The organism is Microbulbifer magnicolonia, from assembly GCF_035117725.1.
GTDB classification, from domain to species: domain Bacteria; phylum Pseudomonadota; class Gammaproteobacteria; order Pseudomonadales; family Cellvibrionaceae; genus Microbulbifer; species Microbulbifer magnicolonia.
In genome coordinates this window covers 2,013,377-2,128,719 of the sequence record NZ_JAYEFD010000001.1, presented here as the reverse complement: position 1 = coordinate 2,128,719, position 115,343 = coordinate 2,013,377, and the positions used below count along the sequence as shown (strand labels likewise).

At 62.9% G+C, this 115,343-nt stretch carries 95 protein-coding genes and 1 riboswitch (1 of these 96 cut by a window edge); of the genes, 55 read left to right on the top strand and 40 right to left on the bottom strand.

Annotation, left to right across the window (positions count from 1 at the left end; genetic code table 11):
• Nucleotides 1-842 carry the 3' portion of an SDR family oxidoreductase gene (locus RRF64_RS09255; RefSeq protein ID WP_323845554.1) on the top strand. The gene continues 88 nt to the left of window position 1, outside the view, so only the last 842 of its 930 coding nucleotides appear in the window; its start codon lies off the left edge, out of view; it ends in the stop codon at nucleotides 840-842.
• 150 nt (nucleotides 843-992) lie between these two features.
• On the opposite strand, the gene mnmH is transcribed toward RRF64_RS09255, so the two are convergent.
• Complete coding sequence (gene mnmH, locus RRF64_RS09250) at nucleotides 993-2,081, bottom strand: tRNA 2-selenouridine(34) synthase MnmH (protein ID WP_323845553.1); 1,089 nt, start codon at nucleotides 2,079-2,081, stop codon at nucleotides 993-995.
• A gap of 265 nt (nucleotides 2,082-2,346) precedes the next feature.
• Between mnmH and RRF64_RS09245 the strand changes: the two genes are divergently transcribed.
• The gene (locus tag RRF64_RS09245) at nucleotides 2,347-4,215 is read left to right on the top strand and encodes an SLC13 family permease (protein ID WP_323845552.1); all 1,869 of its coding nucleotides are present in this window, start codon (nucleotides 2,347-2,349) and stop codon (nucleotides 4,213-4,215) included.
• A 43-nt stretch (nucleotides 4,216-4,258) separates the two neighbouring features.
• On the opposite strand, the gene RRF64_RS09240 is transcribed toward RRF64_RS09245, so the two are convergent.
• A complete protein-coding gene (locus tag RRF64_RS09240; protein ID WP_323845551.1) occupies nucleotides 4,259-4,705 on the bottom strand; it encodes a CBS domain-containing protein in 447 nt (148 codons plus the stop codon).
• Between the two features lie 440 nt (nucleotides 4,706-5,145).
• Here RRF64_RS09240 and RRF64_RS09235 point away from each other — a divergent pair, with 440 nt between their 5' ends.
• Nucleotides 5,146-5,619, top strand: coding sequence for a hypothetical protein (locus tag RRF64_RS09235; RefSeq protein WP_323845550.1), 474 nt, complete (start codon nucleotides 5,146-5,148; stop codon nucleotides 5,617-5,619).
• A 188-nt stretch (nucleotides 5,620-5,807) separates the two neighbouring features.
• A complete protein-coding gene (locus RRF64_RS09230) occupies nucleotides 5,808-6,362 on the top strand; it encodes a SixA phosphatase family protein (RefSeq protein ID WP_323845549.1) in 555 nt (184 codons plus the stop codon).
• Between the two features lie 6 nt (nucleotides 6,363-6,368).
• Here the strand turns inward: RRF64_RS09230 and cobB are convergent, their stop codons facing one another.
• The 3 genes from cobB to selD form a co-directional block, all read right to left on the bottom strand.
• Nucleotides 6,369-7,082: a Sir2 family NAD+-dependent deacetylase gene (cobB, locus tag RRF64_RS09225; RefSeq protein ID WP_323845548.1), complete on the bottom strand. Its 714-nt coding sequence runs from the start codon at nucleotides 7,080-7,082 to the stop codon at nucleotides 6,369-6,371.
• An 81-nt stretch (nucleotides 7,083-7,163) separates the two neighbouring features.
• On the bottom strand, nucleotides 7,164-8,471 hold the full coding sequence (locus RRF64_RS09220; RefSeq protein ID WP_323845547.1) for an NAD(P)/FAD-dependent oxidoreductase: 1,308 nt from the start codon (nucleotides 8,469-8,471) through the stop codon (nucleotides 7,164-7,166).
• 135 nt (nucleotides 8,472-8,606) lie between these two features.
• Nucleotides 8,607-10,889: a selenide, water dikinase SelD gene (gene selD / locus RRF64_RS09215; RefSeq protein ID WP_323845546.1), complete on the bottom strand. Its 2,283-nt coding sequence runs from the start codon at nucleotides 10,887-10,889 to the stop codon at nucleotides 8,607-8,609.
• 280 nt (nucleotides 10,890-11,169) lie between these two features.
• On the opposite strand from selD, the gene RRF64_RS09210 reads away from it, so the two are divergent.
• From RRF64_RS09210 to RRF64_RS09190, 5 genes are all read left to right on the top strand, one after another.
• Entirely contained in the window at nucleotides 11,170-16,413 is a 5,244-nt protein-coding gene (locus RRF64_RS09210; RefSeq protein WP_323845545.1) for a DUF748 domain-containing protein, read from the top strand.
• Between the two features lie 12 nt (nucleotides 16,414-16,425).
• Nucleotides 16,426-18,372, top strand: a complete 1,947-nt coding sequence (locus RRF64_RS09205; protein ID WP_323845544.1) for an aconitate hydratase — start codon at nucleotides 16,426-16,428, stop codon at nucleotides 18,370-18,372.
• Nucleotides 18,373-18,456: 84 nt separating this feature from the next.
• Entirely contained in the window at nucleotides 18,457-18,642 is a 186-nt protein-coding gene (locus RRF64_RS09200; protein ID WP_323845543.1) for a hypothetical protein, read from the top strand.
• Nucleotides 18,643-18,711: 69 nt separating this feature from the next.
• Nucleotides 18,712-19,044, top strand: a complete 333-nt coding sequence (locus tag RRF64_RS09195) for a hypothetical protein (RefSeq protein ID WP_323845542.1) — start codon at nucleotides 18,712-18,714, stop codon at nucleotides 19,042-19,044.
• A gap of 92 nt (nucleotides 19,045-19,136) precedes the next feature.
• Nucleotides 19,137-19,688 carry a YdeI/OmpD-associated family protein gene (locus tag RRF64_RS09190; protein WP_323845541.1) on the top strand — a complete coding sequence of 184 codons (552 nt, stop codon included), beginning with the start codon at nucleotides 19,137-19,139 and terminating at the stop codon, nucleotides 19,686-19,688.
• A 131-nt stretch (nucleotides 19,689-19,819) separates the two neighbouring features.
• Here the strand turns inward: RRF64_RS09190 and RRF64_RS09185 are convergent, their stop codons facing one another.
• Nucleotides 19,820-20,626, bottom strand: coding sequence for an ABC transporter permease (locus tag RRF64_RS09185; RefSeq protein WP_323845540.1), 807 nt, complete (start codon nucleotides 20,624-20,626; stop codon nucleotides 19,820-19,822).
• Nucleotides 20,623-21,228, bottom strand: coding sequence for an ABC transporter ATP-binding protein (locus RRF64_RS09180; protein WP_323845539.1), 606 nt, complete (start codon nucleotides 21,226-21,228; stop codon nucleotides 20,623-20,625). Before RRF64_RS09180 ends, RRF64_RS09185 begins: the two co-directional genes overlap by 4 nt.
• A gap of 76 nt (nucleotides 21,229-21,304) precedes the next feature.
• On the opposite strand from RRF64_RS09180, the gene RRF64_RS09175 reads away from it, so the two are divergent.
• The 6 genes from RRF64_RS09175 to RRF64_RS09150 all read left to right on the top strand — a co-directional run bounded on the left by RRF64_RS09175 (nucleotide 21,305) and on the right by RRF64_RS09150 (nucleotide 27,654).
• Entirely contained in the window at nucleotides 21,305-21,562 is a 258-nt protein-coding gene (locus RRF64_RS09175; protein WP_323845538.1) for a type II toxin-antitoxin system Phd/YefM family antitoxin, read from the top strand.
• Nucleotides 21,550-21,849, top strand: coding sequence for a type II toxin-antitoxin system RelE/ParE family toxin (locus RRF64_RS09170; RefSeq protein ID WP_323845537.1), 300 nt, complete (start codon nucleotides 21,550-21,552; stop codon nucleotides 21,847-21,849). The genes RRF64_RS09175 and RRF64_RS09170 overlap by 13 nt, the downstream gene beginning before the upstream one ends.
• 91 nt (nucleotides 21,850-21,940) lie before the next feature.
• A complete protein-coding gene (parC, locus tag RRF64_RS09165) occupies nucleotides 21,941-24,184 on the top strand; it encodes a DNA topoisomerase IV subunit A (protein WP_323845536.1) in 2,244 nt (747 codons plus the stop codon).
• A gap of 399 nt (nucleotides 24,185-24,583) precedes the next feature.
• A complete protein-coding gene (locus RRF64_RS09160) occupies nucleotides 24,584-25,039 on the top strand; it encodes a MarR family winged helix-turn-helix transcriptional regulator (protein ID WP_323845535.1) in 456 nt (151 codons plus the stop codon).
• Between the two features lies 1 nt (nucleotide 25,040).
• The gene (locus RRF64_RS09155) at nucleotides 25,041-26,141 is read left to right on the top strand and encodes an HlyD family secretion protein (RefSeq protein WP_323845534.1); all 1,101 of its coding nucleotides are present in this window, start codon (nucleotides 25,041-25,043) and stop codon (nucleotides 26,139-26,141) included.
• A 10-nt stretch (nucleotides 26,142-26,151) separates the two neighbouring features.
• The gene (locus tag RRF64_RS09150; RefSeq protein ID WP_323845533.1) at nucleotides 26,152-27,654 is read left to right on the top strand and encodes a DHA2 family efflux MFS transporter permease subunit; all 1,503 of its coding nucleotides are present in this window, start codon (nucleotides 26,152-26,154) and stop codon (nucleotides 27,652-27,654) included.
• A gap of 59 nt (nucleotides 27,655-27,713) precedes the next feature.
• Here RRF64_RS09150 and RRF64_RS09145 read toward each other — a convergent pair whose 3' ends face one another.
• From RRF64_RS09145 to RRF64_RS09135, 3 genes are all read right to left on the bottom strand, one after another.
• Entirely contained in the window at nucleotides 27,714-28,130 is a 417-nt protein-coding gene (locus tag RRF64_RS09145) for a DUF2147 domain-containing protein (RefSeq protein ID WP_323845532.1), read from the bottom strand.
• Nucleotides 28,131-28,244: 114 nt separating this feature from the next.
• Nucleotides 28,245-29,711: a protein adenylyltransferase SelO gene (locus tag RRF64_RS09140; RefSeq protein WP_323845531.1), complete on the bottom strand. Its 1,467-nt coding sequence runs from the start codon at nucleotides 29,709-29,711 to the stop codon at nucleotides 28,245-28,247.
• Nucleotides 29,712-29,772: 61 nt separating this feature from the next.
• Nucleotides 29,773-31,239 carry a Ppx/GppA phosphatase family protein gene (locus tag RRF64_RS09135; protein ID WP_323845530.1) on the bottom strand — a complete coding sequence of 489 codons (1,467 nt, stop codon included), beginning with the start codon at nucleotides 31,237-31,239 and terminating at the stop codon, nucleotides 29,773-29,775.
• 121 nt (nucleotides 31,240-31,360) lie between these two features.
• Between RRF64_RS09135 and ppk1 the strand changes: the two genes are divergently transcribed.
• On the top strand, nucleotides 31,361-33,403 hold the full coding sequence (gene ppk1 / locus RRF64_RS09130; protein ID WP_323845529.1) for a polyphosphate kinase 1: 2,043 nt from the start codon (nucleotides 31,361-31,363) through the stop codon (nucleotides 33,401-33,403).
• A gap of 74 nt (nucleotides 33,404-33,477) precedes the next feature.
• Here the strand turns inward: ppk1 and RRF64_RS09125 are convergent, their stop codons facing one another.
• Both RRF64_RS09125 and aceK read right to left on the bottom strand, forming a co-directional pair.
• On the bottom strand, nucleotides 33,478-33,975 hold the full coding sequence (locus RRF64_RS09125) for a hypothetical protein (RefSeq protein WP_323845528.1): 498 nt from the start codon (nucleotides 33,973-33,975) through the stop codon (nucleotides 33,478-33,480).
• Between the two features lie 126 nt (nucleotides 33,976-34,101).
• Nucleotides 34,102-35,853 carry a bifunctional isocitrate dehydrogenase kinase/phosphatase gene (aceK, locus tag RRF64_RS09120; RefSeq protein WP_323845527.1) on the bottom strand — a complete coding sequence of 584 codons (1,752 nt, stop codon included), beginning with the start codon at nucleotides 35,851-35,853 and terminating at the stop codon, nucleotides 34,102-34,104.
• 158 nt (nucleotides 35,854-36,011) lie between these two features.
• On the opposite strand from aceK, the gene RRF64_RS09115 reads away from it, so the two are divergent.
• The 3 genes from RRF64_RS09115 to RRF64_RS09105 all read left to right on the top strand — a co-directional run bounded on the left by RRF64_RS09115 (nucleotide 36,012) and on the right by RRF64_RS09105 (nucleotide 40,184).
• A complete protein-coding gene (locus tag RRF64_RS09115; protein WP_323845526.1) occupies nucleotides 36,012-36,620 on the top strand; it encodes a MarC family protein in 609 nt (202 codons plus the stop codon).
• A 128-nt stretch (nucleotides 36,621-36,748) separates the two neighbouring features.
• The gene (locus RRF64_RS09110) at nucleotides 36,749-38,461 is read left to right on the top strand and encodes a cation:proton antiporter domain-containing protein (protein ID WP_323845525.1); all 1,713 of its coding nucleotides are present in this window, start codon (nucleotides 36,749-36,751) and stop codon (nucleotides 38,459-38,461) included.
• Nucleotides 38,462-38,588: 127 nt separating this feature from the next.
• The gene (locus tag RRF64_RS09105; RefSeq protein ID WP_323845524.1) at nucleotides 38,589-40,184 is read left to right on the top strand and encodes an MFS transporter; all 1,596 of its coding nucleotides are present in this window, start codon (nucleotides 38,589-38,591) and stop codon (nucleotides 40,182-40,184) included.
• Between the two features lie 220 nt (nucleotides 40,185-40,404).
• Here RRF64_RS09105 and RRF64_RS09100 read toward each other — a convergent pair whose 3' ends face one another.
• The 3 genes from RRF64_RS09100 to RRF64_RS09090 are packed head-to-tail and all read right to left on the bottom strand — an operon-like array spanning nucleotide 40,405 to nucleotide 44,635.
• Nucleotides 40,405-41,670, bottom strand: coding sequence for a catalase family protein (locus RRF64_RS09100; RefSeq protein WP_323845523.1), 1,266 nt, complete (start codon nucleotides 41,668-41,670; stop codon nucleotides 40,405-40,407).
• On the bottom strand, nucleotides 41,667-43,805 hold the full coding sequence (locus tag RRF64_RS09095) for a di-heme-cytochrome C peroxidase (RefSeq protein ID WP_323845522.1): 2,139 nt from the start codon (nucleotides 43,803-43,805) through the stop codon (nucleotides 41,667-41,669). The genes RRF64_RS09100 and RRF64_RS09095 overlap by 4 nt, the downstream gene beginning before the upstream one ends.
• Before the next feature lie 23 nt (nucleotides 43,806-43,828).
• Nucleotides 43,829-44,635, bottom strand: coding sequence for a lipase family protein (locus RRF64_RS09090; RefSeq protein WP_323845521.1), 807 nt, complete (start codon nucleotides 44,633-44,635; stop codon nucleotides 43,829-43,831).
• 275 nt (nucleotides 44,636-44,910) lie between these two features.
• Here RRF64_RS09090 and RRF64_RS09085 point away from each other — a divergent pair, with 275 nt between their 5' ends.
• Entirely contained in the window at nucleotides 44,911-46,701 is a 1,791-nt protein-coding gene (locus RRF64_RS09085; protein WP_323845520.1) for a diguanylate cyclase, read from the top strand.
• Here the strand turns inward: RRF64_RS09085 and pstS are convergent.
• A complete protein-coding gene (pstS, locus tag RRF64_RS09080; RefSeq protein WP_323845519.1) occupies nucleotides 46,691-47,764 on the bottom strand; it encodes a phosphate ABC transporter substrate-binding protein PstS in 1,074 nt (357 codons plus the stop codon). The two genes, RRF64_RS09085 and pstS, sit on opposite strands and share 11 nt — an antisense overlap.
• A 134-nt stretch (nucleotides 47,765-47,898) precedes the next feature.
• The gene (locus tag RRF64_RS09075) at nucleotides 47,899-49,827 is read right to left on the bottom strand and encodes a PhoX family protein (RefSeq protein ID WP_323845518.1); all 1,929 of its coding nucleotides are present in this window, start codon (nucleotides 49,825-49,827) and stop codon (nucleotides 47,899-47,901) included.
• A 155-nt stretch (nucleotides 49,828-49,982) separates the two neighbouring features.
• Here RRF64_RS09075 and RRF64_RS09070 point away from each other — a divergent pair, with 155 nt between their 5' ends.
• The gene (locus RRF64_RS09070; RefSeq protein ID WP_323845517.1) at nucleotides 49,983-52,157 is read left to right on the top strand and encodes a TonB-dependent receptor plug domain-containing protein; all 2,175 of its coding nucleotides are present in this window, start codon (nucleotides 49,983-49,985) and stop codon (nucleotides 52,155-52,157) included.
• A 171-nt stretch (nucleotides 52,158-52,328) separates the two neighbouring features.
• Nucleotides 52,329-54,278 carry a phytase gene (locus tag RRF64_RS09065; RefSeq protein WP_323845516.1) on the top strand — a complete coding sequence of 650 codons (1,950 nt, stop codon included), beginning with the start codon at nucleotides 52,329-52,331 and terminating at the stop codon, nucleotides 54,276-54,278.
• An 89-nt stretch (nucleotides 54,279-54,367) separates the two neighbouring features.
• Here the strand turns inward: RRF64_RS09065 and RRF64_RS09060 are convergent, their stop codons facing one another.
• The 5 genes from RRF64_RS09060 to RRF64_RS09040 form a co-directional block, all read right to left on the bottom strand.
• Nucleotides 54,368-54,862 (bottom strand): REP-associated tyrosine transposase, encoded by a 495-nt coding sequence (locus tag RRF64_RS09060; protein WP_323845515.1) that lies wholly within the window; start codon nucleotides 54,860-54,862, stop codon nucleotides 54,368-54,370.
• Nucleotides 54,863-54,928: 66 nt separating this feature from the next.
• A complete protein-coding gene (locus tag RRF64_RS09055; RefSeq protein WP_323845514.1) occupies nucleotides 54,929-55,639 on the bottom strand; it encodes an outer membrane beta-barrel protein in 711 nt (236 codons plus the stop codon).
• A 155-nt stretch (nucleotides 55,640-55,794) separates the two neighbouring features.
• Nucleotides 55,795-56,472, bottom strand: a complete 678-nt coding sequence (locus RRF64_RS09050; protein ID WP_323845513.1) for a replication protein P — start codon at nucleotides 56,470-56,472, stop codon at nucleotides 55,795-55,797.
• Nucleotides 56,372-57,691: a DnaT-like ssDNA-binding domain-containing protein gene (locus tag RRF64_RS09045; protein ID WP_323845512.1), complete on the bottom strand. Its 1,320-nt coding sequence runs from the start codon at nucleotides 57,689-57,691 to the stop codon at nucleotides 56,372-56,374. Before RRF64_RS09045 ends, RRF64_RS09050 begins: the two co-directional genes overlap by 101 nt.
• Nucleotides 57,692-57,870: 179 nt before the next feature.
• Nucleotides 57,871-58,479, bottom strand: coding sequence for a hypothetical protein (locus RRF64_RS09040; protein ID WP_323845511.1), 609 nt, complete (start codon nucleotides 58,477-58,479; stop codon nucleotides 57,871-57,873).
• A 205-nt stretch (nucleotides 58,480-58,684) separates the two neighbouring features.
• On the opposite strand from RRF64_RS09040, the gene RRF64_RS09035 reads away from it, so the two are divergent.
• Both RRF64_RS09035 and RRF64_RS09030 read left to right on the top strand, forming a co-directional pair.
• Complete coding sequence (locus RRF64_RS09035) at nucleotides 58,685-60,922, top strand: heavy metal translocating P-type ATPase (RefSeq protein WP_323845510.1); 2,238 nt, start codon at nucleotides 58,685-58,687, stop codon at nucleotides 60,920-60,922.
• Complete coding sequence (locus RRF64_RS09030; RefSeq protein WP_323845509.1) at nucleotides 60,922-61,290, top strand: cupredoxin domain-containing protein; 369 nt, start codon at nucleotides 60,922-60,924, stop codon at nucleotides 61,288-61,290. The genes RRF64_RS09035 and RRF64_RS09030 overlap by 1 nt, the downstream gene beginning before the upstream one ends.
• A gap of 8 nt (nucleotides 61,291-61,298) precedes the next feature.
• Here RRF64_RS09030 and RRF64_RS09025 read toward each other — a convergent pair whose 3' ends face one another.
• The 9 genes from RRF64_RS09025 to RRF64_RS08985 form a co-directional block, all read right to left on the bottom strand.
• Nucleotides 61,299-61,742, bottom strand: a complete 444-nt coding sequence (locus tag RRF64_RS09025; protein ID WP_323845508.1) for an SRPBCC family protein — start codon at nucleotides 61,740-61,742, stop codon at nucleotides 61,299-61,301.
• A 178-nt stretch (nucleotides 61,743-61,920) separates the two neighbouring features.
• Nucleotides 61,921-62,766, bottom strand: coding sequence for a copper resistance protein B (locus RRF64_RS09020; RefSeq protein ID WP_323845507.1), 846 nt, complete (start codon nucleotides 62,764-62,766; stop codon nucleotides 61,921-61,923).
• Nucleotides 62,767-62,923: 157 nt separating this feature from the next.
• Nucleotides 62,924-64,948, bottom strand: a complete 2,025-nt coding sequence (locus RRF64_RS09015) for a copper resistance system multicopper oxidase (RefSeq protein WP_323845506.1) — start codon at nucleotides 64,946-64,948, stop codon at nucleotides 62,924-62,926.
• Between the two features lie 7 nt (nucleotides 64,949-64,955).
• On the bottom strand, nucleotides 64,956-65,480 hold the full coding sequence (locus RRF64_RS09010; RefSeq protein WP_323845505.1) for a DUF411 domain-containing protein: 525 nt from the start codon (nucleotides 65,478-65,480) through the stop codon (nucleotides 64,956-64,958).
• 161 nt (nucleotides 65,481-65,641) lie between these two features.
• On the bottom strand, nucleotides 65,642-66,040 hold the full coding sequence (locus tag RRF64_RS09005) for a hypothetical protein (protein ID WP_323845504.1): 399 nt from the start codon (nucleotides 66,038-66,040) through the stop codon (nucleotides 65,642-65,644).
• Nucleotides 66,041-66,141: 101 nt separating this feature from the next.
• Complete coding sequence (nqrF, locus tag RRF64_RS09000) at nucleotides 66,142-68,070, bottom strand: NADH:ubiquinone reductase (Na(+)-transporting) subunit F (RefSeq protein ID WP_323845502.1); 1,929 nt, start codon at nucleotides 68,068-68,070, stop codon at nucleotides 66,142-66,144.
• A complete protein-coding gene (locus RRF64_RS08995) occupies nucleotides 68,067-68,807 on the bottom strand; it encodes a PepSY domain-containing protein (RefSeq protein ID WP_323845501.1) in 741 nt (246 codons plus the stop codon). The genes nqrF and RRF64_RS08995 overlap by 4 nt, the downstream gene beginning before the upstream one ends.
• Nucleotides 68,808-68,893: 86 nt before the next feature.
• Nucleotides 68,894-71,617 carry a TonB-dependent receptor domain-containing protein gene (locus RRF64_RS08990; protein WP_323845500.1) on the bottom strand — a complete coding sequence of 908 codons (2,724 nt, stop codon included), beginning with the start codon at nucleotides 71,615-71,617 and terminating at the stop codon, nucleotides 68,894-68,896.
• Nucleotides 71,618-71,823: 206 nt separating this feature from the next.
• Nucleotides 71,824-72,192, bottom strand: coding sequence for a hypothetical protein (locus RRF64_RS08985; RefSeq protein WP_323845499.1), 369 nt, complete (start codon nucleotides 72,190-72,192; stop codon nucleotides 71,824-71,826).
• Nucleotides 72,193-72,530: 338 nt separating this feature from the next.
• Here RRF64_RS08985 and ppk2 point away from each other — a divergent pair, with 338 nt between their 5' ends.
• The 9 genes from ppk2 (at nucleotide 72,531) to cobO (ending at nucleotide 81,821) form a co-directional block, all read left to right on the top strand.
• Nucleotides 72,531-73,292, top strand: a complete 762-nt coding sequence (gene ppk2 / locus RRF64_RS08980; protein ID WP_323845498.1) for a polyphosphate kinase 2 — start codon at nucleotides 72,531-72,533, stop codon at nucleotides 73,290-73,292.
• 62 nt (nucleotides 73,293-73,354) lie between these two features.
• Nucleotides 73,355-73,918 (top strand): L,D-transpeptidase, encoded by a 564-nt coding sequence (locus tag RRF64_RS08975; protein ID WP_323845497.1) that lies wholly within the window; start codon nucleotides 73,355-73,357, stop codon nucleotides 73,916-73,918.
• A gap of 90 nt (nucleotides 73,919-74,008) precedes the next feature.
• Complete coding sequence (radA, locus tag RRF64_RS08970) at nucleotides 74,009-75,409, top strand: DNA repair protein RadA (protein ID WP_323845496.1); 1,401 nt, start codon at nucleotides 74,009-74,011, stop codon at nucleotides 75,407-75,409.
• Nucleotides 75,410-75,496: 87 nt separating this feature from the next.
• Nucleotides 75,497-76,168: an REP-associated tyrosine transposase gene (locus tag RRF64_RS08965; RefSeq protein WP_323845495.1), complete on the top strand. Its 672-nt coding sequence runs from the start codon at nucleotides 75,497-75,499 to the stop codon at nucleotides 76,166-76,168.
• The gene (locus RRF64_RS08960; protein WP_323845494.1) at nucleotides 76,165-76,974 is read left to right on the top strand and encodes an ABC transporter substrate-binding protein; all 810 of its coding nucleotides are present in this window, start codon (nucleotides 76,165-76,167) and stop codon (nucleotides 76,972-76,974) included. The genes RRF64_RS08965 and RRF64_RS08960 overlap by 4 nt, the downstream gene beginning before the upstream one ends.
• Nucleotides 76,961-77,977, top strand: a complete 1,017-nt coding sequence (locus RRF64_RS08955) for a FecCD family ABC transporter permease (protein ID WP_323845493.1) — start codon at nucleotides 76,961-76,963, stop codon at nucleotides 77,975-77,977. Before RRF64_RS08960 ends, RRF64_RS08955 begins: the two co-directional genes overlap by 14 nt.
• Nucleotides 77,974-78,747 (top strand): ABC transporter ATP-binding protein, encoded by a 774-nt coding sequence (locus RRF64_RS08950; protein WP_323845492.1) that lies wholly within the window; start codon nucleotides 77,974-77,976, stop codon nucleotides 78,745-78,747. Before RRF64_RS08955 ends, RRF64_RS08950 begins: the two co-directional genes overlap by 4 nt.
• A gap of 79 nt (nucleotides 78,748-78,826) precedes the next feature.
• Nucleotides 78,827-79,000, top strand: a riboswitch (cobalamin riboswitch).
• 105 nt (nucleotides 79,001-79,105) lie between these two features.
• The gene (locus RRF64_RS08945) at nucleotides 79,106-81,031 is read left to right on the top strand and encodes a TonB-dependent receptor plug domain-containing protein (protein ID WP_323845491.1); all 1,926 of its coding nucleotides are present in this window, start codon (nucleotides 79,106-79,108) and stop codon (nucleotides 81,029-81,031) included.
• A gap of 169 nt (nucleotides 81,032-81,200) precedes the next feature.
• Nucleotides 81,201-81,821 carry a cob(I)yrinic acid a,c-diamide adenosyltransferase gene (gene cobO / locus RRF64_RS08940; protein WP_323845490.1) on the top strand — a complete coding sequence of 207 codons (621 nt, stop codon included), beginning with the start codon at nucleotides 81,201-81,203 and terminating at the stop codon, nucleotides 81,819-81,821.
• A 36-nt stretch (nucleotides 81,822-81,857) separates the two neighbouring features.
• Here the strand turns inward: cobO and RRF64_RS08935 are convergent, their stop codons facing one another.
• Both RRF64_RS08935 and RRF64_RS08930 read right to left on the bottom strand, forming a co-directional pair.
• The gene (locus RRF64_RS08935) at nucleotides 81,858-82,919 is read right to left on the bottom strand and encodes an AraC family transcriptional regulator (RefSeq protein WP_323845489.1); all 1,062 of its coding nucleotides are present in this window, start codon (nucleotides 82,917-82,919) and stop codon (nucleotides 81,858-81,860) included.
• Between the two features lie 562 nt (nucleotides 82,920-83,481).
• Nucleotides 83,482-84,216 (bottom strand): OmpW/AlkL family protein, encoded by a 735-nt coding sequence (locus tag RRF64_RS08930; RefSeq protein WP_323845488.1) that lies wholly within the window; start codon nucleotides 84,214-84,216, stop codon nucleotides 83,482-83,484.
• 191 nt (nucleotides 84,217-84,407) lie between these two features.
• On the opposite strand from RRF64_RS08930, the gene RRF64_RS08925 reads away from it, so the two are divergent.
• Nucleotides 84,408-85,109: a glutamine amidotransferase-related protein gene (locus RRF64_RS08925; RefSeq protein WP_323845487.1), complete on the top strand. Its 702-nt coding sequence runs from the start codon at nucleotides 84,408-84,410 to the stop codon at nucleotides 85,107-85,109.
• 57 nt (nucleotides 85,110-85,166) lie between these two features.
• Here RRF64_RS08925 and RRF64_RS08920 read toward each other — a convergent pair whose 3' ends face one another.
• Nucleotides 85,167-85,715, bottom strand: a complete 549-nt coding sequence (locus RRF64_RS08920; protein WP_323845486.1) for a thioredoxin family protein — start codon at nucleotides 85,713-85,715, stop codon at nucleotides 85,167-85,169.
• Nucleotides 85,716-86,031: 316 nt separating this feature from the next.
• On the opposite strand from RRF64_RS08920, the gene RRF64_RS08915 reads away from it, so the two are divergent.
• Both RRF64_RS08915 and RRF64_RS08910 read left to right on the top strand, forming a co-directional pair.
• On the top strand, nucleotides 86,032-88,881 hold the full coding sequence (locus RRF64_RS08915) for a TonB-dependent receptor plug domain-containing protein (RefSeq protein WP_323845485.1): 2,850 nt from the start codon (nucleotides 86,032-86,034) through the stop codon (nucleotides 88,879-88,881).
• A 179-nt stretch (nucleotides 88,882-89,060) separates the two neighbouring features.
• A complete protein-coding gene (locus RRF64_RS08910; protein ID WP_323845484.1) occupies nucleotides 89,061-90,530 on the top strand; it encodes a tetratricopeptide repeat-containing sulfotransferase family protein in 1,470 nt (489 codons plus the stop codon).
• Nucleotides 90,531-90,572: 42 nt separating this feature from the next.
• Here the strand turns inward: RRF64_RS08910 and RRF64_RS08905 are convergent, their stop codons facing one another.
• Nucleotides 90,573-91,565, bottom strand: coding sequence for a questin oxidase family protein (locus tag RRF64_RS08905; protein WP_323845483.1), 993 nt, complete (start codon nucleotides 91,563-91,565; stop codon nucleotides 90,573-90,575).
• 118 nt (nucleotides 91,566-91,683) lie between these two features.
• On the opposite strand from RRF64_RS08905, the gene RRF64_RS08900 reads away from it, so the two are divergent.
• Nucleotides 91,684-92,898, top strand: a complete 1,215-nt coding sequence (locus RRF64_RS08900; RefSeq protein WP_323845482.1) for a methyltransferase — start codon at nucleotides 91,684-91,686, stop codon at nucleotides 92,896-92,898.
• Between the two features lie 101 nt (nucleotides 92,899-92,999).
• On the opposite strand, the gene RRF64_RS08895 is transcribed toward RRF64_RS08900, so the two are convergent.
• Together RRF64_RS08895 and ettA are read right to left on the bottom strand one after the other, a co-directional pair.
• On the bottom strand, nucleotides 93,000-93,806 hold the full coding sequence (locus tag RRF64_RS08895) for an MOSC domain-containing protein (protein ID WP_323845481.1): 807 nt from the start codon (nucleotides 93,804-93,806) through the stop codon (nucleotides 93,000-93,002).
• A 175-nt stretch (nucleotides 93,807-93,981) separates the two neighbouring features.
• Nucleotides 93,982-95,646, bottom strand: a complete 1,665-nt coding sequence (gene ettA / locus RRF64_RS08890; RefSeq protein ID WP_323845480.1) for an energy-dependent translational throttle protein EttA — start codon at nucleotides 95,644-95,646, stop codon at nucleotides 93,982-93,984.
• A 291-nt stretch (nucleotides 95,647-95,937) separates the two neighbouring features.
• On the opposite strand from ettA, the gene RRF64_RS08885 reads away from it, so the two are divergent.
• Complete coding sequence (locus RRF64_RS08885; RefSeq protein ID WP_323845479.1) at nucleotides 95,938-97,074, top strand: enoyl-CoA hydratase/isomerase family protein; 1,137 nt, start codon at nucleotides 95,938-95,940, stop codon at nucleotides 97,072-97,074.
• A gap of 146 nt (nucleotides 97,075-97,220) precedes the next feature.
• Entirely contained in the window at nucleotides 97,221-98,120 is a 900-nt protein-coding gene (gene mmsB, locus RRF64_RS08880; RefSeq protein WP_323845478.1) for a 3-hydroxyisobutyrate dehydrogenase, read from the top strand.
• Between the two features lie 20 nt (nucleotides 98,121-98,140).
• Here mmsB and RRF64_RS08875 read toward each other — a convergent pair whose 3' ends face one another.
• Entirely contained in the window at nucleotides 98,141-98,359 is a 219-nt protein-coding gene (locus RRF64_RS08875) for a hypothetical protein (protein WP_323845477.1), read from the bottom strand.
• A 122-nt stretch (nucleotides 98,360-98,481) separates the two neighbouring features.
• On the opposite strand from RRF64_RS08875, the gene hemN reads away from it, so the two are divergent.
• Nucleotides 98,482-99,858, top strand: coding sequence for an oxygen-independent coproporphyrinogen III oxidase (gene hemN, locus RRF64_RS08870; protein WP_323845476.1), 1,377 nt, complete (start codon nucleotides 98,482-98,484; stop codon nucleotides 99,856-99,858).
• 62 nt (nucleotides 99,859-99,920) lie between these two features.
• Nucleotides 99,921-100,652 carry a fumarate/nitrate reduction transcriptional regulator Fnr gene (gene fnr, locus RRF64_RS08865; protein WP_323845475.1) on the top strand — a complete coding sequence of 244 codons (732 nt, stop codon included), beginning with the start codon at nucleotides 99,921-99,923 and terminating at the stop codon, nucleotides 100,650-100,652.
• 75 nt (nucleotides 100,653-100,727) lie between these two features.
• On the opposite strand, the gene RRF64_RS08860 is transcribed toward fnr, so the two are convergent.
• The gene (locus RRF64_RS08860) at nucleotides 100,728-101,180 is read right to left on the bottom strand and encodes a SpoIIAA family protein (RefSeq protein ID WP_323845474.1); all 453 of its coding nucleotides are present in this window, start codon (nucleotides 101,178-101,180) and stop codon (nucleotides 100,728-100,730) included.
• A 45-nt stretch (nucleotides 101,181-101,225) separates the two neighbouring features.
• Nucleotides 101,226-101,798, bottom strand: coding sequence for a hemerythrin domain-containing protein (locus RRF64_RS08855; RefSeq protein ID WP_323845473.1), 573 nt, complete (start codon nucleotides 101,796-101,798; stop codon nucleotides 101,226-101,228).
• A gap of 364 nt (nucleotides 101,799-102,162) precedes the next feature.
• Between RRF64_RS08855 and RRF64_RS08850 the strand changes: the two genes are divergently transcribed.
• The 14 genes from RRF64_RS08850 to ribA all read left to right on the top strand — a co-directional run bounded on the left by RRF64_RS08850 (nucleotide 102,163) and on the right by ribA (nucleotide 114,903).
• Complete coding sequence (locus tag RRF64_RS08850; protein WP_323845472.1) at nucleotides 102,163-102,651, top strand: outer membrane beta-barrel protein; 489 nt, start codon at nucleotides 102,163-102,165, stop codon at nucleotides 102,649-102,651.
• A 157-nt stretch (nucleotides 102,652-102,808) separates the two neighbouring features.
• Nucleotides 102,809-104,074 carry a serine hydroxymethyltransferase gene (glyA, locus tag RRF64_RS08845; protein ID WP_323845471.1) on the top strand — a complete coding sequence of 422 codons (1,266 nt, stop codon included), beginning with the start codon at nucleotides 102,809-102,811 and terminating at the stop codon, nucleotides 104,072-104,074.
• A 442-nt stretch (nucleotides 104,075-104,516) separates the two neighbouring features.
• Nucleotides 104,517-106,121, top strand: a complete 1,605-nt coding sequence (locus tag RRF64_RS08840) for a flavin monoamine oxidase family protein (protein ID WP_323845470.1) — start codon at nucleotides 104,517-104,519, stop codon at nucleotides 106,119-106,121.
• A gap of 58 nt (nucleotides 106,122-106,179) precedes the next feature.
• On the top strand, nucleotides 106,180-107,274 hold the full coding sequence (locus RRF64_RS08835) for an extracellular solute-binding protein (RefSeq protein WP_323845469.1): 1,095 nt from the start codon (nucleotides 106,180-106,182) through the stop codon (nucleotides 107,272-107,274).
• Between the two features lie 93 nt (nucleotides 107,275-107,367).
• A complete protein-coding gene (gene nrdR / locus RRF64_RS08830) occupies nucleotides 107,368-107,835 on the top strand; it encodes a transcriptional regulator NrdR (protein ID WP_323845468.1) in 468 nt (155 codons plus the stop codon).
• On the top strand, nucleotides 107,832-108,995 hold the full coding sequence (gene ribD, locus RRF64_RS08825) for a bifunctional diaminohydroxyphosphoribosylaminopyrimidine deaminase/5-amino-6-(5-phosphoribosylamino)uracil reductase RibD (protein ID WP_323845467.1): 1,164 nt from the start codon (nucleotides 107,832-107,834) through the stop codon (nucleotides 108,993-108,995). The genes nrdR and ribD overlap by 4 nt, the downstream gene beginning before the upstream one ends.
• A gap of 15 nt (nucleotides 108,996-109,010) precedes the next feature.
• The gene (locus RRF64_RS08820) at nucleotides 109,011-109,673 is read left to right on the top strand and encodes a riboflavin synthase (RefSeq protein ID WP_323845466.1); all 663 of its coding nucleotides are present in this window, start codon (nucleotides 109,011-109,013) and stop codon (nucleotides 109,671-109,673) included.
• A gap of 177 nt (nucleotides 109,674-109,850) precedes the next feature.
• Nucleotides 109,851-110,966: a bifunctional 3,4-dihydroxy-2-butanone-4-phosphate synthase/GTP cyclohydrolase II gene (gene ribBA, locus RRF64_RS08815; protein WP_323845465.1), complete on the top strand. Its 1,116-nt coding sequence runs from the start codon at nucleotides 109,851-109,853 to the stop codon at nucleotides 110,964-110,966.
• A 14-nt stretch (nucleotides 110,967-110,980) separates the two neighbouring features.
• The gene (gene ribH / locus RRF64_RS08810; protein ID WP_323845464.1) at nucleotides 110,981-111,451 is read left to right on the top strand and encodes a 6,7-dimethyl-8-ribityllumazine synthase; all 471 of its coding nucleotides are present in this window, start codon (nucleotides 110,981-110,983) and stop codon (nucleotides 111,449-111,451) included.
• Between the two features lie 166 nt (nucleotides 111,452-111,617).
• Nucleotides 111,618-112,061 carry a transcription antitermination factor NusB gene (gene nusB, locus RRF64_RS08805; RefSeq protein ID WP_323845463.1) on the top strand — a complete coding sequence of 148 codons (444 nt, stop codon included), beginning with the start codon at nucleotides 111,618-111,620 and terminating at the stop codon, nucleotides 112,059-112,061.
• A gap of 21 nt (nucleotides 112,062-112,082) precedes the next feature.
• Nucleotides 112,083-113,030: a thiamine-phosphate kinase gene (gene thiL, locus RRF64_RS08800; protein ID WP_323845462.1), complete on the top strand. Its 948-nt coding sequence runs from the start codon at nucleotides 112,083-112,085 to the stop codon at nucleotides 113,028-113,030.
• Between the two features lie 123 nt (nucleotides 113,031-113,153).
• Nucleotides 113,154-113,633 (top strand): phosphatidylglycerophosphatase A family protein, encoded by a 480-nt coding sequence (locus tag RRF64_RS08795; protein ID WP_323845461.1) that lies wholly within the window; start codon nucleotides 113,154-113,156, stop codon nucleotides 113,631-113,633.
• A 9-nt stretch (nucleotides 113,634-113,642) separates the two neighbouring features.
• Nucleotides 113,643-114,278, top strand: a complete 636-nt coding sequence (locus RRF64_RS08790) for a retropepsin-like aspartic protease family protein (protein WP_323845460.1) — start codon at nucleotides 113,643-113,645, stop codon at nucleotides 114,276-114,278.
• A gap of 16 nt (nucleotides 114,279-114,294) precedes the next feature.
• Complete coding sequence (gene ribA / locus RRF64_RS08785; RefSeq protein ID WP_323845459.1) at nucleotides 114,295-114,903, top strand: GTP cyclohydrolase II; 609 nt, start codon at nucleotides 114,295-114,297, stop codon at nucleotides 114,901-114,903.
• The last annotated feature ends 440 nt before the right edge of the window (nucleotides 114,904-115,343 follow it).

Here is a 115,343-nt window from a genome sequence, read left to right as displayed (position 1 = left end):
TGCCGGACCGGGTGGCGCTGATCACCGGCTGCTCCAGCGGCATCGGTCGCGAGCTGGCACTGGCCCTGCACCGCCGCGGCACCATCGTGATCGCCACGGCGCGGCGCCCGGAAAGCCTGCAGGAGCTGGCCGACCTGGGCATCGCGACCGAGGCGCTGGACGTCAATTCCCAGGCGGATATCAACCGCGTGGTGCACGCGCTGAAGGCCGCCTACGGCCGCCTGGATATCCTGGTCAACAACGCCGGCTACGGCCAGATGGGCCCGCTGCTGGAAGTCGATACCAGGGCGCTGGAGAACCAGTTCCGCACCAATGTCTTTGCGCCCATGGCGCTGATCCGCGCCTGTGTGCCGCTGATGCGCTCCGAGCGCCGCGGCCTGGTGTGCAATATCGGTTCGGTGTCCGGGGTTATGCCGACGCCTTTCTCCGGCGCCTACTGCGCGTCCAAGGCGGCCCTGCACACCCTGTCCGAGGTGCTGCGCCTGGAACTGAAACCCTTCGGTATCCGCGTGATGACGGTGCAGCCCGGCGCCATCGCCTCCGAGTTCGGCCGCCATGCGGAGGTCTCCCTGCGCGGCCTGCTGGCGCCGGACTCCTGGTACAAGCGCCAGGAGGAAGCGGTGCGCGCGCGCGCGCAGGAGTCGCAGCAGAATGCGACCCTGGCCAGTACCATGGCGAAAAGGCTGGTAAAGGAAATGCTGCGCAAACGGCCGCCGGCGACGGTACGGATCGGCAACAAGAGCCGCCTGCTGCCGTGGATGGCGCGCTGGCTGCCGCGGCGGCTGCGGGACTGGATTATTGCGCGACGTTTTCAGTTGCGGCGGGTTTCGCTCAATACCTGAAGGGCTCCTTTCCCATTTGCGGGCGCGTGCTCGAATCTGGCGCTACCTGGCCCCCTTGTAGGAGCGGCCCATGGCCGCGATAGATCTCCCGGCTGGCAACTTGTCGGCCACTCCTATCGCGGCCACCGGCGGACGGCCGCCCCGCCGCCCCTACAGGGAGTAGTCACGTACCAGCCACTCCTCGACCTCTGAATAGCTGCCGCGAAACAGCACCTCCCCCTCGCGCTGCTCCATCAGGTATTCGTAGGTGCCGTCGTAGTATTCTGTCAGCAGGCTCATCACCAGCGGAATATAGGCGTCGGCACTGCCGCTCGCGGCCAGCTCGCGGTTTGCGGCCTGCAGTTGCTCGTCCAGCTGCCTGTAGCGCAGTCCGCCCAGGCGCTTCTGGATCCGGCCCAGGTTGTTGCGCAGCTCCTCTCCCAGCGCTGCCGCCGGGCCCTGTTCCGAGCCGGCGAAGCGCGGCAGCGCCTCATTCACATAGTCGCGTACGATACGCCGCGCCCGCGCCTCCACCGGCTCCTCCACCAGCACCCGCGGTGCGCCTTTCATTGCCGTCTGCAGCACCGGCGGCAGGGCGCAGCGGCCGATCAGGCGGCTCTCATCCTCGATAAACACCGGCCCGGGCCGCTGCGCCAGCTTGAGCAGATCGATGCTGACGCGGTTTTCGAAATCGATCTGCGCCGGCTGCGCGCGCCCGGTGCGGCCGAAGCTGGAGCCGCGGTGGCGGGCGATCGCCTCCAGGTCCAGGGCGCGTGCGGCGCGCTGGATCAGCTCGGTCTTGCCGCAGCCGGTATGGCCGGCGATGACGATCAGCGGCAGCTGCGCGCACTGATAGTCCAGCTGATCCAGTAAAAAGTTGCGCATCGCCTTGTAGCCGCCCTCGACCAGCGGATAGTCGATATCCGCGGCGCGCAGCAGCTGCTGGGTCGTGCGCGAGCGCAGGCCGCCGCGGAAACAGTAGAGATAGCCTTCCGGGTGGCGGCGCACGAAGTCGCTCCAGGCCGCGAGCCGCTCGGCGCGCACCTCGGCGGTGGCGAGGCGCCAGCCCAGATCTATGGCGGCCTGCTGACCGGCGCGCTTGTATTCGGTGCCCACCAGCTCGCGCTGGCGGTCATCCAGCAGCGGCAGATTCTCCGACTGCGGGAAGGCGCCGCGGGCGAACTCCACCGGCGCGCGCGCGTCCAGCAGCGGCACGTCGTGCAGAAAGAGGTATTTGTAGTCCGCGGTGTTCTGGCGCAAATCCTGTCTCCCGAAATTTTGCGCAGTGTAACCTGAATATTCAGGCGGCCGATGTTTTGGCCGGGTTAACGAGCGGCACCGGGATGTGCCGCCGCTGGCTGCAGGCCAGCGCGAGACCGCGAAATACCAGCAGATTCGCGTATCTGCGCCAGTATTTTGCGGGCGACCATCAAATGGTTCAGGAGGAACCATTGATGGGTGATCAGTTTTACAGCTGGCAGTGGATTGTTCCGTTGCGCCGCCACTCGCCGGGAAGCCTCTCTCTATGACTGTCGATCAGCTGACGATTCTCATCATTCTCGCGGTTACCGTGGTGCTGTTTATCTGGGGGCCATGGCGGCACGACATGGTGGCGCTGGCGTCGCTGCTGGCCTGTGTCTTCGCCGGGCTGATCGAACCGGAAGATGCGTTCGCGGGCTTCGGCCACCCGGCGGTGGTCACCGTGGCCTGCGTGCTGATCCTCAGTCGCGGCCTGCAGAATACCGGTGCCATGGATGCGCTGGCGCAGCGGGTGGTGCCCAAGTCCGGCAATATCGGCCTGGCCATCTTCGCGCTGACCGGCCTGGGGGCGCTGATGTCCGGGTTCATGAACAACGTCGGCGCCCTGGCACTGCTGATGCCGGTGGCCGCGGACGTGGCGGAAAAGCACGAGCTGCCGCCGGGCAAGGTACTGATGCCGCTGTCTTTCGGCACCATCCTCGGCGGCATGACGACGCTGATCGGTACGCCCCCGAACCTGATCGTGTCCGGCTTTCGCGCCAGCGCCGGTGCCGGCAGTTACGGCATGTTCGATTTCACGCCCGTGGGGCTGGTGGTGGCGCTGGTGGGGGTGCTGTTCGTGACGCTGGTCGGCTGGCGCCTGGTGCCGGCGCGCCCCCAGGCGGGCGCGGCGACTTTCGATACCGGCACCTACCTGACCGAGGCGCTGGTCGGCGAGAAGAGCGCCGCCGCCGGCAAGAGCCTGCGCGAGATAGCGCAGATGCTGGAGAGCGAGGATGCGCAGGTGGTCGGCGTGGTGCACAACGATGCCCGCGTCTCCCCGGCCACCCCCTGGCACCGGGTGTACAGCGGCGACATCCTGGTGATCGAGGCCGAGCCGGAAGCCCTGTCTTCCGCCATTTCCAGCCTGGGCCTGAAGCTCGCCGGAGAGCCGGCCAAGGAGGAGGAAGAGGGCAAGGGCAAAAGTGAGGAGAAGGCCGAGGAGCAGCGGGCAAAGAAAAGCCGGGAAAACCGCGAGTCGAAGGACAAGGAAAAGGAAAGATCCGGCGGTGATCGCGCCGACATACAGCTGCGCGAACTGGTAGTGATGCCGGACTCAGCCCTGGTCGGGCGCACCGCGCAGTTCCTGCGCCTGCCGGCGCGCTACCAGATCAACCTGCTGGCACTGTCGCGGCAGGGGCGCCGCTCGGTGCGCAGGCTGCGCTCCACGCCACTGCTGGCCGGCGATGCGCTGCTGATGATGGGCACCGATGACAACCTCAGCACCTTCGCCTACGAACAGGGCTGCGTGCCCCTGGCCCAGCGCGCCATCAGTATTCCCAACAAGGAAAAGGCCGTGGTGGCGCTGGTGGCCATGGCCATCGCCGTGAGTGGCGCGGCCTTCGGCCTGCTGCCCGCGGCCATCTCCTTCTCCGCCTGCGCGCTGGCGTTTATGGCGCTGAAGGTGGTGCCGCTGCGGGGTATGTACGAGGCCATCGACGGCTCGGTGATCGTGCTGCTGGGCGCGCTGATTCCGGTGGCGGGGGTGATGGAGACCACCGGTGCGGCGGACCTGGTCGCGCAGGGGTTGCTGAAAAACCTGGCGCAGGGGAGCGCGGTGGTCGCCCTGGCGCTGATCCTGATCATCACCATGACCCTGTCGGACTTTATGAACAACGCCGCTACCGCCGCGGTCATGTGTTCCATCGCGCTGAGTACCGCTGGCCAGCTGGACGTTAATCCAGACAGCTTCCTGATGGCGGTGGCCATCGGTGCCTCCTGCGCCTTCCTGACGCCGGTCGGTCACCAGAACAACACCCTGATCCTCGGCCCCGGCGGCTTCGAATTCCGCGACTACTGGCGCATGGGATTGCCGCTGGAAATACTGGTGGTGCTGGTCGGTATTCCCACGCTGCTGTGGGTGTGGCCGCTCTGACTCGCGGGCAGTGTTGTGCAGGCGCGAGCCCGCGAGTGCCGAATCAGGCCACGGAGTCGTCGACCTTCTGCGCCAGTTCGGCCAGCAGTTTGCCGCAGAAGCGCAAGGCATCGGTGACGGTCACTATGCCCGCCAGCTCCCCCTCCCGCATCACCAGCACGGAGCCGATACCGGTATCCGCCATCGCCAGCAGTATCCTGTCCAGCGGATCGTGAATATCGGCGATATAGGGGCGGCGGGCGCAGAGATCGTGCACATAGAGCTGCTGCTCCTCCAGCCGGTGCCCCGGCGCGCTGGCCCTTTCGATATCGCCGCGGGAGATCACGGTTTCCAGATCGCCGTCGCGGGTCACGGGTAAATGGTGCACCCTGTGCTCCTCCATCAGTGCCAGCGCCTGCTCCACGGTGGCATCGATATCGATATGGTAGGGGAAGGGGGTCATCAGCGCCGCCAGCGTCGGCATATGGTGAAAGTCGCGGGATTTGCTCATGGAACTAAAGCCGGGTTTAAAGGGTCACAGGAAAGTCACTCGGCGCCCCTATTAACCGTCAGTTATTCGGCCGGCGGTGGGCCCCGCTACAATATAGTCAATAAACGGTTGATATTTGGCGGCGAAAGCTTATTATTCGCCGCCGCAGTCGAGAGATATATGCGGCGCCCGTAATTCGCCGGCGGCCCGCCTTTCTCGACTAATCTTAATTCCAGTAATTGCCGTTATATCCTGCGCGCATTTCCGCGCTATACGGCTATCTGCGTAGATATATCGGCTGTCTCGCCAGTATGTCGAATACACCACCGTTTGATGCCAATCAGCTGGTTGTTGGTGTTATTTAAGATTTAGACATTCCGATATCCGGAACCTAATTCTGTGTCGTTTATCGCCACAGGCAAATCTCTGTGTTTCTCATATTCGCCGTTGAGGTTTATTCAATGTTTCAGGATTACGATCAGATTGAACAACAGATCGCCGAGCACCAGGCCAAGATCGAAGAGCTGCAGGAGCAGATGGCCCGCGCCGAGCGCAAGAAAGATGGCGTAATTGCCTTCGACAAGGCGCTGGTCAACCTGGCAGCCGAGTATCAGATGGACGAGGAAGAGCTGTTCGTCGCCCGCGGTCCGCAGATCGTCGACTGGCTGGTGGGCCAGCTGAACGACGAAAATGCGCCCGACTTTGTCCAGACCCTGAAGGCCCGCGTTGCGCGCGCGCTGAAGAAAGAGGGCGAAGCACCGCGCCGCGCCCGCCGCGCGCAGTCCGCCAAAGTCAGCGAGCCGAAGCTGGAAACCGGTCACTACCGCAATCCATACACCGGCGCTACTGTGGAAAAGAAGAAGCGCAACCCGAAGCCGCTGAGCCAGTGGATCGAAGAGCACGGCCTGGAAAAAGTGAAGGAGTGGAAGATCTGATCCGGATCTGACAATACCGCTTGCCCGGCACCGCACTCCATGGTGCCGGGAACACTTTCTTAAATCCCCCCCCAATTTTTCTGTTCTCTCTCGTCAGGCGTGATGTCGTATCGGCATCGGGCGGACTGATTTGTCCGCACAGGTACTGCTAAAATCAACGGCCCAATAACGATAGGGAGAAACCATCAGTGATACCGCGCTTTGTCAGTATTATTTTCCTCTGCCTGGCCGGCTCCGTGTGGGCCGGGGCACAGGACAGTGAACAATTGCCGCAACAGCAGGTGATCTATCTGGTGCGTCACGCGGAAAAGGTCGTTGACCCGGGTGCCCACGATGCTGATCCGGCGCTCAATGAAGCGGGTCTGGCGCGCGCACAGCAGCTGGCACATGTGCTGGGTGAGGTCGGCATTGACAGAATTTTCTCCACGGACACTGTGCGCACGCGCAACACGGTAGCACCTCTGGCGAAGAAACTGGGCTTGCGAGTGCAGTCCTACGATCCGCGTGCACTGCCGGAATTTGCCCGGCAGTTGCAACAAAGTGGCGAACGCATCCTGGTGGTTGGCCACAGCAATACCACGCCACAGTTGGTCGAGCTGCTCGGCGCCGATGGCGGGGCGCCGATCGTCGAGGCGACGGAATACGACCGGCTGTATATCGTGATCAGGGATCGGGGCAGGGTGACCACGCTGTTGCAGCGATACGGCGCCGGCGCACAAGCCGAGCTGTCAGCGCAGGATTAGTCCCCGCTATTTCGGGCCCGCTAATAGTCTGCGCACAAAATCCGTGACCACTTCCGAGGCGGGCCCATAGCGGTGCTCCGCAAAGGCATCGCCGACCGTACTGCGCTCCATATTCAGTTCCACACTGTGGGCGCCGGCCATATTGGCCCATTCGACGAAGCCCGCAGCGGGGTAGACATTGCCGGAGGTGCCGATGCTGATAAACAGGTCGCAGGCGCTGAGCGTGTCGTAGATGCGGTCCATTTCCAGCGGCATTTCCCCGAACCAGACGACGTGCGGCCGCAGGGTGCCGCTGCGCCGGCAGCATTCGCATACCGACGCCGGGCTCAGGTCGGAGCGGAGCGGGAACAGCTCTCCGGAAACACTGCAGCGGGCCTTCAGCAGCTCGCCGTGCATATGGATCAGGTTGCGGCTGCCGGCGCGCTCGTGCAGGTCGTCGATATTCTGGGTGACCAGCAGAAATTCACCGGGAAACTCCGCTTCCAGTCGCGCCAGGGCCAGATGTGCGGCATTGGGCGCGACCTGTGGCGACAGCAGCTGCCGGCGCCGCTCATTGTAGAAGCGCTGCACCAGTTGCGGGTCGCGCACAAAGGCGTCGGGTGTGGCCACGTCTTCCAGCCGGTGGTTCTCCCACAGGCCGTCGGCGCCGCGGAAGGTGCGGATGCCCGACTCGGCGGAGATGCCGGCGCCGGTCAGCACGACGATGCGGTGGTATTTCATTGTTTTCTTTCGATCTGTGTTCGCTTGAGCGGGCCTGCGGCCCGCGTTCCCAGCCGGGCGTCGCCAGCTAGGCGCCCCAAGTTAATGCATTTTCAGTCGTGGCTTCACGAAGCGGTTGGCCTGGCCGACCAGATAGATAAGCATCGCCTTGGGCCAGCCGTGTACCGCCGCCAGGTGCATGCGGTAGAGGGAGCGGTAGGCGAGGCCGGCGATGCGGCCCTCGATCGTGAGGCTGCCCTTGACCAGCGTGCCCATCAGGTTGCCCACCGCGGTGTGCTTGCTCAGCGATACCAGTGAACCGCGATCTCGATAGCGGAAATCCCGCAGCGGCCTGCCCTCGATTATGGCAATCAAATTGTATTCCGCCACGCCGGCCATCTGCTGCGCCGCCTGGGCCCGCGGCGGCACTCTCTGCGCGGCGATATCGACACAGCCGGCGCAGTCGCCGATGGCGAAGATATGGGAATCGCTGGTGGATTGCAGATCTGCTTTTACTTCAATCTGATTGAGTTTGTTGGTGGCGAGACCGTCCAGCCGGGCGAGGAAGTCGGGCGCCTTGACGCCCGCGGCCCAGACGCGGATGGACGCGGGAATCTTCTCGCCGTCCCGGGTGATCAGTCCGTCCGCAGTGGCTTCGGCGACGGCGCAGCCGGTCAGCACGCGCACACCCAGTTTGCCGAGTTCGCGCTCGGCGTTGTTGCCGAGCCGCGGCGGCAGCGCCGGCAACAGGTGCGGCCCCGCCTCGATCAGTGTGACCTCGAGGGAATTCCGTTTGATATGGCCGTAATTGCCCATCTGCAGGCTGGCGTCCACCAGCTCCGCGGACAGCTCCACGCCGGTGGCGCCGCCGCCGACGATGGCCACCTGGACCTTATCGGCGATATGGGTTTCCAGTTGCAGAAAGCGGTCCAGCAGCAGGCGGTGGAATCTCTGCGCCTGCTCGCTGCTGTCGAGAAATACACAGTGTTCGCGCACACCCGGGGTGTGAAAATCATTGCTCTGGCTGCCGATGCACAGCACCAGGTAGTCGTATTCCAGCTCCCGCGGCGGTACCAGTTGCCGGCCCTCGTCGTCCGCTACCGGCGCCAGTTCGATCACGCGGCGACGGCGATCGAGTTTCTGCAGGCTGCCCAGCTGGAAATTGAAGCCGTTGGCGCGCGCGTGCACCTGATAGTTGAGCGCGTCCAGGCTCGAATCCAATGCGCCGGTGGCGACCTGGTGCAGCAGCGGTTTCCAGATATGGGTGCGGTTTCTGTCGACGAGGGTGATCTGTGCGGCGGGGGAATTGCGGCGGCGTTTCAGGAAGGGCGAGAAACTGAAATAGTGTCCGAGCCGAGTGGCCAATTGCAGGCCGCCGGCACCGCCGCCAACGATTACGATTTTCTTCATACTGTGGTCTTCCTGTCGATTGCTAAAAGCCCGACTCCCCAATCTGTGAAGACCATTTTTTTTGTGGCGCCGATGAAACCTCAGTGCGGCGCATTTATGGCGGGCAGTATCTCGCGGCGGCCTCGGTTTGGCAATTCAACTCTGCACGGTTTCCGCCTCGCGCGCGATCAGCTCGCGCCAGTCGGCTTTGCGCAGCAGGTGCACGGGTGCCAGCGGCCGCTCGGCACCGGTGACCACGCCGATAATCGCGGCCTGGGTACAGCCGGCCTGGCGCAGCGCCTGCAGGCAGTTCTCCGCATATTCCGCCGGCACCGCGGCGAGCAGTCCGCCACAGGTCTGCGGGTCGGCCAGCAGTTCCCACTGCGGCAGTTTCTGCCACTCCTGCGGGTTGTCGACATAGGCGTAGGCGGCGGCATTCTGCGGCTGCAAGCTGGACAGCCAGCCGCGCTCGACACACTGGGCGGCGCCGGGAATCAGCGGCAGCTGCTCGGCAATCAGCGCTGCGCCCAGTTGCTCGCCGCCGTCCAGCATTTCCAGCAGGTGGCCGAGCAGGCCGAAGCCGGTGATGTCGGTCAGCGCGCGGGCGCCGTGCTGGGCGAACAGGTCCGCGGCCGCGGCATTGCTCTGCAACATGGCTTCCACGGCCTTCTGCAGCCAGCGCCCCTGCGCTTCACCCATGCCCTCGGCGGCGAGAATGGTGCCGATGCCCAGGGGCTTGCTCAGGATCAGGCAGTCGCCGGCGCGGGCACCGCTCTTCTCCAGCAGTTGGTCCGGGTCGGCGAGGCCGTTTACCGTCAGGCCCAGCTGCATCTCCGCCCCCTCGGCGGTGTGACCGCCGGACAGGGCGCACTGGTGGCGGTTGAGTTCGTACACGGCGCCAGCGAGCAGCTGCTGCAGGTCGCGCTGGGTAATTTCGGCCGTCGCCAGCGGCAGTGTGACCAGCGCCTGGGCGGTGACGGGGCGCGCGTGCATTGCAAACAGATCCGACAGCGCGTGCAGGGCCGCCAGGCGCCCGAACAGCCAGGGATCGCCGACGGGGGCGCGCAATTGGTCGGAACTCTGCACCAGCAACTTGCCCTGCGGCAGCTCCATCACCGCCGCATCGTCGCCGGCGCCGCGCAGCAGGTAGGCCGACTGCTGCGCCGGGAGTTTCTCCAGCGCGCGGTGCAATACCTCGGCGCCGACCTTGGCACCACAGCCGTTACAGCGCATCGCCGACAGCGACACGCCGCCGCGGGCGGCGACGATCTCCCGCGGCCGTTTCGCCGGCGTCTCATCCATGGCGATCGGCAGCTCGCTGAAGCGCCGCATAAAGCCGCGGTCGATGTGATTCTTCCAGCGCCACAGGGCGCCGCCCACTGCGGCGACGCCGTTGCGCACGGCCACGGCGCGCTTGTCACCGCAGGAGAGCAGGCTGAGGAAGTGTTTCTGTGGCCGGAAACTCTTCGGCGCGCTGCCGGTGAGCGCCGCGCGCAGGTTGTGGAACAGCACCGGCCCCTGGCGCACCGCGTAGACACCGGCCTTCGGCAGCGGGTGTGCGGCAAAGCTGGCCACATCGCCGGCGGCAAACACATTGTCGCAGCCCTGTGCGCGCAGCTGCTCGTCCACCAGCACGAAGCCCTGAGTGTCCAGCGCCAGCCCGGCAGCCGCCAGCCAGGGCGGGGCGCAGGCGTTGGTACACAGCAGCACCTGGTCGAGTGCCAGTGTCGCGCCGCTGGCGCTGCGCACCCCTTGTTCGGTGATGGCCGCCACCGGCCAGTGGCGGTGCAGGCTGACGCCGAGCTTTTCCAGTTCCCGCGCCACCAGTCTGCGGGCCAGCAGCGGATAGCCCTCCGGCACCTTATCGCCGGCGTGAATCAGGTGAATCTGCACGCGGCCGGAATAGACCTGCTCCTCCAGCGCGTGCGCCATGGCCATCGCCAGCTCACAGCCGCCGGCGCCGCCGCCGACCACACCCAGCTTCATCGGCGCGCGGGTCTTCTGCACGCGTTTCTGCAACTGCAGCCAGTAGCGATGGAAGTGGCCGATGGGCTTGATCGGGATCGCCAGCTCCGAACCGGGCAGGTCCCGCGCCGGCGTCGCCCCAACATCCAGGGACAGGATGTCGTACTCGAGATCCGGGCGCCCCAGCAGCGAGACCCTGCGCTTCAGCGGGTCTATATGGTGGGCGCAGGCCTGCACGAAGCGGGCGCCCGCGGCGCGGCACAGGCGCACCAGGTCGATGTGGGTTTCATCGAGGCGGTAGTGGCCGGCCACGAGGCCCGGCAGCATACCGGAATAAGCGGTCTGGACCTGTGGTGAAACCAGCGTCAGGCGCGCCCCCGGCAGCGGATTCATGGCCCACATCTGCAGCACTATTGCGTGTGTGTGGCCGCCACCGACCAGGACTATGTCCTGGTAATTGGGGTACTCCTGCATGGTTTCTCACTGGCTAAGCGGTTGATCAGGCGCGGCTGATGTCGAGGCTGACGTCGAGATTAAAGTCGCGATGGGAATTCGGCGCGACAAGCCGCGGATGCCGGGCAGGCCGCAGGATAAATAGTAGACAGTCTGCCAGAGGGGAAAATTAATTGCGCGGCGCATTATTGCCAATCGGGGCGCCAGCATAAAAAAGCAGCAGGGCTGCTGGTCTTTACTTAATGAGCACAGCTGCAGCTCGAAGTTTCGCTAAATTCATTTTTCGGCGCCGTTTTCATTAATGCCACAAACACCCACTCAGCCAACCGATTCGATTCGCCGCCTGCTCTGGTGGCTCGTGGGCGGGTTGCTGCTGCTGGGCGCGGCTTCCATTGCTGCCTCGACGATATTGACGGGAAAAATCGAGCAGTGGCTGGCGCAGCGCGGCCTGGAATCCGACATCGATTACCTGCAGGTATCGATTCCCCGGCTGCAGCTCATCGCGCGCGGTGTGCGCGCGCGGAACAGCGATGGCCGCGGTTTCCACGCGCGCGAAGTGATGCTCGATTACAGCTGGTGGCAGCTGCTGCGCGGGCGCTGGCGGCTGCAGCGCGCCTATCTGGACGGCGCCGCTTTCGACCTTGAATCCGTCGCCACCGAGCGCGGGCGCCAGTGGGAGGTCGGCGGCTGGGCACTGGGCCAGGGCGAGCGGCGGGACCGCGACTTTGAACTGTTGCTGGACTGGGTGCGCATCCGCGACAGCCGGCTCTGCTATCGCCACCTTCCGGTCTGGCCGACACCGAGTTGCGTGCGCTTTGGCGACCTGCAGTCGCGCGACTTTCTGCTGGCTATGCAGCGCAGCGGCGACGAGCCGCTGCAGCTGACCATCGGTGCCGACGAGCTGAGCCTGCGCGATCTGCTGGCGAGTGAAAAGGACGCGCCCACCTACAACACTGCGCTGGTGGAGCTGGATTTGTCCGCCGGGCGCTTCGTGCGCCCGGGCAACCGGATTACCGCCGAGCGGGTCGCCGTCGGTCAGTTCGGCAGCTGCCCGCCGCAGCGCTGGGCCGAGGCGCTGCCCGGGCTCGGACGCCTGATCGGCCACTGCGGCACTGCGCGCCGCCTGCAACTGGAGGGCGAGCTGCTGTTCAGCTTCGGCGGCGGCGCCGAGGTGCGCTGGCGCCGCGCCAGCGGTCAGGGCATCCAGCTGCGACACAGCGACCGCCGCTGGCAGAACTGGCGCGCCGAGTCCCTGGCGATGCGCGATTTCGACTATGTGCGCGAACAGCAGCGATTGCGCTGGCAGAGCGCCGGCGCCAGCGCCTTCGACTGGTGTCCCGACGGATTGCGCAATCGGGATCACCACCACTGTGTGCGCGCCGGTACCCTGCAGCTGCCGGATCCGGTGACCTTCGACTGGAGTGACCGGCTGACTGTGGCCGCCGGCCCCAGCCGCCTGCAGCAGGTACAGCTGCTGGACGTGGCGGGGCAGAACCGCGATCCGCTCACCGCGCACCTGGCACTATTCGGCGCTCTCACGTACAGCGGCAAGACCCGCACGCTGGAATTCGCCAGTATCGATCTGGAAAGCGCCAGCGGCTGCGTGCCCGGGCAGTTGTGGCAGCAACCGGACACCTGCGTGCGTCTTATCGGACTGCACGCTGCCGAGCCGCTGCAACTGCGCTTCGCCGCGCGCGCACCGCAGCAGCCCTGGGGCTTTGCCAGCGGGCCGCTGAGACTCGCCCAGTTCAGGGCCAAACGCGACAATCGCCCGCAGCTGCAGTTACAGCAGCTGCACTGGCAGCGTATCAATCTGGTGGGCACCGCGAACGGCGCCGAGGCGCCGCTGTTGCTGCAGGATTTCGGCCTGCAATCCCTGTCCGGCTGCCTGCCGGCAGGGATACTGCCGACCCAGGGGCAGCCGCTGTGCGCCGAAGTGCAAAGCCTCGCCGGGCGCGGCAATTTTGCCTGGCAGGGCGGCAGCGAGGGCTATGCCATTCTCGGTGAACTGCGGCTGCAGCGGCTGTTGCTGTCGGATCAGTTGGATGGCGATCGGGGCCTGTTGCTGGAGCAGCTGCACACCGGTGAGGGCTTTATGCGCCGCGATGCCGATGTCGACCACCCCTGGATCGACACCGATCAAGGTGCCCCTGTCGCCGCGACCGTGACGCCGCCCCCGCCGCCGGTGGCTGACATCGGCGACGAAAAGGGCCTGCTGCCACAAGAGCTGGCGCGGCACCGCGGCCGCGACAGCACAGGCGCTGCCGATGGCATACCGGTACCAGACGTCGCCAACCCCAATTTGCATCTGCAGCGCAGCTCGCTGACACGCCTGCAGGGCTGCCTGCCGGTATCCTGGGCGCGTTTGCTTTACTCACAGCCACAGCAGATGCCGGGCTGCTTCGATCTGCGCAACCTGCGCCAGCAGAGCCCGTTGGCCATCGCCTGGCAGGGCGGGCTGGACCTGGCCGCCGGGCAGCTGACCCTGGAGCGCGCGCTGGCGAAAACCCCGCGGGAACAAACGCTGCTGGACCTGTCCGAACTGCGCCTGCCCGACGCGCGGATACGCATCCTGCCCGCGCCGCAGCGCAGCATATTCTTGTCCCTGCCGGATTTTTCCCTGCAGGCGCTCCATTTCTGTCTGCCGGAAACTGTGCCGTCGCTGGCGCTGGATTCCCGCTGCGCCGATGTGCAGAAAGTGCGCGCGGGCAAAGACTGGCAGCTGAGCATAGACAGCCAGCAGGTGGCGGCGGACTTCAGCGGTACGCTGGCCGAGCGAATTCTGCTGACGGGTGGCGGGGATCAGGTGGTCGCGGAGGTGCAGCAGCTGCTGGCTCCGCAGCTGCAGATCCGCTGGTCGCGCAGCGGCGAGCGAGCCGCGAAACTCGATCTGCACAATGTGTCCGCCGCCGCTGCTTTCGCCTGCCTGCCGCAGGACAGCGCATTGCGCGCGGGGCTGCCGCGCTGTGTCGCCACCAGCGACCTGCGCACAGTGGGGGCAAGCGGTCTCGCCCTCGGTGAAACCCTGTTCAAGGCCGCGCCCGTGGCGGAGCCGCTGTGGCGCATCGACGCCCTCGCCGTCGAGCGCGTCTCGCTAACGCCCGACACCCTGGGCCTGCACGGGCTGGATATCCGGCAGTTGCTGTTCTGCGGTCTCCACGAGCTGCTGCCGGAGGATGCCGGCACTCGCGGCATCGCCGACTGTATCAGCGCCAAACGGCTGCAATTCGCCGGTACCAGTCGCATCGGGCTGACGCCCGCGGCGGCGCGGGTCGAGCTGGGGCGCCTGGTCACTGAGCCCGTCGCCTTCTGGCAGGAAGGGGCGGGCGAATACCTGCAGGCGGGCTTTCGGCGCCTGAGCTGGCAGAGGCTGAGCTGGGACGGCGGGCCGCTCCTGTGGGTGACGGACCTGCAAGTGGCGGGCCTGCGCGGCTGTGCCGCCGGACCGGTGCAGAAGGTGACCCTCGAGCTGCTGGAGGATGTGGCGGAGCGCGCCCTCGGCAATTGTTACGGACTGCGCCGGCTGCACCTGCCCGGCACCCAGAAAATTTCCCTGGCCGCGCCATTTTCCACCGACGGCTCCGTCGAAATGGTCGGCCTCAGCATCGGTCGGGGCTCGGGTGCACCACTGGAGATAGCGCAGGTACAGCTGGATCAACTCGCGTTCGGCGGCGCGCCCCTGGGCAGGCTGTCGGGCGCGCGTGGTTGTCTGGCGCCGGGCATGTTCGGCGATTCGCGCCTGGCGCCCTGCTATCGATTCGGCAGGGTCGAGCTGCAAAGTGTGGAGCGCGTCGACACACCGTTCGGGCGTACGACGCTGCTGCACGGCCTCGAGATCGACGGTATCGAGCTGAGCCAGCCGGATTACGCCCAGGCGCTGCCCGCGCAATTGCTGCAGGTGGAATCTTTCTCAGCGCTGCGGCTGCTCGTCGGCGCCGGCGAAATCGATGCGCAACAGCTGGAACTGGAAGGCATCGCCAGCTGTATCCCCCGGGGCTATTTGCCGCGCCTCGATCACTGCTTCGCGCTGGACAAGCTTATGGTGAGCGGCAGCTACATCACCAGCGATGAGAGATTCGCGATGTCGCGAGTACAGCTGCAGGGCGTGCAGGTCCTGAGTGGCGACGGGCGCGGGCTGGTGCGCGGGGAAAGTGTCACGGTAGAGCAGCTGCTCAGCGACAGGACACAGTTTCGCTTCCTGCGCGCAGAGGCCGCGGACTTCGAATTCTTCGACCGGCGCGAGGACGCGCCCGAGTACGAACGCCATTCCGTGATTGGCCGGCTGGCGGGGTTGCAGGTCGATCAGCTCGGGTACGACCGGATCGCCCGGCGGCTGGATATCGCCCGTGTCGACGCGCTGCGGCCGCGCCTGATACTGATGCGCGATCGCGCGGGGGAGTATCCGTTCCTGCAGGAGCTCGCCGCCCTGACCGGCGCGGATCAGACGCCGCTGGTGCGCGCGGCGGAAGCCGTCACTGAGGCGCTGCAATTCCGCTATCTCATCCACGAGTTCCACGTGCGCCACGGTACCTTCACTTGGGTAGACCGCCAGGGCCAGTTCCGGGCGCGGCTGCCGATCAGGGCGATCTACCTGACCATGCGCAACACCAGCAACCTCCCGGAGCACCCGCCCGCGACAGTGCTGCTGAACGGCCGCCCCGGCGGCTTTGGCGAGATACAGCTGGCCGGCACCATCGACTACCTGGATACGCGCAAGTGGAATGCCGATCTGACCGGTTATATCGTCAATACCAACCTGATTCCGGCCACGCCCTATATGGCGCAGCTGCTCGGCTACAAGGTGCTGCAGGGGCAATTGAACGCGACGCTCGACATACGGGTGCGGGAAAATGCCGTTCAGGCGCACGCCGATATGGAACTCGAGCGCATCCGCGTGCGCCGGGTGCGCGATGAGGACCAGATCCCGGTCAAGTCCACGTTTATCCCGCTGAACGTCGCGCTCATCTTGCTCAGGGATGGCAACGGCGATGTGCGCTTCCGGATGCCGATCAGAGGCGACCTCTACGATCCGAAATTCTCCTTCAGCTATATCTTCAGCGACCTGCTGCAGAAGGCGATCATGGAGGCGCTGTTCAGCTACTTCACGCCGATCGGCTTCTATACGCTGGCCAAGTTCGCCTGGGGGCGTTTCCGCGCGGTGCACTTCGATCCCATCCTGTTTGCGCCGGGCAGTGCCGAACTCGATGCCGACGCGCGGGAGCAGCTGCAGGAGATGCTCGCGACGCTGCGCGAGCGCCCCGATGCGCGCCCCGGCATTTGCGGCATATCGAATCCGCGCGACTGGCACGCGCTCTATCCCGGTGCGACCCCGGGACTCGGCGGCAGCCGCCGGGCGCGGGAATCCTTCTACCGCCACCCGCCGCTGATGCTGTTTGAGGAATTCGAACGACTGGCGCTGGAACGCAGCCGGCAGATAGAGCGCTATCTGCTGGACGCGGGAATCAGCGCCGCCGAACTGATCCCCTGTGCGCCCGACTACAATGGGCGTGACTTCGGCCAGCCGCGGGTGGAGTTTTCCAACTAAGAGGCAGCAAACATGGCAATGAATCTCGCGCAAAAACTCATCGACAGCCACCTCGTCAGCGGCTCACTCGAGCCCGGCAGCCCGATCGAACTGAAGATCGACCAGACCCTGACCCAGGACGCCACCGGCACCATGGTGATGCTGGAATTCGAGGCGCTGGGCCTGCCGCGGGTGAAGACCGAACTGTCGGCGCAGTATGTGGACCACAACCTGCTGCAGACGGATTTCAAGAACGCCGACGATCACCTGTTCCTGCAGAGCGCCTGCCGCAAGTTCGGCCTGTGGTACAGCCGCCCCGGCAACGGCGTCAGCCACCCGGTGCACATGTCCTGCTTCGGCATTCCCGGCAAGACACTGCTCGGCTCCGACAGCCACACCTGCGCCGCCGGCTCCATGGGCATGCTGGCGATCGGCGCCGGCGGCCTGCAGGTGGCGATGGCGATGGCCGGTGTGCCCTTCGCGCTGAAGATGCCGAAGGTGCTCGGCGTGCAGCTCGAAGGAGAGTTGCCGCCCTGGGTCAGCGCCAAGGACATTATCCTGGAAATGCTGCGCCGGCAGACGGTCAAGGGCTGCGTCAACAAGATCGTCGAATACTACGGGCCGGGCCTGAAAAAGCTGACCGCGATGGACCGCCACGTGATCGCCAATATGGGCCAGGAGATGGGCGCCACCGCCAGCGTCTTTCCCGCCGATGAGGAGGTGCGGCGCTTCCTGCGCCAGCAGCAGCGGGAAAAGGATTTCATCGAACTGAAGGCCGATGCCGGCGCCGGCTACGACGAAGAGGACAGTATCGATCTGTCCAAGCTCGAGCCGCTGATCGCCTGCCCGTCCAGTCCCGACAAGGTGGTGCCGGTGCGCGAAGTGGCGGGCCGGCCCATCTACCAGAGCTATATCGGCTCCTCCGCCAACCCGGGCCTGCGCGATTTCGCCATACCGGCGCGCATAGTCGCCGGCCGCCGCGTCGACGACGGTGTCTCCTTCGATATCAATCCGACCTCGCGCCAGCTGCTCGAGGAGATCAGCCGCACCGGCGACCTGGCCAGACTGCTGGAGGCGGGCGCGCGCCTGCACCAGACCGGCTGCGGCGGTTGCATCGGCATGGGGCAGGCGCCGGCCAGCGGCCGCATCAGCCTGCGCACCGTGCCGCGCAACTTCCCCGGGCGCTCCGGCACCAAGGAGGACCAGGTCTATCTGTGCAGCCCGGAAACCGCCACCGCCAGCGCCCTGACCGGTGTGATCACCGACCCGCGCGATCTGGATATGGACTACCCCACCTTCGAGGAGCCGGAGCAGCTGCCGGATATGCGTCCGCTGCTGCAGCCGCCGCAGGAAATCCCGGTCGCGATAGAGTTGGTCAAGGGCCCGAATATCCAGCCGCTGCCGGACTTCGAAAAACTGCCGGACGTGTTGCAGGGCCCGCTGCTGCTGAAGGCCGGCGACAATGTCTCCACGGACGAAATCCTGCCCGCCGGCGCCGAGATACTGCCGCTGCGCTCCAATATTCCCGCCATCAGCCGCCACACTTTTTCGCGCATCGACGAGGATTTCTACCAGCGGGCGATGGACCTGAGTGGCGACTGCTTCGTGGCCGGTGGCGAAAACTACGGCCAGGGCTCCAGCCGTGAACACGCGGCCATATCGCCGCGCTTCCTCGGCGTGCGCTGTGTGATTGCCAAGAGCATGGCGCGCATCCACCGCCGCAACCTGATCAACTTCGGCGTACTGCCGCTGCTGTTCGAAGACCCGGGCGACTACGACCGGCTGGAGCAGAATGCGGTGCTGGAAATCGACGATCCGATCGGACAGCTGGTGCCGGACAAGCCGGTAGAGTTGAAGATAGTGCCGGACGGGGAAGTCATCAGGCTCAGGCACGACCTGTCGGATGCCGAAATCGAAACCCTGCAAGCGGGTGGCTTGATCAACGAGGCGCGGCAGAAACACCTCACCAATGGCGAGTAGCGTGAGGCGTGCGTCGCTGCCCTGGCGAGACCGGTTCACGCAACAGTTCGACGAAACGGAAAGGGAAATTGTTGGAGTCAAATTATGAAAGTGGATCCACTGTCTATTGTGCTTGGCATAATTCTCGGAATCCTGTTTACCCTGGTCGCGCCGAGCAGGACGGATGTCGACGCCAAGTTTGAATACTGCATGGAGTTATACGAGAAGGAAAAGTCAAAGACCGAAGCAAAATATATCTGCAGGCGGCTGATTTTGAAGGGCGATGATTGAGTGGATTGACGCTCGGCAAGCGCAGCCTGCTTGTTCCCAATCCTCTAGATTTATCAGGAGAACTCAGTGGTGAGCAGCGAAGAGAAGATTTCAGGGTGGCTCATCATTGCCTATTCTTCGTTTATGGTGCTAATGCTGAGCGCTGCTTTTTCAGTATTTTTCGGCAGTTTTACCGAGGTGGTTGTTAACGCCCCGAATAGCCTGTTTGGCATATATGGTACGGTTCTACTGTTCTTTATTTTGATCAATCTGTTAGGTGTGATTGCGGGCATCCTGGTCGTTATGGGGAAAAATTATGCTTCAAGACTGGCGCTGCCATTTTCAATTGTCAGCATACTGAATGTCCCGGTTGGGACAGTTGTCGGTGGATTTTACATCTGGCAGTACATGCGAAAGCCTTGACAAATTAACGCGTTTTGCGCGAAAAAGCACGGGCCGGGCAGGCTTCGCCTGCCGGTTATGGCAACCTTAGATTTTTTCTTGGCGAATCCGAAATGAACCACGTCGAACCAGCTTCCCGATTCGAAGCAAAACTGCTTCGCCCTGCGAAATCCGGTAGTGATGCCTCCTGGGCGTTCGTGGTTTTGCCGAAGCATGCGAGTGAAAAACTGCCGCGGCGAGGAAGAACGACTGTGGAAGGCACCATCAATGGCTTTCGTTTCCAGGCTACGCTCGAGCCGGATGGCCAATTGAGCCACTGGTTACAGGTGGGCAGGGAGCTTCAGGAAGCCGCGGGCGCGGACGTCGGCGACATGGTGGCGTTAGAAATCAGGCCTGTGGAGAAAGAGCCCGAGCCGGAGATTCCCGCCGACTTGCAGGAAGCCCTGGCGGCAGCGCCCGAGGCGAGCGCCGTTTGGGACGCTACCACCACCATCGCGCGCCTCGACTGGATACATTGGATTACGTCGGCCAAGCAATCCAAGACGCGGGCAAAACGGATTGGCGACGCCTGCGATATGCTCGCCAGCGGAAAGAAGCGCGTCTGCTGTTTCGACCAGTCGGGCTACTACAGCAAGGCCTTCCGCGCGCCCGAGGCGGCGGATTGATCAAGCCGGGCATGGCGTTGACAGCGCCCTGTCAGCGGCTGTGATGACCAGGCTTCTCTACTTCTCTACTTCTCTACTTCTCTACTTCTCTACTTCTCTGCTTCTCAGCGCCGTCTTCAAACTAACCAGCCTCAATCACCTGCGCCGTTAGTCAATCGATCCAGGCGCAGCCGCTCGCGCCCGTCGAACAGCCGGCGCGCGCAGATGGCGACCGCGGCGAAGGTGCCGAAGCCGGTGCCGGCGGCGATGGTGAACATGATCAGTATCTGGTATTTCACCGCCAGCGCCGGCGGGCTGCCGGCGAGTATCTGGCCGGTCATCATGCCCGGCAGGGAGACGATACCGGCCGCGGCCATGGAATTGATAATCGGCATCAGCCCGGCGCGCATCGCATCGCGGCGGAAATCACCGCAGGCCTGCTGCCAGGGCTCGCCCAGCATCAGCCGGTTTTCAATAATTGCGCGTGAACGCCGGGCGCTCTCGGTGAGCCGGTCCAGGGCGAGCGCCACGCCGGTCATGGTGTTGCCGAGCAGCATGCCCAGCAGCGGAATTGCGTACTGCGGCCTGTACCAGGGCTCCGGGCCTATCACCGCGACCAGTGTCAGCACGGTGACGCTGAAGGCGGAAATAAACATGGACGTGGTGCCGATGGCGAAGCTCCAGCCGCCGCGCAGCCGGTGCTTCTGCCGCGCGACCACTTCGCGTCCGGCGAGCAGCAGCATCGCAACACCCATCAGCGCCACCCAGTGCAGGCTGCCTATGGCGAACAGTACCTCCAGCACCATGCCGATCAGCGCCAGCTGGATCGCGGTGCGCGCCGCCGCCACCAGCAGCGACTTGCTTACTTCGAGGCGCGCGGCGTGGGTACAGGCGGCCAGTGCCAGTACCAGGGAGGCGGCGAGGGCCAGCTGCCACCAGGACAGCTCGATGGCGCTCATCCCCGCAGCTCCCGTTCCACCAGCTGCGAGCCCTCGATATGGAAGTGCCGCTTGGCAACCCGGCGGATCTGCTCTTTGTCGTGCGCCACCCAGAGCACCGGGCACTGGTGTTCGCGAATCACCGACTGCAGCCACTTTTCCACATGCCGGCTGGTCTTTTCGTCCAGGTTGGCAGTGGGTTCGTCCAGCAGCAGCGCCTGCGGTTCGCGGGACAGGGCCCGCACCAGGGCCAGGCGCTGCCGTTCGCCGGAAGACAGCCGGTCTATCGACCAGTCGGTGGTGTCTTCATTGAACCCCAGCGCGCGCAGCGCCTCCGGCATGGGTTTGTGCAGGTGCTCGCCGACGCTGCCGAACCACCAGGCGCTCTCCGTCGGCACCATCATTACTGCGCGCCGCCAGCGGTGGCCAGGCACCGAGACCTGTTCCATATCGCCGAGGCGCACTGTGCCGCCATGGGGCTCCAGGTCCGCAATCGCCCGCAGCAGCCGGCTCTTGCCGGCACCGGAGGGGCCGGACAGGCAGACGATCTCCCCCGCGGCTACGGTCAACCCGACATTTTCCATGGTGCCTGCCGAGACCTTGTCGAGTGTGAGGTCCGTCACGGTGATTCTCCGTTGTTCTGCCGGTGCCGAATGAGTGCTACTATAGTAGCACTTTGCGGATTTGCGGGAGATTGAGATGAAGGCCGAACTGGTGACAACCCTCAAGAGACAGGCCACCCGGATTCTGGCGGAACTCCATGAAACTAAGGAGGCTGTGCTGATCACTGAACACGGTGAGCCCTCCGCCTACCTGGTGGACGTGGAGGATTACGAGTTTATGCAGCGCCGTCTGATGCTACTGGAGGCCTTGGCCAGGGGCGAGCGCGCAGTGCTGGAGCAGAAAACATTCACCCATGCGGAGGCCAGGGAGCGCATGCAGAAATGGCTCAAATAATCTGGACTGAGCCAGCTCTGGATCAGCTAAATGAAATTGCTGAATACATCGCCCTCGACAAGCCAGCGGCGGCGAGCGGGCTTGTCGAGAGGGTGTTTGCGAGCGCGGACCGCCTGGAGCAATTCGCCGACTCCGGGCGCCAGCCTCCGGAATTGCCGGATTCCATATATCGGGAAGTAATTTGCAACCCCTGTAGGATTTTCTACCGGCATGACGAGGGGCGGGTAATGATCATCCATGTGATGCGGGATGAAAGACAGCTACGGAAATACCTCCTTGAAGACTGAGTGCTTTCGCCATCGCGCCTCTCTTCACCTTTGAACAGTCCGGCAATCGCCGCCATAATCCGCTCCTTCCGAACAGAATAACGAGAGCTGTATGACCGACACCTCCGTCTATGAGGCCACCGAGCGCCTGCCGCTGAAGGAGTACACCGAGAAGGCGTACCTGGACTACTCCATGTACGTGATTCTGGACCGCGCCCTGCCGAATATCGGCGACGGTCTGAAACCGGTGCAGCGGCGCATCGTCTATGCGATGAGCGAGCTGGGGCTCAAGAACACCGCCAAGCACAAGAAGTCCGCGCGCACCGTCGGCGACGTGATCGGTAAGTACCACCCGCACGGCGACAGCGCCGTCTACGAGGCGATGGTGCTGATGGCGCAGCCGTTCAGCTACCGCTACCCGCTGATCGACGGGCAGGGCAACTGGGGCTCGCCGGACGACCCGAAATCCTTTGCCGCCATGCGTTACACCGAGTCGCGCATGGGCAAATACTCCGAGGTGCTGCTGTCCGAGCTGGGGCAGGGCACCGTGGACTGGCAGCCGAACTTCGACGGCACCATGGACGAGCCGGCGGTGCTGCCTTCAAGGGTGCCGAACATCCTGCTGAACGGCACCACCGGCATCGCCGTCGGCATGGCCACCGACATACCGCCGCACAATCTGCGCGAAGTGGTCAACGCCACCGTGGCGCTGCTGGAAAACCCCAAGGCCACCGTGACTGAGCTGTGCGAGTACATCCAGGGCCCGGATATGCCGACCGAGGCGGAGATCATCACGCCGCGGGCCGAGATCCAGAAGGTCTACGAGACGGGCCGCGGTTCGGTGAAGATGCGCGCACTCTGGAGCAAGGAGGACGGCGATATCGTCATCACCGCGCTGCCCTACCAGACCAGCGGCGCCAAGGTGCTGGAGCAGATAGCGGCGCAGATGCAGGCCAAGAAGCTGCCGATGGTGGCGGATCTGCGCGACGAGTCCGACCACGAGAACCCGACGCGCCTGGTCATAGTGCCGAAATCCAACCGCGTGGACATGGATGCGGTGATGAACCACCTGTTCGCCACCACGGATCTCGAGCGCAGCTACCGCATCAACATGAACATGATCGGTATCGACGGCCGCCCGCAGGTCAAGTCGCTGGACCGGATCCTCGGCGAGTGGCTGAGCTTCCGCACCGTTACCACAAGACGCCGCCTGCAGTTCCGCCTCGACAAGGTCGAGCGGCGCCTGCACTTATTGGCGGGCCTTTTGATCGCCTTCCTCAACATCGATGAGGTGATCGAGATCATCCGCACCCAGGACGAGCCGAAGCAGGCCCTGATGGACCGCTTCGAGCTGACCGACGTGCAGGCGGAATATATCCTCGATACCAAACTGCGCCAGTTGGCGCGCCTCGAGGAGATGAAGATACGCGGCGAGCAGGCGGAGCTGGAGAAAGAGCGCGACATGCTGACCAAGACCCTGGACAGCGCGCGCCGCCTGAAGAACCTGATCAAGAAGGAGCTGCTGGAAGCGGCGGACGAGTTCGGCGACGAGCGCCGCTCGCCGATCGTCGCGCGCGAGGAGGCCAGGGCCTTCAGCGAGGCGGAACTGCTGACCTCCGACCCCATCACCGTCGTGCTGTCGGACAAGGGCTGGATCCGCGCCGCCAAGGGCCACGATATAGACCCGACCGCACTCAGCTACAAGGCCGGCGACGGCTTCAAGTTCGCCGCCCGCGGCAAGAGCAACCAGCCGGCGCTGCTGCTGGACAGCACCGGCCGCAGCTATGCGATCGCGTCGCACGCGCTGCCGTCCGCGCGCGGCCAGGGCGAGCCTCTGTCCGGCCGCATCAACCCGCCCTCCGGCGCCACTTTCGAGGGGCTGTTGATGGGCGCCGACGACCAGCGCGTGCTGCTGGCCAGTGATGCCGGCTACGGCTTTATCGCCAGACTGGCGGACCTGCAGTCACGCAACAAGGCGGGCAAGGCGATGCTGTCTCTGCCGAAGGGCGCGCGGGTGCTGCCGCCCTGCGTGGTGGAGAATCCACAGGAGGCGCTGCTGGCCGCGGTGACCAGCGAGGGCCGCATGCTGGTGTTCCCGGTGTCGGAGTTGCCGGAATTGGCCAAGGGCAAGGGCAACAAGATCATCAATATCCCCTCGGCCCGCGCCGCCAGCCGGGAGGAGATAGTGGTCGGTGTCGCGGTGCTCGAGGGCAATGCCCAGCTGGTCATCCACGCCGGCAAGCGCCACACCAGGATCAAGATCGCCGAACTAGACCACTACCACGGCGAGCGCGGCCGCCGCGGCAACAAGCTGCCGCGGGGCTTCCAGAAGGTGGACAGGATAGAGGTGGTTTAAATAAATGCGGAATGCGGAATGATGAATGCGGAATACGCGATTAAGCATCGTGTATTCCGCTGGAGCGGGGGCCGCGCCCGAGCTTCGGAAGGGGCGGTTTGACGGCTAGGCCCAGGCGGCAAACGCTGTTCCGCATTCCGCATTCCGCATTCCGCATTCCGCATTCCGCATTCCGCATTCCGCATTCCGCATTCCGCATTCCGCATTCCGCATTCCGCATTCCGCATTCCGCATTCCGCATTCATGAGGCGCGTCCCTGCGCCTCACCCGCTTCGCGGGCAGCCCCGGGCGGGCAGCCTTCGGCTGTGCAAATCTGCTCCCGGCAGATTTGTCCGCATTTCTCCCGCATTGCGCTTATTGTAAGCATGCTTATAATAAGCGCCCTTCAAAGGGGGAGCCATGTCCGTCAAATCCATACCAGTCAAAGACAGTGCCGCTCAGATGAGCTTCGAGCTGCACAGTGCCGCGCGCTTGCTGCGGCGCAACTTCGACCGCCGCGCCAAGTCGCACGGTCTCAGCCGTTCGCGCTGGCAGGTGCTGTGGCACCTGGCCAAGGAGGAGGGCCAGAAGCAGGCGGAGCTGGCGGAGCGCATGGACGTGGCACCCATCAGCCTGGCCCGGCAGGTCGACAAGCTGCAGGAAGAGGGCCTGGTGGAGCGCCGCCCGGATCCGGGTGACCGGCGCTGTTTCCGCATCTATCTCACCCCGGCGGCGGAGCCCGCCCTGGAGACGCTGCGCGATCTGGCGCAGCAGGCCCGCACCCAGGCGCTGGCCGGCTTTTCGGCGACGGAAGTGCAGCAGTTGCAGGGGCTGCTGGAGCGGCTGCGGGAAAACCTGACCCGCGAGGAGGCCTGACATGAGAGGGGAGAGCGTGAAGGAAAAACTGGGGCAAGTAACCGCAAAAGTTTCCGCCCGTCGTCTGGGCTTCCTCGCCGGTATCCTCGCCGCCGTGGCGGTGGCCGGCTGGTGCCTGTTCGGCGGCGGCAGCATCGTCGAGACCGAGAACGCCTATATCAAGGCGGACAAGATTTCCCTGGCGCCGGAGGTCAGTGGCGTGGTGGTGCAGGTTATGGTCCGCGCCAACGAGGCGGTGACCAAGGGCCAGCCGCTGGTGCAGCTGGACCCGACCCCCTTCGAACTGGCGGTGGCCGAGGCGGAGGGGCACCTGGGGCAGGTGCGCAACGAACTGCTGGCGCGCCGCGCGGAATACGCCGAGGCGGACGCTGCGCTGCAGCAGGCGCGCCAGGACGCCGACTTCTACCGCCGCCAGCTGGAGCGCAACGAGAAGCTCGGCAAGGTGGCGGTGTCGGAAGCGCAGCTGGACGAGGCGCGCCAGCAGATGGAGCGGGCCAAGGCGCAGATCGCCATCAACACCGAGAAGCTCTCCAGCCTGCGCGCCGAGCTGGGTGGCAACCCGGAGATACCGCTGGAGGATCAGGCCGACCTGAAGGTGGCCCAGGCGCAGCTGGACAGGGCGCGCTATCAGCTGTCCCGCACCCGTTTGGTGGCGCCGGCGGACGGTGTGATTGCCAATACCGTGCCGCAGGCGGGCGAGATGGCGCCGGCCGGTATCGGTCTGATCAGTATGCTCGGCGCCGACGGCATCTGGGTCGAGGCCAACCTGAAGGAAACGGAGCTGGCGCAGGTGCGCGCCGGCCAGCAGGCCGAGGTCACCCTGGACGCCTATCCGCAATTTAAATGGCAGGCGCAGGTGGACAGCCTGAGCCCCGCCAGCGGCAGCGAGTTCGCACTGATTCCGCCGCAGAACGCCAGCGGCAACTGGGTCAAGGTGGTGCAGCGGGTGCCGGTGCGCCTGCGCCTGCTGCCGGCCAAGGACGCGCCCGCGCTGCGCGCCGGCATGAGTGCCAGGGTGCGCATCGATACCAGCGAGGACGACAAACTGGTGGCCGCGCGCGCGACCGGCGGCGAGGCCGGCCGCGTCGTCCTGGCGCCGTGAGTGTGACGGCATGACGGCAGACCCCGTGACAGACGGGCGCAGAAAGATGATCACGGTCAGTATCATGCTGGCCACGATCATCCAGGTGCTGGACACCACCATCGCCAACGTGGCCCTGCCCCATATGCAGGGCAGCCTCGGCGCCGGCGGCGACCAGATCACCTGGGTGCTGACCTCCTATATCGTCGCCGCGGCGATCATGACCTTGCCGGTGGGCTATCTGTCCCAGCGCTTCGGCCGCCGCAAGCTGTTCCTCTGGTCGGTGGCCGGCTTTACCGTGACCTCGATGCTGTGCGGCCAGGCCGGCAGCCTCAACGAAATGATCTTCTGGCGCCTGATGCAGGGGGTGTTCGGCGCCGCGCTGGTGCCGCTGTCCCAGGCCACGCTGCTGGATACCTATCCGCGCGAGAAGCACGCCTCGGCCATGAGTATCTGGGGCGTGGGGGTGATGATCGGGCCGATTCTGGGGCCGACCCTGGGCGGCTGGCTGACCGAGTACTACTCCTGGCGCTGGGTGTTCTATATCAACCTGCCGTTCGGCATCCTGTCGCTGATCGGCATCTATCTCTATGTGCCGGAAGGCGAGACACGCAAGACCCGCTTCGATGCCCTCGGTTTCGGCCTGCTGGCGCTGGCGGTGGGCGCGCTGCAGATGCTGCTGGACCGCGGCGAGCAGGTGCACTGGTTCGAGTCGCTGGAGATACAGCTGTACGCCATCGCCGCGGTACTCGGGCTCTACCTGTTCGTGGTGCACTCGCTGACGACCAGGAATCCCTTCCTGTCGCCGGGCCTGTTCCGCGATCGCAACTATGTGTCCGGGCTGGCGTTCATCTTCGTGGTGGGCATAGTGCTGCTGGCCACCATGGCGCTGCTGCCGTCCTATTTGCAGCAGTGGAAGGACTACCCGGTGGTGACCACCGGCCTGGTGCTGATGCCGCGCGGGCTGGGGGTGATGGCGGCGATGATGCTGGTCGGCAGGCTGCTGCGCACCGTCGACGCCCGCGTGCTGATCTTCGCCGGCATGCTGGCGGTGAGCCTGTCCCTGCACCTGATGGCCGGCTTCAACCTGCAGGTCAGCCGCGGCGCGCTGGTGTGGACCGGCATACTGCAGGGCGTGGGGCTGGGGTTGGTGTTCGTGCCAATTTCGACCCTCGCCTACGCGACACTGCCGGCGCCGCTGCGCGGCGAGGCCACGGCCCTGTTCAGCCTGTCGCGCAACCTGGGCAGCAGCATCGGCGTGTCCATCGTGATGGCGGTGCTGACCCGCAACCTGTGGATCAACCAGCAGCAGCTCGGCGAGCGGCTGCAGCTGACGCCGGATCTGCTCGCGGGTTCGCCGGCTGCGGGGGAGCTGGGTGCGCTGCCGCTGAATGTGTTCCACGAACTGTCGCGGCAGGCGGCGGAGATCGCCTATATGAACGATTTCCAGCTGCTGATGTGGATCAATCTGGCGGCGATACCGCTGGTGTTTCTGTTGTCGAATCCGGGGAATAAAACGGAAGTGATAGCCTAACGTAGGATCGGCGGGGCGGATGGCCGCCCCGCCGATCCTACAGTGGGATTTCGGGGCTGTTAATTGACTCTGTGCCAGGTCTGGGTGCGGTAGAAGAAGCCCAGATAGCCGCGCACCTTCAGCTGGTTGCCCTCGAGCCAGAACTTGCAGTCGTAGATCTTGCCCTTGGTGGGGTCGAGAATCTGGCCGCCCTCGTAGATATCGCCGTTCTTCACCATACCGGTGATCACATCCATGCCGACAATCCGCTGCCCCTTGCGGTCGCCGGGGCACTTGTCGCAGATGGTGTCGTCGGGCTTCATCAGCAGGTCCACCACGCGGCCGTAGTATTTGCCGCCCTTCTGGTAGATCTCCACGATGGATTTCGGCTGGCCGGTCTCGTCATCGATGGTGCGCCACTTGCCCAGTACGTCCGCAGCGCTGGCCTGCAGGGCAAACAGCAGGCAGCAGGCTGCCAGCAGCAGGTTTCTCATCATCTCCAGTTACCCCTTGTTGAGTCTGTGACCCGGATGTTACACCAAGTCATACAGAGCGGCAGGAATCTATTTCCAGTGTAGCCCTGGCGTGAGAATTTTGTTTTAGATTTGTCGCTAAGAGGAGCAGCTGACGGGCATATGCTTGCCGGACTCCGGCGGCGCCACCGCCCAGGTCTCGTGTTCCGGGTGCTCCTCGAAGGGCGACTGCAGCAGTTCGACCATCGTCTGCAGCGGCCGGTAGTCGCCGGCGCCGGCGGCGTCGATGACTCTCTGCGCCAGATAGTTGCGCAGCACGAACTTGGGGTTGGCGGCGAGCATGGCGCGGTTGCGCGCGCGGGAGTCGCTGTCCTCCCGCGCCAGGCGCTGGTCGTAGTGGTCGAGCCAGTGGTCGAGCGCGTCCTGCTGCGCCGGTGGCAGCAGTGCCCGCAGGGCGGCCGGCGGCCGCTCGCCGCGGTAGTGGGCCAGGGCGCGGAAGAACAGTGTGTAGTCGGCGCTGGCATCCGCCAGCAGCTGCAGCAGGTCGGCGCACAGTTGCTGGTCGCCGTCCTCCGCCGCAGCCAGCCCCAGCTTGCGGCGCATCTGCGCGGCGTACTCGTCGACCAAGCGCGGCTGGAATTCCTCCAGGCAGTCGCGCAGCGCCTCGACACTGACGAAGGCGGAAAAGGCGTGGGCCAGCGCGTTCAGGTTCCACAGCACCACGCCCGGCTGCTGCTCGAAAGCGTAGCGGCCGGTGTGGTCCGAGTGGTTGCAGATAAACGCGGGCTCGTAGTCGTCGAGAAAGCCGTAGGGACCGTAGTCGAAGGTGTCGCCGATGATTGACATATTGTCGGTGTTCAGCACGCCATGGGCGAAGCCCACCGCCTGCCAGCCCGCCACCAGCTCCGCGCTCCTGCGCGTCGCGAAGCGCAGCAGTGCCTCCGCCTGTTCGCTGACCGGCAGTGCCTCGGCATCGGGCACGAAGCGCCGGCAGATAAACTCGGTCAGTTTCTGCAGCGCCTGTAACTGTTTCGTGTAGAAGAAATACTCGAAGTGTCCGAAGCGCACATGGGTCTCGGCGACGCGGATCAGCATGGCACCGCTTTCAATCTGTTCGCGCACCACCGGCTCGTCGCTGCCGACGATACACAGGGCGCGGGTACTCCTGATACCGAGACCGGCCAGCGCCTCGCCGGCGAGATATTCGCGGATGGTGGAGCGCAGTACCGCGCGGCCGTCGCCGAAGCGGGAATAGGGCGTCTTGCCGGCGCCTTTCAGGTGCAGCTCCCAGCGCTTGCCGGCGTGATCGATTTCGCCGAGCAGCAGTGCGCGGCCGTCGCCCAGGTCCGGGTTGTAGACGCCGAACTGGTGACCGGTGTATTTCATCGCGAAGGGGCGGCTGCCGTGAAAGCGCTTTTTGCCACAGCCGAGCTGTGCCCAGTCGGGGTTGTGCGCCTCGCTCTTGTTGATGCCCAGCAGTTGCAGCACGGCGGGGTTGACGTGAATCAGCCGCGGGTGCTCGAACGGCGTCGGATCTATGCGGGTGCCGAAGGCGTCGCCGAGATCGGTGTAGTGGTGGCTGAGGGTGACTTCGCTGAGTTTCATAGATATTTATTGTAGGGGGTTCCATTGTGGGAGCCTGCCGCGCCGCGGATCGATGCAGACCTTAGACAGCATCCAGCCTGAAGCGCTGCGACTGGGACTGCCAGTGCTCCATCTCCTGATGGAGCAGGTCCTCGATGGCGGGGTGCTGGTCCAGCCAGTCCTGCGCGACGCGCAGGCGGTAGTCGTCGTCCTTTGTGGTCAATTGCAGGCCGGCGATGGCGCGGTCGGTGTGGTCGCGGTGGATGATGCAGGCCAGGCGCAGGCACAGCAGCAGGTCCGGATTGGGGTGGAAGCCGTAGTGCTCCCGCGGCGGTTTGATGCGGCCGCGCTGGTTTCTGACCAGGTGGGCCAGGTTCTCCTGTTCCGTTTTTGAGAAGCCCGCCATATCCGCCTGCTCGATCATATAGGCGCCGAGCTTGCGGAAGTTGCTGTGGGACAGCGCCAGCCCGATCTGGTGCAGCTGCGCCGCCCAGCGCAGCCGCTGTCGCTCCTCGGCGCCAGTCTTCGGCCGCAACTGAGCCAACAATTCGAGGGCCGTGTCGCCGACGCGCCGCGCCTGCGCCGCGTTTACTTTGCCGCCCTGCATCATCGCGGCGACGGTGTCGGCGCGCCGGTCGCCACCGTGGAGGCGCCCGGCCAGGTCGTGGACTATGCCCTCGCGAATCGCGTAGGGCGACACCTGCATGCTCTGGATATCCAGTTCGCAGAAGATGGCGTGCAGTATCGCCAGGCCGGCGGCGAATACCGGGCGCCGCTCCTCGTCCAGATTGGGCAGCTTCAGGTCCGCGATATGTTTGGCGCCGGCCACCTTTTCCGCCAGCCGGTCGATGTCCTTGCGCTTGATCTCCGTCAGCTCGCCGTCGTTCAGCACGCGCGCCACCGCCTTGATGGTGCCGGAGCAGCCGACCACTTCGGCATTTTCCGCCAGATGCTGCAGCTCCTGCAGTTCGGCGCGCGCGGCGCGGCGGGCTCGGTTGAAATGATTGACGGTGTTCTCGGTGATGAGTCCGTCGGCAAAGAAACGCTTGCTGAAGGACACACAGCCCATGTACAGGCTCTGCAGCTGCTGTGGTGTCTCGTGTCCGCGCACCAGTTCGGTGGAGCCGCCGCCGATATCGACCACGCAACGCAGTCGCGGCGGGCCGTCGGCCGCGGCCATGGCGCCGCTGTAGATCAGGCGCGCCTCCTCGATACCGCTGATGATCTCGATCGGGGCGCCGAGAATGGCTTCGGCGGTCTCCAGGAAGCCGTCCGCATTGCTGGCGGCGCGCAGCGTGTTGGTGCCCACGACGCGGATATGATCCACCGGCAGTTCCGTCAGCACCGGGCGGAAGCGGTGCAGGGAGGCGAGCGCCCGCTCGGCAATCGCCGGGTCGAGATTGCGCGCCTCGTCCAGGCCCTCGGCCAGGCGCACCATGGCGCGGTCGGTATGCAGGCGCACCATGCGCTGGTCGCGAAACTCCGCCAGCAGCAGGTGAAAGCTGTTCGAGCCCAGGTCCAGGGCGGCGTAGCGTTCGCTGTCTGGCACTAATTGTTCCCTGTCAAAAAACTGTCATTTTAATGTAGCAAACTGCTCTACTATTTAATGCCGCCGTCTCGAAAGGCCGGCGGACGCGCAGAGATCCGCAAGGACGTAAAGCAGTCTGTACATGCCTAATAATACGCCCGTATATCCTAAAGAGCTAAGTTGGCTCTCATTTAACGAACGCGTGCTCCAGGAAGTGGAGGACGAGAGCGTGCCCATCATCGAGCGGGTGCGCTTCCTGGGGATCTTCTCCAATAACCTGGACGAATTCTACCGCGTGCGCGTGGCCGACGTGCGCCGCCTGGCCTCCTTTGCCAGGGGTGCGGAACCGAAGGAGCAATTCGCCGAACTGCTCTCAGCCATCAACGAAAAAGTCATGCGCCTGAATCGGCGCTCCCATGCGGCCTATACCAAGGTGCTGTCGGATCTGGACAGGCACAGTATTCACCTGGTCAACGAGTCGCAGCTGGACGACCGGCAGCGAAGTTTCGTCGTGGACTATTTCCACCGCGAGGTGCTGCCGGAACTGGAGCCGTTTTTTATCGACGATCGCGACACCATGCCGCTGCTGAACGAGGCGAGTATTTACTTCGCGATCTACCTGCAGCTGGAGGATGGCTCCGAGCGCTTCGCCGCCCTGGAGATCCCCACGGATACCCTGCCGCGTTTCGTCGTGATACCGCCGCGGCAGGGTAAGAAAGAAAAGGTCTATATCGTCCTCGACAATATCATTCGCGCCTGTCTGGCGGAGGTGTTCCGCTATGTGCTGCCGATCGCCAGGGCGCAGGCCTATATGTTCAAGATCAGTCGCGACGCGGAGCTGGAGCTGGGCGAACATATCACGCAGAACATCGTCGACAAGGTGGCCAAGTCGCTGAAGAAACGCAAGCAGGCGGAGCCGGTGCGCATGGCCTACGACGCGCAGATGCCGGAAGTGCTGCTCAACCTGGTGAAGAAAAAGCTGAAAATGGGGCGCTACGACAGCTTTACCCCGGGTGGGCGTTACCACAATTCCAAGGATTTCATGAGTTTTCCCGCCGATTCCGCGCGCGACTGCTACAAGTCTCTGACTCCGCTGGCGACACTGCCGGAAAATGAGAGTGTGTTCAACCTGCTGCGCGCCGGCGACCAGCTGTACTACTACCCCTATCACGACTTCCGCGCGATAACGAACCTGCTGATCTCCGCCGCGATCGATCCACAGGTCAAGGAAATCCGCATCAATCTCTACCGGGTGGCGAAGAACTCCCGCGTGGTCGCGGCGCTGGTCAATGCGGTGCGCAACAACAAGAAGGTCATCGCGGTGGTGGAATTGCAGGCGCGCTTTGACGAGCTGGCGAATATTCACTGGTCCAACGAGCTGCGCGATGCCGGCGTCAATGTGATCTACGGTGTGCCCGGCCTCAAAGTGCACTGCAAGCTGATATCCATCGTGCGCAAGGAGGAGGGCGAGGAGCGCTTCTACAGCCACCTGGGTACCGGCAATTTCAACGAGAATACGGCGCGCGTCTACTGCGACTTCAGCCTGCTGACCAGTGACCAGGAGTTGGGGCGGGACGCCTACAATGTTTTCGAGTTTATCCAGTACCCCCACCTGCGGCCGGATTACCGGCATATCGCCGTGTCGCCCTATACCAACCGCCCGGCACTGTTGCGGGCGATAGAGCGGGAAATCAGCGCGGCCAGGGCCGGCAAGAGAGCGGAGCTCTTCTTCAAGTGCAATAACCTGGTGGACAGCGAACTGATCGAACACCTGTACCAAGCCAGCGCCGCCGGTGTGAAGGTGCGCATCATCGTGCGCAGCATGTGCGCGCTGGTGTGCCAGACCCCGGGTCTGTCCGACAATATCCAGGTGATCAGCCTGGTGGACAAGTATCTGGAGCACGCGCGGGTCTATATATTCCACAACGGCGGCGAGGAGCGGATGTGGATGTCTTCCGCCGACCTGATGACGCGCAACCTGGATCACCGCGTCGAAGTGACCTTTCCGATCACCGATGCCGAACACAAGAAGACGGTGACACAAATCATGGAGCTGCAGTGGAGTGACAACCAGAAGGCGCGGGTGCTGGATGCGGAGCAGAGCAACACGCGCATCGCCCGGAACGCCGACAAAGGCTGTCGCGCGCAGGACGCGATCTATCGGCTCTTGAAGAGGCAGTCATAGGGTGCGCCGCGCGCACCATTTGGACTCCATCGAACTATCGGGCCTAATTGGTGCGCATGGCGCACCCTACCCGCTCACCGCCGGCTGAAGCCCACCAGCTGGCCGCGACTGAAGGAAAAGCGGTAGCGCTCGCCGACCTTGAGTTGCTTCTGGCACTGGGATTGGATGGTGATGCGGGGAAACTGCGGTGTGACTACCCAGGTACTGAAATCGTTGCCCGGGCCGCGGCCGATCAGCCAGTAGTGATCGCCCTGATCGCAGGTGCCTCTTTTCATGCAGTTGTCGAAGCCCCAGACATAGGCGTTGACGTCATACTGCGCCGGCGTATTGTAGGCCTCGCGAAAGGGGTGTTCCGAATCGTCGGTAAAGGCGAAGAGATCGTCGAACTTCACCCGGCGGAAGCCCCGTGCCGGGGTCGTGCAGCTGACGGTATGGAGTTTGGCGGTGACACGCGCATGGGGGCCGGACTTGCCTTTGCCGGGCGCCTCCAGCTCACTGGGCAGGTAGCCGCAGCCAGCCGTGGCCGCCAGCGCGAACGCGCCGATAGTCGCCGCCAAGCCAAACAAACGCACTCGCCACACCTCACGCTCACGGATCCCTTCTTCCACTATAGTCGCAAAATGGTCGCAAACGCCCCGGATTACGGCGTTGGTGGCGGTGGCGGACTGCGCAGGGGCCGAACCGACAGCGCCGGATCGTCAGCGCCTGGCCGCACCGGTGGAGCGGCGTTTGAAGCGCCACTTGCGCCGGTAGGGGAAGGCGCTCTCGATATGCCCGGCGCGGATACGCTCCTGCAGTCGCTGCCAGTAGCGGTAGTCGTAGAGATCGCTGTGCTGGTCCTCGAACGCCTTGCGCGCGGTGGGATTGCCGGAGAAGAACAGGCGGAACTCCTCCGGAAACACATCCATTTCATCGACCGTATACCAGGGCCTGTCCGACAGCTCCTGCTCGGCGGTGCGCGCCTCGGGGATCGCGCGGAAGTTGCAGTCGGTCAGCGGGCACAGCTCGTCGTAGTCGTAGAAGACCACGCGCCCGTGGCGGGTGACACCGAAGTTTTTCAGCAGCATGTCGCCGGGGAAAATATTGGCCGCTGCCAGCTGTTTGATGGCATTGCCGTACTCCTCCATCGCCTCGCGCGTCTCCTCGTCGCTGGCGTTCTGCAGGTAGAGATTCAGCGGCTCCATGCGCCGCTCCACATACAGGTGCTTGATGATCACCCACTTGTCGTCTATGTGCAGCTTGGACGGCGCCAGTTCCTGCAACTCCCGCAGCAGCTCGTCGCTGAAGCGATTGCGGTAGAAAATAAAATTGGTGTACTCCTGGGTGTCCGCCATGCGCCCGACGCGGTCGGAGCGGGACACGAATTTGTACTTCTCGCGCACTATCTCCTCGGTGACGGTTTTCGGCCGGTCGAACTTGTCCTTGATCACCTTGAACACCACCGGATAGGACGGCAGCGTGAAAACGCTCATGACCATGCCCTTGATGCCCGGCGCAATGATGAACTTGTCGTTGCTCACCTTCATATGCGCGAGGATATGGCGGTAGAACTCGGTCTTGCCGTGCTTGTGGAAACCGATGGAGTTGTACAGCTCGGAGCGCTCCTTCAGCGGCATGATGGTGGACAGGAAGCGCACGAAGCGCGACGGTATCGGCGCGTCCACCATGAAATAGGAGCGGGTGAAACTGAAAATGATGCTGGCGGAGTCGTTGCTGTAGAGCACCGTGTCGACGAAGATGCCGCCGCGGCCGTTGTTCAGGCAGGGCAGGATCAGCGGGATCACCTCGCCGCCGAACATCATGCGTCCCACCAGGTAGGCGGCCTTGTTGCGGTAGAACACCGACTCGAGCATGTCCACGCGCAGGTTCTTTATATTTTCCAGGCCGGCCAGTGGCGTGGCGCGCAGCGCCGCGCAAATATGCTCAATATCACGCTGCTGGTTTTCCCAGGGCACCGAGAAGCCGTAGTCGTTGAGGATGTCCTCGATCATGTACTCGAGGCCGTCGCGCGCGCTGTAGCTGATATAGATGCTGTAGTCCCGCAGTGGCTTGTCGTCCGGGGTGCGCGAGGGTTTTACGAAGAGGTTGCTGTCGTGGATATGGGCGTGCTGGAACTGGCTGCAGAATACCGAGTTGAAAAACGTCTCGGCAATTTCGTAGTTGCTGTGGTTGGCGATCAGCTGCGCATAGGTGGCGCGCGCCTCGCGCCACAGCGCCAGCATGCTGGTGTCCTTGCTGGTCACCGTGTGCACCAACTTGAGCACCTGGTTGACCTTGGTCTTGTAGATGTCGATGCGTTCCTTGTTGGCCTGGTGTACCCCCTGCCAGGCCGCGGTCTCGAAACGCGCCTTGGCGCCGAGTGTGATGTTCTGGAAGTCGGCGAAGTAGGCATCAAAGCCATTGAGAATGGTCTTGGCGATGCGGCGCGCGGTCGGTGAGTGATTGGTCATGCACTAGACTTTGGTTCTGGAAAGCGGTTTCTGCCTTACTGTAGGAGCGGCCCATGGCCGCGATCGATCTCTGGTTTTCCCCAGGATCCGATCGCGGCCATGGGCCGCTCCTACAATGGAAGCTAAGCCGATAGTAGCACGGTGCGCCGGAGCATCCCTTGAACGATTGGATCAGCAGCTTTGTCTTTTTCTTCGCGGTGATTGATCCGGTCGGCACGCTGCCGGTGTTTATCGCCGTCACCGCCCGCCACGCCGATTGGCAGAAGCGCAAGATAGCGATACTGGCGGTGGCAGTGGCCACCGGCATCCTGTTGTTCTTCCTGCTCGCCGGCCAGTACCTGCTGGAGACCATCGGCGTGCCGCTGTCGGCCTTCCAGGTGGCCGGCGGTGTGGTTCTGTTCCTGTTCGCGCTGACGATGATCTTCGGCGAGGGCAAGCCGGAGCAGGAAATGGAGATCGTGCAGGAGGGGCACGAGACGGCCATCTTCCCGCTGGCAGTGCCGTCCATCGCCTCGCCCGGCGCCATGCTGGCGGCGGTGGTGCTGACCGACAATTACCGCTTCGACCCCATCCACCAGTTCCGCACCGCCAGCGCAATGCTGGCGGTGCTGGGCATAGTGCTGCTGCTGCTCCTCGCCGCCAACTGGATCTTCCGCTGGATCGGCAATGCCGGCGCCAGTATCGTCAGCCGGGTGATGGGCCTGATCCTCGCCTCGGTGGCGACCACCAATGTGCTGCTGGGCATCCAGCAGTTCTTCACTGTGTGAATGTCATCTGCTGTTAAACCCGTATTTGGTACCAGTGACCTGGCCGCAGCGCATTGCCGTTGCGGGCCGTGGCTGTAGAATCGAGGGACTCTGAAGTCGCGGATATCGCTGGAAAGGGAACACGGGCGTTGCATCACAATATCACTCTGATCACCACCATTTCCGTTGCCCTCGGGCTGGCGTTGATCCTCGGCTTTGCCGCGGTGCGCCTGCGTCTGCCGGCGCTGGTCGGCTACCTGATCGCCGGTGTACTGATCGGCCCGGCCACGCCGGGATTCGTAGCAGACGTAGAACTCTCCCAGCAGCTGGCGGAAATCGGCGTGATATTGCTGATGTTCGGCGTGGGGCTGCATTTTTCCATCGACGACCTGATGTCGGTGCGCCGCATCGCGATCGTCGGCGCCCTGGCTCAAATTGTCGTGGCCACCGCGCTCGGTGCTTCCGTGGCAAGTTACTGGGGCTGGTCCCCGGGCGCTTCGCTGGTATTCGGACTGGCGCTGTCGGTGGCGAGCACAGTCGTTCTGTTGCGCGCCTTGGAGGCGCGCGGCCTGCTCGACTCCATCAACGGCCGCATCGCCGTCGGTTGGCTGCTGGTGGAAGATCTGGTTATGGTGCTGGCACTGGTGGTATTGCCGCCGCTGGCCGGCTGGCTCGGCGGCAGCGGCACTCCCCAGGCCGATACCGACCTGTTGACCACAGTGCTGTCCACCTTCAGTAAGGTGGCCGTATTCGTGATGTTGATGCTGCTGGTGGGTCGACGACTTTTCCCCTGGCTGCTGTGGCAGATCGCGCGCACGGGCTCGCGGGAGCTGTTCACCCTGAGTGTGATTGCCACCGCCATGGGTATCGCCTTCAGCGCCTCGATGGTATTCGGCGTCTCCTTTGCGCTCGGCGCCTTTTTCGCGGGCATGGTACTGCGCGAATCAGCGCTCAGCCATCGCGCCGCCGACGAGTCATTGCCGCTGCGCGACGCCTTCGCGGTGCTGTTCTTCGTGTCTGTGGGCATGTTGTTCGACCCGATGATGCTGGTGGACGAGCCGCTGCGGGTATTGGCGGTGCTGGCGATCATCATGCTGGGCAAGACGCTCGCCGCCTTTGTGCTGGTCCTGCTGTTCCGCTATCCGCTCAATACCGCACTCACCGTATCGGCCAGTCTGGCGCAGATCGGTGAATTCTCGTTTATCCTCGCGGGCCTCGGTGTGACTCTCGGGTTACTGCCAATCGAAGGGCAGAACCTGATTCTGGCCGGCGCCCTGATCTCTATCGCGCTCAATCCGCTCCTGTTCAATGCGATCGAACCGCTTAGGCGCTGGATAGTTTCCCGTTCAAAGCTGGCGCGCAGGATGGAGAGGCCCGCCGATCCACTGGCCGAACTGCCGCTATCGACGGATCTGCGTCGATTGACCGGGCATGTGGTGGTCGTGGGCTATGGGCGGGTCGGCTCGCGCATCGGCGAGGCCCTGATGGCGCAGGGGGTACATATAGTGGTGGCAGAGCAGAGCCGCGAGCTTGTCGAGCAGCTGCGCGCGCGGGGTATTGCTGCGGTTTCCGGCGATGCGGCGGAGCCCGATGTCCTGATCCAGGCGCATGTTGCGCGTGCGCGAATACTGGTGATCGCCATACCGGACAGTATCCGCGCGCGGCGGATGATGGAGACGGCGCGGCTGCTCAAGCCCGGTATAGCAACCGTTGTGCGAGCGCACTGTGATGAGGACGCGGCCCTGCTCGGCAGGGAAGGGGCCGGCCGGGTGTTTATGGGGGAGCACGAACTCGCCCAGGGCATGACCCGCTATGCGCTGGAATGTCTGGATAAGGAAACCGTGCACTCGGGAATCGGATAGACCGCTGACGTTCCGATACGGCTTGAGATAACCCGGCACTGTCGCGGCGACGGCTTTGTGGCTAGTATTGGGCGCCCGCAAGTCCGGCGGCCCGACGCACGACAATAATGACAAGCTGTAACCCGCGATGAACGCTCAAGGCATCTCTTTCCACCACCCCGTGGCCTTCTGGCTCGGGTGTATCGCCATCACCCTCGGTGTGCTGGCGCACATTCCGATGTTTGTGCATGCCGCGCACATGAGTTACCACATGGCGGGTATGCCGATGGATACCAACATGTTGGTGGGGATGGGACTGATTCCACTCGGTATTCTGCTCGCGGGCTATGGCCTGATGCCGCGCCTGCCCGCGCTGAAAAACCCCGGCGAAGTCCACTTCCATGTGGCCGACAGCATCCCGCTCAATCGCGAGCACTGGAAACTGGTGGTGGTGCTGCTGGTCACCGTGGCGGTCGATGTGATGAAGCCGGCCACCCTGGGCTTCGTGATGCCCGGGATGACGGAAGAGTACGAAATCAGCTCGCAGAGTTCCGGTACCCTGGCGCTGGTTGCGCTGACCGGCACCACGGTCGGCTCGGTGCTCTGGGGCCTGGTGGCGGACAGCTTCGGCCGGCGCGCCGCGGTGCTGCTCGGTGCGCTGATGTTTATCGGCACGGCCATCTGCGGCGCCATGCCCTCGTTCACCTGGAACCTGATCATGTGCTTCCTGATGGGTTTGTCCGCCGGTGGACTGCTGCCCATCACATTCGCGCTGATGGCGGAGTCCATTCCGGCGGCGCACCGCGGCTGGCTGCTGGTCGCGCTGGGGGGCGTGGGCACCGCTGCCGGCTATCTGCTCGCCTCGGGCTCCGCGGCGATTCTCGAACCCCTGTTCAGCTGGCGTGTGCTGTGGATGCTGGGGCTGCCCACCGGCCTGCTGGTCATTTTCCTCAACCGCTTTATTCCCGAATCGCCCCGCTACCTCGCCAGTCGCGGGCTCACGCGCGAAGCGCGCAATGTGCTGGCGCGGTTCGCGGGCCGCGACAGCCAGGCCGGCGAGGGTGTGGTCAGCGAACCGCTGCCGGAGCCGGCAAAGGGCAGCTTCAGGCTGTTGCTGCGCGGGCAATATGCCGGCATTACCTTCGGTCTGGTGGCTGCGGGGCTGGCCTGGAGGCTGGTGAATTTCGGCTTCCTGCTGTGGCTGCCCACCAATCTGCGGGCGCTGGACCTGGCGGACGAGGCCGATGCGTTGCTGGCTCGCTCGGCCATCATCGCGCTGCCGGGCGTGTTGCTGGTGATCTGGCTGTACCACCGCTGGAGCAGTATCTACGCACTGGCACTGTTTGTCGCCTTCACCGCGGCTTCCCTGCTGGCTTTCGCCGTTTGTATCTGGCTCGGTTTCTACTCCATCTGGAGTGTTTCGGCGGTAACGGCGCTGCTGCTGGTCAGTGCCAGCGGTGTCATCGCCATGCTGATCCCCTACGCGGCGGAAATCTACCCGGTACATTTGCGCGGCACCGGCGCCGGCCTCGCCGCGGCCAGCTCCAAGGCCGGAGGCATACTGGGCGCCGGGTTGGGCGTGATGGGGCTGTTTGAAAATATGGTCGTGTCCGCCCTGTTGATTGTCGTACCTCTGGCCGCCGCGGCGATCAGTCTGTGGCGCAACGGCATCGATACCCGCGGCCTGCGCCTGGAGGATATCTATACACTGATGGCTGATCGAGCAGTGACTTTGACCAAGTGAAGGGTGATTTCCGGTCCAATTCCACAAGCCCGCACGGCTATCGCCATACGGCAGGTACGGGGCATGGAATTGCTGACTCTGCCCATTGAGAACGGGCTATTTCCCTGGCCCGTTCCTTTCCGTCCAGGCGGTTTAATGTAGGAGCGGCCCATGGCCGCGATCGAACTATCCGATTGCGTCGGAGATCGATCGCGGCCATGGGCCGCTCCTACGAGGGAAATCAATCCCAGCAGGGCGGCGGCGGTTCGGAGCCGTCGGCCGGCCGGTACTGCGGATCGAAACAGCGCGGCAGCGGCCAGGTCGGTTTCGTGCGGTGGAAAACCTCGGACAGGTCGCAGTCATTCCCGCCCTCCAGGCACCAGCTGTCCGGCTCGGATGCCGCGGCGCCGTTCTCCCGGTGACGGAACTCCGATACCGCGTGGTAGACCAGGCGGCGGGCCTTGTTCAGGCTGCCCAGCGGGCGCCAGTCATCGACGCCGTGCCAGGGGTTCATGGACAGGTTTTCGCAAAACTGCTGCTGGGCCTCGCTGTCGAACGACTGTGGCGGAATGTTGATTCTCGCTACCGGGATAAATGGCGAGTCCTGCTCCGACCAGATCACCGAGGCGTCGTCGATCGGCATGTCGGCGCCGGCCACCTTCTCCTGCAGCATGAAATCAAAGCAGGCGCCGCCCCGGTCGAGCTGCTGCGCCATGGCGTCGGTGAGGTAGTCCGCATCGTCCCTGTCCACGTCGAATTCGAAACGCATCCCCGGGCAGGGGCGCGCGGAGAATTTCAGCCGGCTGTCGCCCAGCTGGTAGGGCAGCATGGAGAAATACTGCGGTTGCAGCGGTGTATCGATTTCCGATGAGACCGTCTGCACGGCGCGGTAGAACAGCTTGGGGTGAAAGCGCGGCGGCCACAGGCTGATAAACCAGCTGGTGCGCTCCAGCTCGGCCAGGTGGCTCATGTTGTCGACATAATCAAAAATATTCCGGTTAAAGAACGCCGGCGTATTGGTCATGATGAAATCCTGCGTCCCGGGGCCGTCCAGCTCCGGCGCAATCTTCTGCCCGTCGACGTCGAGCAGTTTGATCGCCATGCCCCGCGCGTCCGGCTTCTCGTCCGCCTGCACGGTCATGTCGCCATTGGAAAAGCGGATCCAGGACTTGTACTCGCGCCCGGGCTCGGCAAAGACACTGTGGCGGAAGTGCGCCGGAATATCGCCGTTGACCGAAAAGGTCGCGCGCAGGCAGCCGGTCGCCTTGGCGTGGGCGTCGCGCCTGTAAGGCGCGCCGTTGATTTTCTCCGCCCTGCGGGAAATCTCGCGGCCGAACTCCATCGCCCGCTGGATCGCCTGCATCTCCGCTGCGGACAGTTCCATATCCAGCGCTATCTGTTCGAACTCGGAGAGTTCACCGGTGCCGGTGGCGAGCGCCGGCGCGGCGCACAGGCACAGGCCGGCGACGAGCGACCCGAGAGCGTTTCCAATCAGTTTCCGCTTCATTGCACTGTCTCCTGTGCGAGCAGCCGGCTGGCATCGTTACCGTGTCCGATACCGAGACTGCGGTGGGCGCTGATGCAGGCCTGCTGCGTCGAGTCGACGGCCGGCGCCTGGCTGTAGTTGTTCCAGTTCATCGGGTCCCCACCCAGTGCCGCATCGAAGTCCGGATTGCCCATCACCTTCAGGTACTCGATCAGCGCGTAGCGCTCGGCTTCGCTGAGCAGTTTGCCGATGCGCCCGGGCGTGTCCAGGTCGGTGAACAGGTGGCCGCTGTTGCGGTTGCCGGGAATGGTCGTGTCCATCCGGAAGCTGCCGGGCGAGTGGTCGGTGACATAGCCGAGTTTCTGCGGGTCGTACTCGCGGTTGCCGACATAAAAGCTCTGCGGGCGCGCGCGCTGCGGTGACAGCAGGTCGTAGATGCTCGGCACAGAGCCGTTGTGCAGGAAGGGCGGCGTCGCCCAGACGCCGTGCAAAGGCCGCGATTTGTAGGCGCGCTGGTTCTCGATGCGGAAGGGCACATTCAGGCCGTCGAAATCCGCCACCCGCTCGGCGTCGTCGATATCCCACTGCCGGTAGAGCTTCGGCACCAGGTCGTTCAGCAGCAATTGCAGGCCGTAGCCGGCGTTGACCGGTTGCGCGTCCGGGAGCAGTTTGCTGATGTCATAGCGGTTGTCGACAAAATTGTCGGCGAGCTTCGAATCCGTGCCGATCACGTCGGTGGCGATCCAGGGCAGGGACCAGATTGTCTCCCGCCAGTCGGCGCGGTAACTGCGCCCGTCTTTGCGGGTCACCTCACCGGCCATGTCCCACTGCCAGTTCACTGCCAGCTGCCCCGGCAGTTCTGCACCGGGGCTGTCGGCAAGCTGCCAGTCGTAGGGCTCGGATATATGGGGGCCGTGACAGAAGGCGCACTGGTCGGCGAACAGCGCCTTGCCGGTTCTCGCCTTGGCGATATCGATATCCCCCAGAATGGCCTCGGGCCACTTGGGTGGCTGCAGCTTTCTGAGCAGCCCCTCCACGCAGTGCATGCCTTCCAGGTCCACTGCGGTCTCGCCGAACTCACTGCCACTCAGCACCTTGCCCTCGGCATCCACCAGTTTGATCGGCGCCAGCACGCCGAGACTCTCGCCGACGTTGCGGGTCATGGCCTGGTTGGTGAAACCGGTGTACTGCACCCAGTCGAAACGCCAGATATCCCACAGGAACGGATAGCTGGCGGGGGCATCGGCCACTCTGTAGTTGGCGGGCTCCTGCAGGTCATAGCCGAACACCACATTGCCGATGCGGCCGATGGCGTCGGTGCGGCCGCGGCCCTCTTCCACCGGATAGTATTTACTGGCGCCGGCAGTGACACCGAACTCTGCCATTTTCTTGAAGAACTGCCACAGCTGCCCGCGCAACTCCTCGCGCCGGGCGCCGTCTTCGCCGGCCAGCCGTGTGGCGAAGCGGTCCCACTTCGCCGGGTTGAACAGGGTTTCAAACACCGATGCCCCGAGGGTGGTGATGAACTCGCCGCGCCTGGACGTGGGGATACTCTGCAGCGCCTGGCCGCCGTCGACCCGCAGCGCCGTGCCGCGGTAGTGCAGCTCGCCGGTATGGCAGGTGGCACAGCCGATATCCAGGCGCTCGCGGCCGGAGTCCGGGTCGATATGCCGGGTCAGGCCGACCGGCAGGTTGCCCGGATTCAGCGGGCTCGGGCGCTGGCCCGGATCGACGATAAAGCCCCAGCCGCGCATCGTGTTCTCGCTTGCCAGCAGTTCGTCGGAGAAGGGCAGTTCCAGGTTGACGAACCATTCGTAGTCGATGCCCAGCAGTTCCGTGCCCTGGGGCGTGTAGTAATAACTCTGGCGCTGCTGTGCGTCCCAGCCCTCGTTCAGGTAGTGGACGCGATAAACGGTCTCCTCGGTGAGGTTCGGCTGCAGATAGCCGGCGAGCGCGCCCCGCAGCAGCACTGCAATGGCGAGTACCGCAATACCGATCCTGAGCCAGCGGGGCCCCAGGGCCCGCCACAGATTGGCGACGGCGCGGAGCAGGCCGGTAAGCCAGCGCCAGAAATGAAAAGCGGTGCTTTTCGCAAAGCCGATTATTTTCCCGGCCGTGCCTTGCAGCAAAGCGATAAACCTGTATGCGCTGCGCATAACAGAGTCCCCCAAGATCAAAGTTAGCAATCGATAGCGTTTTCGCGCTGGCTGTAGGAAACCTCTACGGCGTGGGCCAGCTTTGAATTGATATTGTGCAGGTAGTGCTGCATGAAGTGCGCGCTGATGCTGGTTTTGCCCAGGTTTTTCCAGAAGGAATCAATGGGCGAATGGCGGGCGGTGTGCGCGTCCTGATAGACGTAGTACTCGCCCTCGAGCAGCATCAGCTCCGGCCCCAGGTGCTGGTAGCCGCCGTGGATGAGGTCGATCAGGTCGTTGGGCGGGACCAGCGGCACCAGGTCGTTTTCATCGACGACCCGCAGCAGGGGCAGCAGATCGTATTTTCTGACCCCCTGGTGATTGGTGACCTTGGGTTGCCCGAAATTGATTGACCTCCCCAGCGCGAAGCCCTCTTCGTGCAGGTACATCATCAGCAGGGTGGAGATCGCCGCGCCCAGGGAGTGGCCGGTCAGAATGACCTGCAGTGACTTGTCGAGTCTGGGGAACAGGGCATCGAACACCTGCATGGCGTCCTCGTCGAAGCCGCTGTGCACATAGATACCCAGCCGGGGGTTTTTGGACGGCACATACTCGGCATCTTCGCGCGCATTGCTGAGATTGGCGGTGCCGCGGATACTGACGATCTGGCGCCGGTTCGCGGCATCGCACTCGAGAAAGAACTGCACATCGTTGCTGGTGGTGGTTACCAGCGTGGTGTCGGGAAACGCCTGGCGGATCTCGGCCTCGGCCTGATAGGCGGCCGCCGCGCGCTGCGCGTACCAGCTGACCTGGTGAAAATCGATCGATTGCACATCTTGTAGTTCTTGCACCTCTGCCTCCTTTCGTCGGTGCCCGCGCTTTATTCGGGGGATTATGTGCCCTGCCTGGATTGCGCCGGCGAAACTGCGGTTTGGCCCGGTTTCGACGCCCACTGTTGTTTACACTGACATATCCAGCCTTTATAAAGACGGCGATTTGCAGCCTTTCCACAAATAAAATGAACAAAAAAAGATTGAACAGGTCCGCTCGCCGGGGAATCCGTGGCATTCTTCGGCCGCTGTTTGCGGGCCAGATAATAATTAAATCCCTCGCGACAGTCATATTCTTGTTGCCGCTGCTCTGTTTCGCGCGCACTCCGATCGAGGTGGGAGCGCACGAGGATGGTCGAAGGCTGACCGGTCTCGCCGAGATATGGCACGACGCAGAAGGCGGCAGCGATCTGCCGGCGGCGCTTCGGGCTTATCGGCGGGGGGAGTTCAGGGCGCTGCAGAGTGCCGGTTCGACGGGGCTGCAACCGGGCGCCTTCTGGTCCCACTTCGCCCTCGCCAACAGCACCGATACCGCGCTCACCCTGCACATCGAATATATCGATCACCAGCTGATCGGCCTGGAGGCCTTCGCGCGGGATCTGGCGGGCGGCGGGGATTATCAGCAGATTGGTCTGCTGTCACTCGCCGATCCGTTCAGCCGCAGAGCGGTACCGCACAATCGTTTCGTCTTCGAAGTGACACTACCGCCGGGCGGAACCACCGAGCTGATGGTCAGGTTCAGCTCGGATGAGTTGGGCGTTGTCTTCCCGAGCATGCGCATCTGGGATCCGAAATCCCTCCAGGCGAGCAGCAAGTTCGAAACCGCCGTGGTGGCCTTTCTGCTGGGCGGTTATTTCCTGATGTCGATCTTTGCCCTGATCGGCGGCGTCACGACCAGGGGCAGAATCTTTTACGTCTACTCCATCTACTCGGCCTCCAAGATCACTATCTGGTGCACGATTCTCGGTTACACCCACCAGTATTTTGTGACCGACCACTTCCACTGGAGTTACATGTCGTTCACCTGCGCGGTCACCATCCTCTGTGGGCTGATCTTCGCGCGCATGTTCCTGCAGACGAAAACGCATACGCCCAGGCTGGATCACCTGCTGAAATTCATGATGGCGAATGCCGGCTTCCTGCTGGTCTGCGCCCTGCTCAAACTGACCGCGCTGTCGGTGATATCGATCACCATCGCGCTGCTGCTCTACCCGCTGATTGCACTGGTCGCTTTCGTGCGCTGGCGCCAGGGCTACAATGAGGCCGCGGTATTCGCCCTGGCCTGGAGCCTGCTGGTGATGGGCCTAGTGGTGCAGGCGCTGCGGGACCTGGGCTATGTGGAGCACAACTTCATCAATTACTACTGGCCTCCGGTGGCCTCCTTTTTCGAGATGCTGACCATCATGGCCGCCATCGGCCTGCTGGTGCAGCGGTTGCGCCTGCTCAAGGAGCAGGCCGAGAAAAAGTACATGCAGCAGCTGGAGGTCACCAAGGGGGAGCTGGAAGACCAGGTGCGGCTGCGCACCCGGGAACTGGAGGCCGCCAAGGCGCGAGCGGAGCGGGAGGCGAGAACCGACCCGCTGACCGGCATCTACAACCGCCGCAGTTTTTTTGCCGAGTCGGAGCATCTGCTCAAGCTGGCGCAACGGAAGGCGCTGCCCCTGAGCCTGTTGATGCTGGACATAGACCACTTCAAGTCCATCAATGACATCCACGGCCACGGGACCGGCGACCTGGCCCTGCGCGCGTTCAGCGAGGCGATCGCGGCTCACATTCGCGATACCGACGTGTTCGGCCGCATCGGCGGCGAGGAGTTTGCGATACTGCTGAGCGAAGCGCGTCGGGATGCGCAGGGCACCGCGCAGCGCCTGCAGGGAGAGATCGGCGGGATAGTGATAGAGACGGCCGACGGCCCGCTGCAGTTCACCGCCAGTATCGGCATAGCCCACCTGCAGGGTGAGAGTACGATCGACGATCTGTTGCACAAGGCCGACTGTGCCCTGTACCAGGCCAAGCGCCAGGGCCGCAACCGGGTTGTGGAATACAGCGATGCCTGGCAGGCAGCCGAAGTTGAGATCAGCGGATAAAAGCGGTGGCCGCGCGGACTTTGTCGCGGACAGATTGCGGCAGTGGCACAAAACCCTGGTCAGGGGCCTGGCTCTGCGCCTCATCGCTTAACATATACGACAGCAGCTGTCGCAGCGCTGCCGCCTTGTCGTCCTCCTGGTCGGCGTAGAGCAGCAGCCAGGTAAAGCTGGTGATCGGATAGGCATTTTCCGTTTCGGGATCCCACGGCCAGGCTACCAGGTCGGGCGCGTTGCTCCCGGGCAGGGCCCTGTCCCGGAACTCAACATCGGCCAGCGCCGCAGCGCCGCCTTCCGTGCCCGGAGACACAAAGTTGCCGGCGCGATTCTGCAGCTGTGCCACCGTTAACTCCACCAGTTTGGCGAAGCCGTATTCGACATAGCCGATGGCGCCGGGCGTGCGCTTGACCAGCGCCGCCACCCCCTGGTTGCCGGGCGCCTTCCTGAAGTTGGCGGTGGTGGGCCAGGAGGTCGTTCTGCCCTGGCCGATCGCTTCACTGAATTCCTCACTGATGCGGGCCAGATGTCCGGTGAGTATGAATGTCGTGCCCGAGGCATCCGACCGGGTGACTACTGTGATTTTCAGGTCGGGCAATTCCGAGCCGGGGTTGGCGCCGGCGATTCGGGGGTCATTCCAGTTGGTTATTTTGCCACTGAAAATATCGACGTAGGCGTCGCGGGGCAATTTCAGCGCAGTTAGGCCGGGAATGTTGAACACCAGCGCAACCTCACCGGCGGTCACAGGCAGCAGCACGACGCCCCGTTTGACCCGAACAATTTCACTGTAATCCATCGCCGCATCGGACCCGGCGAAATCCACGGTGCCGCCGATAAAATCGCGGATCCCCTCTTCGCTACTGGTCATGTCATAGTCGACGAAGATGTCGTTTTCCTTGTCGGAAAAACTCCTGAACCACTCGGTGTAAATCGGGTAGGGAAAACTTGCGCCGCTGCCCCTGAGCGTGATTTCCGCACGCGGCAGCTGTGCGTAGCTCATTATCGCGATACCGATAGCCAGTGCCGCGGTCAGCACACTGCCGGCTAGTATTGCATGCCTGAATGTCATGGCGTCCCCTCGACAGCTCGGCTGGCCCGGATGCTGCAGGTTTTCAACAGCGCGGATTTGAAAATTCTAGCAGGCCGCTCCCGGATGCGGAGGCGGCCGGGCAGACGCCGGGCCCGCGCTCAGTTCCACGCAGCTCAGCTGCCGACCTCCCCACCATCCCGGCGATAGATCGCCAGCACCGACGGCCGCGGCGGCAGTGCCGGATCGTTGTCCGGCCAGCGGTGCATGGGATTGTCGAAGGTGGAAGCGCCGCCGCTCGCCGGGTGCTGCACCGCGACGAACAGGGTCCTGCCGTCCGGTGTGAACTCCGGCCCGCACACCTCGGCGCCCTGGGGGCAGCCGAAGAAGTGCTTGGGCGCCGCGCGCAGCTCGCCCTCGGTGGCCATGGCCCAGAGGCCGTCGTGGAAGCCGAAGCTCTCGCAGCCGTCGGTCGCTACCCACATATTGCCGCGCGGGTCGAAGGCGACGTTGTCCGGGTTGGCGAACCAGCCGTGGGCGGAGATGGTGCCGGGGGCTTGCTGGCCGTAGGCGCCGCGCTCGTGCGGATTCTCCGCGTTGGGGTTGCCGCCGAGCAGGAAGGTGTTCCATTTGAAGGTGTCGCTGGCGTGATCGCGCCGGCCGTATGCGCCCGGCGGCACGATTTCCAGTACGTGGCCCATGACATTGCGCGGGCGCGGATTGGCCGCGTTCAGATCCTCGGCGTTGCGCTTCTTGTTCTTGGTCAGCATTACGTAGGTGCAGTCGTTGACCGGGTTGGTCTCCACGTCCTCCGGGCGGTCCATCGGCGTGGCGCCGAGCAGCGTCGCCGCGCGGCGCGCGTCGATCAGCACGTCCGCCTGGTTGCGGAAACCGTTGGCTCCGGTCAGCGGCCCCTCGCCAAAGATCAGCGGCAGCCAGCGGCCGCTGCCGTCCTCGTTGAACTGGCCCGCATAGAGGGTGCCCTCGGTCAGCAGGTCGCGGTTGCGGGCATAGTCGCCGGGTCGGTACTTTTCCCGGGATACATAGCGGTAGACGAACTGGTGCTCGTCGTCGTCACCGCCGTAGGCGACGATCGGCTGATTCGGTTTGCTCACCAGGGTGAAGCCCTCGTGTTCGAAGCGGCCCAGATTGGTCAGCTTGCGCGGTATCGAATTCGGGTCATAGGGATCGTATTCCACCATCCAGCCGAAGCGGTTGGGCTCATGGGGCTCGACGGCGATATCGAAGCGGCGGTCGTGATCGCCCCAGTTACGGTTGTCGGGCGCTATGTCGAAGGTGTGGTGATTCACGGATTCAATCGGGTCGGCGATGTCATCCGGGTCGCCCTGAAAGGCGCCGCCGAAGCCCTCTTCGGCGATCAGCACCGTGCCCCAGGGCGTCTTGCCGCCGGCACAATTGCCGACGGTGCCGAACACGCGGGTGCCACTCGGGTCTGCGGCGGTTTGCAGGCGGCTGTCACCGGCGGCGGGGCCGACGATATCCATCGCCGTATTCAGAGTGATGCGGCGGTTGTAGGGGCTGTCCAAAACCGGTTGCCAGCCCGCCGCCGTTTTCTCGATTTCCACGATCGCGTGGCCACAGGCCGCCTGTTCCACGGCCACGTGCGCGGCGCTGACGCCGCGGGTGGCGCTGTATTCATCGCTGTAGCCGGAGAACATCAGGTGCGGCTGCGTGTATTCGTGATTTACGCATAGTAAGCCGCGCTCGCTGTTGCGGCTTTTGCAATGGCGCTCGCCTTCACCCGGGCCCGCCTGCCCATTGAGCGGCATAAAGGCAATAAAGTCGTTGTTGTAGCCGAAGCGCCGCTCCTGCTCCGCGGCGGTCAGTGTCTGCGGATCGAAGGGCGTGGCGCCGGCGACGATCGGGTCGCCCCAGCGCAGCAGCACGTCGGCGCGATAATCCTCCGGCACATGGTGTTGATCGTCCAGTGTATGGGGAATCTCGGCAAAACCCAGGTTTTCCTTGGCGCCTTTTTCACTCTTGCCGCAGCCCGGCAGCAGGCTGGCGGCGGCGCCGGCGGCCGTGGCGGCGCCGAATGCCTTGAACAATGTGCGCCGCGCGGGGCTTTTCAGATCGTCGCTCATGATTTTCTCCGGCATTAACTTTTCATTGATTATCGCGATGCCGCCCATCTTATGGCGCGGATATGACAAATTTAAAAAAAGCGTAACGCAAGATTCACATCTTGCGACTAGCCTGCGGCCCCATAAAACAATCACCAAACGGTAATGGGGACACTATGAAGAGCAGGATAACCAATATACCGATGCTGGCGCTGGCTGCCGCCATCATCTCTGTCAATGCCTCGGCGCAGGCTGACAGCACAGCGGCGGCCGACGCCAAAAAAATGGCTGCCGGCAGCATCGAGGAAATCGTGGTTACCGGCACCAACGTCTACCGGGACAGAACCGACGATATCAACCCGACTCTGGCCTTCGACCTGGACTTCTTTCAGCGCTTCGAGCCGCTGACCGTGGGTGAGATGCTGAAGCGCACGCCGGGCGTCACCTTCACCTCCGATGTGCTGGAATACGACGCGGTGCAGCTCCGCGGCATGAACGCCGAATACACCGAGGTGCTGGTCAACGGCCGCCCGATCCCGGGGCAGGGCGCGGACCGCACCTTCTTCGTCGACCGCATTCCCTCGGAACTGGTGGAGAGCATCGAAATCATCCGCTCTCCCTCCGCGGACATGACTTCCCAGGGTGTGGCCGGCTCCCTGAACATCAAGCTCAAGGACGGCGCGCAGCTGGACGGCATCACCACCCGCCTCGGCAGCACCTACTACGCCGATGAGGAAGAGTTCCGCACCACCGGTTCTGCCGCTATCGCCAAATCCGGCGAGACCTACGACTTCTGGCTCGGCGCCAATATCCAGGAGCGCCGCAACCCGAAGCAGAAGGTGGAAGAGTACTATCCCGGTGAAACAGCCGGCGACGAGGAACTGGAAGGCTACGCCTTTGAGCAGGACACCCGCGACGGCACCGACAGCTCGCTGAACGGCTCCGTCGGCTTCCGCCTGGACGACATGTCCGAGCTGCGCTTCAACGGCTATTACGTCTACACCGACCGCACCGAAAACGAGATCGTCGACGAATACGAAGGCTCCCTGGTCAGCCGCACCGAGGGCGACCTGGTGGCGATCGCCACCCAGGAAGAACAGATCGACCAGACCAGCTGGGGTCTGGACGGCGTCTACAGCACTGCCGTTGGCGCCGGCGAGCTGGAATTGTCCGCCGCCATCTCCCACTTTGAGGAGGACACCATCAATTTCGAGACCGAGGAGGAGTTCGAGGACGGTGTGTCCGCCGGCGTCGAAGAGGACGACGAGCAGCTCCTCATCGAGGACGACAATTATTCTCTCGAGGGCAGCTACAAGGTCATGCTGGGCTCTGCCGAGCTGAAGAGCGGTCTCTTCTACGGTTTCAGCGAGCGCTCCGGCCTGCAGACCGGTTTCTTCGATGTGGAAGCCGATATCGAGGAAACCCGCATCGCCCCCTACACCAAGCTGACCCTGGCGCTGGCGGAGAACCTCAGCCTCGAGGGCGGCCTGCGCTACGACATCTACGAGCGCGACGTGTCGAACGAAGACGGCAGCGCCTCCAGCGACAGCAACGAACTGCTGCCGTCCCTGAGCCTGCGCTGGGATGTGGATGGGGAAAACCGCGTGACCGCCTCCGTGGCCCGCACCCTGCGCCGCCCGGAATTCGACCTGGTCTCCCCGTTCGAGGAGGACGAGACCCCGGACGATGAAGACGTCACCGTCGGCAACCCGGAACTGGATTCCGAACTCGCCTGGGGTTTCGATCTCGGCTTTGAGCACCGCCTGCCGGGCCGCGGCATCGTCGGCGTCAACTTCTTCTATCGCGACATCGACGACGTGATCGAGCTGACCGATACCGGTGTGGACACCGAGGCGGGTGGCGCGCTGTTCACGCCGCTGAATATCGGCAACGTTACCTCCCGCGGGGTCGAATTCGATATCTCTATGCCGCTGGCGTTCATGGGCCTGGAGAACACCGGCTTCTACGCCAACTACGCCTACCTGGATTCCGAGATCGAAGACCCGTTCACCGGCGACAAGCGCAGCTTCCGCAACCAGCCGGATTCCGTGTACAACATCAGCCTGACCCAGGATATTCCGGGCTTCGGCGGCGCCGGCGTTTCCTACCAGAAACGCAGCGAGTCACTGGCTACCGAGTTCGAGGAGTATGTGGTGACCGAGTACGACGCCAACCTGGAGATGTTTGTCGAATGGAACATCAATCAGGACTCGGTATTGCGCCTGAGTGGTACCAACCTGCTGGATCAGGAGAAGGTCGAGTACATCCGCGACTACGGTGAGCCGGTCAACGAAATCCAGTACGAGGAGAGCAGTCCGACTTACACCCTGACCTGGCGCTCCGCTTTTTAAGGCGCGCCTTTCGCGGTAATCGCAGCCCGGTCCCGTAATTTTACGGAACCGGGCTTTCGCATATTAAGTCGTGCGGTGAGGTCGTGCGGATGGGGATGGCCATCCGCCGGCCACAACGCCCGTTTGAATTTGTCACAATGGTGATGACGCTTTCGAGAATGAGTCGAAAAAATGAAACAAAAACTATTCCCAAGCCTTGCCCTGGCTGCCGCGCTTGGCGCCTCACTGGCGGGCTGCGGTGAGCCGACTGAAACCGTTTTTCAGCAGCGTGAAGTGCTGAAGCCGCAGCAGTCGATGTCCCTGTCTCAGGTGGTTTCCAGCCAGCTGGCGCCGCTGACCCTCGGTGGAAAATCCTATGTATTGCTCGCCAGTGAAGTGCGCGGTCTGGTACTGATCGGCGCGGGCGGCAGCGAAGTCGCCGCCCTCGACGGCGGCAGTGTCGAGCGCTTCGCGCTGCAGGCGCAGGACGATGGCGCCTGGCTGGTGGCGACCTACGACGAGGACAGCGGTGAAATCCAGCTGCGCCAGCTGCGAGTCGATGCGAACAGCGGCGAGCCGGGCCTGCATTATCTGGGCGCGCTTGTGAGCGCCGCGCCCCAGGCGGCGCTGTGCTTTTCCCGCCAGAACGGCCGCACGCATCTGTTCGCCATCGATGAAACCGGGCTGGGGCACGAATACGTGGTGCACCCGCGCGCGCAGGCGTGGGCTTTCAGCGAGGTGCGCCCGCTGTATTTTGGCGAGCAGGTGAGCGGCTGCGCGGTGGACGATAGCCGGGACCAGCTGCTGGTGGCGCAACCGCCGCTCGGTATCTGGAGCCTGAATGCGGACGCGGAGAAGGACGAAGAGCGCCGCGTGTTCGCCGCCGCGGCAAACCTGGGCGAAGAATTCGGCGGTCTGTGGATAGACACTGCTGCCGAGCATCTGTGGCTGACCGCCGGTGACACAGTGCGGGCTTACAATCTGCAACTGCCGCAAGCCGATGCGCTGTTCTCCCGCACGCTGGATGGACTCGAGCCCGTCTCGGTCGCACTCGGTGACGGTGTGCTGCTGGTGCTGGAGGAGGAGAGCAATTCCGTGCAGCGCTTTGATGTGGCGTTGCCGCAACCTGCGCCGGGCGCCCAGGCGGCGCGCCCAGATAAGGAGATCCCACGGGTGCCGGCGCGCTCACAGACTGAGCCGGTGGCGTCCGGCGGCGATGCCGCCGACGATCCGGCGATCTGGGTCAACCCACGCGATGTTGCCGCCAGCCTGATTCTCGGCACCGACAAGAAGAGCGGCCTGAATGTCTACGACCTCGGCGGCAAACTGCTGCAGCAGTTCCCGGTCGGCCGCGTCAATAACGTGGACCTGCGTAGCGTCGAACACCCGCACTACGCCGCGCTGGCCGCCGCTTCCAATCGCACCACGCCCGGCGTCAGCCTGTTCGGTATCACGCACGCCGGCGCTGTCGAGAGCCTCGGCCTGCGCGAGGTGGACCTGAGCGATCCGTACGGCTTGTGCATGTATCAAAAGGCCGGCAAGCCCTTGGTCTGGATTTCCGACAAGGACGGCGATCTGCATCTGGCGGAAATCGCCCTGGGCGAGAATCCCCGCGAGTGGCAGCTGCGCCGCCGCGCCAACCTGCAGGTAAACAGCCAGGTGGAAGGTTGTGTCGTCGATGACGAGCGCGAGATGCTGTTCTTCGGCGAGGAGGATGGCGGTGTCTGGCGACTCGATATCGCCGCATTTTCCGCCGGCGAGGGCTTGCCGCAGCTGGTGGCGGCGGTGGACGGCGACAGGCTGGTCGCCGATGTCGAAGGTATCGGCCTCTATCTCAATGAAGAGGGCAGCGACGAACACAGCTACCTGGTGGTCTCCAGCCAGGGCAACAACAGCTACTCGCTGTTCAGCCGTGACGGCAGCGAGTTTGTCGGCCACTTCCGCGTGGATATGAATCTCGACAAGGGCGTCGACGGCAGCTCGGAAACCGACGGCCTCGAAGTCACCAGCGCCGCGCTCGGCGCCGACTACCCGCAGGGACTGCTGGTCGTCCAGGACGGCCGCAACCGCCTGCCGAGCGGGGCGCAGAACTTCAAACTTGTGTCCTGGGCGGATATTGCCGGGAAGTTGCAGTTGCAGTAACGGCGAGATCGATCGCGGCCATGGGCCGCTCCTACTAAGGAGAATACTGCGCCTGTAGGAGCGGCCCATGGCCGCGATCGGACTCAGACTCACAACCAGATCGCATTCCAATAGGGATAATCGCCGACTCTCTTAACCAGCCCCGCCCGCAATGGATTGGCGACAATGTATCGCGCGGTCGCCGCTATATCTTCCTCTTGGCGCAAGGCGCGATCGTGAAAGCCCCTGTCCCAGACTGGTTCTTTGCGATTTCTGGTGCGATTAATTTCGCGGGCAGCAGCAGACTTGATTCGCATCATCAAGGCGCCTAACTCGAGTTGTGTTCCCAGTTGAACGAGCCAGTGCGCATGGTCGGGCATCAAGACCCAGGCGAGCATAGTTGCGTCTTTTAATAGAAGATCTTTTTCGAAATTGCGACAGGCAATACTAGCCAGTCGCCATTCCGAGAAAAGAGGATTGCGATTTCGGGTGGTGCTGGTTACCAGATAGATCTGATTGCGTATAGAGGCTCTGCCCTTTCGCAAGGCCTGGTATCCGGATTTATATTGGGCCATTTGCGTCCCTGCGAGACCGATCGCGGCCATGGGCCGCTCCTACAATAGAAGTTTCTTCCCCTGTAGGAGCGGCCCATGGCCGCGATCGAACTCAGTTCAGAAGTGCATACTCCACCCCAAAGACGCAGCCTCCACATCGAACCCACTGCGGAAATCATCGCTGCCGACGTCGGAGAAGCTCTCCCACTCGGCGCGCAGGGTCCACGCGTTCTGGTGGCGGTAGCTGATGCCGACGCCGTAGCCCCAGTGGAAGCCATTCGCGCGATCCTCGACGCGGCCGCTGACCTCGGTGAGGCGCTCTTCGAGAGCGTCTTCACCCACCAGGTATACGAACAACAGTTCGCCGGACTGGCGTTCAGAGATTTTCGAATTCCACAGGCCGCCACCGAGCTTGCCGAACAAGTTGATGCCCTCGACCAGTGGCCAGTGGGCGACGGCGAACACATTGATCAGCTGGGTTTCGATCTCGTCCTCGAATCTCAGGTATTCTCCGTTGTCGGCGTCAACGCGGAAATCCAGTTCCGCATTTGCCAGCTGCTGATAGCTGGCCTCCACCGCCAGGTGCGGCGTCCAGCGCCAGCCGCCGTAAATCTTCCAGCCATCGCCATTCTCGCTGCACGCGTTGGTGGTAGACGTCTGCTGGGGGCTGTTGAGGCCCTGCACGAAGCCAGTGGCGCCGCGGCAGAAACCCGCCAGCTCCGCATCGCTGAAGGCGACACCGCCGTATCGGTGGGAGTAGAAATCGGCCTGCGCCTGCGCACAGACAGTGAGGAGGGGTACCGCTAGCAGAATGAGTGGCCGGTTCATGGCGTTACCTGCTGGGTTGGAGTGAATTATTTTATACAGCTTTTCCGAAACTGCTTTGGTCTGGCGTGATTTTGTAGGAGCGGCCCATGGCCGCGATCGATACAGCATACCGGCAGAGATCGATCGCGGCCATGGGCCGCTCCTACCAAGGAATATTAGAGATCGAGTTCTGCGCGCAGCGCCGCCATCTTCTCCGCATTTTCTTCTTTCGACAGCGGTTTGCCGGGATTCTGTTCCAGCTTCAACTGCTCCGGCGCCGCCAGTTTGGTGCCCTCAAGCACTTGCGCACAGATCTTGCGGTAGTGCTCGGCGAATACCGGGAAGGCCACCGGCTCGGAATTATTCGCCAGGAAGAACCAGTTGGATTCACGGCCGGCGTGATAGACCGCGGGGTGGCTCCAGTTGTGATTGCTTTTCGGGCTGGGGGCGTTGCAGGCCTCGCGGTAGGCGGCGCGGGCATCGGGCAGGCCGCTGTCGCCGGCGGCGCACAGCTGCAGCATCTTGTGTATCGTGGGCAGATACTCGCTCTGCTTGATGGCGCGCTTGGCGCCGGCGACGATTTCCGCCGGCGAAAAGGCGTTCAGGGACTCGAGCCACAGGCGCTTGGCGTGGTTCAGCGTCTCGGTGTCCGGGAAGGCCGCGTTGAACTGGTTATGATAGCCGAGTTTGAGCAGGCCGAAGACTTCGTTGAGCGCGCGCTTCTTGTCATCCAGCGCCTGGTTGGCGTCTCCGCTACCAGTCCGTGTCCGTGACGATGTCGAGGACGGACCTGTCCCTTGTTCTCTGGTTGTCGCTGCGCTGGTTGTCGTTGTTGGTGTGTTGCGGCTTGCCATTGGAGTGTCCTATTGCCAGCTTGTTGCGCTCCGCCCACTGGTGGCGCGCGTGACGCACGAAGACGGCGTCCCAGCTCTTGCGCGCGGTATTCTGCCCGCGCCAGTAGATAATGAATTCGGGTACTAAACTGAGCGCGAAATCCCGCTCTATTTCACACTGATTAACCAGGTGACTCAAGCAGTCGCCGCCTGGCTGCCAGTTGCGCGGAATGGGCTTGGCCACCGGGTTCTTCTCGATCCCCTGGCAGTAGTAGGCCCACTCCTCGCGCGCGTATTCGATAAACAGTTCGCCCCAGCGCGCGCTGTGGCCGCCGCGCTCGAGCCACTTGTAGATAAATTCCGGCAGCAGTTCGGCGGCAAAGTTGGGGTTGATCGCCAGGCGCCTGAGCTGCTCCCAGGTGTGCTCGCTGGGCTGCCAGTCGCGGGTCATGGCGGTAGGTTTGCGCTTCTCGATAAAGGGCGCGTCCTGCTTCTCCCAGTCCTCCATCACCCAGTCGTTGAACTCCAGGTCCCAGGAGATGGACTGTTTGCCGCTGGATCTATGGTAGTCGACAAAGCGCTGTAGGCCGCGGCGCACGAAGGTGCTGGGCACGCCCTCGTCGGACAGCTTGCGCAGTGTCTCCTCGCCCGGGCGCCAGTGTTCCGGCAGCGGCTGCTTGCGCTGTGCGGTGGCGCGGAAGGCCTCCCACTTGCTCTTCACCTGCTTCAGGAACAGGGAGCCGAAGGAGTGGCGCGACTCGCCGCGCTCGCGCCAGTAGGTGACGAACTCCGGCAACTGCTCGCGCACGAAGTGCTCGGGAACCCCCAGCTGGGCGATACGCGCCATGGTCTCCGCGTCCGGCTGCCAGCCGGGGCCGATGGTGTTGGCGCTGCGGTTGGCGGGTGCCTGTGGGGACCGCTCTGGACGGGTGTGCTCGCCGGGCAGGGCGAACTTGAGTATCTCGCTGCTGCCGTAGGGCGCCGCGCCCAGCAGCAGTGCCCCCTGGTTGCGCAGGCTGGTGGCCACCCGCTGGATATCCGCCGGCTGCCAGAAGGGCAGCAGCTGCTGCAGCTGTTCGCCCTCGGCTGTGTACCAGTCGCGCCCCGGGTGGGCCTCCACTGGCAGGAACGGCAGCAGGTCACCCAGCGCGGTCAGCAATACCGCCTCCTCCAGGCCGAGGGTGGCGGCCAGGGTGGGGGAGATGCAGAGGGGTCTTTCCGGGAGCAGAGGGTGTTTCATGGCGGCGATGATAACACCTGGCCGGGGTGGTCGGGAGGGGCGCAGGTGGCAGACCCGCGGGCCTGGCCCGCGCCTGCTGCGGCCAGATTGCCGAGCGCAGCGCGGACGGTTTGCCCGGTCTGGTCAGACTATATGGTCGCGACCGGGTTGTCAGGACGGGCAGAGTGCCGCTGCGGCGCTTAAAAGCTGGCGCGAACTCCGAGCTCGTATTTGCTGATATCGCCGCCTAACACCAGCTCTCCCAACAGACGCCAGGTTTTGCTGAACTTGAATTGCGCGCCCAGGGTTGCAGAAAACTCACCGCTGTCATCGCCCACATCGGTGTAATTGGCCTTGGCCAGGGCCTCCAGGCGCGTGAAAAACTCGCCGCGCAATCCGGATGAAACCCGGTATCCGCTGGCGCTGTCGCTCGCAGATCCGAAGAAATCCCGGAAGCTAATGTCGCGGGTTATATAGCTCGCCTCTGTGAGAAAATCGACGCCGTCGGAAAGTCTGCGACGGAGCCCGCCACCGAGTTGCAGCTGGGACACTTCTGTTGCCGGCGCGCCGATCCAGTTGCTATCGGTGCCCGATTCATAGCCGGAGAGCAGGTAGAAGGATTCCCCTATGGCCAGTGAACCTCGCATAAATCCTCCGATCAGGACGGCATCTTCGAATTCGCTGTTGAGCTCCATATCGGTGCGGCTGACGCCGGCTTCGACATAGGTGTAACTGAGATCTGCGGCGGGGGCCGCGAGCGGCGCTGCTGATAGCGCCAGTGCCAACACCATATCCATTTTCATAGACACCCCGTCATTTCTGATTAGTGATTCTCTCGGCGCTGTATGTACTCCCCGTGCAGCCAGTTGCGTGGGAATTTTGTGGCTATTGCCCGGGCCTTGTACAGGTATATTTTCCGGTGTGGATGCGGATCTGGGCGCTTGCCTTGCCCCGGGGGCAAGCCTTTACTCTGTGCGCCAGTTGTCGATGGTTAGGTATGGCTAGGATGGAAACATGAGTAAACAGCAGCAGACTTTCACCCTGAGCGGCGTCTCCTGCGCCGGCTGCGTTAGCAAGATCGAAAAGTCGGTGAAAGCCGTGCCCGGTGTGGACGAAGCGCGAGTCAACTTGGCGGACCGCACGCTGCAGGTGAGCGGCAGCGTGGACGCCGGCGATATACAGAGCGCGATAGAGAGCGCCGGCTACGGCGCCGAACCGGTACGCCGCAGCGAGCGCGAGCTGCGCGAGCAGCAGCGCGCCGAGGAACAGCGCCATTACCGCCAGTTACTGTGGCGCTCCGGCCTGGCGCTCGGCCTCGGTGTTCCGCTGATGGCCTGGGGCCTGCTGACCGGCGAGATGATGGTGGATTCGCCGATGCAGCAGTTACTCTGGGGCGCGGTCGGACTGCTGACCCTCGGCGTGCTGCTCTACTGCGGCGGGCACTTCTTCAGCGGCGCCTGGCGCGCCTTCCGCCACCACAATGCCAATATGGACACGCTGATCGCGCTCGGCACCGGCACCGCCTGGGTCTTCTCGATGCTGGTGGTGCTGCTGCCACAGTTGTTGCCGGAGGCGGCGCGCCACGTCTACTTCGAGGCCAGCGCGATGATCATCGGCCTGATCAACCTGGGGCAGGCGCTGGAGGTGCGCGCCCGCGGCCGCACCAGTGCGGCGGTGGAAAAGCTGCTGCAGCTGCAGGATCCGACCGCGCGCGTAGTGCGCGACGGCCGCGAAGTGGATATGCCGCTGGAAGAAGTGCAGGTGGGCGACCGCTTGCGCGTGCGCCCGGGAGAGAAAATCCCGGTGGACGGCCGCGTGCTGGACGGCAGCAGCCTGGTGGACGAGTCGATGCTGACCGGCGAACCGGTGCCGGTAAAAAAAGCCGAGCGCGATACGCTGTCGGCGGGCACGCTGAACAAGAACGGCACGCTGCTGTTCGCGGCGGAGAAAGTCGGCGCCGAGACGCGGCTGGCGCAGATTATCGAAATGGTCAAGAACGCGCAGAGCTCGCGGGTGCCGATCGCGCGGCTGGCCGACAAGATCTCGGCGATCTTTGTCCCGGCGGTGATGATCATCGCCATCGTCTCCGCGCTGATCTGGTTCAACTGGGGACCGGATCCGCGCGCGGCGCATATGCTGGTCGTGCTCACCGCGGTGCTGATCATCGCCTGCCCCTGCGCGCTCGGCCTGGCCACACCGATGTCGGTGATGGTCGGCGTCGGCAAGGGCGCCGAGTACGGTGTGCTGGTGCGCAACGGCAAGGCGCTGCAGCAGGCCAGTAACCTGACCACGCTCGTGGTGGACAAGACCGGTACCCTCACCGAGGGCGCGCCAAAGCTGACGGATCTCGAAACTGTCGGAGATGGCGATGCCGATGAACTGCTCGCGCTGCTCGCCAGCCTGGAGCAGGGCTCCGAGCACCCGCTGGCGGAAGCGGTGGTCGCCGCGGCGCGGGAAAGGAACCTCGATTTGCTGCCACTCAGCGAGTTCGAGGCGATCACCGCCCACGGCGTTTCCGGCACCGTGGACGGCAAGAAAATACTGCTGGGCAACCGCAAACTGATGCAGCGCGAGAACATCGATATTGCCGCCTGGCACGAGCGCGCCGACGAACTGGCGGACCTGGGCCGCACGGCGATGTACGCCGCCGTGGATGGCGCGGCCGCCGGAATTATCGCCGTGGCGGACCCGATCCGCGAGGATGCCAATGCCGCCATTGCGCGGCTGCTGCGGCTGGGGCTGCGCATCGAGATGCTGACCGGCGACAGCAGCGCCACGGCCGATGCGGTGGCCCAGCAACTCGGCATCGACCGGGTGCACGCGGAACTGCTGCCGGAAGACAAGGAAAGAATCGTCGGCGACTTGATGGCACAAGGCCAGCGGGTCGGCATGGTCGGCGATGGCATCAACGATGCCCCGGCACTGGCGCGCGCGGACGTGGGCTTCGCCATCGGCGCCGGTACCGACGTCGCCATCGAGACCGCCGATATCACCTTGATGCGCTCGTCGCTGCACGGCGTGGCGAATGCGATTGAGCTGTCCCGCGCGACGCTGCGCAATATCAAGCAGAACCTGTTCGGTGCCTTTGTTTACAACACCCTCGGTATTCCTATTGCCGCCGGCGTGCTGTACCCGTTTACCGGCGCGCTGCTGAGCCCGGTGATCGCCGGCGCGGCCATGGCCTTCTCCTCGGTCACCGTGGTCAGCAACGCGAACCGCCTGCGATTCTTCCAGGCGACGGAGGTGCAGTAATGCTGGCGCTACTGATCAATGGCATCGGACTTGTGCTGATTGCGGCAATTCTGTGGTGGTTCTGGCTGGGACCGCGGCGCCAGACGGCGGCCGCTGTCAGCGGTGCGGAGCGACTGCAGATCCTGGTGAAGGACGGCGTCTACGAGCCGGACCACATCCGCCTGCCAGCCGGCGAGGCGGCTACATTGCACTTTCGCCGCGAGGATCCCAGCCCCTGTGCCGAGTGGGTGCTGTTCCCGGATCTGGAAGTCAGCGCGCAGCTGTCGGTGCACAGCGACACCGCGGTGAAAATCCCCGCGGCGGAACCGGGCGAATATCCGTTCACCTGCCAGATGCAGATGTATCGCGGCACGCTGGTGGTGGAGTAAGAGCTTGTTTACTGGGGGATTTCCGGCTCGACCAACATGGCGAGGTACTCCAGTGATTCCTGCCAGCCGAGGTAACATGCGTCGGTGGGAATCATTTCGGGGATTCCCTCCTGGGTCACCTGCAGTTCGGTGCCGCAGGAGACTTGTGTCAGCGTGACCGTGGTCTGCATCTGCCCGGGCAGATTCGGATCGTCGAATCTCGCCGTATAGCGGATGCGGCTGTAGGGTTCCAATTCCTTATAAGTGCCACCGAACGAATGGCTGTGCCCGGTGGTGAAGTTGGTAAATGACATCTTGTAATTGCCACCGACCCGCGCGTCCATCTCGTGCACTTTGGCGGTAAAGCCGCAGGGCGGCAGCCAGCGGGCGAAGGCATCCTGTTCGATAAAAGCGCGGTAAATTTTCTCTGGCGATGTGCGCAGCACTCGGTGCAATTCGACGGTATTGCTCATGGGACTGTCTCCTTGTGATTACTTATATGTCCCAGTCGAAGGGGACCAATTGAATTCGACAGCGGTTCATGATTATTGCCGTAAGTTGCGCGTTTCTCGACAACAAAAAAGGCGAACACGAAGTTCACCCTTACCTAAGTCCCCTTAACGGCCTGCTTGTCGCGATACGAGCGCCCGGTCAGAACCAGGCGTGCAGGCCGATCACCCAGCTGGTGATGTTGGTGTGCTCGCCCTCGTCGCGGGCGAAATCGGCGGCGTTGCCGAATTTCCGCTCGTAGTGCACGCCGACATAGGGCGCAAACTGCGGCGTGAATTCGTAGCGCAGGCGCAGGCCCAGTTCGACGTCGGACAGTCCTGAGCCGGTGCCGGCGTCGCGGTCATTCTGGCCAAAGAAATCCGCCTCGATCTCCGGGCTGAGGATCCACTGCTGGGTAAACAGCAGTTCGTACTCTGCCTCCAGACGCATGGCGGTATCGCCGTCCTCGCCGACAAACAGTGCCGAGTCCACTTCGAAGAAGTAGGGCGCCAGGCCGTTGAAGCCGATTACGCCCCAGTTGCGGCTGTCACTCTCGGTTTCGAAGTCGTGGCGCACGCCCATCTGCAGGTCCCAGTAGGGGGCTATCGCACGGCTGTAGAGCGCGTGCAGCTCGGCCTTTTCCGTCTCACCTTCGTCCCGCTCCCACTCGGCCTTGAACCAGAGCTTGTTGCGGTCGCCGCCGAACCAGACATCGCCCTTCACCGCGCCGCCGTCGTCCTCGCGCACCTCCAACTGGTCGAAGGTGACCTTGGTCAGCAGCACGTCGTGATCCATCACGTGGTCCGGGGAATCCGGCGCGTGCTCCAGGTTTTGCGTCGCACCCTGCGGGGCCGGGTAGGAAGGCGCGGGCGCGGCCGGATAGGCGTCCATAGGTGCGCCCTGATCACCGTGATCGGTGTGGTCGCCGTGATCGTGGTGGGACATGTCGTCCTGGGCCAGGGCCGCGTTGGCGGTGAGTGCGGCAAATAAAATTAACAGCGTTTTCATATTACTTTTCCTGAATCTCATGTGGAGGTCTGAAAAACGTCGCGAGCGATGGCAGCTTGGTTGCCGCCGGCGCGGAGAGACCGGAGCGTGCTTTCTGCACGTGAGGATCTCGAGCACCGCCGGCAGCCAGGATGCCGAGCGCAGTAGTTTTTCAGGCCTACACGACGCGCACTTCGCGGAACATGCCGGGCATGTGGTACAGCAGGTGACAGTGGTAGGCCCAGCGGCCGTAAGCGTCGGCAGTGACCAGGTAGCTGATCTTGGAGCCGGGCTGCACGATGATCGTGTGCTTGCGCGGAATATACTCGGCATCGCCGGTTTCCAGCTCGCTCCACATGCCGTGCAGGTGTATCGGGTGGGTCATCATGGTGTCGTTCACCAGCGTGATGCGAATGCGCTCGCCGTACTTCAGCATCAGCGGTTCGGCGTCACCGAACTTGATGCCGTCCATGGACCACATATAGCGGTGCATATTGCCGGTCAGGTGCAGCTGCAGCTCGCGGGTCGGTTCGCGCCGGTCGATGGTTGGCGTCAGGTTGCGGATATCGCCGTAGTTCAGCACGCGGCGGCCGTAGCGCTGCATATGATCGCGCAGGCCGATGCCCGGATCCTGCAGGCCGCTCATCGGCATTTCCGAGCGCATATCCACGCCGTAACCGTATTCGCTGGGCAGGTGCACGATCGGACTGTTGCTGCCGTGGCCGGCGCGGCCGAGGTTGTCGGTAAACCAGACGCCCTGCATGCCGCCGAGTTCCGGGCGGCCGCCGTGCAGGCTGTAGTTCCCCGAGCCCGCCTGGTGCTGGCTGTGGTCCATGCCGCTCATGTTGTGCTGGCTGTGGTCCGTGCCGCTCATGTCGTGCTGGCTGTGGTCCATGCCTTCCATGCCACTCATGTCGTGCTGGCTGTGGTCCATGCCACCCATGCTGCCCATGTCGTGCTGGCTGTGGTCCATGCCGCCCATGCTGCCCATGTCGTGCTGGCTGTGATCCATACCGCCCATACCGGCCATGCCGGCGTGGGCGCCGTGGCCCATCCCCATATCTCCGTGGGTCAGCACCGGGGCGTAGTCCATGGCCGGCACCGGCGCGCGCAGGCTCGGGTCCGCGGTCAGGGTGCCGCGGGCGAAGCCGCTGCGGTCGATGGTCTGCGCGAACAGGGTGTAGGCGCTGTCGCCATCCGGCTCGACGATAACGTCATAGGTCTCGGCCACGCCGATGCGGAATTCATCCACGGTAACCGGCTCTATGTTCTGGCCGTCAGAGGCGACCACGGTCATCTTCAGCCCCGGGATGCGGATATCGAAAATGGACATGGCGGCGGCGTTGATAAAGCGCAGGCGCACCTTCTCGCCCTTGCGGAACAGCGCAGTCCAGTTGGCGTCCGGCGTCTGGCCGTTCATCAGGAAGGTGTAGGTGTAGCCGGTCACGTCGGAGATGTCGCGGTCCGACATGCGCATCACGTTCCACATCTCACGGTCGCGCCAGGTCGCCGCCACGCCCTTTTCCTTGACCTCGCGCCACAGGTCGCCGGCGGTGCGACGGCGGCGGTTGTAGTAGTGGCCCTCTTTCTTCAGCTTGGCGTAGATGTCGTGGGGCGACTCGTCGCTCCAGTCGGACAGCAGCACGACATAATCGCGATCGTAGGCCACCGGGTCCGCGTCGGCCGGATCGATCACAATGCTGCCGTAGTTGCCCTGCTGCTCCTGGAAGTCCGAGTGGCTGTGATACCAGTAGGTGCCGCTCTGGTTCACCGCGAACTGATAAGTGAAGGTTTCGCCGGGCCTGATGCCGTTAAAGCTGAGTCCGGGCACGCCGTCCATATTGCTCGGCAGTATGATGCCGTGCCAGTGAATCGAGGTGTCGTGGGCCAGGTGGTTGGTGACGTTCAGCGTGACCGTCTGCCCTTCCTTCCAGCGCAGTACCGGGCCGGGCACGCTGCCGTTCACCGCCACCGCGGTGCGCTCGCGGCCGGTAAAGTTCACCGGCTGGTAACCGATATTCAGGTCGAACTGGTTGCCGCGCAGCGTCTGCGGCGCCGCGCCGGCGCGCGCCGCGCTGGCGGAGAGCCCGGCGGGCAGGCCCAGCAGCGCCGCGCCGGCGGCCATGCCGGTGACGAAACGCCGCCGGGACAGTTGCGGCAGCTCAAATTGGGGTCCGGTTGTTTTTTTCGGTGTTTTTCTCATGGCCACCTCAGTGCTGATGTTCGATGCTGTCGATGCGCGCGTAGACGCTCTCGCTGCCGTCTTTATTGAGCAGCATGACGTTGTAGGGGGTGAAGTGGCCTTCGACTTCCATGCCCGGGCTGCCCAGCGGCATGGCCGCCACCGCGAGGCCGCGGGCGCCCGCCGGCGGCTTCTGCAGGAACTGGCGGATCAGTTTGGCCGGGATATGTCCCTCGAAAACATAGCCCTCAGTCGACACGCTGGTGTGGCAGGACTGGTGGCGGGGTTCTATCTGGTGACGGTTCTTGATGCCGTTGAGGTCGTCGACATCGGTCGCGGTGACCTTGAAGCCGCTGGCGCGCGCGTGATCTACCCACTTCTTGCAGCAGCCGCAGGTGGCGCTCTTGTAGGTGGTCAGTTCGATGGCGGCGGCGTCGGCGGTCTGTAGCGCGTCCTTTTGCGCGGTCACACCGCCGGATTCCGCGTCCGCACAGGCGGTCAGGGCCAGCAGGGCGAGCGCGACCAGGGCAGACGTCATGGACTTGATGGTCATGGCTGTTCTCTCAAGTTGTACAGGCAATTTATTTGGGTGCAGTTAAAGGCTGCTGTTTTCCGGATGCATATCCGGCCTGACGCCATTGGGTGAGAAGCTCACCGCGGCGTCAGCGCTGTTCGGGAGGGGATGCGTTGACTCAGGACGCACTGATCCCGTGATCAGCCAAATCTGGGTGGCTTGATCGCGGATTCCGGCTTCGGAGAGGAGGTGATATCGCGGTAGGTATTGATCGCAAAGAGGCGCGGCAGGCTGTTGCTGCCAAGCTCGGTGGTGGGCAGTACAGACGCGCAGTGACCGGGGCAGCAGGTACAGCTCTGTCCGCAGTCGTCCGCAGCAGCCGGGGCTTCACCGCAGTGGGACTGCGCTTCCGCAGCCACTGCCATGCCGTCGCCGCAATGGCCGTCATGGTCATCGTCATCCATCGGGTGAGTGCCCATCATTTCGACACTGGCAGTCATGGTCTGCGCATGCATATCCGCGCACGGCTGGGCCATCACCTGTCCGAAGACGGTGATCAACATCAGCAACAGCAGTGATTTCGCGATCAGTTTTTGCATGTCTGGCGATGGATGACTTTCGGTGGTGAAGGTTAGAGGTTGCCCGGCAGCTTGGCAAGCGCCGGGGGCTGGTGGTCCGGCCCCCGGCGCCTGCCGCGATATCAGCAGCCGAAGTCGTCGAAGGCGATCCTGTCTTCCGCGACCCCCAGCGCCGTGAGCATGGCGATACACGCCTTCAGCATCGGCGGCGGGCCGCACAGATAGAACTCGCAGTTGTCGATCTGCGGATGTCCGCGCAGGTATTGGTCCGCAACGATGTCGCTGATAAAGCCGTTGGCCCCCGACCAGTTGTCCTCCGCGCGCGGTTCTGACAGGCCCAGGCGCCAGGAGAAGTTGTCGTGCTCGCTGGCCAGCCGGTGAAACTCCTCGGCATAGAAGACTTCGCGCAGGCTGCGGGCCCCGTACCAGAAACTGATTTTGCGGCTGCTGCCCCGGTTGCGCAGCTGATCCACGATGATCGAGCGCAGCGGGGCCATGCCGGCCCCGCCGCCGATAAACACCATCTCGCGGTCAGTATCCGTTGCATGGAAACTGCCGAAGGGACCGGACATTTTTACCCGGTCACCGGGCTTGAGGTTGAACATATAGCTCGAGCCCAGGCCGCCGGACACGGTGCCACTGTCCTGGGGCGGCGGCTGAATGCGCACGTTGAGCACTATGCGGTTGTCGCCCTCGCACCGGTCGAGGGGCATGGCTTCGCCGGGCGCCTTGGTCGTGGACTCGCGGGGCGCGTTCGCCATGGACTCACGGGGCGCGTTAGCCATGGAATAGGAGCGCCGCACCGTTTCGCTGTGTGCGGCGCCGGCCGCGGCCCGCCACTGGCGCCAGTCCGCGCGGAACTCGCTGTCTACCGGCAGGTCCGCCAGCCGCAGCTGGTGCGGCGGCACCTCTACCTGCACGAAGCTGCCGGCGCGGAAGGCGAAGCCGGCCGTATCGGGCAGGCGCAGGTGAATCTCCTTGATAAACGGCGTCAGGAAGCGGCTTGCCACCACTTCGGCACTGTACTGGCCTGCCCGCAGCAGGCTGTCATCCAGGGTGAGGCGCGTCGCCCCGCTCGCGCGCTGCTGGCAGGCCAGCCGGTAACCGGCCGCCAGCTCGCTGATCGACAGCAACGCCTTCTCGCTGGCGCTGACCGGTGCATCCGTGTCCAGGCGCACCTGGCACAGGCCGCAGCTGCCGCCGCCGCCGCAGTTGGACGGCAGCTGTATGCCGTTGGCGGCGAGGCCGTCGAACAGGTTGCTGCCGCTGACCAGCGCCAGCCGGTTGATCGGATTGGCGTTGCTGTCCAACAGCTGCACCGCCACGCGGCTGTGGCGCCCTCGCCGGTAATGGGCCACCAGGTTGAAGTCGTGGCGGGAAAAACTGCTGAACAGCAGCAGGCAGCCGGACAGGGACATCAGCAGGGCGCCGAGACCAAAGGCAATCACGAACGGATTGTTGAAGCTCTCCCGCTCACTGTAATCCATGATATGCAGCATCCAGAAGATATCGAACAGCCGCCAAGTGTCGTTGCGGCGCTCCAGCACGCGGCCGTCCGCCGCGGAGATATACAGGCTGGTGGCAAACTCGTCCGCGATGTCCACGCGCCACATGGGGCCCTGGTGGCGGCGCGCCTCCATATTGGCGTTATCCAGGCGCAACGGCTCGCCGATCAGGCTGTCGTCGCCGGCGTAATCCCGCGCGGCGATGGCCGCGGCGCGCGCACTGTCGATCACGACCGGCGCGCCGTTGCGGGCATCGCGCAGCTCCACGCCGTCTTTTGTCTGCACCCGGTAAACAGCCTGTTCGAAACCGGGCTGCAGGCGGAGATCCACAATCGAGCCTGGTGCGTACAGTCGCGCGATGGCGTCGTGGCCGACGTTCACCTGCGCAGAGCTGAGTTCGGCGGCCACCGGACCGGCGGCCAGGTGACGACCGCTGACAATATTGGAATCGAGCAGGTTGAAGGCCAGCCCGCTGGCCAGCCACAGCGCCAGCTGGAGGCCGATAACGAGGCTGAGCCACTTGTGGGCCACTTTGACAAAATTCATGCGCTGGCCTCCTGTTCTTGTTGGTGTTGTTGCCGGGATTTCGCAGTCCCGCGCTGGCCGAAGCTGTAAAACAGCAGCACCAGCCCAGCTAGAACACTGACCAGGCTGAACAGGGTGGCGATCAGCAGCAGCGGATTGTGGATATTTTCGCGCGCCTCGTAATCCATGATGTGCAGCATCCAGAAGAAGTCGAAGGCGCGCCAGTAGTCGTGGCGGCGCGTGGCCAGGGCGCCGGTATTGGGGTCGATATAGAGGCTGGTGCCGTAGCGATCATCGAAGTCCACCCGCCACAGCGGCAGTGGGCGGGACTGCAGTTCTGTCGGCGGATTTTCGCTGATTAGCACCGCGGAGGCCGCCGGCAGGTCGCCGGAATAATAGTGTTCGGCCAGCGCTATCGCCGTCTTTCGATCGAGCGGGGAATTCTCGACGCCGCTGTGTGCGTCGAGCAGGTGTGCGCCGTCACTGTCGCGCACCACATAGAATAATTTTTCGCGAATTGACATTAACTGCACGGACTTTACGTCGGTGCGATCGCGCAGCAGTTCGCTGGTAGGAAATAATCCCGCTGTCGCGGTGGGCAGTGGTTCATTCAGGTTTTTTACCAGGTGGTCGCCGTGGATAAAATCCAGGTCCATCACCACCATGTAGGCCCCGCTCAGGGTCCAGAGCAGCGCCTGGACACCGACAAACAGGAAGATCCACTTGTGGAGCTTCCTGGTAATAGAAGCTGTTTGCATTGTATTTTTTCTCTTGGTAACCGCTGTTGAGAAAATAAACAGCAGGCGGGAGTCTAACCCCCGCCGCCGTGAATGTCTCCGCTGACTCAGTCGAAGCGGTACGTCATGCGCACATAACTGCGCATACCGGCCAGATCGTAAGTCATGGTGTCGGTGTTGCCGTCAGTCCAGCTGGCGACGCGGGGTGCCTCCTGGTCGAACAGGTTGTCGATGCCCACACTCATCCGCAGTGCGTCGTTCATCGCGTAGGAGAACTGCACATTGTGGTAGAAGATGTTGGGCATACTGGAACCGATACCGCTCTCGACATTGAAGTCATCCCCCTCACCGATCATGCGGATCGAGTAGGTGCCGCTCCACTGATTGCCGCGGGTCGTCAGTGACGCGTTGGCGCGCCAGTGCGGATAGCCACCGTTGCCGCTGCCGATGAAGCCGTCGAGCACGAACGGCTCGTCGCCCTCGAAGGCGGTGGTCTCGTATTCCTGCAGGTACGAGGCCTTGAAGTCGAAGGTGTGCGACAGGCCGGCCAGGTCGAAATCGTACAGTGCGCCGAAATCGATGCCCTGCATCACTTCGTTGCCGGTGTTGAATTTCTGCGTGGACAGGTAGTTCACGTCGCCGTTGACCGGATTGCGGGTGTGCTGGTCGGGCGCACAGAAAGCGTGGCCCAGGTTGGCGGACTCGTAGCACATCGCCAGTTTGGTGGAGCCGGACACCTCGCGGATGGCGTCGTCGATCTCGATATCGAAATAGTCGAGGGTCAGCGACAGGCCGTCCAGCGGCTGCAGTACCAGGCCGAAGGTGAAGCTTTCGGCACTTTCGGGTGTCAGGTTCGGGTTGCCGCCGCGATCGGTCAGGATGGTGGTGCCGAGCTGGGTATAGTTCAGCGGCACACCCGCCGCCTGGCAGTTCTGGTACACGGTGCTGGACGGGTCCAGTGACGCATAGTCGGAACAGGGATCGGTGGTGGTCAGGTTGCCCTCGGACACCCCGCCGAACAGTTCCGGTACATTGGGCACGCGGAAGGCAGTGGTCATGGTGCCGCGCACCTTCAGCATGTCGTTGACCTGCCAGTTGAGGCCGGCCTTGTAGGTGTCCTTGCCGTCGAACAGGTCGTAGTCGGAATAGCGCAGGGCCAAGTCGAGCTCCAGGGACTGCACCAGCGGCAGGTCGGCCAACACCGGTACCAGTATTTCGCCGTAGATTTCCCGCGCCTCGGTGGAGCCGGAGATCGGCTCTTCCTGGTTACCCAGGGCGTAACCCGCCTGCACCAGCGAGTCCGGCTTGCGCCAGCCGCTGTCCTCGCGCCATTCCACACCGGCGGCCATGCCTACGGTGCCGGCCGGCAGTTCGAACAGGGAACCGTTGATGTTGGCGCTCAGGCTCTTCTGCTCGTTGCCACCGGTGCCCTCCTGGCTGAAGACGATATAGTCCAGTACATCCTGGGTCACGTCGCCGTAACCGAGATAATCGGCACAGGGAATACCGTTGCTGCCGCACAGGCTGGTATCGAGGGTCTCGCCCACGCGCTGCATATTGATGTTGTTGGCGATGCCGTCGGAGGCGGTGTTGCGTCCCCAGTTAACGGCAACGTCGTAGCCCCAGTCACCGTTGATATCGCCCTCAATGCCGGTGACCACGCGCCAGGTGTCCACTTCCTGGAAGAAGTCGCGCGCACCGTTCTCCAGCAGGCGGCGGCGTTCCAGCACGAAATCGCTGCCGGTGGGGTTGGAGGGGTGATCGGCGCTGTAAGGGAGGTCGGCCAGGCTCGCCGGGGAGGCGGGCTGCATCGACTGACGGTTGGTGTACATCAGTTCCGTGAACAGGGTGGCGGACTCGGAAATCTCGAAGTTGCCGAGGGTGGTAAAACTGAAGCGCTCGATCGGCTGCACGGCATTGAAATAGGGGTTGTAGTTGAAGCCATGCTTGAGCCCGTTGTAGGGCTCATAGAAGTCGCCGTCGCCGTTCGGGTCCTGGTTGAAGTTGACGCGGGTAGGTTCGGTCAGCACGGTGCCGTCCGGCATAGTCGCGCCGGCGGGCAGGGTGGTGCGGCCGCCGATGGTGGAAGAGCTGCCGCTGCACTGGCTGTCGTCGTCCAGCGGACAGGGCACACGGGCATCCAGTGGCGAGGGGCCGTTGTCCTGGTAACTCATATTGACCATCAGGTTGCCGCGCTCGCCGGATACGCCCCAAGTCAGGTCGAGCACAGTCTCCTCACCGTCGCCGAGCGCGGTCTGGCCGTACTTGCCCTCGATTTCCAGTCCGTCGAATTCCTTCTTGGTGATCAGGTTGACCACGCCGGCAACGGCGTCGGCACCGTAGGTCGCGGAGGCGCCGTCCTTCAGCACTTCGACACTAGAAACCAGTGACATCGGAATCATGGACAGGTCGACGCTGCTGTTGGCGCCGGTACCGCCGTTGACCACGCGGCGGCCGTTGACCATGACCAGGGTGCGGTTGGTGCCCAGTCCGCGCAGGTTGATCTGCGCCGTGCCGTAGCCGTTGGACGTCCAGTAGGCGTTGGTCTGGTTGCCGCCGAAGCCGGCCGCCGCGGGCAGGGATTGCAGCAGGTTTTCCAGCGAACTGAAACCGGTGGCTTCGATGGAGGCTTCGTCGAGCACGGTAACCGGGCCGACGCCCTCGATATCGGCCCGCTTGATACGGGTACCGGTGACATTGACTTCTTCGATCTGCGATTGGGCGCCGGCATCTTCTGCCTGGGCGAAGGTCAGCTGAGCGTAACCGGTGGCGGCAGCGGCCAGCGCGATAAACAGCGGTGTTCTTGCAATTTTGTTGCTAGGACGTGTCATCTCGAATTCCTTTATCTTTAATTTTTCGAGCCCCGCGCGGTGGTCGCGCAGGGACGACGGCGCGTGCGTATGCGATGTACACAGCGCACGCTATTGAGCGTAAGTCGTCAGTGAGGGGGAGTGCAGGCGATACCCCGGCCTACCGGAGCGATCACTCTGTCAAAGCAGTGGCAGAATGCGCTTTTGGCAGGCGCACCTATCCCCGGTCAGGCGGCAATGGGAGGCCGTAGGGCCGCTTCCGGAAGAGGAGAGGAATGGAGTTCAACGTAGATGGCGTTATCCGCTGCCGGCAGGCTCGCCGAGCCAGTGAACTCACTGCCGGGCATGGCACTGGCGCAGTGACCGGGGCAGCAGCTGCATGCCTGTTCACAGGCCTCGAGGGTTTCGCCGGCATCGGCGGAGTCGCAGTGGTGCGCAGTCTCATCGACACTACAGTGGCTAGCTGTCGCCGAGTGTTCGCTCTGGTGGTGTGAATCGTCACCGCCGCCAGCGGACGCGCAGGGCGCTGCGAAGGCCTGGCCGTTCAGTGCCAGTAGCAGAAAAAGCAGCAGAAACCGGGACAGCGCGTCATTCATGACTGGATTCGGAGTGGTCCAACGTTTTTCTTATCTGAATTGCTGCTGAGAGTACGTGCGATCAATTGCGAGGGCAAGCCCCGATACCGGCGTTGGCCTTGTCGGCGGTCATAGCGCAAGGAGCCGGCGGGGATATTTCCTCCACTGACAGGAAAGCTGGATAGCGTGCATTCGCATATTCTGCGGACCGCTATCCGCGCAGGCTATAGTTTGTGGATATGGGAGTGCTACTCCCGGATGTCGATGCCGGTGATCAGACTGAATAAATCCGATCTTGACGTGCGGCCATGGCGGCTGGCCGTCAGACTGGCGCAGGGTAAATAGGCGCGGGGCAAACATTGAGCGGCAAAAAGGGCTACAAGCAGGCACTGCGCGAACTGCAGATCAAGCTGGTGACGCTGCAGCGCCACCTGATCGAACACGATCTGCAGATTCTCGTGCTGTTCGAGGGGCGCGATGCCGCCGGCAAGGACGGCACTATCAAGCGCATTGTCCAGCACCTGAGCCCGCGGGAGACGCGGGTGGTTGCACTGGGCAAGCCCTCGGACCGGGATTGCGCCAGCTGGTATTTCCAGCGCTATGTACCGCATCTGCCGACAAAGCAGGAAATGGTGCTGTTCAACCGCAGCTGGTACAACCGCGCCGGTGTCGAGCGGGTGATGGGATTCTGCAGCGATCAGGAGTACCGGGAATTCATGGACTCGGTGGTGCCCTTTGAAGCGATGCTGGTCCGCTCCGGGATTCAGATCATCAAGTACTACCTGGATATCGGCCGGGAAGAACAGCAGCAGCGGATGAAGGCCCGCAAGGTGGATCCGCTCAAACAGTGGAAGGTCAGTCCGGTCGACGAGGTGGCGCTGCAGCACTGGAAAGAATACAGCGTGGCCCGCAACGAAATGTTCGCCAAGAGCCACAGCGAACTGGTGCCCTGGTATGTGGTGCGGGCCGATGACAAGAAGACCGCGCGACTGAATGTGATCCGCCACCTGCTCACGGCCGTGCAGTGCCCGGAATGCGACCAGCACGGCGAGGCGCCGGATCCGGAAATCGTTTTTCCCTACGATGGCACGCATCTGCTCAGCGGCAGGATCGCACCCTAAAATACCGCCCCCTACGGATCATCGGTCAGCGACATTATTCTGGGAGTTCGGGAGGTGATGCTATGCACCCGAACCGTCAGTACAGTCCGTTTTTTGCCGCGCTGGCAATGTGTCTTGTCGCGCTGCTGCTGGTGCCGGTCCAGGTGTCGGCCAATACGGCCAGCTGGTTCGACGATGAGGCCGCGGCGAGCATTTCCGGGGCGGTGTCGATTCGCGTGTCGCTGGGAGAACAGCGCGCATACCTCTATAAAGGCGGTGAGCTGATAGGCGTGTCCCGGATCTCCTCCGGCCGCGACGGCTACCGGACGCCCAAGGGCAGCTACCGCGTCAGGGGCAAGAAACTCAAACACAGATCCACGCTCTACGGCAGCTATGTGGACCGCAACACCCACCGGGTGGTGCGCGCCGACGTGGATACCCGCAAAGACCGCCGTCCGCCCGGCACCTACTATCGCGGCGCCAAGATGGACTACTTTATCCGCTTTAACGGCGGTATCGGCTTCCACGCGTCCGGCGATGTACCCGACTACCCCGCCTCGCACGGCTGTGTGCGTATGCCGCGGCACATGGCGCAGAAGTTCTATCACCATGCGCCGGTGGGTACGCCGGTGGTCGTGACCCACTGACGCCATCCGGCTGCACCGTCGGCGTTTTCCCTTGTCCGCCGCGGCGGGTAAACTCTGCCCCCTGTCTGTTCGAATTCCGGGGGAAGGGCCTTGGCCACCAAACGCAAAACCGCCTATGTGTGCAACGAGTGCGGCGCCGACTATACGAAGTGGGCCGGGCAATGCAGTGCCTGCGGCACCTGGAACAGTCTTAGCGAAGTGCGCCTCGGCCCCGAGCACCGGGACAGCCGCGCGGCCAACTTCACCGATGCCCAGAGCGGCTACGCCGGCACCGCCGTTGCCGGCCATGGCCAGGTGCAGAAGCTGTCGGAAATCGATCTCTCCGAGTTGCCCCGAATCCCCACCAATGCCGGCGAACTGGACCGGGTGCTCGGCGGCGGCCTGGTGCCGGGCTCGGTGGTGCTGATCGGCGGCCACCCCGGCGCCGGCAAGTCGACCATTCTGCTGCAGACCCTGTGCCACCTGTCCAGGACCATGCCCGCGCTCTACATCACCGGCGAGGAATCCCTGCAGCAGGTGGCCATGCGCGCCAGGCGCCTGGGGCTGCCGGCGGACGACCTGCAGATGCTGAGCGAGACCGATGTGGAGCGCATCTGCCAGGTGGCCAAGGAAGTGAAGCCGCGGGTGGTGGTGGTGGATTCCATCCAGGTGATGCATATGAGCGACGTGCAGTCCGCACCCGGGTCGGTGGCCCAGGTGCGCGAGAGCGCCGCCTACCTGACCCGCTTTGCCAAACAGACCGGCACGGCGCTCATTCTGGTCGGCCACGTGACCAAGGACGGCAGCCTCGCCGGCCCCAAGGTGCTGGAGCACATCATCGACTGCTCGATCCTGCTCGAAGGCACCCACGATTCCCGCTTCCGCACCCTGCGCGCGCACAAGAACCGCTTCGGTGCGGTCAACGAGCTGGGGGTGTTTGCGATGACCGAGCAGGGGCTGAAGGAAGTCTCGAATCCTTCGGCGATCTTCCTGCAGCGTGCGGAGGAGGTGGCCGCCGGCTCGGTGGTGACCTCGGTGTGGGAGGGTACGCGCCCGCTGCTGGTGGAGCTGCAGGCGCTGGTGGACGACAGCAGCCTCGGCAATCCGCGCCGGGTCGCGGTGGGCCTGGATCACAACCGCCTGAACATGCTGCTCGCGGTGCTGCATCGCCACGGCGGCGTGCTGGTCGGCGATCAGGATGTGTTTATCAACGTGGTCGGCGGGGTCAAGGTGATGGAGACCAGTGCCGACCTGACGCTGCTGCTGGCGGTCGTCTCCAGCTTCCGCAACCGGCCGCTGCCGCGGGACCTGATGGTGTTCGGCGAAGTGGGGCTGGCCGGTGAGATCCGCCCGGTGCCCTCCGGGCAGGAGCGATTGCGCGAGGCCGCCAAGCACGGTTTCCGCAAGGCGATAGTGCCCGCAGCCAACCGCCTGAAGAACGATATCGACGGCATGGAGATGCGCGCGGTGAAGACGCTGGCGGAGGCATTGGCGGCGATTGATATGAGTTGATTCCTGGGCGCGCCGAGCTTTTTTATCGGGCCGAGGGCTCCAGCTCGGCATTCGGAGCTATCGGTAACCACGGAGGGTTGATTTGGAATGAGCGATCATTCGGACAAGGATGCCGAGCTGGAGCTCGGCGCGCCCAGGGGCTGGTATTCCCGCGGTTATGTGCCGCATTTCGATCACTACTGCGCGCTTCAGTCCATTACCTTTCGTCTGGCAGACTCACTGCCTCAGTCGAAACTGGCGGAGTTGGGCCGGGAACTGCGGCGAGGAAACTTGCCGGAGTTTCGAAAAGAGTTGGAGAAGCGCAAGCGAATAGAGCAGTGGCTGGATGCCGGTTACGGTTGCTGTGCACTCGGCCACCCGGCAGTAGCAAAATCCGTGCAGGATGCATTGCTGAAATTTGATGGTGTCCGCTATTTGTTGATCGCCTGGTGCATAATGCCGAACCATGTGCATGTGCTGATCGATCCCAGAGAATCGCTGGCTAAAATCGTGCAATCCTGGAAATCCTATACCGGTCGCTGGGCGCTGCGGAAAAATGCCGAGCTGGAGCTCGGCGCGCCCAGGGGGAAGTTCTGGATGCGCGATTACTGGGATCGTTATATTCGGGGCCAGCGGCATTTCGAGCGTGTCATTGATTATATTCATCGAAACCCAGTGAAAGCGGGATTGTGCTCCAAGCCAGAAGATTGGCACTGGTCCAGCGCCTGGGCGCGCCGAGCTCCAGCTCGGCAACAACCAGTGCAGGAAAAAACACCGTGAAAAAAGCGCTCCTGCTTACGCTCTTATTGTTCGCCCAGCCCGTGACAGCCTACGACCGCATCGCCTCCCTGAACCTGTGCCTGGATCAAGTCCTCCTGAACTGGGTTGCCCCGGAAAAAATCGCCTCCGTCACCTGGCTCTCCGCCAACGAACACTACCGCTCGGCGCCGCTGCCGCAGCATGTGCAATTAAACCGCGGCCAGGCCGAGGAGCTGTTGCGCCTGCAGCCGGATCTGATTCTCGTCGGCCAGTACGGCGCCCAGCGCGCGGCGCGGCGGCTGCGCGACCTCGGCATGAATGTGGTGTCGATTCCCGATGCCTACAGCCTGGCACAGCTGCTGGAGCAACTGGGCGCACTGGAAAGCACCCTGGGCCAGTTGCCACCGCTGCAGCGACAAAAGCGGCAACTGGAAGAACTGCTCGCCAGACCGGTGCCGACGGACAAGGCCAGTGCGCTTATACTCTCCGCCAACAACATCACCTACGGCGGCGGCATGCTGGAACACCAGCTGCTCGAGCGCGCGGGTTTTGACAACCTGGCGGCAGCGCGGGGCATCGAGCAGCTGGGCCGGGTCAGCCTGGAGGAGGTGATCGCAATGCGGCCGGACCTGCTGGTTTTCTACGGCGGCGAACAGGACTTCGCCGTGGCGCACCTGGCCGCGCGACACCCGGTACTGAAAAACTATATCGACAGCGGCCGCACCTACACGCTGCCGGCGGAACTGGGCTTCTGCCCGGCGCTGGTGGTGGCGGACGTTCTGCAGCAGCTCACGGATAAGAGAACGACGATTTTTGAAAAGCGATAATCTAGCGCTCTCGCTGTTGTGCGCGGCGCTGCCGCTGGCACTGCTCGCCGCCCTGGCGAGCGGCCCCGTGGCCGTCGATCTGGGCGCGGCGCTGAGGGAAGGCTGGCGCGGCGACAGCAGCGACGCGGTGATCCTGTGGCAGTTGCGCCTGCCGCGGGCCCTGCTGGCGATTCTGGTGGGCGCGGCGCTGGGGCTGGGCGGCGCGGCCATGCAGGGCATGCTGCGCAATCCGCTGGCGGAACCGGCACTGCTGGGCGTGTCCAGCGGCGCGGCGCTGGCGGCAATCCTGCTGCTCTACTATGGTTCCGCCCTGCGGGCTGGTTGGGGCGCCGCCTGGCAGTCCGGCTGGCTGCTGCCGGCGCTGGCCATTGCCGGCGCCTTCTGTGCAGTCGCCTGCGTATGGCTGCTGGCGGGGCGCGGCGCCAGTGCCAGCCGGCTGGTGCTCGCGGGTGTGGCCATCAATGCCTTTCTTTCCGCGCTGATGGCGCTGGCCCTGAACTATGCGCCGAGCATGTTTGCGATGCAGGAAATCGTGTTCTGGCTACTGGGTTCGCTGGCGAACCGCGGCTGGGACCAGCTGCTGCTGGCGCTGCCGTTTGTGCTGGTCGGCGGACTGCTCCTCTACTGCGCGCGCAATTATCTGCGGGCGCTCTCCCTCGGCGAAGCCAGCGCCGCCTCGCTGGGTTTTCGCGGCCATCGCTACCCGCTGCTGGTTCTGCTGGGTATTGCCAGCGCGGTGGGCGCGGCGGTGGCGGTGGCGGGTACCATCGGTTTTGTCGGTCTGGTGGTTCCGCACCTGATGCGCCCGCTGGTGAACCAGGATCCGGGACGGCTGCTGTGGAGCAGCGCGCTGGCCGGTGCCCTGCTGTTGCTGCTGGCGGATATCGTCGTGATCAATTTTGTCGGTGCGCAGGAACTGCGCATCGGGGCGGTGACCGCCTTTATCGGTGCGCCCTTCTTTTTCTGGTTGATTGTCAGCGCCCGCAGAGGACAGCAGCTGTGACCAATCGCCGTAAGCTGGAGATTTCCTGCCTGCAACTCGGACTCGAACGCCGACACCAGCGCGTGCTCACCGATATCAACTGCACTTTCAAGCCGTATGAACTGACCGCAGTGGTGGGGCCGAACGGTGCCGGCAAGAGCAGTCTGCTGCAGTGCCTGGCCGGCGTGCTGGTGCCGAGTGGCGGCCGCATCGAACTGGATGGCCTGCCCGCGGAACAGGTATCCGCGGCAGAGCGCGCGCGCTTCGGGGCCTATCTGCCCCAGTCGGAGACGCCGGCCTGGAGCCTGAGAGCCGCCGACCTGGTGGCGCTGGGGCTCCTGCCCTGGGGCCGCCCGCGCGATCGCGAGGCGCGTGTGTCCGCGGCCCTGCAGCTGGTGGATGCACAGCCGCTGGCCGAGCGCCCGGTTACCCAGCTGTCCGGTGGCGAGTTGCGCCGCGTGCAGCTGGCGCGGCTGCTCGTCGGCGAGGCGCCGCTGCTGATCGCCGACGAACCCACCGCGGCACTCGATATCCGCCACCAGCTGCAGCTGATGCAGAATTTCCGCAGCCAGGCGGATGCGGGCAAGACGGTGGTGCTGGCCCTGCACGACCTGTCCCTGGCGGCGCGCTATTGCGATCGGATTCTGCTGCTGCAGGACGGGCGCCTGCGCGCCCAGGGCACGCCGGAAGACGTATTTACCCCGCCGCTGATCGGCGACGTCTACGGGGTCAGCTGTGAATTCCGCTGGCGCAACGGCGTGGCCGACTTCGTGCCGCTGGATCTCCTGTAGGGTGCGCACGGCGCACCCTACGCACTGACCACCAACCACTGCTATACTTGCCGCCGCTTCAGGTGCCCAGCAGTGCCAAAACCTCACGCCGATCTCAGGTCGGCAAAAAGTATTGGCGCTTGGCTGGGGTAAACGGGAAGTCCGGTGATGTGCGTTCGCACAGAGTCCGGCGCTGCCCCCGCAACGGTAAGTCGGAGACCCGCTCTCGAGCAGATCCGATAAGCCCGATACCGGCCCGAAGCGCAGAGATTGATAAAGCGGAGGGCTTTGTCTGGTCTGTGTGCCCCGCCTTTGCCGCGCACTGATTACACTCACCCTCCCTCAATCCGTTTTTCATTTCGAGATTGGGGAAACCACCATGAAAAAAACACTTGTCGCCGCGGCCATAATCGCCGTTGGCCAGCCGCTGTTGTCGTCCGCCGCGGAACTTTCAACCGCGGAACTTTCAACCGCGGAACTTTCAACCGCGGAACTTTCAACCGCGGAACTTTCAGTTGCGGAACCTCCAACCGAGAAGTTGGAGCAGATCACCGTCACCGCCAGCCGCGTCGAAATACCCCTGCGGGAAGCCGGCGTTTCCGTATCCGTACTCACCGCCGCCGATATCGAGCGCCTGGGCTACAGCAGCCTGCTGGATGTGATCCGCATCCTGCCGGGTATCTCCGTCAGCAATACCGGCGGTGCCGGCAAGGTCAGTTCCGTTTTTATTCGCGGTGAGAGCAATTACCGCACCTTGGTGCTGTTGGACGGAGTCAATATCGCCGACCCGTCTGCGCCGCAAGTGGGCGCGCAGTTCCAGCACCTGCAGGCCGCGGATATCGAGCGCATCGAAGTGTTGCGCGGCCCACAGGGCATGATGTATGGAGCCGGTGCCGGCGGTGTGATCAATATCATCAGCAAGAAGGCCAGCGAACCGCTGAGCGCACAGCTGACTGCCGAGACCGGCCGCTACGGCACACAAAAAGCCAGTGCCAGCCTGGGCGGCAGCCGCGACAACTGGAACTACGACCTGAGCCTCTCCGACGTCTCCACCGACAGCTTCAATGCGATGGAACTGGATACCCGCGGTGAGCGCGATGGCTATGACAATCTCAGCGGCAGTGCGCGGCTGGGCTACCAGTTTAACGAGAACTTCGCTGTCGAAGGGCAGCTGCGCCGCACAGAGACCGATTCCGAGTACGACAACTGCGGCTTCCTGTCCCTGATCATTGACTGCCGTAACCGCTACGACCAGAGCAGCGCCAGCCTCAGCGGCAAATATCAGCGGGATTCCTTGGGTCACGCGCTGACTATCTCCAGTCAGGAAATCGAGCGCGAGGGCATCGCGCTCGGCGAGTCGCTATACACTTTTGATGGCGATATCAGCGAGCTGAACTATGTCGGCGACAGCGCCCTGGCCGGCGGACAGTTGCTCTGGGGCGGCGAGTATGAGCAGCAGGAGTTCACCAGCACCTTCAGCAAACAGGATATCGACAGTCTGGGTCTCTTTGCCGAGTGGCGCGGCAACATTGCGGAAAAGGTTTTCTATACATTCGGCTACCGCCGCGACAGCCTTGAAACCGAAGACCACAGCAGCTGGCGCGCGTCCGTGGCCTATCCCCTGCTGTTGGATGGCGGGCTGCTGGGCAAAGACCATCAGCTGAAATACCGCGCCAGCTACGGTACCGGCTACCGCGCCCCGAGTCCCTATGAGGTCGGCCTCAACCTGTCCGAAGGCGTGCCTGCCGTCGGGCCCGAGATCAGCCGCGGTTACGAGCTGGGCCTGGAATACCAGCTGGCGCAGCTGTTGCAGCTCGAGCTGGTGTATTTCGACCAGGAAATTACCGACGCCATCGTCTATGACTACTCGCTTGGCGCCTGGGGTGCCTACGGCCAGGACGACGGCGACAGCCAGTCCGAGGGCGTCGAACTGTCCCTGGCCGGCGCGCTGGGTGAGCGCTTCGACTGGTATTTCAACGGTACCTGGCTGGACTCCCTGGACACCGCCGGCGAGCAGCGCCAGCAGGTGCCGCAGCGGGTCTACAACCTGGGGCTCGGCTACAGCCTGCTCGGCGACAGACTGATCCTGAATGGCAACTGGCAGCAGGTGGAGGACCGACTGGATTTCAGCGGTGAGATGCTGGACAACTACGGCAAGCTGGATCTGAACGCCGCCTATCGCCTGAGCGAAAATGTACGCCTCACCCTGCGCGGCGAAAATGTCCTCGACGAGGATTACCGCGAAGTGGCCGGCTACTACACCGCGGGCGCGGCCGTCTTTGCGGGCGTGCAGTTGACCCTGTAACCCACGGCCCTCTTGTAGCTTGTAGGTGGTAGGAGCGGCCGGTGGCCGCGATCGGTGCCGGTATAAACCGCTGCCTGGATCGCGGCCACTGGCCTGCCCGGCCGCTCCATGTATTCGCGGTGCCTTCGGCCCTACAATGTCCCTTTCAATTCCAGTCTCAGGTCCACCTATGAGCACCCCGGAAGAAAAGGCTGAGCGTCACAAGAAGCGCATGCAGGCACGCAAGAAGATTGTCGATGCCGGTGTTGCGAAAGCGCTGGAGGAGCGCGGCATAGTGGTGCTCTACACCGGCGACGGCAAGGGAAAGACCACCGCCGCGGTGGGTACAGTCGCCCGCGCGCTCGGCTACGGCTACAGCGTGGTGGTGGCGCAGTTTATCAAGGGTGTCTGGGAGTGCGGAGAGAAGAATCTACTGATGCAGTTGCCGCGCGAACGCTTCCCCCTGCAGTGGCACGAAATGGGCACCGACTTCACCTGGGAAACGCAGGATTTAGAGGCCGACAAGGCTGTCGCCCGCGCGCTTTGGGATAAGGCGCTGGCGGCGCTCAGGGATGAGAGCGTTTATCTCGTCGTGCTCGATGAACTCACCTACGCGCTGAACTACCACTGGCTCGACAAAGTAGAAGTGGTTAAGGCGATTCAGCAGCGCCCGCCGCAGCAGACGGTCATCATCACTGGGCGCGGCGCCAAGCAATACCTCAAGGACTTGGCGGATACCGTCAGTGAAATGCGCGCCCTCAAGCACGCCTTCAATGACGGTGTTGCCGCACGCAAGGGTATCGAGTGGTAACGTCCGGGAGTAATTATCCCGGGCGCCTGCCTGGTGCTATACCAGCGCCTCAGCCTCAGCCTCAGCTTCAGAAGGCTGCGACTGTTCCACCGCTGCGGCTTGCAACAACTGGCGCCGCACCTTCAGCGGCGTAGTGCCGAACCAGCGGCGGCAGGCGCGATTGAAGGAGCTCTGTTCCCGATAGCCGAGCAGGGCCGCAATCTGCGTCATCGGCATCTCTGCTTCCGCCAGAAAACTCTCGGTGCGCTCGCGGCGGATGCTGTCCAGCAGATCTTCGAAAATAATCGTCTGTTCGCTGAGGCGGCGTTGCAGCGTGCGCTTGTGCAGCCCCAGCCGGTTCGCCACCTCCTGCAGACTGCAGCGCTGGATCGGCATCAGGCGGTGTATCAGCCGTTCCACCTGGTGGTGCAGTTCCATCGGCTCGCCCCGCAGGGCGTCGCCGATATAGTTGTTCAGGAACTGGTGCAGCTGTGGATCGTTCTGGGCAATTTTTCGCTCGAGATGGTTTGCACTCAATACCAGCGCATCGCGATCCTGGGCGAAATAAACCGGCGCGCCGAAAAACTCCTGGTATCTATCGTGCAGCGGCTCTGCGGACTTCAGCAGCACCGCCTGGGGGCGGAAATCCTCGCCGCACAGCATTTTCAGGGCCAGGTGCGCGACGCCGAGAACCAGCTCCTGATTCTGTCGCAGCGCGGGCAGGCCGCGAACCGGCTCGAACCACAGTCTGCTATGGTTGTCAGCGCTGTCTTTTTCGAGCGCCATCTGCAGGCCGCGCGTGAAAAACTGCAGGCAGTTGATGCTCGCCCTCAGGGCGCCCCCGACCGTAGGTGCGTTAAGGGCCATGGCGGCCAGCGGGCCGAATACCTTCAACTCCTGGCAAGTCGCCAGGCGCAAGCCGAAATCTGGGCAGTCCAGCTCGCGGGCCGCCTCTTCGATCAGTTTGATGGTGGTACCGAAAGGCAGTGCGCCTTCGAGCTCTTTTACCTTTTCCGGTGCTATGTTGAAGCGGCCCAGCAAGGCTTCTGGATTTCCGTTGAGCCGAGTAACCAGTTCATAAAACCCCGTCAATGAAGCGGTTTCTATCAGCTGAGTCATTTTCCTGTGAGTTCCCAAAGTGCCCCGGAAACTGCCGGGGCAAGTGTGCTTGGTCAGTGCGACCAATCTCCACGAGTTGTTGTCGTTTTTCGTTCGTTCTTTTGCTGTTCACCGCTGCCAACCGGGCACGGCCGATCAGCTTATTAGCTTTGGTTATAAGCTAATCAGCTTTCGATGATGTTACTCGTTTTTTTCGGACAGGTTGTTTGCACTTAGTGACAGCGGGTCACGTCAGGGAGCGGCTTTCAAAACCGATAATGGGAAATTAATGCTCAAAATTTCGCAAAATATGGAATTAATTTTCTATATTGCGTTGGCATGAATTTCATTTTTTCAATTCAATAGTGAGTCTCGATAACAGCAATCCAGCGCCGTAAATGCGAACAGGAACCGGCTGGTCAGATGAAGTGAGTTTCTTCTGCGATGAATCACGCAGAATATTTGGAACTGAGCGGTCATGCCCGGAGATTCTGCAATGGCGGCCGCTTACTTTACTCGCAGCGCGTATCTGCGCAGATCCCTGGATGGTCAATGCACCCGGCCCGGCACCGGACTGCGGGGATCAGAAGCGATAGCCGATACCGACGGAGTAGACCCAGGGATCGATGTCCACGTCGGTCTTGATGACACTGGTGCCGAAGTTGGTCGGGAAGCGGATCTTCACCTCACTGTCCAGGTCCAGATACCAGACGGCGGCGTTGACCAGCCACCGGCTGCTGCGGCCGAGCGCGATGTCGACCCCGAGTTCGCCGGCCAGCCCCCAGGAATCGTCCAGTTCCAGATCCGCGCCGGCCTGAGCGCCGAGTGTCGTCATAAAGTAGTCGTTCGCGGTGCTGCTGATATTTTCATCCATGAAGGTGGTGTAGTTGATGCCCAGGCCGACGTAGGGCTGCACCCAGGATTCCACGCACACCGGGAACCACTGCACTGTAAGTGTCGGCGGCAGTTGTTCCGTGTCACCCAGGAAGACGCGTCCGAGGCGCTGGCCGTTCACCCCACTCGGCAAGCCGGATACTTGCAGGTCGTGCTCGAACGGGAAGGCCGCTAACAATCCCAGCCCCCAGTGGTCGGCAAACAGCCAGGTGCCGGTGATGGTGGCGCTTTCACCGTCATCCACATAGAGGCGCGTATCCGGGAGTTCCGTGCCGTCCAGTCGCAGCCAGTTGGAGTCGTCATCGGGATCCACCCAACCGGCGCCGATGCGCAATATGATGGTGCCCTGTTCGTAATCGGCCAGAGCCTGGGGGGCACCGAGCGCCAATGCGAGAGCGGCGGCGAGGAGATTGGCGGATTTCATGAAACGTCGCTCCGTGAACTGCTTGGGGACTTCCAATTGTCAGTTTAGACACGGGTACAGTTTGACGAAGCCATTGGGTGTATTTAGGCGCCAGTTAGACGATGTTCGCCGGGGCGAACTCGCGCACGCGAATATGCCATAATCCGCACTCTCAACCGACAACGGATAGCAGTCAATTCAGCGGTGAAATAATGAAAATTGGAGTTTTGAAAACCGACGACGTGCGCAAGGAACTGGTGGGCGAATTCGGCGAGTACCCCGAGATGTTTGCCGAGCTGCTGCGCAGCCAGGACCCGTCACTGGAGTTCACGACCTACGAAGTCCAGCGCGGCCACTACCCGGCGGACATCGACGAAGTCGACGCCTACCTGATCACCGGCAGCAAGACCGGTGTCTATGACGAGAAAGAGTGGATCCCGCCGCTGATGGAATTTGTGCGCAAACTGCACGATGCGAAGAAGCCCACTATCGGTATCTGCTTCGGCCACCAGCTGATCGCCCACGCGCTGGGCGGCAAGACGCGCAAGTCCGACAAGGGCTGGGGCATCGGCGTGCACAGTTACGAAATGCAGGAAACCCCGGCGTGGATGTCCGAGCCGATGCAGAACTTCAGCCTGCTGGTCAGCCACCAGGATCAGGTCGAGGAGCTGCCGCCGGGTGCCAGGGTGCTGGCCTCCAGCGACTTCTGCCCGATGGCGATGGTGCAGGTGGACGACCACATGCTCACCTTCCAGGCCCACCCGGAATTCACCAAAACCTACTCCAAGAGCCTGATGGAACTGCGCCGCGAGGCCTTCGGTGAAGCGCTGGTGGAAAAGGGCCACGCATCACTGCAGAACGACATCCACGAAAGCGCCGTCGCCAAGTGGATGGTGGAGTTCCTGCGCAAGTAACTCCGCTACTTCCCTCTCCCATTTATGGGAGAGGGGCCGGGGGAGAGGGCCAAACCCTCACTTCCATTTGATATTGCACCCCATCGAAGGCACCTGGTCCTCAGAGGGTTTTTCTCCCGCCAGCACCGCATCCACCGCCGCACGCAGATCGTGCCCGTTCACCGGCTCGTTATTGCCCGGCCGGCTGTCGTCGAACTGCCCGCGATAAACCAGCTTGCGCCCCTTGTCGAACAAAAAGAAATCCGGCGTGCAGGCGGCGCCAAATGCGCGCGCCACCTCCTGCTGCTCATCCACCAGATAGGGGAACACATAGCCCCGTGCAGCAATTTCTTCCTGCATACGCTCCGGGCTGTCGGCCGGGTAGCTTTCGTAGTCGTTACTGTTGATCGCGACAACGGTCAGCCCCGCCTCGCGGTACTCCCGTGCAAACTCTGACATTGCCGCGGCGATATGTTTTACGTAGGGGCAGTGGTTGCAGATAAAAGCGACCAGAATCGGCTGCTCAGGAAAGCCGTCGCTGTTGTGGAGATTGCCGGCCGGATCGCGCAGGGAAAAGCCGGGCATTGGGGTGCCGAGTGGCGCCATTGTGGAGGGCGTTAGGGTCATAGCGGCTCCGGATCATATGTTGAGCGAATAACGGCTCAGTATGGCCGCAACCCCAGGCGGGAGTGTGGAATGAAGGGTAGCTCGAAGCGAAAATCTAGCAGGTGTCAATCCTGCCGAGATGGTTCCGCATTTAGATGCATGAGTATCACTTAAATTCTGATAATGTGATCTGGTTCTCATTTCTCGATTGTGGCCCGGTGCGCTCGATTCGTCTCTACCTTTGTTGGGAGTGGAAGCGGTCATGGGGGTGACCGCTTCCGATAGCAACTCAAGGACGATCCAGTTGGGTCGACGCACAACAAAGAGAGAGTAAACAATGAAAAGGAACATCCTGTCCTCTGCTATCAAAGCAGCGTTAGGTTTGTCTGTCATTCTGGGGCCTTCTGCTCTGGCGCAAGAGTCAGTAAACGGAAGTGAAGCCGCTGATCAAGTAGAAGAGGTTGTAGTCACAGGCTCACGTATCCGTCGTGCTAACCTGGAGAGTGCCACTCCGATTACTACCGTAGACTCACAAAGCATTGAGTTTTCCGGTATGGTGAACAGCGCTGACATCCTGCGCTCGCTGCCTGCCACCGGTGTTTCAGGTCTTTCGACCACCAACTCCAACTTCTTTACTTCCGGCGGCGGTATCAACACTGTTGAACTGCGCAACCTCGGAGAAGACCGCACCCTGGTGCTGGTAAACGGTCGCCGCTATGTTTCAGGTCTGGCGGGCAGCTCTGCCGTCGACTGGAACACCATTCCGACTGAACTGATTGAGAACGTCGAGGTTATTACTGGTGGTGCGTCTGCGATCTATGGCTCCGACGCTCTGGCGGGTGTAATCAACGTTATTCTTAAAGATGATTTTGAAGGCGTAAGCGTAACCTCTTCTCATGGTGAGACCCTGGAGTTTGGCGACGATAAGACTAACCGCTTCAATATCACCGCCGGTGGTAACTTCGACGACGGCAAGGGTAATGCTGTTGTATCGATGACCTACACCGAGCAGAAGGGTGTTCTGGCGCGCGATCGCAAAAATACTGAGGTTGACGATATCGCCACTTGTCGCCTGACTGGCGACATCGCGGACTGTCAAGACAGCACTGCGCCTTTCTATTCTTCTTTCTCTGAGTACGGTCGCTTCTTCGTTCCGTCTACCGGTGCGTCTTACGTGGTCGATAATGGCGTTGGTCCCAATGGTGATGTGGTGCCTTGGGATGGGGACGCTTATGGCTTCAACCGCCAGCATTTCCGCCGTTACTCGGTTCCGACCGATCGTTTCCTGATCAGTACCAACCTGAGCTACGATATTAACGATTCGCTGGAAGCGTTTGTTGAGACTACTTTTGCGCGTACCGAGACTCAGACTGAAATTGAGCCCTACCCGCACTCTAACAGCGACCTGTTCATCACCGGTATTTCGGTCGACAACCCCTTCGTGCCCCAGGATCTGCGCGACATTATTACTGCAGCTGGGGACGACGAGATTGAATACTTCCGTCGTACTACCGAGCTGGAACAGCGCGGTTCCTATGCTGAGCGCCAGACTTTCCGTGCGCTGATGGGCCTGCGCGGCGAATACAATGACTGGAACTGGGATGCCTATCTCGGCCAAGGTCAAATGCAGGACAGTCAGCGCGGTACCGGCCAGCTGAATATCTCCAACTTCCGCAATGCGCTGAATGCGACCGTGGACGCTGACGGTAATATCGTCTGTGCGGATCCAGCGGCCCAGGCGGAAGGCTGTGTGCCGATCAACCTGTTTGGCTACCGCTCAATCTCTGAGGATGCAGCCAAGTACGTGACCGCGCCTTCTATTCGTGATCAGCGTACCAAGCAGACCATTGGCGGTATCAACCTGAGCGGGGATATTGTCGAGTTGCCGGCTGGCGCGCTGAGCCTCGCAACCGGCTTGGAATATCGGAAAGAGTATGCAGCTGATTTCCCGGATGCTCTGACCCGTTCCGGTCAGAATGCCGGTAACAAGGAAGAGCCCACTGAAGGCGGCTTTGAGGCCACCGATTTTTACGTAGAAATGGAGGCGCCGCTGCTTCAGGGGCTGCCGTTGATTCAGGAGTTGAGAGTCGGCGCCGCATATCGCTACTCCGACTACGACACCGTGGGCGATACTGATGCCTATACCGGTCGTGTCTCCTGGAGTATCAACGACGCTCTTCGCGTGCGTGGTCAGTACGCCCGCGCGGTACGCGCGCCGAATATCAGCGAATTGTTTGCGCCGGGTGGCGAGAACTTCGCTACGGTAAGCGACCCGTGTAACAATGTAACTGCCACAACTCCCGGTGTCGTAGCGGAAAATTGCCGCACCATACCGGCCGTTGCGGATCGCATTGCTTCGGAGGGCGTTTTTGCACTGAGCCAGACCGAGATTCAGGGCACCGGTGGTTTCACCGGAAAGGGGAACCTGAATCTACAGCCTGAAACTTCAGATAGCTTCACCTTCGGCGCGGTATTCGATCAGGACTTTGGTGCCGCCGGCAACATGAGTCTGTCTGTGGACTGGTACAACATCGAGATCGAGAATCTGATCGATACCGTGGGTCGTCAGACTTCCGTTGATTTCTGCTACAACTCCGCTAGCTTCCCGAACAACTTCTGTGATTTCGTGGTTCGTGATGCCACTGGCCCCGCTTTCCAGCTGGGTGAAATTACCGAAGTGAATTCTGGTTATATCAATGAAGGTAAACTGGAAACCGAGGGTGTTGATGTACAGGTTCGCTGGGGAATGGATCTGGCGATGGGGCAGCTGGACTTGAAGCTGGTTTACGGTCATGTACTGGACTTCACCCAGACCAAGTTTGGTGAGGAAGATCCACTGGTGGGTGAAGTCGGCTTCTCCGAAAATGAATGGACTGCGACCATCAACTATGCTCTGGACCGCTTCATGATCCAGTGGGAAACCAGCTACATTGGTGACGCCGCTCCGGATCTGAGCAGTGAGCTGTTCAACTTCGAAGTTGGTGAGTTTGTAACCCATGATCTCTACGCTTCTTACCAGTTCACCGACAATGTCAGCGCGAATCTGGGTATCAACAATCTGTTGGACGAGGAAGCGCCGATCATTCTGAGCGGTATTCCTGGTAATACTACTGGTCACGCCACTAATGCTGCTGTTTATAACGACTTCGGTCGCAGTGCATTTGTCGGCGTGCGTATGGATTTCTAATCCGTACGTTCTGCTTAGTTTAAAGCGGGCCGAAAGGCCCGCTTTTTTTATGCTCGAAAGGTGCGATTTGGGTGTCACCGGTGTGTTATTCAGGAGTGAATATCTACTTATGAAATGTTCAAGGCGACACAGGCGCTTTCAAAGGTTACCATCGGATACCGGTTTGCTAAATTGTCGCTATGAATATATCCATTCTAACTGCGCAGGGCTTCAGCGCACTTGCCCGCGGAGATTACGAAATTGCTGCCAGTAATGCCCGAAGAGTTCTTGAGCAGGTGCCAACCGATAGAGCAGCCCTCACTCTTCTAGGTCGGCTGGCACTAATCAGTCAGAAACCTGAGGGTGCCATTGGTTACTTTTTGCGTGTGTTGGAGCAGCCAGAGCAGGTCGCAGCAACATGGCTGGACTTGGCCCAGGCATTTACTATGCTTCGAGACACTTCGAGAGCTTTAGATTCTCTTGAACAAGCGCTACAGATCGAACCGTCCAACATTTCGGCACTTCTTGCCAAGGGCTCCTTAAAACTGTCTTTAGGCGAGGAATTGGAGGCCGCTCGTTTGTTCTCTGAGGTGCTAAACGCTGACCCGCAATGTCTTACGGCGTTGCGCGGACTGTGCGTGTTGGGAAAGGTGGTGCCTGCATCAGACATTACGAGTCGTCTCGAAAGGATTGGGTCCAATTCGGCGAATGATATTAAAGCACGATCCGACGCCCAGTACGCGCTTTCTTTAGTCTACAAGAAAGCCAAAAATAAAAAGCTTTTTATTCAGCATCTGTTCGCGGCAAACGTATTGCAGAGAACGCTCTGTTCCTGGGATGCAGAGGGTTTCTATAGAAATACATTTGCGCGTCTAGATGTTGCCTTATCTAGTGATAAGTTAGTGAAATCACAGTTTGCAAGGCCGGCTGAGCCCAGCCCCATATTTATTCTCGGGATGCCCCGCTCTGGTACTACTTTGGTTGAACAGATAATCGCCGCTCATCAGGATGTGGCCGCTGCAGGCGAGTTGGATTTTATGCGTGGGCCACTAGCTAGGGCTATGGAGAAGAAGACAGGCGATCAGTTCCCTGGCGGATTTGAGAAGCTTACGTCGAGAGAATTATCGGAGTTGGCTGATTTATTTACGGCGCGAATTGCTTCAATTGCCCGTGACAAAAAATTTGTCACAGATAAGACGCCAGGTAATTACCATATTCTGGGCCTTCTGCCGAAGCTTTTCCCTGGCTGTAAAGTTGTTCATGTCAGAAGAGATCCTGTAGATACATGTTTTTCTATCCTGCAGCAACCGTTTGATGATAAGTCGCCCCACACTTGCGATATCAATCTTTTAGCAATGACATATGGCCATTACCGTCGACAGATGGAGAAATGGGATGCTCTGATTGGAAATCAATTACTGACGGTAGATTATGAGCGCCTAGTAACGGATACAAAAAAAGAAGCGCAGCGTCTCTTTAAATTCTGTGGTCTTGAGTGGCGGGATGATTACCTTGAATTCAATCGAAAATCTGAGGTCGTACAGACATTCAGTGCTCTCCAGGTTCGACAGCCAATTTATAAGAGTAGTGTGGGATGTTGGAAGCAGTATGAGGTTGAGTTAGGTCAATTGAGACAGGCTCTCGAAAGAGAGCTGGGGAAGGCGATTTGATGAGGTCGGCTGGGTCTTGCTTTCGCGTATAAAACATCGATTTTAGTATAGGTTGTTTTCTCCTCGAGAAACCGTATCTGAAGCAACGAATCGATATTCACTGGATAAATACTGATTTTGCTCCTGCCAGCAGCTATATACAAGCTTGATGACGTGATCGTCGCGACTTCTGCAGGCACTTCTGTTTATGTCTTTCCATGCGACACTTTGTCTAGTGCTGTCGGTGGGCTTGATGTCTTTCGGTCCGGTGCTTAAGTATGCAATGGAAAGCCCAGCCCAGAAGTGCCGCATTGCAGTTTCTGAATTCGGGCAATAGGGCAATATCAGCCGCAATGCATGGCAGCCGGTCACCCCGTGCAGCATTGTGAAATCCTGCGTGCCGCGATAGGCATCGATGGCCACGCGCGCAATATCCTCCAGTCCCAACTGCTCCGGCTGAATCGGCGTCTCCAGCCAGCCGCGCTGCCGTGTCACCGAGTGCATATGGTCGGCAATATTCCCTGGTGCCAGCGAAATCAGCGGGAATCGTGCCGCCAGGCGCGGCAGTATCTCCGAGGCGTGCGCGCTGGTGCGCTCTTCGCTGGATGCCAGTGTGTGGTACTCCAGATTCCAGTAGGCCAGACCGGCGGCGACCTCTTCCTGGTGCTGGGCGTCTACGCCGTAGGCGGTGCGGATCAGCGGGTGGAAGGCGGCGGTGGCGATGGCCGGCAGCAGCGGCGGCAGTTCGCGGCGCAGACATTCGGCGATGCCGTGCTGTTTGACCTGGGTCTCGTAGTAGCGCAGCGCGGTGGGGAAGAGCTCCTCGCGGTTGCGGCATTTGGCGATGGGAATATTGGGGTCCGGTGGCAGGAATTGCGGTCTCTCCAGGTGGGGCACGGATCTGTCGAAGGCGCGTTGCAGCTGTTCGTGAGAGGCGCCCATCTTGTCCAGCGCGATCAGTACCATCGGTAGATGGTTCGCCAGGCGGTCGCCATAGCGGACGTGGTAGCGACTGGCCGCCTCGAGCAGTTCTGCACAGTAGCGGGTGATGCTCATGGATGTTGCCCTCGGCCTGCCTCGCCGGTCGCGCGGCCACTCTGTTCATAATTTCCCCTGTATGACTATAGAATGCGCCCCCAGGCGAGCAGGCGTGAGTGCCGGCGGGTATTGGCGAATGATGCGGGAGATCGGGGCAGTGCAGACGGGTTTGTTACACCAGTGGTTTCGGGTGCTGGACAACCAGCTCGCCGACCACCGCCACTGGTGGCAATTCAGGCCCTTTCACCACCGCGAGCTGGTCTGGCAGCGGACGCATCCGGAGCTCTGTGCGGCCCTCGCTGCGCTGCCGGACAGCGAGGTCGAACGCCTGGGGCAGGATCCCGCCGCGGCGGCCGTTTGGCTGTCCCGTTGGATTCCCGAGAGTGCAGCCCTGCTGGAGCAGGCCAGGCTGCCGCGATTCGCGCCCCGCGAGCTGATGTATGACACCCATCTGCATTGCGGCATCCCCGGCCGCAAATGGCAGCAGATAAACGCATTTGCCGGGTGTTTGCCGCAGGGTCCGGAGCCGGTGCTGGAGTGGTGTGCGGGCAAGGGCCACCTGGGGCGACTGCTGGCGACCTGCGATCGGCGGCCGGTAACCAGCCTGGAGTGGCAGGAGAGCCTGTGCCGCGAAGGCGAGGAACTGGCACGGCGCTGCGGCGCCGGGATGCACTTCGTTCACTGTGATGCCTTTGCGCCGGAAGCCGGCGCCTGGGTCAGGTCCGGCGAGCACGCGGTGGCGCTGCACGCCTGCGGCGACCTGCACGTGGCGCTGATGCGCCACTGGGTGCGCAATCGCGGCGGCCGTCTGAGCCTGTCCCCCTGCTGCTATCACCTTATCCGCGCGGAGGAATATGGCCCCTTGTCCGAGGCCGCGGCGCGGGCGCGGAATTTCCTGTCGAAAGCGGATCTAAACCTGCCGCTGCAGGAAACCGTCACCGCCGGCGCCGGTGTGCGCCGCCACAGCCAGACGGAGCTGCACTGGCGACTCGCGTTTGACGAGTTGCAGCGCGAGCTGCGCGGGGCGGACAGCTACCTGCCGGTGCCCAATGTGCAGAAGAGTCTGCTGTCCGGCAGTTTCGGCGATTTTGCGCGCTGGGCCGCCGCGCGCAAACATCTGCAGCTGCCATCTGCACTGAATGAAGAGCAGTGGCTGGCGCGGGGACTGCAGCGTCTGCGCAATGTGCGGCGTATGGAACTGGTGGCCCATCTGTTCCGCCGGCCGCTGGAGATCTGGCTGGTGCTGGATCGCGCGCTGTTTCTGGCGGAGCAGGGGGCCGAGGTGGCGATAGGGGAGTTCTGCGAGAGACAACTGACGCCGCGCAATATCCTGTTGCAGGCGCACTGGTAGGGGGTATCTCAATTGCGTTCGTAGGGTGCGCCGTGCGCACCGGGAAGGGGTGTAGTCCGCACCAGCTCCTACGCGGTGCGCGCGGCGCACCCTAATCACTGTTATTCGACTTCCACTCTGTCCCCGATATTGATGACTGCTCCCGCCGGGTCGGCCATGATGGGTGCCAGATTCACCCCGAAATAGACCTGTCCGTCTTCGCCGCGCCGGTACCGGGCCAGGGTGCGCAGCGGCTCCTTGCCGGCTTTGCCGGTGAAGGGGTCCAGCCCCGGTATCGCACAGCGGGCGCAGGGGTGGGTGCACTCCAGTTCCAGCGGGCCGCCGGCGGTGTGGATGCGGATCCGCTGCCAGCCGTCCTCGGCGAAGGGCGCGGCGCCCGCAATGACCAGGTTGGGGCGGAAACGCAGCATGGCGACCGGCTCGGCGAGGCGCCCGTTGAGGTCGTCGAGGGAGGCCTGGCCGATCAGCAGCAGCGGCGCGCCGTCGGCGAAGCCGACCTGTATTCCCTGCCGCGGCGCCGGCAGCGGCCGCCGAAACTCCGCGCCCATGGCGACCAGGCGCACCGGAGTTTGTAACTGCTCACTCAGCCATTGCGCGGCAATGTCGCCGGCATCGCGGGCGGTGACGGTGTCGCGCCAGACGGTGACCTGGCGTCGCACCGCGGCGTGCGGGAATTCGACCTCGACTCGTCCGCCGGCATCGTTCTCGATACGGACTCCGGTCGGCGTATTGGTGGCCTTCAGTCGCGCCATGGCGCGCAGGCTGCGCTGGGTCGCGAACTGGTCATTCTCATCCACCAGCATCCAGCGGCGGTCGCCGGCGGCGCCGAAGCGATCCAACGTCAGGGATTCGCAGCGGTGGCCCTGCAGGGATTTGATGGGGAACTGGTAGAGGGCGGAGATGTGCATGGCAATTTGTGGTCCCTTTTACTGGCGGGCCTGCGGCCCGTATGCCGAGCTGGGGCTCGGCGTTCCCAGGGGGCGCGCCTTGGGCGCGCTTGCGGAGTTGGAGCCTTCAGCGCCCCGAAATGGCGCTGCGTTCCCGGGGGCACAAAAAAGCCCGCACGGTGCGGGCTTTTTTGTATCAGGTCTTGAGCTTCTTGTAGTGCATGCGATGTGGCGCCGCGTCCTCACCTTTGCGCTTGACGAAGTCCTCGTGGTACTCGGTGTAGTTGCCCTCGAAGAAGACCACCTCGCTCTCGCCCTCGTAGGCGAGGATATGGGTCGCGACGCGGTCCAGGAACCAGCGGTCGTGCGAGATCACCAGGGCGCAGCCGGGGAAGTTCAGCAGTGCCTCTTCCAGCGCACGCAGGGTCTCGATATCCAGGTCGTTGGACGGTTCGTCGAGCAGCAGCACGTTGGCGCCCTGTTTCAGCGTATACGCCAGGTGCAGGCGGCCGCGCTCACCGCCGGACAGTTCGCCGACGCGCTTCTGCTGGTCTGAGCCCTTGAAGTTGAAGCGGCCGACGTAGTTGCGCGAGCCCACTTCGTAGTTGTTGATCTTCAGCATGTCGTGGCCGTCGGAGATGGCCTCCCAGACGGTCTTGTTGTCGTCCAGGTTCTCGCGGCCCTGTTCGACGTAGGCGATCTTCACCGTCTCGCCGATCTTGATCTCGCCGGCGTCCGGTTTCTCGGTGCCGGTGATCATGCGGAACAGCGTGGACTTGCCGGCGCCGTTGCCGCCGACGATACCGACGATCGCGCCCTTGGGTACGCGGAACGACAGGTTGTCGATCAGCAGGCGGTCGACGAAACCTTTTCTGACGTTAACGAACTCGATGACGTTGTCGCCCAGGCGCTCGCCCGGCGGGATGTAGATCTCGTTGGTCTCGTTGCGGGTCTGGAACTCCTGCGACTGCATTTCCTCCAGGCGGGCCAGACGGGCCTTGCTCTTGGACTGGCGGCCCTTCGGGTTCTGGCGCGCCCACTCCAGTTCCTTCTGCATGGACTTCATGCGCGCCTGCTCGGACTTCTGCTCCTGCTCCAGGCGCTTCTCTTTCTGCTCCAGCCAGGTGGTGTAGTTGCCCTCCCAGGGAATGCCGTGGCCGCGGTCCAGCTCCAGGATCCAGCCGGCGACGTTGTCGAGGAAGTAGCGGTCGTGGGTGATGGCCACCACGGTGCCATCGAAGTCGTGCAGGAAGCGCTCCAGCCAGAATACCGATTCCGCATCCAGGTGGTTGGTCGGTTCGTCCAGCAGCAGCATATCCGGGCGGGACAGCAGCAGGCGGCACAGGGCCACGCGGCGCTTCTCACCGCCGGACAGCAGGTTTACGTCCGCGTCCCAGGGCGGCAGGCGCAGGGCATCGGCGGCTACCTCGAGGCGGTGCTCAAGATTGTGCGCGTCCCAGGCCTGGATGATGTCCTCGAATTTCTGCTGCTTCTTGGCCAGCGCATCAAAGTCGGCGTCCGGCTCGGCGTAATCGGCGTAGACCTGCTCCAGGCCCTGCAGGGCGTCGATGGCCTCGCGCATGCCGTCCTCGACGTTGCCGCGCACATTCTTGGACAGGTCCAGCTGCGGCTCCTGCGGCAGATAGCCAACCTTGATACCCGGCATGGCGCGGGCCTCGCCGTTATAGTCCTGGTCGACGCCGGCCATGATGCGCAGCAGGGTGGACTTGCCCGAGCCGTTCAGGCCCAGCACGCCGATTTTGGCGCCAGGGAAGAAGGACAGGGAGATGTCCTTGAGAATTTCGCGTTTGGGCGGCACTACCTTGCCCACGCGGTTCATGGTGTATACGTATTCGGCCATTTAGGGTTCCGCTAAAGACGTTGGAATCGGTCAGAATTTGCGCGCAACTTATCAGGTTGCCGGAAAAGTGCAACCGCGCACTATGGGCTAAAAACCGCGACACGATCAACTGTACTCCTGACTGTGGGAGCCTGCCCTGCAGGCGACCAAATCGCCGGGAGCGATTTGGTGCAGCGAAGCTGCCCAAAGGGCCGGGCACAGGGATGTGTCCGGCAGGCGCGAGCAGGGCTCGCTCCCACAAGTGAATCTGTGTTTAACTGCGGCGCTACTTTTGGCAAAACAAGAAGCGCGATGGACCAGCTGAAAATGGGTGACGGCCCGATTTTGTTCTCCCGCCGCGGTGCCCTGGCGACCGCCACTCTCAATCTGCCCAAGGCGCTGAACGCGCTGAACCTGGACATGATCGAGTCGCTGTCCGCACAGTTGGATCAGTGGGCCGACGATGACAGCGTGGCCGCCGTCTGGATCGATGGCAGCGGCGACAAGGCGTTCTGTGCCGGCGGCGACGTGGTGGCCCTGTACCGCGGGTCCACTGGCTATGAAGAACTGCGCCGGGGCGAAACGCCGGACTACACCTTTACGACCGACTTCTTCTCGCGCGAATACCGCCTCGACTACAAGATCCATACCTATAAAAAGCCGATCGTGGTCTGGGGTGGCGGTATCGTGATGGGTGGTGGCATCGGCATCATGGCCGGCGCCAGCCACCGCATTGTCACCGAGACCACGCGCATGGCGATGCCGGAGATCACCATCGGCCTGTTCCCGGATGTCGGCGGCAGCTGGTTCCTGAACCGCATGCCCGGCCGCACCGGGCTGTTCCTGGGGCTTACCGGTGCCCAGTTCAACGGCAGCGATGCGCTCTTTGCCGGCATGGCGGACCGCATGCTGCCCGACGATCGCCGCGAAACGGTATTGCTGGAACTGGCCGGGCTGGAGTTTTTTGCCGACTGCGAGCGCAACCATCGCCAGGTCAGCGACTGCCTGAAACGCCTGCAACGGCCGCCGGCGGAACAGCCGCAGTCGAATCTGCGCGCGCACTACGACCAGATCCAGCAGCTGACTGACCACGCGACCCTGCCGGCAGTCTGCCGCGCGATTACCGCCTACGACGGCGAGGACAAATGGTTGCAGAAGGCCGCCGCCACCCTGGCAGGCGGCTCGCCGCTGACGCCGTGGATCGTATGGGAACAGCTCAAGCGCGGCCGCCACAGCTCGCTGGCTGAGGTGTTCCGCATGGAGCTGGTGCTGGCGGTCAACCTCTGTGCCAGCGGTCACTTCAGGGAGGGCGTGCGCGCGCTGCTGATCGACAAGGACCGGCAGCCGCAGTGGCAGCCGGCGACGTTGGAGGAGATTTCCGGGGAGCAGGTCGAGCGCTGTTTCGAGGCGCCCTGGAGCGGTGATAATCCGCTGGCAGATCTGAGGTAGGAGCGGCGGGGCGGCCATCCGCCGGTGGCCGCGATCGGGCTATCGGGTAATCCCAAAGATCGATCGCGGCCAACGGCCGCTCCAGGCATTCACGGCGCCTTCGGCCCTACAGGGAAATAAACGATAAACAACAAGGAATGAGCACAATGGAGAAAATAGCTTTTATCGGCCTCGGTAATATGGGCGGCCCTATGGCTGCCAACCTGGTCAAGGCGGGCTACACGGTCACCGCCTTCGACCTGTCCGCGGCGGCGCTGGAACAGGCGGTCAGCCACGGCTGCACGCGTGGCGAGAGTGCGCATCAGGCGGCCGCGGGCGCCGAGGTGGTGATCTCGATGCTGCCGAGCGGCGACGCGGTCAAGGGGCTCTACCTGGGCGCGCGTGGATTGCTGCAGGCGCTGGCAGAAAACACCTTGATCATCGACTGCTCGACGATTTCCGCCAACGATGCGCGCCAGCTGATTGCCGCCGCGAATGAGCGCGAACTGCGCGCGGTCGACGCCCCCGTCTCCGGTGGTACCGCCGCCGCCGCGGCCGGCACCCTGTCCTTTATGTGCGGTGGCGACGAAGGCGCGGTGGATGCGGCGCGGCCATTCCTGCAGGCGATGGGGGCCAATATCTTTCACGCGGGCCCGGCCGGCTCCGGCCAGGTGGCGAAGATCTGCAACAATATGCTGCTCGCGATCCACATGATCGGCACCGCGGAGGCGCTGCAGCTGGGGGTGGACAACGGCCTGGATCCGGCAGTGCTGTCGGAAATCATGAAAGCCAGCTCCGGCGGCAACTGGTCGCTGGAGAAATACAATCCCTATCCCGGCGTGATGGAAAGTGTGCCCGCATCCAATGGCTATGCTGGCGGCTTTGCCGTGGCGCTGATGCTGAAAGACCTGGGTCTGGCGATGGACACCGCCGCCGGCAGCGCTTCATCGACCCCGCTGGGGGCGCTGGCGAAGAACTTGTACCAGTTGCACGGCAGCAGCGAAGAAAGCCGCGCGCTGGATTTCTCCAGCATCCAGAACCTGTTCCGGCGCCCGGCCGGCAACTGATTTCCAGGCTCGGCGCCGGCTCAGGAATCCGGCGCCGAGTAGCGGAATGCCTTCACCTGTACGCCGCCGGCGTGGTGGTCAATGATCTTGCCGTTGTAGTTACCGCCTTCGCCGGCCAGCGCGTGCATCCAGATCTCCAGGGCCTGCGGATCGTCACCGCAGCGTTGCTCCAGCAGTTTGTCGTCGAAGTAAATGCTGGCTTCAAACCGCGGCTGTGTGAGTTCGACTGATTCGCTCACCTTGCGCCTCCAATTTTATTTGCACCATACGCAGCCAGCGCCGGGGAAGATTGATTTGGATCAAGGGGCGGCGATCTGGCGGCAGCTAACCTCTGCCGACAAACTGCAAGAGGTTAGCAAGCATGGCACAAGATCCGGAGACCGCAGGCCTTTCGGCGGAATTACTGTCGCGCTATAGCGGTCCCTGTCCGCGCTATACGTCCTATCCCACGGCAGACCGCTTCGCACCACTGGGCGACGCCGAGCCCTGGCGTGCGCTGCGGGACATCGACAGCCTGTCGCTGTACGTGCATATCCCCTTCTGCCATTCACTCTGCTATTTCTGTGCCTGCAACAAGGTCATCACCCAGCAGTACGGGCTGGCGTCCAGCTACCTCGACCAGCTATTACAGGAGGCGCAGTGGTATCGCAGCAAAGTGGCCGGGGTGCCGGTAACCCAGCTGCACCTGGGCGGCGGCACGCCCACCTACCTCAGCGACGGTGATCTGCGCCGGCTGCTTGACGGACTCGGGGAGGTTTTCGATCTGCGTGCGGGCGACGGCGTCGAGTACAGTATCGAGGCGGATCCGCGCACCCTGGAAATTGACACCTTGGATACACTGCGCGCGCTGGGTTTCAATCGCCTGAGTCTCGGTATCCAGGATTTCAATCCCGACGTCCAGCGCGCGATCAACCGCATCTGCAGCTACGAACAGGTGGCGCAACTGACCAGTGCGGCGCGCGCGCGCGGATTCAAATCCATTTCCTACGACCTGATCTACGGCCTGCCCGGGCAGAGCGTGGCCAGTCTGCAGCGCACCCTGGATAGAGCGCTCGAACTGGCGCCGGAGCGCATCGCGCTCTACCACTATGCCCACCTGCCGCACCGCTTCAAGGCCCAGCGGCTGATCGACTCGGACCTGATCCCCGGACCGGCACAGAAAATCGCCATGCAGCTGGCGGCGGTGGCGCGGCTCACACAGGCCGGTTACGAGTTCCTGGGTATGGACCACTTCGCGCTGCCCGGCGACGAACTGGCCGGGGCCTCGCGCGCGGGCAGGCTCGCGCGCAACTTCCAGGGCTATACGCTGATGCCGGCGGATGCGCTGGTGGGGCTGGGGGCCTCCGCGATCAGTTACAGCCGCGACGGCTACTGGCAGAACCTGCACCGGCTCAAGGAGTACGCCCAGGCTGTCAGCGAGCGGGGTATGGCTACCAGCCGCGGCTGGCTGCTCGATGGCGACGACCGCCTGCGCCAGTGGGTGATCGGGGAGCTGATGTGCCGCCTGCGGCTGGACAAGGACGAAGTGACACGGCGCGCAGGCGTGCCCTTCGAAGAGTATTTCGGCGATGAGCTGGCGCGGCTGCAGCCGATGTTCGACGACGGCCTGCTGCGGCAGGATGCCCGCTATCTGCACATCACCGAGCGCGGCCGCTGGTTTGTGCGCAATGCGGCCGCCGCCTTCGATCGCTACCTGAATGGCGGCGCGACTGAGGCGCGCTACTCCCGCGTGCTGTAAACATGTAATATCCGCGTTAACCCGAGAAACAACTGATGTGCGACGACCGGCCCGGTATTTCCATGACTGATACTCAGACAGCGGTAAGTTGCGGCAACTGTTCGGTCAGGCGTCTGTGCCTGCCCGCCGGCCTCTGCCAGGGCGATATCGACAAACTCGAGCAGATCACGCGCAAGAAAAAGATTGTCAAGGCCGGCGAGCCCCTGTACCGCGCCGGCGACGCCTTCTCGAACCTCTACGCGATCCGCTCCGGCAGCTTCAAGTCGGCCGTGATCGCCGCCGACGGCGACACCCAGGTGACCCATTTCGCCCTGCCCGGGGAACTGCTGGGGCTGGATGCCTACAGCGGTCGCTGCCACCCCAGTTACGCCGAGGCGCTGGAAGACAGCAGTGTCTGCGTATTGCCCTTTTCCCAGTTGGAGGGACTGGCGCAACAGGTACCGGCGCTGCAGGCGCAGATCTACAGCATCTTCTCCGAGGAGCTGAAACAGGAGAACAATATCCTGATGCTGCTCGGCAAGCGCTCCGCCGACACCCGCCTGGCGGCGCTGCTGATCAATATTTCCAGCCGCTACGCGCGCCGCGGCTATTCCGCCAGCCGCTTCGTGCTCTCCATGCCGCGCACGGATATCGCCAACTACCTGGGGCTCACCGCGGAGACGGTCAGCCGGCTGTTTACCCGTTTCCAGAAGGAAAAGCTGGTTCGTGCCAGCGGGCGCGAGGTGGAAATCCTCGACCTGGTCAGTCTCAGTGAACTGGCCGGCACCCACTGCAGTTACGACGGCGACAACTGATCTGGCGCGGGGCAGCGGCCTTGCCGCTGTCGCTGCCCCTCGGCTGCCCCTCGGCTTAGGCGAGCCAACTAGCTTTCAAGTATGCGCCGGGAATGTCGGCCGGTCTCCGCGGTCGGCGTCAGCGGATTTCGCGGGCTGTTTCGCTAGCGGCTGTGCCAGCCACTCCAGCGCCTCATCGGACTCCTCGAAATACCGCACCTCGCCGCTGACGAACCAGGCGGCGATGTGCGTGGCAATTTCCTGCCATTTCTCGTCGCCGAGTACCGCAACCCGGGCGAATTCACTGCCGTGTTTCAGGCCCAGCTTGAAGTCGTCCCAGGCCGCGCGCAGTTCCCAGCCCTCGAAGTCGCGCGCATCGATCAACGCCTTTATGCGCGGCTCCCGGACGCCCTCCAGGGCCGACTCCAGCAGCGGGGTCAGCCGTTCGTAATCCTCGTGCGTGAGGCGGCCGATGGCCTTCAGATAGAGAAAGTAGTCGGAGCCGGTGCGCTCGATACCGATTGAGATGCCGTGGCGCTTGATTTTCATGGTCCCTCCTTGGGAATTGGGGTTGTGATGTCAGGACTTGCCCGGTTACGCGAATGCCGTCGCCGGGATCGGTGCTTCCGTCAGGTACTCGTGCACGGATTCGTAAATCTTCCTGGTGCCGTCGTCGAACACCGGGTCCCGCAGCTCGGCAATTTGTGCGCGGATTGTGTTCCAGTCCCCGGCGTCCAGATACTGTTCCAGCTGCGGAAATATGGCCCGGTTTTCGAGCGCCATATGGTCGCGCTGCAGGCGCAGATAGTGATCGGCGGCGTCTACCAAAATGCGTCGCTCCACGGCGGCATCGTTGGCGACCGCGTAAAAGAGCGTGCCCATATTCCTGGTGGCGGCGGCGATCCGCTCGTGCTGCATTTGCGCCCGGTAAACGGCATCGCGGTCGTGGATGGGCTTGGTCAGCAGGCGGGCGAACACCAGGTCCTCGACGGGGTGATGCCACTTGTCGGGGTAGATCGAAAAATAATCCAGGGCGTCGAGCATCTGGGGCAGCGTGGCCGGGTCGCGATCGCGCCTGCCGAGCTGCTGCAGCAACCGCTCAAAGATGTCGAGCAGCTGCTGCATGTGTTTGTGATCGCGGCAGAGCTGCCGGTAGATCCTATCCATCGCAAACCTCCATCGAATGTCCCATGTGAACATTGTTGTCGTACCGGGGGAGGGTGGCTTGACCTGGATCAAGCCGGGTGGGGATTGGGCTGGCGGCCGGGCTATTTGTGGTTGGCCAGGGCGGCATCACTGTCGTGACCATGTGGACACTATCAGTCTGGTGGCCGGGCCCAACTCCGGGGGGCTGCAGCATCCTGGCCGGGTATCGGGCAGGCATTTGGAACAAATGTTTAGCGACGGTTGTCACAGGATGCCTTTCGACGGATACCGCCCACCTCTGTGACTCGGTAACTGGTCGGCGGGTATCAAGGCGGTTAGAATCCGCGCAACCATTTTCTCGGAACAACAATATTGGGGATTTCCTATGCGTAAGATTGCAAAAGGTGTAGCTGCACTGGCGCTGGTTTGTTCTTCTGCTGCCTCAGCCGAAGGTGCCTATTGGGGCGCGACCGTCGGCCTGATGGATATCGATCAGGGCAACGTCGACAGCCCGTTCAACGTGGGCCTGCGCGGCGGCTATAGCCTGCCGTCCGGTTGGGGCTTCGAGGCCGAATATACCAACTCGCTGATCAGCGGTGATGCCGATGTATTCGACGGCGATGTGGATGTGGACGTGCAGACCCTGGCGGGCTACGGCACCTACCGCTCCTACGGCGACCTTTACTTCAAGGGCCGCCTTGGCCTGCTGTACGAAGACGTTTCCGTCGGTCGTTTCAGCGAGGACGATACCGGCATCTCCCTCGGCGCCGGTGTGGGCTTCAACTACAGCCCGAACACCAATGTCGAGCTGGAATACACCATGATTGAGGAAGATATCGGTTTCTGGTCCGGCACCGTGACCCTGAACTTCTAAATCTCCCCTCTCTGCGACGCGGTCCAGTCCGGATATCCTACGCGGGCTTGTGACCGCGTCGTCATATCTGCGCAGGCCGAATTTCCTTGGTGTACAATGCGCGCCTTTCTATAGTTTCACCCAGTCTGTACTCAGCCCGCATTACCGAGGGAACACCATGTTTGATTCATCAGTCACACTTGCCTCCTACGACCCGGATATCTGGGAAGCCATCCAGGAGGAGGATCGCCGCCAGGAAGAGCACATCGAGCTGATCGCCTCCGAGAACTACACCAGCCCGCTGGTGATGGCGGCCCAGGGCAGCAGCCTGACCAACAAGTACGCTGAGGGCTACCCGGGCAAGCGCTACTACGGCGGCTGCGAGTATGTGGACAAGGTCGAGACCCTGGCCATCGAGCGGGCCAAGCAGCTGTTCGGCGCCGACTACGCCAATGTGCAGCCGCACTCCGGCTCCCAGGCCAACTCTGCGGTCTACATGGCGCTGTGCGCCCCGGGCGATACCGTACTGGGCATGAGCCTGGCCCACGGCGGCCACCTGACCCACGGCGCGCGGGTGAACTTCTCCGGCAAGATCTACAACGCGGTGCAGTACGGCCTGAACCCGGAGACCGGCGAGGTGGATTACGAGGAAGTCGAGCGCCTGGCGCTGGAGCACAAGCCGAAGATGATCGTGGCCGGCTTCTCCGCCTACAGCCGCGTGATGGACTGGGCGCGCTTCCGCGAGATCGCCGACAAGGTCGGCGCCTACCTGTTCGTGGACATGGCCCATGTGGCCGGCCTGGTGGCCGCCGGTGAATACCCGTCGCCGATTCCCCACGCGGACGTGGTGACCTCCACCACCCACAAGACCCTGCGCGGTCCGCGCGGCGGCATCATCCTGGCCAAGGCTAACGAAGAGATCGAGAAAAAGCTGAACAGCGCCGTGTTCCCGGGCGGCCAGGGCGGCCCGCTGATGCACGTGATCGCGGCCAAGGCCGTGTCCTTCAAGGAGGCCATGAGCCCGGAGTACAAGGCTTACCAGAAGAAAGTGGTGGAAAACGCCCGCGCCATGGCCGAGACTTTCCTCGACCGCGGTATCAACATCGTCTCCGGCGGTACCGACGACCACCTGATGCTGGTGGACCTGATCGGCAAGGAGTACACGGGTAAGGATGCAGACGAGGCCCTGGGCCGCGCCAACATCACCGTGAACAAGAATGCGGTGCCCAACGACCCGCGCTCGCCGTTCATCACCAGTGGTCTGCGCGTCGGCACCCCGGCGATCACCACCCGCGGTTTCGGCGTCAAGGAGACCCAGCAGCTGACCCACTGGATCTGCGACGTACTGGACGCGCTGGAGAAGGGCGACGCCGAGGCGACCATCAATGAGGTGAAGCAGAAGGTGCTGGATATCTGTGCCCAGTACCCCGTATACAAGGGATAGTCCGGTCTACAAGGGCGGATCACTGACTGCGCGAAACAGGCGGCTCAATCGAGCCGCCTTTTTTATATCCCTGCTCTGCACCGGCGAGCTGAGTTGCCCTTCACCCGCTCCAACCGTCAGGCCAGGTTCCGGATAGGTCCAAAGCCCCTGTTGTCACTGAAATCCGAACATAAATTCGTTTTTTGGTACCGTATGTGTAAAATGGCGCAGTTAATATTTCAAATTCTAATAAATAATTAGATCTTTATTGCGAAATATTGTCGGCGACAAGCGCCGGCAAGTGCCGGGATGCGTGTCGTGGCGCGCATCTTGCTGTTCTAGACAGCGGCCCTGCGGTTTTTGGGTCCAAAACTCAAAGACTGTAGGAAAAATAACAATGAGAAGCCGTAAATCTCTCTCGCCCATCGCTGGTCTTATGCGCCGCCTCCGCGCAGCGCAGGAATTGTCCGAGAGGACCGGCATTTCCGCCGATGAGAGTCTCGATATCATCAACGAAGGCGCCAAGCATCGCGGCGGCGGTGACGCCATCGACGGGCGCCGCCGGTTCCTGAAGCAGCTGGGCTTTGGCGCCGCCGCGCTGGGAGCGGCCGGCGCCGCCAGCACCGTATCCCGCCCGGTACAGGCCGCGGCCGGAGGTGCAACCGATCCCGGCCGTGTGGCTGTCGTTGGCGGCGGTATCGCCGGACTGCGTTGTGCCCACCGCCTTTACCAGTACAACGGCACCCGCTGTAAAGTGTTCGAGGGCAACACCCGGCTCGGCGGCCGTGTGAACACCAATCGCACGATTTTCGGCCGCCCGGTCGAGCGGGGTGGAGAGTTGATCTCCACCGAGCACACCTATGCCCGCAATCTCGCCAGCCAGCTGGGCCTGGACATAGAGGACGTCAACGGCAACGCGGTGCCTGGCGGCAGTGAGCTCTATTACGTGAATGGCCAGCAATACACTGAGCACCAGCTCAATGAGGAGTGGCGCCAGGTCTACAAAATCTTCAAGAAGACGCAGCAGGACGCGCCCTGGGTGCCGACCTTCGACAGCCACAACGCCATGCACAGGGATCTGGATTATATCGACGTGAATAGCTGGCTGGATGTCGTCGGCATCGGCGCAAATTCCAATATGGGCCAGGTGTTTCAGGCGGATGTGGTTGCGGAGTACGGCGTGCAGCCGGAGGATACGACGGCGCTGAACCTGATCTACCTGCTGGCCTGGAACCCCGTCAATACTGCCCTGCCGCTGGCGGGTACCGATGAGCGCTTCCGCATCGTCGGCGGCAACGATCAGCTCGCCGCCCGCATGGTGGAAGAATTGCCGGAAGGCACGGTGGAGACCGGCCGCAAGCTGGTGGCCATCAAGGGGGACATCCTGGGGCCCTATACCTTGACCTTCGACGACGGCTACGAATACGTCTGCGATCGGCTGGTGCTGGCGCTGCCATTCTCCATGCTGCGCGACGTGGATATCGAGCCGCGCCTCTACAACGCCTTCCGGCCTCAAAAGCGCATGGCGATAGAGCGAATGGCGTTTGGCAGCAACGGCAAGATGGCCGTCCACTGCGCCACCCGTCCCTGGGCGCAGCCGCAGGTCGTGAACGGCCAGCAGTTCACCCCGAACGGTGTCACCTACGTGGGGCGCCCGGAGCTGTTTGATACCTGGGACTCGACCTCTGTCAGCGGCACTGTCGACGGCATCCTGGTGGACTTCTTCGGCGGCGACTACGGCAAACAGATCGGCGGCAACAAGCCTTTTGCGGCGCCGAGTGGCCAGGATCTCAGCCACTTCTTCGGCATAGTGGACCAGGTGTTTCCGGGCACCAGTGCCGCCTTTAGCGGCAAATCCATGCTGTCCAAGTGGGCCGCCAACCCCTGGTCCAAGGGCTCCTACTCAACCCAGACGTTCGGTGACTACACCGAGTGGTGGGGGGCTCAGGGGTTGCGGGAAGGCAATGTGTTTTTCTGTGGCGAGCACACCGAGCTGGAAACGTTTGGCTATATCGATGGCGCCATCAGCACTGGTGAGCGCGCGGCGCAGGAGATCCACCAGGCCTGATCACTGTGCGGGCGCCCGATCGCGGGCGCCCGCGGCATGACTTGGAAGCGAGAACATCATGCGAGCATTCAAACGGCTGCTTTGCCCCCTGATGTTGGTTTTCACCGCGCAGTTGGTAGTGGCCCAAGAGCTGCATTTTGCCAACTGGTCCCATTACATCGGCGAAAACACCATCGCCGATTTCGAGGCGGAAACCGGCATCAAGGTCCACTATTTCGAATTCGACGATATCGAAGAATTGGAGCAGGTGTGGATCAATGAGGGGCGCCGCTTCGACCTGATAGTGCCGGGTTCTGACAATCTGGCCGGCTATATCGAAGCCGGCTTGCTGAGCCCGCTGGAGAGAGGCCGCCTGCCGCGCTGGTCCGCCAATGACCCCCAGTTTATGGAGCGGTTGCAGGGCTCGGATCCGCAGAACCAGTACGCCTTTCCGTACCTGTGGGGCACGGTCGGTATCGGCTACAACGTGGAGGCGGTGCGCGAGGCGTACGGCGGCCGGCTGCCGGAAGACAGCTGGGATCTGCTGTTCGATCCGGAAAATCTCGGCAAACTGGCCCATTGCGGCGTCACGCTGATGCGCTCGCCGGAAGAGATTTTCGACGTGGGCCTCAAGTATCTCGGCAAAGAGCCCAACAGCATGAGCGTTGCGCACCAGTATATGGTGGCCAACCTGCTCGCCAGAGTGCGTCTGCACGTGACGGACTTCGATTCCGGCGACTATGTGGAAAACCTGGCCGACGGTAAGCACTGTATGGTGCACGGCTGGAATGGCGATATCCTGCAGGCCCAGCAGATGGCGCGCGAAGCCGGCAAGCCGTTTGATATACGCTACATCATGCCCGGTGAGGGCTTCCCGCTGTGGATCGATGTGGTGTCCATGCCGGCGAATGCGCCGAACAGGGACGCGGCCTACAAATTCATGGACTATCTGATGCGCCCCGAGGTGATCGCGCAGGTCTCCAATGAAACGCAGTTCGCCAATGCCAATCTCGAGGCGCGCGGGCTGGTCGACGAAAAGCTGCTGGCCAACCCCATCGTGTACCCGGATCCCGCCGAGCTGGGCAACACCTGGCTCGCCAAGCCGACCAAGAGCCATGTACTGGCCCTGCGCCACAAACTCTGGAACCGCATTATCGAGCGCGAAGCGCTGTAAGCGTCTCCGCGCTTCTCGACCCGGGCCGCGCCCGTACCCGGTGCGGCTGTGGTAAACTGCGGCCCATTTTCATACCCTCAGGGCCTATCCCCCATGCACTGTCCTTTCTGCAGCGCAGAAGAAACCAAAGTGGTCGATTCCCGCCTGGTGGCCGAAGGCGACCAGGTGCGCCGCCGGCGCGAGTGTCTTGAGTGCCACGAGCGCTTCACCACCTTCGAAACCGCCGAGCTGCTGTTGCCGCGGGTGATCAAACAGAACGGCCAGCGTGAACCCTTCAACGAGGAAAAACTGCGCGCGGGTATTCAGCGCGCAGTCGAGAAGCGCCCGGTCAGCACCGAGCGGGTGGAGTCGGCGGTGTCCCACATCAAGCACGCCCTGCAGGCGACCGGCGAGCGCGAACTGCCGGCCCGCGCCATCGGTGAGCTGGTGATGGAGCAGCTGCGCGAGCTGGACCAGGTGGCCTATGTGCGCTTTGCGTCCGTGTACCGGCGCTTCGAGGATGTCAGTGAATTCAGTGAGGAGATCGAGCGCCTGACCAGCAAGGGGGCTGCCCCGCGATGAGCAGTGCCCAGGCGATGATGGCGCGGGCCATCCAGCTGGCGGAGCGCGGCCTCTATACCACCATGCCCAACCCCCGTGTCGGCTGTGTGATTGTCGACAGCAGTGGCGAGATCGTCGGTGAGGGCTGGCACAGACGCGCCGGTCTGCCCCACGCGGAGATCGAAGCGCTGAACGCTGCCGGCGCGCTCAATGGTGGGCAGGGGGCCCGCGGCGCCACCGTCTATGTGACCCTGGAACCCTGCAGCCACACCGGCCGCACCGGCCCCTGCGCCGATGCGCTGATCGAGGCCGGGGTGGCAAAGGTGGTCTACGGCATGCAGGATCCCAATCCCGCAGTGAGCGGCGAGGGGCTGCAGAAACTCAAGGATGCCGGTATCGAGGTCGAGGGCCCGCTGCTGGAGGAGCCGTGCCGCGCGCTCAACCCCGGTTATATCAAGCGCATGACCCTCGGCTTGCCGCTGGTGCGCTGCAAATCGGCGATGAGCCTGGACGGCCGCACCGCCATGGCCAGCGGCGAGTCCAAATGGGTCACCGGCCCCGCGGCGCGCGCCGACGTGCAGCGTTTGCGCGCGCGCAGCTGCGCGGTTGTCACCGGCGTGGAGACGGTGCGCTTCGACAACCCCAATCTGAACGTGCGCGCCGACGAAATGGCGCTGGAGCTGCTGGCTGGCGAGCAGGCGGATCTGGCGGCAGTGATACAAGAGGTGCAGCCTCTTAGAGTGATCGTCGACAGCCGGCTGCGCACGCCGGCGAAGGCCTTTATTTTGCAGGGTGACGCCCCCACATTGGTGGTCACCACCGAGCGGGCGGACATGTCCCGCCGCGAGCGCCTGGAAAAGGCCGGTGCCGAAGTGCTGGTGCTGCCGGCGGATAAAGACGGCCGCGTGGACCTGCTGGCGCTTCTCGAAGAGCTGGCGCGGCGCCAGTGCAACGAGGTACTGGTGGAGAGCGGCGCCACCCTGTCCGGCGAGTTCCTATACCGCGGCCACGTGGATGAGCTGATCGTCTATATGGCGCCGAAACTGCTCGGCAGCACCGCGAGGCCGCTGTTTGAGCTGCCAATCGAGCGTATGGGCTCGGTACTGCCGATTACCATTACCGATATGCGCGCCGTCGGCCACGACTGGCGCATTACCGCCACGACGGATATCGAGAGATAGTGCCGGGGGTTGTAAGTGTTTACTGGAATCATTGAAGCCATCGGCACCATCGCCGAACTGCAGCCCAAGGGCGGTGATCTGCGTGTGCGGGTGAAAACCGGCAAGCTGGATCTGGCCGATGTGCAGCTGGGCGACAGCATCGCCACCAACGGTGTCTGCCTGACGGTGGTGGATCTGCCCGGCGACGGTTACTGGGCCGACGTATCTTCCGAGACACTGGCGGTGACCACCGTCGGCGGCTGGAAGCTCGGCGACAAGGTGAACCTGGAAAAAGCATTGACCCCACAGACCCGCCTCGGTGGCCACATTGTCAGCGGCCATGTGGATGGCATCGGCGAAGTGGTGTGGCGCAAGTCCGAGGCGCGCGCCGAGCGCTTTCGCCTGCGCGCGCCGGACAACCTGGCGAAATATATCGCCCACAAGGGCTCGATTACCGTCGACGGCACCAGCCTCACGGTCAATGCCATCGACGGCGCCGAGTTCGAACTGACCATAGTGCCGCACACGCTGCAGGAAACGGTGATGGACAGCTATCGCGCCGGTACGCGCGTCAATCTGGAAGTGGACCTGATCGCGCGCTATCTGGAGCGGCTGCTGCTCGGCGACAAAGCCGCGGAGCCGCAAAGCGGTGGTCTGACGGTGGAATTCCTGGCCCAGCACGGTTTCTACAAGGCGTGATCCGGCTTCGGGGCGGCCCTGCTACCGGGTGGCCCCTTGCGGGACACGCCGTGAATACATCCCTGTAGGCTTGTCGGCCGGGTCCCTCCGGCCGACAGTCCCGCAAGGGGCCACCCGGTATCAGGGCCTTCGCATCACGTTGTGGGGCCGCTTACCGGCGACCAACAAGAGAGATTTATGGAACTCAATACGGTTGAAGAACTGATCGACGATATCCGCCAGGGCAAGATGGTGATCCTGATGGATGACGAGGACCGCGAGAACGAGGGCGACCTGGTGATGGCGGCGGAGCAGGTGCGCGCCGAGGACATCAACTTCATGGCCACCCACGCCCGCGGCCTGATCTGCATGCCCATGTCGAAAGAGCGCTGCGAGCAGCTGGACCTGCCGCTGATGTCGCGCGACAACGGTGCCCAGTTCAGCACCAACTTCACCGTCTCCATCGAGGCGGCCGAGGGTGTCACCACCGGTATCTCCGCCGCCGATCGCGCGCGCACGATCCGCGCCGCCGTGGCCAGAAATGCCAAGCCCAGCGATATCGTCCAGCCCGGTCATATCTTCCCGATCATGGCGCAACCGGGTGGCGTACTGAGCCGCGCCGGCCACACCGAAGCGGGCTGTGACCTGGCGCGCCTGGCGGGCTTCGAGCCGGCGGCGGTGATCGTCGAGATCATGAACGAAGACGGCACCATGGCGCGCCGCCCGGATCTCGAAACCTTTGCCAAAAAGCACAACCTGAAGATCGGCACCATCGCCGACCTGATCAACTACCGCGCCCTGAACGAGAAAACCGTCGAGTGCACCAACGAACGCAAGGTGCACACCCAGTACGGCGAGTTCAAACTGCGCACCTACCTGGACAAGGCCCGCCGCGAACGCCATTTCGCCTTTATCAAGGGCCAGCCGACGCCGGAGGAACCGACCCTGGTGCGCGTGCATGTGGCCAGCACGACGCGCGACCTCTTCACCCTGCGCCGCGGCGACGAGAAATTTGCGCCCTGGACGCTGCACCGGGCGATGAAGAAAGTCGCCGAAGAGGGCAAGGGCGTGGTGGTTGTTATCTGTCACAACGAGACCACCGAGGAAATCGAGGAGGGTATCGACTGGCTGATCAGCGGCAAGCAGCAGCGCCCCAGCCAGGATCTCGTCTACAAGCAGGTGGGCACCGGCTCGCAGATACTGCGCGACCTGAAGGTGCGCAAGATGCGCCTGATGAGCGCGCCGTTCAAATTCAGCGCCATCTCCGGTTTCGATCTGGAAGTGGAAGAGTACCTGAATGCTGACCAGGACTAAGTGAAGGAAACATCATGAGCAAAATCAATGTAATCGAAGGCGATTTCGTCAACAGCAAGGGCAAGTACGCACTGCTGGTCAGCCGCTGGAACAGTTTCGTGGTCGAGAGCCTGAAAGACGGCGCGCTGGACACGCTGCGCCGCAAGGGCATCAAGGACGAGGACATCACCATCTACTATGCACCGGGTGCGTTCGAGTTTCCGCTGGCCGCACAGAAGCTGGCCGAGACGAAAAAATTCGATGCGATCATCGCCCTGGGTGCGGTGATCCGCGGCGGCACGCCGCACTTCGAGTATGTGGCCGGCGAGTGCACCAAGGGCCTGGCCCAGGTGTCGCTGAACAGCGGCATTCCGGTGACCTTCGGCGTACTGACCGTGGACTCCATCGAACAGGCCATCGAGCGCGCTGGCACCAAGGCCGGCAACAAGGGTTGCGAAGCGGCGGAAACCGCGCTGGAGATGGTTTCGCTGCTGGGCAAGATTTAACGCTGGGAGCGCCGAGCCCCAGCTCGGCAATGCGGGCATAGCCCGCACCGTGGTTTAAGCATTTTTACTTTGGGGCGGCCCTGTGGCCCGCAAGCCGAGCTGGGGCTCGGCGCTCCCGGGATCGCGGCCATGGGCCGCTCCTATAGGGCAATCATCGGATTAGACAATGACAGTAACCGCATCCGCGCGCCGCAAGGCGCGCCACTTCGCCATGCAGGCCCTCTATCAATGGCAGATGGCCGGCGCCAGCCTGAATGCTATCGAGGCCGAGTTCCACGCCGACAATGACATGAGCAAGACCGACGTGGCCTACTTCCGCGAGCTGTTCCACGGTGTGGCGAAAAATCTCGACGTCGTGGAGGGTGCCTTTGCCCCGCACCTGGACCGCAAGCTCGACGACCTGGACCCGGTCTCGCGCGCGCTGCTGCGCATGTCCACCTACGAACTGCAAAACCGCGTCGACGTGCCCTACAAGGTGGTGATCAACGAGGCGGTTGCGCTGGCGAAAAAATTCGGCCCCACCGACGCCTATAAATTTATCAACGGCATACTGGACAAGACCGCGGCGGACCTGCGCGCGACCGAAGTCGCCGCGGATAAGCAGCAGTAGCGGCGGAAAAGTACGGCCGAGATGCGCACCGCTCCGGGCGAGTTTGAGATTATCCGCGATTACTTCGCCGGTGCGCCGACCGGCGAGGGTGTAGTGCTCGGTATCGGTGACGACTGCGCGCTGCTCCAGCCACCGGCACAGGGGCTGCTCGCCACGTCGGTGGACACCCTGGTCGCCGACCGGCATTTTCCGGCCGATGCGCACCCCGCGGCCATCGCCGCGCGCGCGCTGCGGGTCAACCTCAGCGATCTGGCGGCGATGAATGCGCGACCGCTGTGGTTCACCCTGGCGCTGACGCTGCCGCACAGCGACGCCGACTGGCTGCGGCAGTTCGCCGACGGCCTTCTTGAGACCGCCAGGACCTACGGCGTGTCCCTGATCGGCGGCGATACGACAGGCGGCCCGCTGTCGATCACCATTCAGGTGATCGGCAGCAGCAATGCGCCACTGCGGCGCGATGGCGCCGGTGTCGGCGATGCGATCTATGTCAGTGGTCCGCTCGGTGCGGCCGCAGCGGCCCTGCCGGTGGTGCTGGGGCAGAAGATGGTCGGCGAGCGCGACAGAAGTGACGCGGAGCGGGCTTTCTATTATCCCGAGCCGCAGCTCGCGACTGCCGCTGCCATAGGCCCGCTCGCCAGCAGCGCGCTGGATATCTCCGACGGCCTGCTGGCGGATCTCGGCCATATCTGCGAGGCGAGCGGCGTCAGTGCGGATATCGATTTGCACGCGCTGCCGGTCGCGCCGCTGGCGCGGCGGCTTGCCGGCGAGCGGGCGCTGCAGCTGGCCGCCTGTGGCGGCGACGATTACCAGCTGTGTTTCACCGTGCCGCAGGCGCGCATGGCGGCGCTGGAAAAGCTCGGTCTGGATGCGGTGCGCATAGGCACCGTTATAGAGGGGCCGCGTGAGGTGCGCTGCTGGCTGGACGGCGAGCGCTGGCTGTCCGAGTCCGCCGGCTACCAGCATTTTTGATTTTATTTCGTCGTAGGAGCGGCCCATGGCCGCGATAGGTCTGTGAAATAAACCACTACCGATCGCGGCCAACGGCGGAGGGCCGCCCCGCCGCTCCTACAGGGATACTGTTAGATACCCAAAATGAAACAGCCAGCCTTTTCAGAATTGTTACGCGATCCGACCCTGCTGCTGGCCTTCGGCTTCGGCTCCGGCCTGTCGCCCAAGGCGCCGGGCACCTTCGGCACGCTCGCCGCGATACCCTTCTGGTGGCTGATGCAGGGGTTGCCACCGCTCTGGTACCTGGCAATCGTCATCGTGGCGGCGCTGGTGGGTTTTTACCTGTGCGGCGCGGCGGCGGAGAAGCTCGGCGTGCACGATCACGGCGGCATTGTCTGGGACGAGATGGTGGGTTACTGGCTCACCATGTTTATGGCGCCGGCCGGCTGGGGCTGGGCGCTGTACGGCTTCCTGCTCTTCCGCCTGTTCGATATCGCCAAGCCGCAGCCGATCCGCTGGGCCGACCGCCGGGTGCACGGTGGTGTCGGCATTATGCTGGACGATATACTGGCTGGCATATTCGCGGCGCTGGTATTACAACTGACCGCGCTGGTAATTGGATAGGGACAGCCGATGCGCAATCTTCTCCTGTTCACACTGAGCCTCGCCTTGTCGGTCGGCGCTGCGGCGCAGCAGGTGCAGCTGAAAGCGCTGTTTGGCAGCAGCGCCATGCTCGAAGTCGACGGTCGCCAGCGGTTGCTGAAAGCCGGGCAGAAATCTCCGGAAGGCGTGCAGCTGCTCGAGGCCACCAGCGGCTATGCGCGCGTGCTGATCGACGGCCGCGAGCGCAAGCTGACCCTGGATGCGCCCGTGGCGGCCAGCTATGAACAGAGCAGCCGCGCCGAGGTCCGTTTGACCCCGGACGGCCGCGGCCACTACAGCACCAGCGCCTGGGTCAACGGCCGCAGCGTGTCGATGATGGTGGATACCGGCGCGACCAGCATCGCCTTCAACTATCCCACCGCGCGCCGCCTCGGCCTGAACCTGGAGCGCGCCCAGCCCATCCAGGTGTCGACCGCCAACGGCATTGCGCGGGCCTACAAAGTCAATCTCGACAGCGTCACCATCGGCGGTATCAAACTGCACAATGTGGATGCCACGGTGCACGCCGACGACTTTCCCCAGATCACCCTGCTGGGTAACAGCTTCCTCGGTCGGGTGGATATGGAACAGCAGGGCGGCGTACTGATACTGCGCGCGCGGCATTGAATGAAGAGGTATTAAGTTGACCATTCGCTATGTGGAATCCTCCAAACTGCCCACTTCCTGGGGCATGTTTGCCATGCACGGCTTCGAGGACACCGACGCCGGCAAGGAGCACGTGGTGCTCACCATGGGAGATATCGACACGGACGAGCCGCTGCTGGCCCGCATCCACTCCGAGTGTCTGACCGGCGATGCGCTCTTCTCCCTGCGCTGTGACTGCGGCGCCCAGTTGCAACACGCGATGCACCGCATCGCCATGGAAGGGCGCGGGGTGATTTTTTACCTGCGTCAGGAAGGTCGCGGCATTGGCCTGCTGAACAAGATCCGCGCCTACCATCTGCAGGACTGCGGCGCAGATACGGTAGAGGCCAACGAGCAGCTCGGCTTCGGCGCCGATATGCGCGACTACTCGATACTGAAGGCGATGGTGGATCACCTGGGCATCAAGTCGATCCGCCTGATGACCAACAACCCGCGCAAGGTAAAGGCGCTGGAGGAGCTGGGCATAAACGTCGTCGAGCGGCTGCCACACCAGACCGGGCGCAACCCCCACAACATCGAATACCTGTCCACCAAGAAGGGCAAATTGGGGCATCTGTTCGACGAGAACAACGAAGAGCAGGGGTAATCCACACAATTTTTTCTGTAGGGCGAACCTTGTGTTCGCCCTTTTTTGTTGTGGGTTCCGTGGTGCTTTGTTCCCACTTGGTGGCGGCAAAGCACTGGGTGCGCCATTTCAAAACCGGGCTAGGCGCCCCCCTTAAATACATCCCTGGACCCAAAGCACTCGCTGCGCTCGCGGGGCCGGCCCTACGCTCCGTCGGCGACATCCCTGTCGCCGACGGTTTTGAAATGGCGCACCCAGCACTTTGCCTTCAATTTTAATGGCCAGACGTTGTAAGCAAACATTAAAAGGGCCAGTTTTCTCCATGCGATAAGCGTCATGCGAAGGTCCTGATGCCGGGGGCCTTATGCGGGACTGTCTGCGAGAGGGACCTCGCAGACAAGCCCCCAGGGATGGGTTCACGGCGTGTCCCGCATAAGGCCACCGGTAGCAGGGCCGCCACC

Coding starts and splice junctions, on each gene's coding strand:
- RRF64_RS08885 (WP_323845479.1), top strand. CDS start 95,938: ATGGACCAGCTGAAAATGGGTGACGGCCCGATTTTGTTCTCCCGCCGC.
- RRF64_RS09005 (WP_323845504.1), bottom strand. CDS start 66,040: ATGCAAAAACTGATCGCGAAATCACTGCTGTTGCTGATGTTGATCACC.
- RRF64_RS09075 (WP_323845518.1), bottom strand. CDS start 49,827: ATGAGCGACGATCTGAAAAGCCCCGCGCGGCGCACATTGTTCAAGGCA.
- RRF64_RS08855 (WP_323845473.1), bottom strand. CDS start 101,798: ATGGATAGGATCTACCGGCAGCTCTGCCGCGATCACAAACACATGCAG.
- RRF64_RS08910 (WP_323845484.1), top strand. CDS start 89,061: ATGAATATATCCATTCTAACTGCGCAGGGCTTCAGCGCACTTGCCCGC.
- RRF64_RS09190 (WP_323845541.1), top strand. CDS start 19,137: ATGAACCACGTCGAACCAGCTTCCCGATTCGAAGCAAAACTGCTTCGC.
- RRF64_RS09155 (WP_323845534.1), top strand. CDS start 25,041: ATGAGAGGGGAGAGCGTGAAGGAAAAACTGGGGCAAGTAACCGCAAAA.
- RRF64_RS09210 (WP_323845545.1), top strand. CDS start 11,170: ATGCCACAAACACCCACTCAGCCAACCGATTCGATTCGCCGCCTGCTC.
- RRF64_RS09235 (WP_323845550.1), top strand. CDS start 5,146: ATGTTTCAGGATTACGATCAGATTGAACAACAGATCGCCGAGCACCAG.
- RRF64_RS09220 (WP_323845547.1), bottom strand. CDS start 8,471: ATGAAGAAAATCGTAATCGTTGGCGGCGGTGCCGGCGGCCTGCAATTG.
- RRF64_RS09145 (WP_323845532.1), bottom strand. CDS start 28,130: ATGATGAGAAACCTGCTGCTGGCAGCCTGCTGCCTGCTGTTTGCCCTG.
- RRF64_RS08860 (WP_323845474.1), bottom strand. CDS start 101,180: ATGAAAATCAAGCGCCACGGCATCTCAATCGGTATCGAGCGCACCGGC.
- ribH (WP_323845464.1), top strand. CDS start 110,981: ATGAGCAAAATCAATGTAATCGAAGGCGATTTCGTCAACAGCAAGGGC.
- RRF64_RS08935 (WP_323845489.1), bottom strand. CDS start 82,919: ATGACTCAGCTGATAGAAACCGCTTCATTGACGGGGTTTTATGAACTG.
- RRF64_RS09030 (WP_323845509.1), top strand. CDS start 60,922: ATGCTGGCGCTACTGATCAATGGCATCGGACTTGTGCTGATTGCGGCA.
- mmsB (WP_323845478.1), top strand. CDS start 97,221: ATGGAGAAAATAGCTTTTATCGGCCTCGGTAATATGGGCGGCCCTATG.
- RRF64_RS09045 (WP_323845512.1), bottom strand. CDS start 57,691: ATGAAACACCCTCTGCTCCCGGAAAGACCCCTCTGCATCTCCCCCACC.
- thiL (WP_323845462.1), top strand. CDS start 112,083: ATGCGCACCGCTCCGGGCGAGTTTGAGATTATCCGCGATTACTTCGCC.
- ribD (WP_323845467.1), top strand. CDS start 107,832: ATGAGCAGTGCCCAGGCGATGATGGCGCGGGCCATCCAGCTGGCGGAG.
- RRF64_RS08985 (WP_323845499.1), bottom strand. CDS start 72,192: ATGAATGACGCGCTGTCCCGGTTTCTGCTGCTTTTTCTGCTACTGGCA.
- aceK (WP_323845527.1), bottom strand. CDS start 35,853: ATGACCAATCACTCACCGACCGCGCGCCGCATCGCCAAGACCATTCTC.
- glyA (WP_323845471.1), top strand. CDS start 102,809: ATGTTTGATTCATCAGTCACACTTGCCTCCTACGACCCGGATATCTGG.
- RRF64_RS08915 (WP_323845485.1), top strand. CDS start 86,032: ATGAAAAGGAACATCCTGTCCTCTGCTATCAAAGCAGCGTTAGGTTTG.
- nrdR (WP_323845468.1), top strand. CDS start 107,368: ATGCACTGTCCTTTCTGCAGCGCAGAAGAAACCAAAGTGGTCGATTCC.
- RRF64_RS09205 (WP_323845544.1), top strand. CDS start 16,426: ATGGCAATGAATCTCGCGCAAAAACTCATCGACAGCCACCTCGTCAGC.
- RRF64_RS08925 (WP_323845487.1), top strand. CDS start 84,408: ATGAAAATTGGAGTTTTGAAAACCGACGACGTGCGCAAGGAACTGGTG.
- RRF64_RS08930 (WP_323845488.1), bottom strand. CDS start 84,216: ATGAAATCCGCCAATCTCCTCGCCGCCGCTCTCGCATTGGCGCTCGGT.
- RRF64_RS09050 (WP_323845513.1), bottom strand. CDS start 56,472: ATGGCAAGCCGCAACACACCAACAACGACAACCAGCGCAGCGACAACC.
- RRF64_RS08965 (WP_323845495.1), top strand. CDS start 75,497: ATGAGCGATCATTCGGACAAGGATGCCGAGCTGGAGCTCGGCGCGCCC.
- RRF64_RS08900 (WP_323845482.1), top strand. CDS start 91,684: ATGATGCGGGAGATCGGGGCAGTGCAGACGGGTTTGTTACACCAGTGG.
- RRF64_RS08850 (WP_323845472.1), top strand. CDS start 102,163: ATGCGTAAGATTGCAAAAGGTGTAGCTGCACTGGCGCTGGTTTGTTCT.
- RRF64_RS09010 (WP_323845505.1), bottom strand. CDS start 65,480: ATGACCATCAAGTCCATGACGTCTGCCCTGGTCGCGCTCGCCCTGCTG.
- RRF64_RS09055 (WP_323845514.1), bottom strand. CDS start 55,639: ATGAACCGGCCACTCATTCTGCTAGCGGTACCCCTCCTCACTGTCTGT.
- hemN (WP_323845476.1), top strand. CDS start 98,482: ATGGCACAAGATCCGGAGACCGCAGGCCTTTCGGCGGAATTACTGTCG.
- RRF64_RS08795 (WP_323845461.1), top strand. CDS start 113,154: ATGAAACAGCCAGCCTTTTCAGAATTGTTACGCGATCCGACCCTGCTG.
- RRF64_RS08990 (WP_323845500.1), bottom strand. CDS start 71,617: ATGACACGTCCTAGCAACAAAATTGCAAGAACACCGCTGTTTATCGCG.
- cobB (WP_323845548.1), bottom strand. CDS start 7,082: ATGAAATACCACCGCATCGTCGTGCTGACCGGCGCCGGCATCTCCGCC.
- RRF64_RS09245 (WP_323845552.1), top strand. CDS start 2,347: ATGACTGTCGATCAGCTGACGATTCTCATCATTCTCGCGGTTACCGTG.
- RRF64_RS09185 (WP_323845540.1), bottom strand. CDS start 20,626: ATGAGCGCCATCGAGCTGTCCTGGTGGCAGCTGGCCCTCGCCGCCTCC.
- ettA (WP_323845480.1), bottom strand. CDS start 95,646: ATGGCCGAATACGTATACACCATGAACCGCGTGGGCAAGGTAGTGCCG.
- RRF64_RS09160 (WP_323845535.1), top strand. CDS start 24,584: ATGTCCGTCAAATCCATACCAGTCAAAGACAGTGCCGCTCAGATGAGC.
- RRF64_RS09025 (WP_323845508.1), bottom strand. CDS start 61,742: ATGAGCAATACCGTCGAATTGCACCGAGTGCTGCGCACATCGCCAGAG.
- RRF64_RS08905 (WP_323845483.1), bottom strand. CDS start 91,565: ATGAGCATCACCCGCTACTGTGCAGAACTGCTCGAGGCGGCCAGTCGC.
- RRF64_RS09105 (WP_323845524.1), top strand. CDS start 38,589: ATGAACGCTCAAGGCATCTCTTTCCACCACCCCGTGGCCTTCTGGCTC.
- RRF64_RS09100 (WP_323845523.1), bottom strand. CDS start 41,670: ATGAAGCGGAAACTGATTGGAAACGCTCTCGGGTCGCTCGTCGCCGGC.
- nqrF (WP_323845502.1), bottom strand. CDS start 68,070: ATGAATTTTGTCAAAGTGGCCCACAAGTGGCTCAGCCTCGTTATCGGC.
- pstS (WP_323845519.1), bottom strand. CDS start 47,764: ATGACATTCAGGCATGCAATACTAGCCGGCAGTGTGCTGACCGCGGCA.
- RRF64_RS08920 (WP_323845486.1), bottom strand. CDS start 85,715: ATGACCCTAACGCCCTCCACAATGGCGCCACTCGGCACCCCAATGCCC.
- ribBA (WP_323845465.1), top strand. CDS start 109,851: ATGGAACTCAATACGGTTGAAGAACTGATCGACGATATCCGCCAGGGC.
- RRF64_RS08945 (WP_323845491.1), top strand. CDS start 79,106: ATGAAAAAAACACTTGTCGCCGCGGCCATAATCGCCGTTGGCCAGCCG.
- RRF64_RS09070 (WP_323845517.1), top strand. CDS start 49,983: ATGAAGAGCAGGATAACCAATATACCGATGCTGGCGCTGGCTGCCGCC.
- RRF64_RS09035 (WP_323845510.1), top strand. CDS start 58,685: ATGAGTAAACAGCAGCAGACTTTCACCCTGAGCGGCGTCTCCTGCGCC.
- fnr (WP_323845475.1), top strand. CDS start 99,921: ATGACTGATACTCAGACAGCGGTAAGTTGCGGCAACTGTTCGGTCAGG.
- selD (WP_323845546.1), bottom strand. CDS start 10,889: ATGCAGGAGTACCCCAATTACCAGGACATAGTCCTGGTCGGTGGCGGC.
- RRF64_RS08790 (WP_323845460.1), top strand. CDS start 113,643: ATGCGCAATCTTCTCCTGTTCACACTGAGCCTCGCCTTGTCGGTCGGC.
- RRF64_RS08995 (WP_323845501.1), bottom strand. CDS start 68,807: ATGCAAACAGCTTCTATTACCAGGAAGCTCCACAAGTGGATCTTCCTG.
- RRF64_RS09170 (WP_323845537.1), top strand. CDS start 21,550: ATGGCTCAAATAATCTGGACTGAGCCAGCTCTGGATCAGCTAAATGAA.
- cobO (WP_323845490.1), top strand. CDS start 81,201: ATGAGCACCCCGGAAGAAAAGGCTGAGCGTCACAAGAAGCGCATGCAG.
- nusB (WP_323845463.1), top strand. CDS start 111,618: ATGACAGTAACCGCATCCGCGCGCCGCAAGGCGCGCCACTTCGCCATG.
- RRF64_RS09150 (WP_323845533.1), top strand. CDS start 26,152: ATGACGGCAGACCCCGTGACAGACGGGCGCAGAAAGATGATCACGGTC.
- RRF64_RS09065 (WP_323845516.1), top strand. CDS start 52,329: ATGAAACAAAAACTATTCCCAAGCCTTGCCCTGGCTGCCGCGCTTGGC.
- RRF64_RS08975 (WP_323845497.1), top strand. CDS start 73,355: ATGCACCCGAACCGTCAGTACAGTCCGTTTTTTGCCGCGCTGGCAATG.
- parC (WP_323845536.1), top strand. CDS start 21,941: ATGACCGACACCTCCGTCTATGAGGCCACCGAGCGCCTGCCGCTGAAG.
- RRF64_RS09200 (WP_323845543.1), top strand. CDS start 18,457: ATGAAAGTGGATCCACTGTCTATTGTGCTTGGCATAATTCTCGGAATC.
- RRF64_RS09015 (WP_323845506.1), bottom strand. CDS start 64,948: ATGAGAAAAACACCGAAAAAAACAACCGGACCCCAATTTGAGCTGCCG.
- ppk1 (WP_323845529.1), top strand. CDS start 31,361: ATGCCTAATAATACGCCCGTATATCCTAAAGAGCTAAGTTGGCTCTCA.
- RRF64_RS09020 (WP_323845507.1), bottom strand. CDS start 62,766: ATGAAAACGCTGTTAATTTTATTTGCCGCACTCACCGCCAACGCGGCC.
- RRF64_RS09140 (WP_323845531.1), bottom strand. CDS start 29,711: ATGAAACTCAGCGAAGTCACCCTCAGCCACCACTACACCGATCTCGGC.
- RRF64_RS08895 (WP_323845481.1), bottom strand. CDS start 93,806: ATGCACATCTCCGCCCTCTACCAGTTCCCCATCAAATCCCTGCAGGGC.
- RRF64_RS09240 (WP_323845551.1), bottom strand. CDS start 4,705: ATGAGCAAATCCCGCGACTTTCACCATATGCCGACGCTGGCGGCGCTG.
- RRF64_RS09095 (WP_323845522.1), bottom strand. CDS start 43,805: ATGCGCAGCGCATACAGGTTTATCGCTTTGCTGCAAGGCACGGCCGGG.
- RRF64_RS08835 (WP_323845469.1), top strand. CDS start 106,180: ATGCGAGCATTCAAACGGCTGCTTTGCCCCCTGATGTTGGTTTTCACC.
- RRF64_RS09060 (WP_323845515.1), bottom strand. CDS start 54,862: ATGGCCGCGATCGGTCTCGCAGGGACGCAAATGGCCCAATATAAATCC.
- RRF64_RS09175 (WP_323845538.1), top strand. CDS start 21,305: ATGAAGGCCGAACTGGTGACAACCCTCAAGAGACAGGCCACCCGGATT.